This window comes from Halorientalis sp. LT38, from assembly GCF_037031225.1.
Lineage (GTDB): Archaea > Halobacteriota > Halobacteria > Halobacteriales > Haloarculaceae > Halorientalis > Halorientalis halophila.
Genome location: NZ_JAYEZN010000001.1, coordinates 3156717 through 3265850, shown reverse-complemented (window position 1 = coordinate 3265850; position 109134 = coordinate 3156717). Strand labels below are relative to the sequence as shown.

General features: G+C 68.0%; 116 protein-coding genes and 2 tRNA genes (2 of these 118 running past the window's edge). 45 read left to right on the top strand and 73 right to left on the bottom strand.

What is annotated here, in order from left to right; translation table 11 throughout:
* A protein-coding gene (locus U5918_RS16920; RefSeq protein WP_336002927.1) for a hypothetical protein crosses the window boundary here: on the top strand, positions 1–318 show its 3' portion. It extends 630 nt beyond the left edge of the window; only the last 318 of its 948 coding nucleotides appear in the window; the start codon falls outside the window, past its left edge; its stop codon occupies positions 316–318.
* A gap of 9 nt (positions 319–327) precedes the next feature.
* Here the strand turns inward: U5918_RS16920 and U5918_RS16915 are convergent, their stop codons facing one another.
* Genes U5918_RS16915 through U5918_RS16905 form a run of 3 tightly spaced genes read right to left on the bottom strand, consistent with a single transcriptional unit; the run spans position 328 to position 1703 of the window.
* On the bottom strand, positions 328–1053 hold the full coding sequence (locus U5918_RS16915; protein WP_336002925.1) for an RNase P subunit p30 family protein: 726 nt from the start codon (positions 1051–1053) through the stop codon (positions 328–330).
* Between the two features lies 1 nt (position 1054).
* Positions 1055–1492 (bottom strand): RNA-binding protein, encoded by a 438-nt coding sequence (locus U5918_RS16910; RefSeq protein ID WP_336002923.1) that lies wholly within the window; start codon positions 1490–1492, stop codon positions 1055–1057.
* A 7-nt stretch (positions 1493–1499) separates the two neighbouring features.
* Positions 1500–1703, bottom strand: a complete 204-nt coding sequence (locus U5918_RS16905) for a DUF1918 domain-containing protein (RefSeq protein WP_336002921.1) — start codon at positions 1701–1703, stop codon at positions 1500–1502.
* 251 nt (positions 1704–1954) lie between these two features.
* Here U5918_RS16905 and U5918_RS16900 point away from each other — a divergent pair, with 251 nt between their 5' ends.
* Both U5918_RS16900 and U5918_RS16895 read left to right on the top strand, forming a co-directional pair.
* Positions 1955–2512 carry an NUDIX hydrolase gene (locus tag U5918_RS16900; protein ID WP_336002919.1) on the top strand — a complete coding sequence of 186 codons (558 nt, stop codon included), beginning with the start codon at positions 1955–1957 and terminating at the stop codon, positions 2510–2512.
* A 103-nt stretch (positions 2513–2615) separates the two neighbouring features.
* Positions 2616–3107 (top strand): hypothetical protein, encoded by a 492-nt coding sequence (locus U5918_RS16895; protein WP_336002917.1) that lies wholly within the window; start codon positions 2616–2618, stop codon positions 3105–3107.
* Here the strand turns inward: U5918_RS16895 and U5918_RS16890 are convergent.
* The 3 genes from U5918_RS16890 to pyrB form a co-directional block, all read right to left on the bottom strand.
* Positions 3104–3928, bottom strand: a complete 825-nt coding sequence (locus U5918_RS16890; RefSeq protein ID WP_336002915.1) for an alpha-amylase family protein — start codon at positions 3926–3928, stop codon at positions 3104–3106. The two genes, U5918_RS16895 and U5918_RS16890, sit on opposite strands and share 4 nt — an antisense overlap.
* Positions 3929–4177: 249 nt before the next feature.
* Positions 4178–4642, bottom strand: a complete 465-nt coding sequence (pyrI, locus tag U5918_RS16885; protein ID WP_336002913.1) for an aspartate carbamoyltransferase regulatory subunit — start codon at positions 4640–4642, stop codon at positions 4178–4180.
* Positions 4639–5553 (bottom strand): aspartate carbamoyltransferase, encoded by a 915-nt coding sequence (gene pyrB / locus U5918_RS16880; RefSeq protein ID WP_336002911.1) that lies wholly within the window; start codon positions 5551–5553, stop codon positions 4639–4641. The genes pyrI and pyrB overlap by 4 nt, the downstream gene beginning before the upstream one ends.
* A 100-nt stretch (positions 5554–5653) precedes the next feature.
* Here pyrB and U5918_RS16875 point away from each other — a divergent pair, with 100 nt between their 5' ends.
* A complete protein-coding gene (locus tag U5918_RS16875; RefSeq protein ID WP_336002910.1) occupies positions 5654–6307 on the top strand; it encodes a MinD/ParA family ATP-binding protein in 654 nt (217 codons plus the stop codon).
* A gap of 29 nt (positions 6308–6336) precedes the next feature.
* Positions 6337–6966, top strand: a complete 630-nt coding sequence (locus tag U5918_RS16870) for an RAD55 family ATPase (RefSeq protein WP_336002908.1) — start codon at positions 6337–6339, stop codon at positions 6964–6966.
* A gap of 17 nt (positions 6967–6983) precedes the next feature.
* Here U5918_RS16870 and U5918_RS16865 read toward each other — a convergent pair whose 3' ends face one another.
* Together U5918_RS16865 and U5918_RS16860 are read right to left on the bottom strand one after the other, a co-directional pair.
* Positions 6984–7826 carry a bacteriorhodopsin gene (locus U5918_RS16865; RefSeq protein WP_336002906.1) on the bottom strand — a complete coding sequence of 281 codons (843 nt, stop codon included), beginning with the start codon at positions 7824–7826 and terminating at the stop codon, positions 6984–6986.
* Between the two features lie 187 nt (positions 7827–8013).
* Positions 8014–9000 carry an FKBP-type peptidyl-prolyl cis-trans isomerase gene (locus U5918_RS16860; protein WP_336002904.1) on the bottom strand — a complete coding sequence of 329 codons (987 nt, stop codon included), beginning with the start codon at positions 8998–9000 and terminating at the stop codon, positions 8014–8016.
* A gap of 163 nt (positions 9001–9163) precedes the next feature.
* On the opposite strand from U5918_RS16860, the gene cyaB reads away from it, so the two are divergent.
* The 4 genes from cyaB (at position 9164) to U5918_RS16840 (ending at position 12536) form a co-directional block, all read left to right on the top strand.
* Complete coding sequence (cyaB, locus tag U5918_RS16855) at positions 9164–9721, top strand: class IV adenylate cyclase (RefSeq protein WP_336002903.1); 558 nt, start codon at positions 9164–9166, stop codon at positions 9719–9721.
* Positions 9722–9781: 60 nt separating this feature from the next.
* On the top strand, positions 9782–10984 hold the full coding sequence (locus tag U5918_RS16850) for a methionine adenosyltransferase (RefSeq protein WP_336002902.1): 1203 nt from the start codon (positions 9782–9784) through the stop codon (positions 10982–10984).
* A 34-nt stretch (positions 10985–11018) separates the two neighbouring features.
* The gene (locus U5918_RS16845) at positions 11019–11891 is read left to right on the top strand and encodes a phosphatase PAP2 family protein (RefSeq protein ID WP_336002901.1); all 873 of its coding nucleotides are present in this window, start codon (positions 11019–11021) and stop codon (positions 11889–11891) included.
* A 72-nt stretch (positions 11892–11963) separates the two neighbouring features.
* Positions 11964–12536 carry a DUF5804 family protein gene (locus U5918_RS16840; RefSeq protein ID WP_336002899.1) on the top strand — a complete coding sequence of 191 codons (573 nt, stop codon included), beginning with the start codon at positions 11964–11966 and terminating at the stop codon, positions 12534–12536.
* 20 nt (positions 12537–12556) lie between these two features.
* Here the strand turns inward: U5918_RS16840 and U5918_RS16835 are convergent, their stop codons facing one another.
* On the bottom strand, positions 12557–13558 hold the full coding sequence (locus tag U5918_RS16835; RefSeq protein WP_336002897.1) for a PLP-dependent cysteine synthase family protein: 1002 nt from the start codon (positions 13556–13558) through the stop codon (positions 12557–12559).
* A 109-nt stretch (positions 13559–13667) separates the two neighbouring features.
* On the opposite strand from U5918_RS16835, the gene U5918_RS16830 reads away from it, so the two are divergent.
* Both U5918_RS16830 and U5918_RS16825 read left to right on the top strand, forming a co-directional pair.
* Positions 13668–14123 carry a DUF488 domain-containing protein gene (locus U5918_RS16830; RefSeq protein ID WP_336002896.1) on the top strand — a complete coding sequence of 152 codons (456 nt, stop codon included), beginning with the start codon at positions 13668–13670 and terminating at the stop codon, positions 14121–14123.
* Positions 14124–14194: 71 nt separating this feature from the next.
* The gene (locus U5918_RS16825; RefSeq protein ID WP_336002894.1) at positions 14195–14605 is read left to right on the top strand and encodes a TlpA family protein disulfide reductase; all 411 of its coding nucleotides are present in this window, start codon (positions 14195–14197) and stop codon (positions 14603–14605) included.
* A 129-nt stretch (positions 14606–14734) separates the two neighbouring features.
* Here the strand turns inward: U5918_RS16825 and U5918_RS16820 are convergent, their stop codons facing one another.
* The gene (locus tag U5918_RS16820; protein WP_336002892.1) at positions 14735–16903 is read right to left on the bottom strand and encodes a thioredoxin domain-containing protein; all 2169 of its coding nucleotides are present in this window, start codon (positions 16901–16903) and stop codon (positions 14735–14737) included.
* Positions 16904–17007: 104 nt separating this feature from the next.
* Here U5918_RS16820 and purD point away from each other — a divergent pair, with 104 nt between their 5' ends.
* Positions 17008–18300, top strand: a complete 1293-nt coding sequence (gene purD / locus U5918_RS16815) for a phosphoribosylamine--glycine ligase (RefSeq protein ID WP_336002891.1) — start codon at positions 17008–17010, stop codon at positions 18298–18300.
* Here the strand turns inward: purD and U5918_RS16810 are convergent.
* Complete coding sequence (locus tag U5918_RS16810) at positions 18297–19412, bottom strand: GNAT family N-acetyltransferase (RefSeq protein WP_336002889.1); 1116 nt, start codon at positions 19410–19412, stop codon at positions 18297–18299. The two genes, purD and U5918_RS16810, sit on opposite strands and share 4 nt — an antisense overlap.
* Before the next feature lie 121 nt (positions 19413–19533).
* Here U5918_RS16810 and U5918_RS16805 point away from each other — a divergent pair, with 121 nt between their 5' ends.
* A complete protein-coding gene (locus U5918_RS16805; RefSeq protein WP_336002887.1) occupies positions 19534–20103 on the top strand; it encodes an acyltransferase in 570 nt (189 codons plus the stop codon).
* Between the two features lie 3 nt (positions 20104–20106).
* Here the strand turns inward: U5918_RS16805 and U5918_RS16800 are convergent, their stop codons facing one another.
* Together U5918_RS16800 and dacZ are read right to left on the bottom strand one after the other, a co-directional pair.
* A complete protein-coding gene (locus tag U5918_RS16800; RefSeq protein WP_336002885.1) occupies positions 20107–20886 on the bottom strand; it encodes a mechanosensitive ion channel domain-containing protein in 780 nt (259 codons plus the stop codon).
* Positions 20886–21698 carry a diadenylate cyclase DacZ gene (dacZ, locus tag U5918_RS16795; RefSeq protein WP_336002883.1) on the bottom strand — a complete coding sequence of 271 codons (813 nt, stop codon included), beginning with the start codon at positions 21696–21698 and terminating at the stop codon, positions 20886–20888. Before dacZ ends, U5918_RS16800 begins: the two co-directional genes overlap by 1 nt.
* Positions 21699–21862: 164 nt before the next feature.
* Here dacZ and U5918_RS16790 point away from each other — a divergent pair, with 164 nt between their 5' ends.
* Entirely contained in the window at positions 21863–22687 is an 825-nt protein-coding gene (locus U5918_RS16790) for an alpha/beta fold hydrolase (protein WP_336002881.1), read from the top strand.
* A gap of 18 nt (positions 22688–22705) precedes the next feature.
* Here U5918_RS16790 and U5918_RS16785 read toward each other — a convergent pair whose 3' ends face one another.
* The 3 genes from U5918_RS16785 to U5918_RS16775 form a co-directional block, all read right to left on the bottom strand.
* Positions 22706–23506, bottom strand: a complete 801-nt coding sequence (locus tag U5918_RS16785) for an SDR family NAD(P)-dependent oxidoreductase (RefSeq protein ID WP_336002880.1) — start codon at positions 23504–23506, stop codon at positions 22706–22708.
* 82 nt (positions 23507–23588) lie between these two features.
* The gene (locus U5918_RS16780) at positions 23589–24911 is read right to left on the bottom strand and encodes a cobyrinic acid a,c-diamide synthase (protein ID WP_336002877.1); all 1323 of its coding nucleotides are present in this window, start codon (positions 24909–24911) and stop codon (positions 23589–23591) included.
* Positions 24908–25912, bottom strand: a complete 1005-nt coding sequence (locus tag U5918_RS16775; RefSeq protein ID WP_336002875.1) for a nicotinate-nucleotide--dimethylbenzimidazole phosphoribosyltransferase — start codon at positions 25910–25912, stop codon at positions 24908–24910. Before U5918_RS16775 ends, U5918_RS16780 begins: the two co-directional genes overlap by 4 nt.
* 139 nt (positions 25913–26051) lie before the next feature.
* Here U5918_RS16775 and U5918_RS16770 point away from each other — a divergent pair, with 139 nt between their 5' ends.
* Positions 26052–26279: a DUF7385 family protein gene (locus U5918_RS16770; protein ID WP_336002874.1), complete on the top strand. Its 228-nt coding sequence runs from the start codon at positions 26052–26054 to the stop codon at positions 26277–26279.
* A 30-nt stretch (positions 26280–26309) separates the two neighbouring features.
* Here U5918_RS16770 and rqcH read toward each other — a convergent pair whose 3' ends face one another.
* From rqcH to U5918_RS16720, 10 genes are all read right to left on the bottom strand, one after another.
* Positions 26310–28499 (bottom strand): ribosome rescue protein RqcH, encoded by a 2190-nt coding sequence (gene rqcH, locus U5918_RS16765; RefSeq protein WP_336002872.1) that lies wholly within the window; start codon positions 28497–28499, stop codon positions 26310–26312.
* 55 nt (positions 28500–28554) lie between these two features.
* Positions 28555–29571, bottom strand: coding sequence for a DUF7972 family membrane protein (locus U5918_RS16760; protein ID WP_336002869.1), 1017 nt, complete (start codon positions 29569–29571; stop codon positions 28555–28557).
* Positions 29568–29771, bottom strand: coding sequence for a DUF4177 domain-containing protein (locus tag U5918_RS16755; protein ID WP_336002867.1), 204 nt, complete (start codon positions 29769–29771; stop codon positions 29568–29570). The genes U5918_RS16760 and U5918_RS16755 overlap by 4 nt, the downstream gene beginning before the upstream one ends.
* An 88-nt stretch (positions 29772–29859) precedes the next feature.
* Positions 29860–30039 carry a hypothetical protein gene (locus U5918_RS16750; protein ID WP_336002865.1) on the bottom strand — a complete coding sequence of 60 codons (180 nt, stop codon included), beginning with the start codon at positions 30037–30039 and terminating at the stop codon, positions 29860–29862.
* The gene (locus U5918_RS16745) at positions 30039–30392 is read right to left on the bottom strand and encodes a HalOD1 output domain-containing protein (protein WP_336002863.1); all 354 of its coding nucleotides are present in this window, start codon (positions 30390–30392) and stop codon (positions 30039–30041) included. Before U5918_RS16745 ends, U5918_RS16750 begins: the two co-directional genes overlap by 1 nt.
* 74 nt (positions 30393–30466) lie before the next feature.
* On the bottom strand, positions 30467–31117 hold the full coding sequence (locus U5918_RS16740; protein ID WP_336002861.1) for a helix-turn-helix domain-containing protein: 651 nt from the start codon (positions 31115–31117) through the stop codon (positions 30467–30469).
* A gap of 85 nt (positions 31118–31202) precedes the next feature.
* Positions 31203–32657, bottom strand: a complete 1455-nt coding sequence (locus U5918_RS16735) for an NAD(P)(+) transhydrogenase (Re/Si-specific) subunit beta (RefSeq protein ID WP_336002859.1) — start codon at positions 32655–32657, stop codon at positions 31203–31205.
* Position 32658: 1 nt separating this feature from the next.
* Entirely contained in the window at positions 32659–32940 is a 282-nt protein-coding gene (locus U5918_RS16730) for an NAD(P) transhydrogenase subunit alpha part 2 (RefSeq protein WP_336002858.1), read from the bottom strand.
* Between the two features lie 48 nt (positions 32941–32988).
* On the bottom strand, positions 32989–34281 hold the full coding sequence (locus U5918_RS16725; protein WP_336002857.1) for a Re/Si-specific NAD(P)(+) transhydrogenase subunit alpha: 1293 nt from the start codon (positions 34279–34281) through the stop codon (positions 32989–32991).
* 129 nt (positions 34282–34410) lie between these two features.
* A complete protein-coding gene (locus tag U5918_RS16720) occupies positions 34411–35451 on the bottom strand; it encodes an NAD(P)/FAD-dependent oxidoreductase (RefSeq protein ID WP_336002855.1) in 1041 nt (346 codons plus the stop codon).
* 128 nt (positions 35452–35579) lie between these two features.
* On the opposite strand from U5918_RS16720, the gene U5918_RS16715 reads away from it, so the two are divergent.
* The gene (locus tag U5918_RS16715; RefSeq protein WP_336002853.1) at positions 35580–35981 is read left to right on the top strand and encodes a DUF7994 family protein; all 402 of its coding nucleotides are present in this window, start codon (positions 35580–35582) and stop codon (positions 35979–35981) included.
* A 20-nt stretch (positions 35982–36001) separates the two neighbouring features.
* On the opposite strand, the gene U5918_RS16710 is transcribed toward U5918_RS16715, so the two are convergent.
* From U5918_RS16710 to U5918_RS16685, 6 genes are all read right to left on the bottom strand, one after another.
* On the bottom strand, positions 36002–37708 hold the full coding sequence (locus tag U5918_RS16710; RefSeq protein WP_336002851.1) for a tRNA uridine(34) 5-carboxymethylaminomethyl modification radical SAM/GNAT enzyme Elp3: 1707 nt from the start codon (positions 37706–37708) through the stop codon (positions 36002–36004).
* Positions 37709–37771: 63 nt separating this feature from the next.
* Positions 37772–38302, bottom strand: a complete 531-nt coding sequence (locus U5918_RS16705; protein ID WP_336002849.1) for a hypothetical protein — start codon at positions 38300–38302, stop codon at positions 37772–37774.
* Between the two features lie 57 nt (positions 38303–38359).
* Positions 38360–40528, bottom strand: a complete 2169-nt coding sequence (locus tag U5918_RS16700; protein WP_336002847.1) for a DHH family phosphoesterase — start codon at positions 40526–40528, stop codon at positions 38360–38362.
* 129 nt (positions 40529–40657) lie between these two features.
* Positions 40658–40921, bottom strand: coding sequence for a hypothetical protein (locus tag U5918_RS16695; protein ID WP_336002845.1), 264 nt, complete (start codon positions 40919–40921; stop codon positions 40658–40660).
* A gap of 23 nt (positions 40922–40944) precedes the next feature.
* Complete coding sequence (locus U5918_RS16690; RefSeq protein ID WP_336002843.1) at positions 40945–41556, bottom strand: YIP1 family protein; 612 nt, start codon at positions 41554–41556, stop codon at positions 40945–40947.
* A gap of 45 nt (positions 41557–41601) precedes the next feature.
* On the bottom strand, positions 41602–42192 hold the full coding sequence (locus tag U5918_RS16685; protein WP_336002841.1) for an NADPH-dependent FMN reductase: 591 nt from the start codon (positions 42190–42192) through the stop codon (positions 41602–41604).
* A gap of 117 nt (positions 42193–42309) precedes the next feature.
* On the opposite strand from U5918_RS16685, the gene U5918_RS16680 reads away from it, so the two are divergent.
* From U5918_RS16680 to U5918_RS16670, 3 genes are all read left to right on the top strand, one after another.
* Positions 42310–42633 carry a hypothetical protein gene (locus U5918_RS16680; RefSeq protein ID WP_336002839.1) on the top strand — a complete coding sequence of 108 codons (324 nt, stop codon included), beginning with the start codon at positions 42310–42312 and terminating at the stop codon, positions 42631–42633.
* A gap of 124 nt (positions 42634–42757) precedes the next feature.
* A complete protein-coding gene (locus U5918_RS16675) occupies positions 42758–43216 on the top strand; it encodes a DUF2267 domain-containing protein (protein ID WP_336002837.1) in 459 nt (152 codons plus the stop codon).
* Between the two features lie 37 nt (positions 43217–43253).
* Positions 43254–43973, top strand: a complete 720-nt coding sequence (locus tag U5918_RS16670) for a class I SAM-dependent methyltransferase (protein ID WP_336002835.1) — start codon at positions 43254–43256, stop codon at positions 43971–43973.
* Positions 43974–43983: 10 nt separating this feature from the next.
* Here the strand turns inward: U5918_RS16670 and U5918_RS16665 are convergent, their stop codons facing one another.
* The 3 genes from U5918_RS16665 to U5918_RS16655 form a co-directional block, all read right to left on the bottom strand.
* Positions 43984–44907, bottom strand: a complete 924-nt coding sequence (locus U5918_RS16665; protein WP_336002833.1) for an HhH-GPD family protein — start codon at positions 44905–44907, stop codon at positions 43984–43986.
* 98 nt (positions 44908–45005) lie between these two features.
* Positions 45006–45257: a hypothetical protein gene (locus U5918_RS16660; RefSeq protein ID WP_336002831.1), complete on the bottom strand. Its 252-nt coding sequence runs from the start codon at positions 45255–45257 to the stop codon at positions 45006–45008.
* A gap of 41 nt (positions 45258–45298) precedes the next feature.
* On the bottom strand, positions 45299–46039 hold the full coding sequence (locus tag U5918_RS16655; RefSeq protein WP_336002829.1) for a GNAT family N-acetyltransferase: 741 nt from the start codon (positions 46037–46039) through the stop codon (positions 45299–45301).
* Positions 46040–46194: 155 nt separating this feature from the next.
* Between U5918_RS16655 and tenA the strand changes: the two genes are divergently transcribed.
* The 3 genes from tenA to U5918_RS16640 all read left to right on the top strand — a co-directional run bounded on the left by tenA (position 46195) and on the right by U5918_RS16640 (position 47938).
* Positions 46195–46860 (top strand): thiaminase II, encoded by a 666-nt coding sequence (tenA, locus tag U5918_RS16650; RefSeq protein ID WP_336002827.1) that lies wholly within the window; start codon positions 46195–46197, stop codon positions 46858–46860.
* Entirely contained in the window at positions 46857–47531 is a 675-nt protein-coding gene (locus U5918_RS16645; protein WP_336002826.1) for a TenA family protein, read from the top strand. Before tenA ends, U5918_RS16645 begins: the two co-directional genes overlap by 4 nt.
* A gap of 80 nt (positions 47532–47611) precedes the next feature.
* On the top strand, positions 47612–47938 hold the full coding sequence (locus U5918_RS16640; RefSeq protein WP_336002824.1) for a ribbon-helix-helix protein: 327 nt from the start codon (positions 47612–47614) through the stop codon (positions 47936–47938).
* 40 nt (positions 47939–47978) lie between these two features.
* Here the strand turns inward: U5918_RS16640 and U5918_RS16635 are convergent, their stop codons facing one another.
* The 9 genes from U5918_RS16635 to U5918_RS16595 form a co-directional block, all read right to left on the bottom strand.
* Positions 47979–48392 (bottom strand): DUF7475 family protein, encoded by a 414-nt coding sequence (locus U5918_RS16635; RefSeq protein WP_336002822.1) that lies wholly within the window; start codon positions 48390–48392, stop codon positions 47979–47981.
* A 92-nt stretch (positions 48393–48484) separates the two neighbouring features.
* The gene (locus U5918_RS16630) at positions 48485–49198 is read right to left on the bottom strand and encodes a hypothetical protein (RefSeq protein ID WP_336002820.1); all 714 of its coding nucleotides are present in this window, start codon (positions 49196–49198) and stop codon (positions 48485–48487) included.
* Between the two features lie 81 nt (positions 49199–49279).
* Positions 49280–50290, bottom strand: a complete 1011-nt coding sequence (gene cyoE, locus U5918_RS16625) for a heme o synthase (protein ID WP_336002819.1) — start codon at positions 50288–50290, stop codon at positions 49280–49282.
* 7 nt (positions 50291–50297) lie between these two features.
* Positions 50298–52013, bottom strand: a complete 1716-nt coding sequence (locus U5918_RS16620) for a cytochrome c oxidase subunit I (RefSeq protein WP_336002817.1) — start codon at positions 52011–52013, stop codon at positions 50298–50300.
* The gene (locus U5918_RS16615; protein WP_336002816.1) at positions 52014–52955 is read right to left on the bottom strand and encodes a plastocyanin/azurin family copper-binding protein; all 942 of its coding nucleotides are present in this window, start codon (positions 52953–52955) and stop codon (positions 52014–52016) included. It lies immediately after the preceding gene.
* A 2-nt stretch (positions 52956–52957) separates the two neighbouring features.
* A complete protein-coding gene (locus U5918_RS16610) occupies positions 52958–53119 on the bottom strand; it encodes a hypothetical protein (RefSeq protein ID WP_336002814.1) in 162 nt (53 codons plus the stop codon).
* An 82-nt stretch (positions 53120–53201) separates the two neighbouring features.
* Positions 53202–53453 (bottom strand): hypothetical protein, encoded by a 252-nt coding sequence (locus U5918_RS16605; RefSeq protein WP_336002812.1) that lies wholly within the window; start codon positions 53451–53453, stop codon positions 53202–53204.
* Positions 53454–53527: 74 nt separating this feature from the next.
* Positions 53528–54859 (bottom strand): aminotransferase class III-fold pyridoxal phosphate-dependent enzyme, encoded by a 1332-nt coding sequence (locus U5918_RS16600; protein ID WP_336002810.1) that lies wholly within the window; start codon positions 54857–54859, stop codon positions 53528–53530.
* A 66-nt stretch (positions 54860–54925) separates the two neighbouring features.
* Entirely contained in the window at positions 54926–56194 is a 1269-nt protein-coding gene (locus U5918_RS16595; protein WP_336002808.1) for an MgtC/SapB family protein, read from the bottom strand.
* 115 nt (positions 56195–56309) lie between these two features.
* Between U5918_RS16595 and U5918_RS16590 the strand changes: the two genes are divergently transcribed.
* Positions 56310–57509, top strand: coding sequence for an AI-2E family transporter (locus tag U5918_RS16590; protein WP_336002807.1), 1200 nt, complete (start codon positions 56310–56312; stop codon positions 57507–57509).
* A gap of 72 nt (positions 57510–57581) precedes the next feature.
* Here the strand turns inward: U5918_RS16590 and U5918_RS16585 are convergent, their stop codons facing one another.
* Both U5918_RS16585 and U5918_RS16580 read right to left on the bottom strand, forming a co-directional pair.
* Positions 57582–57857 (bottom strand): PadR family transcriptional regulator, encoded by a 276-nt coding sequence (locus U5918_RS16585; protein ID WP_077207569.1) that lies wholly within the window; start codon positions 57855–57857, stop codon positions 57582–57584.
* A 577-nt stretch (positions 57858–58434) separates the two neighbouring features.
* Positions 58435–58581, bottom strand: coding sequence for a hypothetical protein (locus U5918_RS16580; RefSeq protein ID WP_169302358.1), 147 nt, complete (start codon positions 58579–58581; stop codon positions 58435–58437).
* Between the two features lie 110 nt (positions 58582–58691).
* Here U5918_RS16580 and U5918_RS16575 point away from each other — a divergent pair, with 110 nt between their 5' ends.
* Together U5918_RS16575 and U5918_RS16570 are read left to right on the top strand one after the other, a co-directional pair.
* Positions 58692–59411, top strand: a complete 720-nt coding sequence (locus tag U5918_RS16575; RefSeq protein WP_336002803.1) for a DUF7117 family protein — start codon at positions 58692–58694, stop codon at positions 59409–59411.
* A gap of 248 nt (positions 59412–59659) precedes the next feature.
* Positions 59660–59860, top strand: coding sequence for a dodecin (locus U5918_RS16570; protein ID WP_336002801.1), 201 nt, complete (start codon positions 59660–59662; stop codon positions 59858–59860).
* Here the strand turns inward: U5918_RS16570 and U5918_RS16565 are convergent.
* Positions 59857–60216 carry a HesB/IscA family protein gene (locus U5918_RS16565; protein WP_336002800.1) on the bottom strand — a complete coding sequence of 120 codons (360 nt, stop codon included), beginning with the start codon at positions 60214–60216 and terminating at the stop codon, positions 59857–59859. The genes U5918_RS16570 and U5918_RS16565 overlap by 4 nt on opposite strands.
* 234 nt (positions 60217–60450) lie before the next feature.
* Here U5918_RS16565 and U5918_RS16560 point away from each other — a divergent pair, with 234 nt between their 5' ends.
* A complete protein-coding gene (locus U5918_RS16560) occupies positions 60451–61143 on the top strand; it encodes a DUF7344 domain-containing protein (protein WP_336002798.1) in 693 nt (230 codons plus the stop codon).
* An 18-nt stretch (positions 61144–61161) separates the two neighbouring features.
* Here U5918_RS16560 and hisD read toward each other — a convergent pair whose 3' ends face one another.
* The 3 genes from hisD to U5918_RS16545 all read right to left on the bottom strand — a co-directional run bounded on the left by hisD (position 61162) and on the right by U5918_RS16545 (position 64685).
* Positions 61162–62442, bottom strand: a complete 1281-nt coding sequence (gene hisD, locus U5918_RS16555; RefSeq protein ID WP_336002796.1) for a histidinol dehydrogenase — start codon at positions 62440–62442, stop codon at positions 61162–61164.
* Positions 62443–62591: 149 nt separating this feature from the next.
* Positions 62592–62819 (bottom strand): hypothetical protein, encoded by a 228-nt coding sequence (locus U5918_RS16550; RefSeq protein WP_336002794.1) that lies wholly within the window; start codon positions 62817–62819, stop codon positions 62592–62594.
* A gap of 984 nt (positions 62820–63803) precedes the next feature.
* A complete protein-coding gene (locus U5918_RS16545; RefSeq protein WP_336002792.1) occupies positions 63804–64685 on the bottom strand; it encodes an alpha/beta hydrolase family protein in 882 nt (293 codons plus the stop codon).
* Between the two features lie 128 nt (positions 64686–64813).
* Here U5918_RS16545 and U5918_RS16540 point away from each other — a divergent pair, with 128 nt between their 5' ends.
* Complete coding sequence (locus U5918_RS16540; RefSeq protein WP_336002790.1) at positions 64814–65014, top strand: hypothetical protein; 201 nt, start codon at positions 64814–64816, stop codon at positions 65012–65014.
* Position 65015: 1 nt separating this feature from the next.
* Here the strand turns inward: U5918_RS16540 and U5918_RS16535 are convergent, their stop codons facing one another.
* Positions 65016–65996 carry a J domain-containing protein gene (locus U5918_RS16535; protein ID WP_336002787.1) on the bottom strand — a complete coding sequence of 327 codons (981 nt, stop codon included), beginning with the start codon at positions 65994–65996 and terminating at the stop codon, positions 65016–65018.
* A 115-nt stretch (positions 65997–66111) separates the two neighbouring features.
* On the opposite strand from U5918_RS16535, the gene U5918_RS16530 reads away from it, so the two are divergent.
* Positions 66112–66543, top strand: coding sequence for a universal stress protein (locus tag U5918_RS16530; protein ID WP_336002785.1), 432 nt, complete (start codon positions 66112–66114; stop codon positions 66541–66543).
* 1 nt (position 66544) lies between these two features.
* Here the strand turns inward: U5918_RS16530 and U5918_RS16525 are convergent, their stop codons facing one another.
* From U5918_RS16525 to glyA, 5 genes are all read right to left on the bottom strand, one after another.
* Positions 66545–67750 carry an inorganic phosphate transporter gene (locus U5918_RS16525; RefSeq protein ID WP_336002783.1) on the bottom strand — a complete coding sequence of 402 codons (1206 nt, stop codon included), beginning with the start codon at positions 67748–67750 and terminating at the stop codon, positions 66545–66547.
* A gap of 111 nt (positions 67751–67861) precedes the next feature.
* Complete coding sequence (locus U5918_RS16520; protein WP_336002781.1) at positions 67862–68131, bottom strand: DUF7322 domain-containing protein; 270 nt, start codon at positions 68129–68131, stop codon at positions 67862–67864.
* A gap of 94 nt (positions 68132–68225) precedes the next feature.
* Entirely contained in the window at positions 68226–68732 is a 507-nt protein-coding gene (locus U5918_RS16515; RefSeq protein ID WP_336002780.1) for an NUDIX hydrolase, read from the bottom strand.
* 7 nt (positions 68733–68739) lie between these two features.
* Positions 68740–69633 (bottom strand): bifunctional methylenetetrahydrofolate dehydrogenase/methenyltetrahydrofolate cyclohydrolase, encoded by an 894-nt coding sequence (locus U5918_RS16510; protein WP_336002779.1) that lies wholly within the window; start codon positions 69631–69633, stop codon positions 68740–68742.
* A 112-nt stretch (positions 69634–69745) separates the two neighbouring features.
* A complete protein-coding gene (gene glyA, locus U5918_RS16505; protein ID WP_336002777.1) occupies positions 69746–70993 on the bottom strand; it encodes a serine hydroxymethyltransferase in 1248 nt (415 codons plus the stop codon).
* A gap of 169 nt (positions 70994–71162) precedes the next feature.
* Here glyA and U5918_RS16500 point away from each other — a divergent pair, with 169 nt between their 5' ends.
* The 4 genes from U5918_RS16500 (at position 71163) to U5918_RS16485 (ending at position 76300) form a co-directional block, all read left to right on the top strand.
* A complete protein-coding gene (locus U5918_RS16500; protein WP_336002775.1) occupies positions 71163–73241 on the top strand; it encodes a hypothetical protein in 2079 nt (692 codons plus the stop codon).
* A 235-nt stretch (positions 73242–73476) separates the two neighbouring features.
* The gene (gene tbsP / locus U5918_RS16495) at positions 73477–74295 is read left to right on the top strand and encodes a transcriptional regulator TbsP (RefSeq protein WP_336002773.1); all 819 of its coding nucleotides are present in this window, start codon (positions 73477–73479) and stop codon (positions 74293–74295) included.
* 40 nt (positions 74296–74335) lie between these two features.
* The gene (locus U5918_RS16490) at positions 74336–76054 is read left to right on the top strand and encodes a YcaO-like family protein (protein ID WP_336002771.1); all 1719 of its coding nucleotides are present in this window, start codon (positions 74336–74338) and stop codon (positions 76052–76054) included.
* Between the two features lie 45 nt (positions 76055–76099).
* The gene (locus U5918_RS16485) at positions 76100–76300 is read left to right on the top strand and encodes a hypothetical protein (RefSeq protein ID WP_336002769.1); all 201 of its coding nucleotides are present in this window, start codon (positions 76100–76102) and stop codon (positions 76298–76300) included.
* Here U5918_RS16485 and U5918_RS16480 read toward each other — a convergent pair.
* The 5 genes from U5918_RS16480 to U5918_RS16460 all read right to left on the bottom strand — a co-directional run bounded on the left by U5918_RS16480 (position 76297) and on the right by U5918_RS16460 (position 80786).
* Complete coding sequence (locus U5918_RS16480) at positions 76297–77436, bottom strand: DUF63 family protein (RefSeq protein WP_336002767.1); 1140 nt, start codon at positions 77434–77436, stop codon at positions 76297–76299. The genes U5918_RS16485 and U5918_RS16480 overlap by 4 nt on opposite strands.
* Positions 77437–77480: 44 nt before the next feature.
* The gene (locus U5918_RS16475) at positions 77481–78281 is read right to left on the bottom strand and encodes an inositol monophosphatase family protein (RefSeq protein ID WP_336002765.1); all 801 of its coding nucleotides are present in this window, start codon (positions 78279–78281) and stop codon (positions 77481–77483) included.
* A 36-nt stretch (positions 78282–78317) separates the two neighbouring features.
* Positions 78318–79487 carry a hypothetical protein gene (locus tag U5918_RS16470; protein ID WP_336002763.1) on the bottom strand — a complete coding sequence of 390 codons (1170 nt, stop codon included), beginning with the start codon at positions 79485–79487 and terminating at the stop codon, positions 78318–78320.
* 235 nt (positions 79488–79722) lie between these two features.
* Positions 79723–79806: transfer RNA gene (locus U5918_RS16465), tRNA-Leu, on the bottom strand.
* 80 nt (positions 79807–79886) lie between these two features.
* A complete protein-coding gene (locus U5918_RS16460) occupies positions 79887–80786 on the bottom strand; it encodes a sensor histidine kinase (RefSeq protein WP_336002761.1) in 900 nt (299 codons plus the stop codon).
* 118 nt (positions 80787–80904) lie between these two features.
* On the opposite strand from U5918_RS16460, the gene U5918_RS16455 reads away from it, so the two are divergent.
* Positions 80905–81393, top strand: a complete 489-nt coding sequence (locus U5918_RS16455) for a DUF309 domain-containing protein (protein WP_336002759.1) — start codon at positions 80905–80907, stop codon at positions 81391–81393.
* Positions 81394–81504: 111 nt separating this feature from the next.
* Positions 81505–82296 (top strand): M14 family metallopeptidase, encoded by a 792-nt coding sequence (locus U5918_RS16450; RefSeq protein WP_336002757.1) that lies wholly within the window; start codon positions 81505–81507, stop codon positions 82294–82296.
* A 4-nt stretch (positions 82297–82300) separates the two neighbouring features.
* On the opposite strand, the gene U5918_RS16445 is transcribed toward U5918_RS16450, so the two are convergent.
* The 7 genes from U5918_RS16445 to U5918_RS16415 all read right to left on the bottom strand — a co-directional run bounded on the left by U5918_RS16445 (position 82301) and on the right by U5918_RS16415 (position 89539).
* Positions 82301–82756, bottom strand: coding sequence for a UPF0179 family protein (locus U5918_RS16445; RefSeq protein WP_336002756.1), 456 nt, complete (start codon positions 82754–82756; stop codon positions 82301–82303).
* A gap of 117 nt (positions 82757–82873) precedes the next feature.
* Entirely contained in the window at positions 82874–84127 is a 1254-nt protein-coding gene (locus tag U5918_RS16440) for a Glu/Leu/Phe/Val family dehydrogenase (RefSeq protein WP_336002754.1), read from the bottom strand.
* Positions 84128–84240: 113 nt separating this feature from the next.
* Complete coding sequence (locus tag U5918_RS16435; RefSeq protein ID WP_336002753.1) at positions 84241–84558, bottom strand: hypothetical protein; 318 nt, start codon at positions 84556–84558, stop codon at positions 84241–84243.
* The gene (gene gdhB / locus U5918_RS16430; protein ID WP_336002751.1) at positions 84555–85844 is read right to left on the bottom strand and encodes a glutamate dehydrogenase GdhB; all 1290 of its coding nucleotides are present in this window, start codon (positions 85842–85844) and stop codon (positions 84555–84557) included. Before gdhB ends, U5918_RS16435 begins: the two co-directional genes overlap by 4 nt.
* A 2-nt stretch (positions 85845–85846) precedes the next feature.
* Positions 85847–85990: a rubrerythrin-like domain-containing protein gene (locus tag U5918_RS16425; protein ID WP_336002749.1), complete on the bottom strand. Its 144-nt coding sequence runs from the start codon at positions 85988–85990 to the stop codon at positions 85847–85849.
* A gap of 112 nt (positions 85991–86102) precedes the next feature.
* On the bottom strand, positions 86103–88979 hold the full coding sequence (locus U5918_RS16420) for a bacterio-opsin activator domain-containing protein (RefSeq protein WP_336002747.1): 2877 nt from the start codon (positions 88977–88979) through the stop codon (positions 86103–86105).
* Positions 88980–89152: 173 nt separating this feature from the next.
* Entirely contained in the window at positions 89153–89539 is a 387-nt protein-coding gene (locus U5918_RS16415; protein ID WP_336002746.1) for a DUF5820 family protein, read from the bottom strand.
* A gap of 578 nt (positions 89540–90117) precedes the next feature.
* Between U5918_RS16415 and U5918_RS16410 the strand changes: the two genes are divergently transcribed.
* From U5918_RS16410 to U5918_RS16380, 7 genes are all read left to right on the top strand, one after another.
* Positions 90118–92190 carry a PrkA family serine protein kinase gene (locus tag U5918_RS16410; RefSeq protein ID WP_336002745.1) on the top strand — a complete coding sequence of 691 codons (2073 nt, stop codon included), beginning with the start codon at positions 90118–90120 and terminating at the stop codon, positions 92188–92190.
* Positions 92190–94472 carry a PrkA family serine protein kinase gene (locus U5918_RS16405; protein WP_336002744.1) on the top strand — a complete coding sequence of 761 codons (2283 nt, stop codon included), beginning with the start codon at positions 92190–92192 and terminating at the stop codon, positions 94470–94472. The genes U5918_RS16410 and U5918_RS16405 overlap by 1 nt, the downstream gene beginning before the upstream one ends.
* Complete coding sequence (locus U5918_RS16400; RefSeq protein ID WP_336002741.1) at positions 94463–95779, top strand: YeaH/YhbH family protein; 1317 nt, start codon at positions 94463–94465, stop codon at positions 95777–95779. The genes U5918_RS16405 and U5918_RS16400 overlap by 10 nt, the downstream gene beginning before the upstream one ends.
* Positions 95776–97776, top strand: a complete 2001-nt coding sequence (locus U5918_RS16395; RefSeq protein WP_336002739.1) for a SpoVR family protein — start codon at positions 95776–95778, stop codon at positions 97774–97776. The genes U5918_RS16400 and U5918_RS16395 overlap by 4 nt, the downstream gene beginning before the upstream one ends.
* Before the next feature lie 159 nt (positions 97777–97935).
* Positions 97936–98475, top strand: a complete 540-nt coding sequence (locus tag U5918_RS16390; protein ID WP_336002738.1) for a DUF7344 domain-containing protein — start codon at positions 97936–97938, stop codon at positions 98473–98475.
* Between the two features lie 39 nt (positions 98476–98514).
* Complete coding sequence (locus tag U5918_RS16385; protein WP_336002737.1) at positions 98515–98973, top strand: YjbQ family protein; 459 nt, start codon at positions 98515–98517, stop codon at positions 98971–98973.
* A 115-nt stretch (positions 98974–99088) separates the two neighbouring features.
* Positions 99089–99742 carry a helix-turn-helix domain-containing protein gene (locus tag U5918_RS16380; protein WP_336002735.1) on the top strand — a complete coding sequence of 218 codons (654 nt, stop codon included), beginning with the start codon at positions 99089–99091 and terminating at the stop codon, positions 99740–99742.
* Between the two features lie 168 nt (positions 99743–99910).
* On the opposite strand, the gene U5918_RS16375 is transcribed toward U5918_RS16380, so the two are convergent.
* The 3 genes from U5918_RS16375 to U5918_RS16365 all read right to left on the bottom strand — a co-directional run bounded on the left by U5918_RS16375 (position 99911) and on the right by U5918_RS16365 (position 104413).
* Positions 99911–101896 (bottom strand): AMP-dependent synthetase/ligase, encoded by a 1986-nt coding sequence (locus U5918_RS16375; protein ID WP_336002733.1) that lies wholly within the window; start codon positions 101894–101896, stop codon positions 99911–99913.
* Positions 101897–102044: 148 nt separating this feature from the next.
* Positions 102045–102156 (bottom strand) — tRNA-Glu (locus U5918_RS16370).
* A 253-nt stretch (positions 102157–102409) separates the two neighbouring features.
* Positions 102410–104413, bottom strand: a complete 2004-nt coding sequence (locus U5918_RS16365; protein ID WP_336002731.1) for a 3-hydroxyacyl-CoA dehydrogenase/enoyl-CoA hydratase family protein — start codon at positions 104411–104413, stop codon at positions 102410–102412.
* 189 nt (positions 104414–104602) lie between these two features.
* Between U5918_RS16365 and U5918_RS16360 the strand changes: the two genes are divergently transcribed.
* The 4 genes from U5918_RS16360 (at position 104603) to U5918_RS16345 (ending at position 108496) form a co-directional block, all read left to right on the top strand.
* The gene (locus tag U5918_RS16360; protein WP_336002729.1) at positions 104603–105757 is read left to right on the top strand and encodes an acyl-CoA dehydrogenase family protein; all 1155 of its coding nucleotides are present in this window, start codon (positions 104603–104605) and stop codon (positions 105755–105757) included.
* 92 nt (positions 105758–105849) lie between these two features.
* Positions 105850–107004 (top strand): acyl-CoA dehydrogenase family protein, encoded by a 1155-nt coding sequence (locus U5918_RS16355; protein WP_336002728.1) that lies wholly within the window; start codon positions 105850–105852, stop codon positions 107002–107004.
* 240 nt (positions 107005–107244) lie between these two features.
* Complete coding sequence (gene cysE, locus U5918_RS16350) at positions 107245–107847, top strand: serine O-acetyltransferase (RefSeq protein ID WP_336002727.1); 603 nt, start codon at positions 107245–107247, stop codon at positions 107845–107847.
* A gap of 37 nt (positions 107848–107884) precedes the next feature.
* The gene (locus U5918_RS16345; protein ID WP_336002725.1) at positions 107885–108496 is read left to right on the top strand and encodes a DNA-3-methyladenine glycosylase family protein; all 612 of its coding nucleotides are present in this window, start codon (positions 107885–107887) and stop codon (positions 108494–108496) included.
* Here U5918_RS16345 and U5918_RS16340 read toward each other — a convergent pair.
* A complete protein-coding gene (locus U5918_RS16340) occupies positions 108493–108912 on the bottom strand; it encodes a universal stress protein (RefSeq protein WP_336002723.1) in 420 nt (139 codons plus the stop codon). The genes U5918_RS16345 and U5918_RS16340 overlap by 4 nt on opposite strands.
* 129 nt (positions 108913–109041) lie before the next feature.
* Positions 109042–109134, bottom strand: the final stretch of a protein-coding gene (locus U5918_RS16335) for a RimK family alpha-L-glutamate ligase (RefSeq protein ID WP_336002721.1). It continues 1272 nt past the right edge of the window; the window shows 93 of its 1365 coding nt (coding positions 1273–1365); its start codon lies beyond the right edge, outside the window; its stop codon occupies positions 109042–109044.

Here is a 109134-nt window from a genome sequence, read left to right as displayed (position 1 = left end):
GTCGCCGCGCTGGCCGGCCTCGCAGAGGGGACAGAGCGCGCCGCCGTCGTCACGCACACGAAGGGGCTGCCCCCGGGCCTCCCCGGTGACGTGAAACGCGTCCTGACCGTGCTGGTCAGCGAGACGGACACCACCACGACGGCCATCGTCGCCCTCGACCGCGGGGACGACGGCCTCAGCGAGGAGACGAGGTCGCTGCTGGAGATGCTCGTCTCCCACGCGGGCACGGCCCTCGAGAACGTCGCCGACACCAGCGTGCCCACCCGCGACGACGACGGGACGGTCACCATCGACATCGAGTCCCTCGACGGGGAGTGAGCGGCGAACTCACTCGGTTTCGTCGCGGTCTCGTCCGTCACTCGCGTCGTACTCCCCGAGCCGAACCCCCGGCTCCACGAACTCGTCGGACTGCAGTTCCCGGTTGCGCTCGGCCAGCCGACCCCACTCTGCGAGGCCCTGCTCGATCTGTTCGCCCGTGAAGCCGATCACTTCCCCCACGGCGCGGAGGTCCCGCGGGGCGCGCAGGTGGAGGTGGCTGGTCGGATCGGCGCTCACGACGTAGGGCACGTCGTAGGTCTCGACCATCTCGCGGAGTTTCCGGAGGTCCTGAATCGCACGGACCCGCGTCCCGCCCTCCTCGCGGAGGACGCGGGCGAGCGAGAACTCGACGCGGACGCCGTTTCGCGCGGCCTCCCTGGCCAGGACGTGGTTGAAGTCGCCGCCGTCCATCGGGTGGGCGAGCACGTCGACCGCCGGCTGTTCGACGGCGAACCGGTTCATGGCGTCGTCGCCGCCGTGGACGCAGACGACGGTCTTCTCCTCGCGGTAGTTGCCGACGTAGCCGCTGGCGCGGGAGGGCTCGTCGGCCCGGACTTCGACGCCGTCGACGACGTCGATGCCGTAGGTCTCGGCGATGTCCTCGAGGTCGTCCTCGCACGGTCGGTCGCCGTGGTTGCGGACGACGACGCCGTCGAAGCCGTACTCGGCGGCGGTCAGCGCCTGGCGCGCGAGCGTGCTCGTCCCGTCCGGTCGCGCGTGGACGCCCTCGTACATCTCAGTCCTCGGCGATGAACGTCTCCAGGGCCTCCCGGGCGTTCGCGACCGCCTTCTCCTTGGTGGCCGGGTAGGCCTCGACCTTCGCCCGGACGGTCAGCCCCTCGCCCAGGGCCACGTCGCCGCCGAAGGCGGCCTGCTTGTCCAGTCGCAGGAACAGCGAGCAGTTCTCGTCGACCCGGTCCGCGAGTTCGTCGGCCAGTCGCTGGGCGTCCGGCAAATCGCTCAACCGATCGAGGACGTGTCGCATCTCGTCGGCCCGTTCGACCCGGGCCGAGAGGACGACGATGCGGTCGCCGTGGTGCCCCTCCGAGGTGGCGCGTTCGATCTCGACCTCCTCGGGCAACAGGGTCCGGAGCGCCTGCTCGACCCGTTTGTCGTCCTCGGTGGCGTAGCAGAAGGCGCGGAGGTCGACGTAGTGGAAGGGGACCGACGGCACGGCTGCGTTACTCCTCGTCCTCGTCCTCGTCGTCCTCGACGAGTTCGAGCTGGTCCTCGGAGAGGCCGGGCTCTTGCCCGTCCTCGAAGCTGACGGTGTAGTTCGCGTCGCCGAACATCGTCTCCATGACCTGCGTGATGGTCCCCTCCTCGCCGTCGTGTTCGCTGTGCTCGTCGTGCAGGATGACCGTGTCGTCTTCCTCGAAACTCATATCCCGACTCTACTCGCGCCGGCCTAAAAAGGGACTGATTCGCGCCCCCGGTCGACCTCCCGTGGTCGAGTGCGGGGGAGAGTCAGAGAAGACTGGGGGCCGGGCGGGGGAACCCGATTCGCGGCAGCGTCGTACGGTGTCGAAGACTTATTGCGGGTTCCCGTGGAAGGGCCAGCCATGGTCGACCGCTCGCTCTCCCCCGTCACCCCTCCGGATCGCGTACAACCGCCGGCCCACACCGACTCGCCACGATGACGGCCGTCGACAACCTCTGGTACCTCGCCGACGAGGCCGAGCAGCGCGCCGAGCAGGCCTACCACCGACTCGCCCAGGACCACGACGACTACGTCGAGTACGAGCGCACCCGTACCGTCTCACGGTCGCGGTTCCGGACCGTCGCCGATCGCATCCGAAAGAACGGCCTCCCCTTCGGGGCACACACCCTCGTATACAGGGAGTCCGGGGAACTCCTGCTGGTCCGTCACGAGGGCGTCGACATGTGGGTCGTCCCGGGCGGCGAAGTACAGGGAGACGAGTCCCTGCGCGAGGGCGCCCGGCGCGAGCTCCGAGAGGAGGCCGGCGTCGAGGCCGCCTACGAGGGGCTGGGCATCCTCGCTCGCGTCAACTTCCGGAGCGACGGCCACGACGCCTGGGGCGTCCTCCCCGTGTTCGCCGCCCGGGCCGAGACCACAGAACTGGAAGTGTCGGACCCGGACGACGAGATCTCAGACGCCCGCTGGTTCGCGGACCTCCCCGAAGACACGCGCGACAGAGCCGAGTTGCTCACCTGGCGCGACCGGGCGCTGTGACCGGCGGCTGGATCCGATCGCGGGTCGACCGTCGCCGCCCCGCCTTCGTTCGACGAAACATCGAGCAATTTTAACACGTTTCGGCAGCGACCGGGAGGTACAGATGGAGCGATCGAACCTGGCGCTGCTCGTCGGCGTGGTCGTGGTCGTGGCCGCGGCCGGCGTCGGCGCGGCGTTCGTCTTCGGGGTCGTCCCCGGGGACGACGGGGGCACCGACGCCGCCCCGCCGACGAACGACGAGTCGAACGAGAGCGGTCCCTCGCTGACGTTCGCGATCGAGGGCCGCAGCGAGTGCGGGCTGACCTGCCGGCGCGTGAACTCGACGATCACCAATACGGGGAACGCGTCGCTGAACGTGTCCGTGGCGCACGCGCTGTTCACCAGACACGAGAACGGGACCGCAGACGAGCAGGTGTGGACCGGCCAGGCCGAACCGGGATCGATCCCGTCCGAAAGTGCCGTCTCGAGCCAGTTCGAGATCGAGGTCAGCCTCGGTGCCGGGCAGCGACTGCAGGAGAACGGCGGCATCCTCTACTCGACGATGGTTACCGCCGAGGGCAACGAGACGGTCGAGAACGTCGTCCTCGACGACTAGACGCCGAACTCCTCGCCGTCTCGGCGATCCGCGTTCAGTCGCCTGAGCGTCGCGCGGGCGTTGCTGGCGTCGTAGCCGAACAGGACGCTCTCGCCGTACTCGGCGGCGACCTCCGCGGCGTCGATGAGGTTGTCGATCTCGACGTCGACGGCGTACAGTTCGACGCTGAAGGGCCTGGCCAGTTCGTCGGCGAAACCGGAGGCGATGATCTCCAGCCAGTAGGTCGTCGAGTAGGCCATGTCGTAGATGGGGACGACGAACTCGTCGACGTACTCGGCCAGCGCGTCGACGTCCAGCCCGGCGCGCTCGTAGATGTGGCCGGGGTAGGGGTCGGGATACAGCGTCAGGTAGAGGTCGCCCGGGACGCGCTCGCGGGCCTCGCGGACGAACTCGGTGATGACGTCGGCCCGCCAGGCGAACCAGTCGTCGAAGTCGCTCTCGGCGAAGCGGCGTTCACAGCGGTCGCAGTGGCAGTACTCCTGGCGGGGAAAGCCCACGTCGTCGAGGCGGACGTCGGGGGTGACGGCCGCGGCGTCGTCGACGATCTCGAGCAGGCCCTCGCGGTAGTCCTCGCGGGTCGGGCAGACGTACGCCCAGTCGAAGTAGCGCCGCTCGCGCGTGGCGGGCTCACCGTCTTCGGAGACCGGGACGAGGTCGGGGTTGGCGTCCGCGGCCGCGTTGTCGCCGAAACAGGAGACCATACTGATCCCCTCCGGCACCGGTTCGGCCGCGCGACCGGTGACGTCCTTGACCTCGTAGAACGCCCGGTCGAACTCCGACCAGGAGAGCTCTTCCTCGTTGCGGGTGACGACGCCGTACATACCCGTCGGTACGCGTGACTCGGGAAAAGCCCGTCGGGGACAGGGCGGTTCGCGCGCGATACGTCAGCTACAACCCACCCTCACTCGCTGATCGCGAGGCGGTAGACGAGGACGATGGCGACCAGGGCGGCCACCAGCTTGACCTTCGTTGACATTGCGTGACAAGCGACGACGTGTCGGGCTATAATCTTTCCGGGGAACGGACGTGTCCAGACGGGCCTGGACCGCTCCGGAGCGGGTGCGGGCCGGTCAGTCGACGTGGATGTGCTCGGCGATGGACTCTCGGATGATCGTGTCGCAGTAGGCACAGCGCACGCCCTCTTCGAGGACGGCGAAGCGCGAGTCGACCGGTTCGTCCTTCGTCGTGATGCAGTTGCGGTTTGGACAGCGGAGGACGCCGACGACCTCACCCGGGCGCTCGACGCGGTGTTTCTCGACCACGTCGTAGTCCCGGACGATGTTGATGGTCGCCGCGGGCGCGATCAGCGACAGGACGTCGACCTCGTCCTGGCTCAACTCGCGGCCCTCGACCTTCACGACGTCCTTGCGACCCAGTCGGTCCGAGGGGACGTTCATCCCGATGGAGACCTCTTCGCCGCCGGAGCCGTCGATCCCCAGGATCGCCAGGACGTTCAGGGCCTGGCCGCCCGTGACGTGGTCGATGACGGTGCCCTCGGTGATCTTGCTGACGCGGAGTTGCTGGTCGTCCGTCATTGCGATCCCTCCAGAATCTGGTCGAGCAGCGCCATCCGAACCGGGACGCCGTTGTGGGCCTGCTGGAAGTAGCGGGCGTGGTCGGTCTCGTCGACGTCGGCCGCGATCTCGTCGACTCGCGGCAGCGGATGCATCACGACCAGGTCGTCCTTCGCGTCCGCGAGCGTCTCGGCGTCGATCTGGTACTCGCCGGCGACCTTGCGGTACTCGTCCTCGTCGGGGAACCGCTCGGCCTGGATCCGGGTGACGTAGAGCACGTCGAGCGTCTCCAGGACCTCCTCCAGGTCCGTGTGTTCCCGCATCGACGCGCCGGCCTCGTGGAGGTCGTATCTGACCCCCCGGGGGAGTTTCAGGCTCTCGGGGCTGACGAAGTGCTGCTGGGCGTCGAAGTTCGTCAGCGCGTGAGCCAGCGAGTGGACCGTCCGACCGTACTTCAGGTCGCCCATGATCCCGACCGTCAGGTCGTCGAACCCGGCCGACTCGCGGATGGTGTAGAGGTCGAGCAGGGTCTGTGTCGGGTGCTGGCCGGCCCCGTCGCCGGCGTTGATCAGCGGTACGTCGACGAACTCGCTGGCCATCTTCGCCGACCCTTCGAGCGGGTGGCGCATGACGAGCGCGTCGGCGTACCCTTCGACGACGCGGACGGTATCGGCGAGGCTCTCGCCTTTCTTGACGCTCGACTGGTCGACCGGCCCCATGTCGACGATGTCCCCGCCCAGCCGTCGCATCGCCGTGACGAAGCTCATCTTCGTGCGCGTGCTCGGCTCGAAGAAGAGCATCCCCAGCAGCTTCCCGTCGTGGCGGTCGGCCAGCGCGCCCGGGTCCGCGGCGATCTCCGCCGCGCGGTCCAGCACCGACTCGATGTCGGCCCGCGAGAGGTGTTTCGCGCTGATGATGTGATCGTCCCGCATCGAGAGAACCCGCGACCCGCGTCCCCTTGAATCCCTCGTTAGCCCGACCGGTCCGACCCGTCCCGAAGGTTCAAGACCGAGTGCGCGACCAGGGTCGGCCATGCTCGCGATCGCCGGCGGAAAGGGCGGCTGCGGGAAGACGACCACGACCCACCGGCTCGGCCGCGCGCTCGCCGAACTCGGGGCGAGCCCCCTCCTGGTCGACGCCGACGTCGAGATGCCCGACCTCCACAGCCACGCCAGCGTCCCGCCCGATCCCGGCCTCCCCGCCGTGGCCCAGGGAGATCGGCCCCGGAGCGTCGCGCACACCCCCGAAACCCGCCCGAACCTGGCCGTCCTCCCGAGCGCGGGGGCGGACCCCGACGACCTCACGGCGGCCGCGTCCCGGCTACGCGAGTGGCCCGGTCCCGTCCTGCTCGACTGTCCGGCCGGCGCGCTCCGGGACGCCGCGCGACCCCTGCGCGTGGCCGATCGGACGCTGCTCGTCACGACGCCCAGGCCCGCTGCGCTGGGCGATGCGATCAAGACGGCCGCGATGGCCGCCGAACTCGACGCGCCGGCCGAGGGTGCCGTGATCGTCGAGACGACCCCGGCCGACGACGCCGACAGGGTACCGACGGCCGCCGCGCGCGAGGCCCTCACCTGCCCCGTTTCGGCCCGGATTTCCTACACCGGTGAGGGAGGTCACCCGCCCGAAGCAGTTCGTTCGGCCTACAGGTCGCTCGCAAGAAAGGTTCGGCAACGGAATATTTAATCTGCTGGATACGCTTGGCTGTTTATACTATGGAGAATCGGCTCCGGACCGGGATCGACGTCCTCGACCGGAAGCTCAACGGGGGGATCCCGGCCGGGAGCATCGTCGCGCTCTGTGCGGACCCGGCGAGCCAGGCCGAACTCTTCCTCTACGAACTCACCGCGACGCGCGGCACGCTCTATCTCTCTCTCGATCGCTCCGAGGAGGCCGTCACCGACAGTATCCGCAACTCGCCCACCGAGACGGGCGACCCCACCGTCCGGCACATCCCGGGGGAAGCGCCGCTCGACAACGCCGGCAAACTCGTCTCCGCGCTGCCCGAGACCTCGAACCTCATCATCGACCCGGTGAACGTTCTCGAGACCCAGGAACCCCCGTCGCGGTTCCGGAACTTCATGAACGACCTCCAGAACCACATCTTCAACACCGGCTCGCTGGCGGTCCTGCACTGCCTGACGGGCCACCAGATCCCGCGACTCCGTGACTCGACGGAGCACTTCGCGGACGTGGTCTTCCAGCTCGAGACCGGGACGAACGGCGACGACGTCGAGAACCGGCTCGCGATCCCCAAGTTCCGCGGCGGCCGCGCGCCCTCCGACGTCATCAAACTCGATCTGGTGGAGGAGGTCTCCATCGACACCTCCCGGGACATCGCCTGACGGGTCGGGCGGTCCTCTCAGTCGTCGATCGCTGCAGTTCCCACCGCGTCGGCCTGGGCGGCCGCGACCGTGTCCTCGTTGGCAGCCACCCAGCGCAAGAGCAGGAACGCGAACACGTACTTCGCCACCACGTCCAGCAGGGAGTACCCCCACGACGTGACCGTCGCGTCGAGGAGAGCGAACCCCTCCGCGCCGAGCGCCCAGAGGATCGGGTAGCCGAGCCAGAGAACCACCGTCAGCAACTGGAGCGTCCGGAAGATCTCCGCGGTGCCAGCCCGGCGGGCGTCGGCCGGCCACTCGACCAGGAGCACGTAGAGGACGACGAGGAAGAAGGCACAGCCGATGGCGAAAAACGCCCAGCGAAAGAGGAGGGACGAGGTCACCAGCGCGGCCATGAGCCCGGTGACACACATGCCGACGTCGGTGGTGATCACCGTGAACAGTTTCGTCGCGTTCGTGCCCGCGAGCAGGCCGAGCGCCAGCAGGATCATCGGCGTCGAGAACGTCCAGGTGAGGTAGCGGCCCCACGGCGAGAAGACCTGCTCACCGGCCAGCGGGTGGCCCGCCGGCATCTCGAGCAGGGAGACCGTGAGCCCCGACAGGAGCCCGAGGTAGCTCACGAGCGAGACGAGCGGGACGAGTAACGTCGCCACCCAGATCAGTCGCGCGCGGGCCGTCGAGACGGTCCGTCCCATGGAGACGAACAGGAGAATCGAGAGCCCCGCGAGGGCGACGTTCACCCAGAGCGAAGCGCTCAGGAGGGCGTTCTCGCGGATCACTTCGGACGCGTCCGCCTGCGCCTGGAGGGGGACGCCGAACTGTACGAGCGTCGAGCCGTCGGTGACGACCGGTTCGAGCATGCTTGTGGAACCTCGGTAGCACTCGGTGCGTGTGATACGGCCGCCCCCAGCACAGGTACCTCGCGGACGGTGAAAAAACGCGCCCCGGAATACTCACGTCTGGTGGAAGGTCGCCGGCGCCCCCAACAGGGGCCGAGACGCCGGGTCGCGTCGCTCCAGGAGTTGCGAACGGAAACCGACCGGGGGGTTACTCGTTTGCTTCCTCGGCCGCGCCTTCGATCTCTTCCATGATCTCGTCGGCGTCGACGTCGGCGTCCTCGAGGGCCTCCTCGATGTCCTCGCCGCCGGGGCCGCCGCCCATGCCGCCCATCATGCCGCCCATGCCCATCCCCATGCCGGAGCCGTCGATGATCTCCTGGATGATCACGCGATCCAGGCCCAGGAGGTCGGTGACCTGCTGGCAGATCTGCTGTTTCTGCATCATCCACTGCTGGTTCATGCTCAGCTGCGGGGTCGCCTCGATGTAGAGAGTCTCCTTCTCGACCTCGACGACCTCCGTCTCGGGTTCGGGCGCTTCCTCCTCATCGTCCTCGTCGGACTGGACGAGCTGTTCCTCCTCGACCTCGTCGGTCTGGAGCCACATCTCCAGCTCCATGCCGAGGTACATGTCGATCAGGCTGCGGGCCTGTTCGAGCTGGTCCTCGACGACGCCGACGACCTCGTAGTCGTACTCGATGGCCTCGCCGGCCAGCGGGTGGTTGAAGTCAACGCGGGCGCGGCCGCCGACGAGGGTCTCGACGCGGCCCTGCTGACCGTCGATCTGGACCTGCGCGCCGGGGTACTGGTCGTCCTCGGGGATCTTGTTGACGCTCACGGTGCGGACGTCGTCCTCGTCGAACTCGCCGAAGGCTTCCTCGGCGGGGATCTCGACGCTGCCCGATTTGCCGACCTCGCCGCCGATGATGTCGTCCTCGACGGCCTCGAAGATGAAGCCCTCGCCGAGCACCAGGGTACGGGGCTCGAACTCGCGGTCTTCCTCGTCCAGACCCTCTTCCTCGGCGACCTCGGGGTCGGTCGTGTCGACGATCATGCCCTCTTCGACGGTGCGGGCGGTGTAGTCCAGTTCGATGAAGTCGCCCGGCTGGAATCCCGTCTGTTCGGACTCGTCGGTCTCCTCGCTCTCCGCGACGTCATCGGCCTGTTCGGCCTCGTCGGCCTCGGCTTCGTCACTCATACCGTGAAGGTCAGGGGTTACGCCTATAAGCACAACGTTTCGACCCGACTTCCAGACACCTCGCGAGACCTGCACGAACGCACGGCTCCGGGTCCGCGCTCGCCCGATGCGGGGTGCGGGCGGAATCCCGTCGCTTTAGTCCCGCCCCGCGAATCGACTGGGTATGTACGAGGTCGAGGTCAAGGTCCGGGCCGACCACGCGGCCGTCTGCGAGCGACTGGACGCCCTTTCCGCCGACCCGCTGGGGACCGTGACACAGGTCGACACCTACTTCGACGCGCCCCACCGGGACTTCGCCGAGACGGACGAGGCGCTGCGCCTCCGCGAGGAACGCAGCGAGGGCGGGTCCGTGACGGAACTGACCTACAAGGGGCCGCTCGTCGAGGCCGCGTCCAAGACCCGCGAGGAGATCGAGTCCGCCGTCGCCGACGGCGAGAACGTCCGGGCGATCTTCGCGGCGCTGGGGTTCGAACCGGCCGCCACCGTCGAAAAGGTGCGCGAGCGCTTCGCCGTCGGGGATTTCACCGTCACGCTCGACGCCGTCGACGGGGTCGGCGAGTTCGTCGAGGTCGAGACCGAGTGCGAGCGCGAGGCCGACGTCGAACGCGAACGCGAAGCGGCCGAGGACCTGCTGCGCGACCTCGACCTCGACCCCGACGACGGCATCCTGACCTCATACCTCGGGATGGTGCTCGCCGCCGACGATGATGTTTCTGAGTAATTCTGTCACTGGCGAAATTTCCGGAAGTTATAGAATCCCCACCTGCCAACGACACAGGTAATGACCGACAGGAACATCCGCGTCGAGCCGACCAATCGGCTCGCGGTAGAGGATCAGGAGGTCGAGATCGTCGAGCGCAAGGGGATCGGCCACCCGGACTCCATCTGCGACGGCGTTGCCGAGCGCGTCTCGCAGGCGCTCGCACAGGCCTACATCGAGCGGGTGGGGAAGCCGCTTCACTACAACACCGACGAGACGCAACTGGTCGCCGGCAGCGCCGCGCCGGCGTTCGGCGGCGGCGAGATCCAGGAACCGATCTACCTGCTGATCGTCGGCCGCGCCACCAAGGAGTACGAGGGTACGAAGATACCGGCCGAGACCATCGCGCTGGAGGCAGCCCGCGAGTACCTCAACGAGGAGATCCCACAGCTGGACGTGGGTCGCGACGTGATCGTCGACGTGAAACTCGGCGAGGGCAGCGGCGACCTCAGGGACGTCTTCGGCGAGGACGGCGCGGTTCCGATGGCCAACGACACGAGTTTCGGCGTCGGCCACGCGCCCCTCACCGAGACCGAGCGGATCGTCTACGAGACCGAGCACCGTCTCAACGGGGAGTACGCCGACGAGAACCCCGAGGTCGGCCCGGACGTGAAGGTGATGGGCAAACGCGAGGGCGACCACGTCGACGTGACCGTCGCCGTCGCGATGATCGACCAGCACGTCCCGGACATGGACGCCTACAAAGAGGCCGTCGAGGGGGTCCGCGAGTACGTCGGCGACCTGGCGCGCTCGATCACGGACCGCTCGGTCACCGTCCACGTCAACACCGCCGACGACTACGAGGACGGGGCGATCTACCTGACCTGCACCGGGACCTCCGCGGAGATGGGGGACGACGGCTCCGTCGGGCGAGGGAACCGCGCGAACGGCCTCATCACGCCCAACCGGCCGATGAGCATGGAGGCCACCAGCGGGAAGAACGCCGTCAACCACATCGGCAAGATCTACAACCTCCTCTCGACGGACGTCGCCGAAGCCGTCGTCGACGAGGTCGACGGGATCCGCGAACTCCAGATCCGCCTGCTCAGCCAGATCGGGCGCCCGATCGACCAGCCACACGTCGCCGACGCCCACGTCGTCACGGAGGACGGCGTCTCCGTGGCCGACATCGAGGACGAGGTGACCGCAATCGTCGACGAGCGTCTGGCCGACGTGACCTCGATCACCCAGCGCGCGATCGACGGCGACCTCTCGACCTTCTGAGTCGCCCGTGCTCGGACCCGGGCGTTCCGTCGGCGTGGCTGACTGGCTCCACGGGTACGCGGAGGGGCCGATCCTCGTCGCGGTCGCCCTGCTCACGCAACTGGGAGACGTCTGGTTGCTCTTCCTGTTGGGCGGCGTCGCGTACGTCGCGGCCGACGAAGTCCCGCGGCTGGGGCTCGACCGGCGACGTGGCCTCTTCCTGTTCGCAATCGTGCTGACCTACGTCGCGCTGATCGGCGTCCTCAAGGGTCTCTTCGACCTCCCTCGACCGCCCGGCGCCGGCGAGGCGCCCGCGTTCTCGTGGCTCCCACCACTGCTCGAGGGGGCTCTCGCGGGCGCTGCGACGGCCGACGGACACGGCTTTCCGAGCGGCCACGCGCTCGGGACGACGATGGGCTGGGGCGGGCTGGCGCTCCTGCTCGACGACGAGTCCGTCCGGACGCGGGTCGGCCTCGCGGCCGGCGTGATCGCGCTCGTTTCCCTCTCCCGGCTCGCCCTCGGCGTCCACTACCTCGTGGACGTCGTGGCAGGCGCCGCCGTCGGACTCGTTGTCCTGACCGGTCTCTACCTCCTCGCGGACCGGGGAACGGCCCCCGCCCGGGTCCTCGCCGTCGCCGTCGCGGTCGGGGTGCTGGGCCTCCTCGTCGGCGTCACGTTCGACAGCGTGGCCGCGCTGGGCACCGCCGTCGGCGCGTGGCTCGCGTGGCGCGGCGTGGCCGCGAGGACGCCCGCACAGCCGACAGGTCGTCGCGAGGTCGTCGCCGGCCTCGCCGTGCTCGCACTCGCCGGCGGGCTCTTCGGCGCCGTCTACGCGCTCGAACCGGCGCATCCCGTCACCTTCCTCGGGGCCGGGCTGACGGGGGCCGGGGTGGTCGGCGCGCCGCTGGTCGGGAGTCGGCTCGCCTGACAGGCTCCGGGCGGGGCCGCTCGCCCGCAGAGAGCCGAAACCGCTTTGCGTCGGGGCTCTGTGTGCTCAGCCATGACCCAGGTCTGTCTCGTCGGCAACCGGGAGGTGAACCTCCGGTACGAGTTGCTGTCACGCGAGACGGCCCGCGACGCGCTGGCGACCTACGACCTGCGCGAGCCCTTCGAGAACACCGTGGTCGTCGAGACGGTGAGCCTCGGCGCCGCGGTCGCGCTGCTCAACGACCTGAACTGGTATCTCGTCCGGTTCACCCGCGACACGTTCGTCCGCGAGGCGAGCGTCAGCGAAGAGGAGTGGCTCTCCCGAAAGCTGGCCGCGGCCGTCCGCGACGACGAACTGACCCCCGAGGAGACAGAGCGCTTCCTGAAGATCTACGGGGTCGCGACGGACGAGGGCTCCGAGAACGACTTCGAGAGCGACGACGAGGCCGCCGGCCCCGAGAACGATGAGGGGGCGGAAGACGACGCGCCCCCCGAACCCGCCACGGAGTCGCCCCCGGAGCTCGTCGAACCGATGTACGTCACCCGGACGGGCCCGGAACTGCCCGAGTACGACCTCCGGGACGTGGACGAGACGCTCGTCGTCAGGGTGACCGAGGACGAGTTCGGCGGCGAGAAACAGCGGTAGGGTGGTCGCGCGGCTCCCCCTCAGCCGTCGAACATCCCGGTGGACATGTACCGCTCCCCCGAGTCCCAGAAGACGGTGAGGACGAGCGGGCAGTCGGCGAACGCCGCGTCGCCGGGATCGGTCGGGCCGTCGCCGTCCATCACGATACCCGCACCTGGGCCGCCCTCGTCGGGGGAGGGCGGGCAGGTCGCGTCGGGATCGGCCAGGCGCTCGGCGACGCGGTGGGCGACGACGTTGGTCCCGCCCGAGGACTGCCCGACGAGGATCCCCTCCTCGCGGGCGAGGCGGCGACACTCCGCTTCAGCCGCCTCGATGCCGACGGTCTCGACCGAGTCGATGAGGTCGGTGTCGAGGTTGTCGCTGACGAAGCCCGGGCCCATCCCTTGGAAGTCGTCGGCGCCTGACTCGCCGGTCGAGAGCACGGCGTTGGTGTCCGGCTCGACGGCGACGACCTCCATCTCGGGGTACGCCTCTTTCAGTCGGCGTGCCGTCCCCGAGAGGGTGCCACCGGTCCCGACGCCGGCGACGAAGGCGTCGGGGGTACGGCTGCCGAGCTGGTCGATGATCTCCGGGCCCGTCGAGCGGTAGTGGGCCTCCGGGTTGTTCGGGTTCTCGAACTGACGGAGCTGAACCATCCCCGCCTCGGCTTCGAGGCGGTCGGCGACCTCGCGGGCGTCTTCCATCTCGCCCTCGACCAGTTCCAGGTCGGCACCGTAGGCCTTCATGAGATTGCGTCGCTCCTCGGACTTCGAGGCGGGCATGACGATGGTGACGTCGTACCCTTTCGCGGCGGCGACGAGCCCGATGCCGATGCCGGTGTTCCCCGACGTCGGCTCGACGAGGTGGTCGCCGGGTTCGATCTCGCCGGCGGCCTCGGCGGCCTCGACCATCGCGAGGGCTGGCCGATCCTTGGCGGAACCGCCCGGGTTCTTCGACTCGACCTTCGCGGCGACGGTCGCCCCGGGCGGCGACCGCACCTGTACCAGCGGCGACCCGACCGTCTCGAGGATCGACGAATGCATTTGTTCCCGGTAGGCCACCCCGGCATAAGTGCCCACGGTCGCCGGCAGTGCTGGCCTCGGTCGCCGACGGCCGCCGGGGTTTTTGGTCGCGCCGGCCCTCCCCTCCGCCATGACACGTACCTCGAACGACGCCGGTGCGGTCGAGGAGACGTACGTCGCCGCCCTCCAGCACGACCTCGTGGCGTTCGACGACGCCGCCCTCGTCGGCGTCGTCCGCCAGCCCACGGGCTGGTTCCACGGCGCCGTCGACGAGAACCGCCCGGAACTCGGCCCACCCGAGGACCTCCTCGAGGAGACCAAGCAGCGCCAGGAAGACCTCAAACTCCAGGGGATGTGCGACGAGGGAGCCCACAACGCCGCCTGGGAGGAGGTCGACTTCGAGGCTCGCTACCGCGAGCACGTCGAGTCCTCGGACGCCGCCCAGGAGACGCTCGACGACCTGGCCGACCGGGTTCGATCCGGTGAGACGGTCGTCCTCGTCTGCTTCGAGGCCGAGAAGAAGCAATGTCACCGACACGCGCTGGTCGACCTGCTGGAGCGACGGGTGGCCGATGGGTCGGTCTGAACCGCTCGACTCGCGACGTCGGGCCTCTCTCGAACGCACCGGTTAAGGCCGCCGACTGTGTTGGGAGAGACATGAGCGAACGCGGTCGACTCACGACGATGGAACCGGACCCGGTCTGGGACGAGGATTCCTACGGGGAAACCGTGGAGACGCTCTCGAACCTGGACGACGACGTGGTGTTCCGGGTCTGGGGCGGCGACTGGTGCAAGGACTGTCGGGCACAGTTGCCGTCCTTCGGCGCGGCCCTGGTGGCCGCGGGCGTGTCCGAGGACCGGATCGAGCATTACCCGACGGAGAAGGAAGACGACGGCTCGAAGACCGGGCCGAGCGTCGAGGAGTACGGCATCGAGTACATCCCGACTGTCGTGGTCGAGGACGGGGAAACGGGTGAGGAACTCGCCCGCTTCGTCGAGGAGGCGGAGGTTCCCATCGCCGTCTACCTGGCGAACGAACTCGAAGACCAAGCGTCGGTGGCGAACTGACACCAACGACTCGGTAGCGGTCAGGGGAAGTTCTGGAGCCAGTTGCCAGCTACGCCTTCGGACGGCGTAGCAGGCCCTCACTCCGATTCCGGTGACAATGACGACGACTGGTGGGACTGAGCAGAGCGTTCAGTCAGCCGTGGTCGACCCGGACTCGGCGAACCAGTCGAGCGCCTCGTGAACGTCGTGCGTGGGCGGCGAGCAGGTGAAGGACCGGCAGGCGTAGACCGTCGGTTCGTCGTCTCGCGCCGCCCGATCGGCCCAGATGGGCGGCGCCTCGTCGAGTTCGAGCGCGTCGAGCCACGAGTCCAGGCCGTCGGCCGTCGGCGGCCGGTGTGCGAGTACCCGTCCGGGCAGGTACGCCGCGCCGATGACCGCTCGCCAGTCGTCGGGCAGCGAGTCGGCGGCGACGGTCAGTTCAGAGTGCCCGTTCTCGTAGGCGTCGGCGGCCAGCACGAGCGAGGTGTGCCTGAGCGGCCCGGACTCGATCTCGCTCGCGTGGGTCGCGAGCGCGCGCTCGGCGATCTCTGCGAACCCCTCGCGAGGCACGAAGTGATCGAGCGCGAGGAGGAGTTCGGCGGCCACGCCCGCGCTGGAGGGCGTCGACTGGTCGGTGAGTTCCTGCGGCCGGGCGACCAGTGACTCGCCGTCGGCGGGCGTGAAGTAGAGCGTCCCCTCGTCGGCGTCCCAGAAGTTCTCCTCGATGGCCCGGGCGAGGTCGAGCGCGAACGCGAGGTGGTCGACGTCGCCGGTCACCTGGAACAGGTCGAACGCGCCCCGGGCGAGGAAGGCGTAGTCCTCGAGGTAGCCGTCGACGCTGACGTCGCCGTCCTTGTACCGCCGGGAGAGGCGCCGTTCCTCGGCGTCCCAGAGGTGCTCGCGGCAGAAGTCCAGGGCCTCGACCGCCGGCTCGGCGGCCTGGGGGCCCGCCACGAGGCCCGCTTCGGCGTACGCCGAGAGCGTCAGGCCGTTCCAGCCGGCCAGGACCTTCTCGTCGCGACGGGGGCGTGGGCGCTCGGCGCGAGCGTCGAAGACCGCCTCGGTCGCGCGGTCGAGGACCGACTCGACGGCGTCGGCGTCGAGGTCGTAGGCGTCGGCGAGGTCGGCGACTGACGCGACGATCGTCAGAACGGTCCGGCCCTCGAAGTTGCCGGGTTGGGTGACGCCGTAACGGTCGCAGAACAGGTCGGCGGCGGTCTCGGCGTCGACGGCCGCGTCGAGGGAGGCGAACTCCAGACCGTCGACGGCCTCGCGGACCTCGTCAGGGGTCCAGACGTAGAAGGCGCCTTCCTCCTGATCGCCCGACTCGCCCTCGCTCTGGGCGTCGAGCGTGCTGAAAAAGCCCCCGTCGTCGTGCTGGAGTTCGCGGGAGACGAACTCGAGCGCGTCGAGCGCCCGCTCGCGGTAGCGGTCGTCGCCGGTGACCTGATAGCCGGCCAGCAGCGCGCGGGGAATCTCGGCGTTGTCGTACAGCATCTTCTCGAAGTGCGGGACGGTCCAGTCCCTGTCGGTGCAGTAGCGGTGGAACCCACCGCCGACGTGGTCGTAGAGCCCGCCCCCGATCATTGCGTCGAGGGCCTCGGTCGCGACCTCGCGGAAGGGGTCGCGGCCGGTCCGATCGTGGGCCCGGAGGAGGACGTGGACCCGGCCGGCCTGGGGGAACTTTTGGCCGCGACCCCAGCCGCCGTGCTCGCGGTCGGCACCACGGACGGCCGCCTGCGCGGCGGGTTCGAGGGTGCCCGCGGGGGCGTCGTCGGCCGGTTCCGGCGTCTCCTCGAGTTCGCCGCGGATCGCGTTCGCCCACTTCTCGGCGCGCTCGGCGATCCCCTCGCGGTCGGTCTCCCAGCTCTCCCGGATATCGGAGAGCAGGTCGCCGAAGCCGGGCATCCCCCGCTTCGGTTCCGGCGGGAAGTAGGTTCCCACGAAGAAGGGGTCGCCCTCGGGCGTCAGGAAGACCGAGAGAGGCCAGCCGCCGGTCCCCTGCGTCATCTGGCAGATGCTCTGGTAGATCGAGTCCAGGTCGGGGCGCTCCTCGCGGTCGACCTTGATCGGGACGAAGTCGTCGTTGAGACGGCGGGCGATCTCGGGGTCCTCGAAGCTCTCCTCCTCCATGACGTGACACCAGTGGCAGGCGGAGTAGCCGATGGAGAGGAAGATGGGATCGTCCCGTTCCCGGGCGGCGTCGAGGGCGGCCTCGTCCCAGGGCTGCCAGTTGACGGGGTTGTCGGCGTGCTGCCGGAGGTAGGGGCTCTCCTCCGCGTCGAGGCGGTTGCGGTCGGTGGGGGCAGCGTCGCTCATAGATTCGGCTACGCCCCGGGGCTACTTGAGGGCCGGGACCCGCCGCTCGGGGCTCGTAGCGGGCTATGGCAACGCTTACGTGACCGTGGGTTGCGATTTCGCGTATGACAGAGACAGTGCTGCTGGTGGGTGGCGGTGGCCGCGAGCACGCCATCGCCCGCGCGCTGGCGGACTCGGACGCGGACCTGTACGCCTGCGCCGGCAACCGCAATCCCGGAATCGCCGAGATTGCCGTCGAGTTCGAGACCCTCGATACGACGACGCCGCCGGCCGTCCGCTCCTTCGCCGAGGAGGTCGACGCCACGCTGGCCGTCATCGGTCCCGAGGCCGCCCTCGAGGCCGGCGTCGCCGACGCCCTCGACGACGCGGGCATCTACACGTTCGGTCCACAGGAGGAAGAGGCCCGCATCGAGACGGACAAGGGGTTCCAGCGCCGGTTCATGGAGAAACACGACGTCCCCGGCTGTCCGGACTTCGCGGAGTTCCGGGACGCCGAGGCCGCCTGCGAGTACGTCGACGAGTACGACGGCGACCTCGCAGTGAAGCCCGCCGGCCTCACCGGCGGCAAGGGCGTCCGGGTCATCGGCGATCAGGTCGACGCCGAGGAGGCCAAAGAGTACATCCGCGAGTCCGAGTACGACCGGATCGTCCTCGAGGAGCGCCTGATCGGCGAGGAGTTCACGATCCAGGCCTTCGTCGCCAACGGCGAGTTGCGCGTCACCCCCGCCGTGCAGGACCACAAGCGCGCCTACGAGGGCGACGAGGGGCCCAACACGGGCGGGATGGGCAGTTACAGCGACGGCTCGCTCGAACTCCCCTTCATGAGCGAGGACGAGTACCGCGACGCCGTCGACGTGCTCCGCGCGGTCGTGGACGCCCTCGACGGGTACAAGGGCGTCCTCTACGGGCAGTTCATGCTCACCGCCGACGGCATCAAGGTGGTCGAGTTCAACGCCCGCTTCGGCGACCCCGAGGCGATGAACACGCTGCCCGTGCTGAACACGGACTTCCTCGACGTGCTCACGGCCGCCCGTGACGACGAGAAACTCCCGAAGCTCCAGTTCCAGCGCCAGGCCACCGTCTGCAAGTACGCCGTCCCGGACGGCTACCCGACCGACCCCGAGAGCGGGGCGAAGGTCACCATCGACGACGAGTCCGCGGGCGAGGCCATCCTCTTCTACGCCTCCGTCGACGAGCGCGAGGACGGGATCTACACCACCACCTCCCGCTCGTTCGCGGTCGTCGGCGTCGCCGACTCGATCACCGAGGCCGAGGAGATCGCCGAGGACGCCCTCGAACGGGCCGGGACCGACGGTCTCCGGGTTCGCCACGACATCGGCAAGTCCGACCTCGTCCAGCGCCGTATCGACCACATGGCCGAGTTGCGAAGCGACTAGGCGACGTCCTGGTCCGACAGCGAGAGCTGCCAGTTCTCCGCCGCGTCCAGTTCCACACCACCGAGCTGCCAGTTCCCGTCCGGTTCAGGGAGCGGCCGCGCGACGTGGGTCGTGTCCGTCCCGAACCGTGAGAGCGGGAACCGATCGTCGGCGACGAACCCGTGGTGGGCGAGCACGGCGGGCGGGATGGGATTCGCCGTCGCCGTCAGGACGGCCGCCCGCGGGGCGTCGGCCACCGCGGCACCGACGAGCGCGGCGAAGGCGGCTCGGCTCCCGCCAGCCAGCGGCAGGGCGTCGGCGAGCAGCGTGGTTCGCGCCCCCGAACCGCTTTCAGTACAGGTGACGAGGCTGCCCACGAGTCGTCCGTCCCGGCGGGCCAGATACGTCCGGACCGTCCAGTCGGGGTTGGCGAACCGCCAGTCGAGAAAGGATTCGTCCCGGACGACGTGGATCCGGTCCGGCACGGACCGGCGGTAGAGGTCCGCGAGCGTCACCGTCGGAACGCCGTCGATGCGTTCGACCGCCACGTCCGTCGGCGCGTCCGCCAGCCAGTCGCGGGTCCCGAGATATCCGCGTGCGAGCGGCGTCGCGAGCGTCGCTGCGATGCGAGCCCGGCGACCGCCACCCCGTCGCCGGGCGACCGCCGGCGGATCCTGCACCCGGTAGTAGGTCGTCGTCCGGCCGACGGTCCGCCAGCCGAGTTTCGTCAGAAGCGGCCGCAGTGGCGGCGACGGGAAGTTGAAGTACAGCGCGGCGTCGCCGTCGCGATCGATCCGCGCCTCGGTCATCCGCGTCGCCAGCCCCTCGCCCCGGTGGTCGGGATGGACGATCCAGTCGACCGGCTGGAGAGCCGTCACCGTCTCGCCGCCGATCGAGAGCCGGTAGGGGAGGACGGGTTCGGCGCCGACGAGCTCGCCGTCGCGCTCCGCGAAGACGATGCGGACGCCGTCTGCCGCTGGATTGTCGCGGAACCGCCAGTCGAACCAGTCGGCGTGGCGCCGTCGCCCCCAGACCGTCCCGTGGAGGTCGAGGAACCGTTCGTCGTCCCCCGCCTGGAAGCCCCGAATCTCGTAGCTCGGTTCGCGCTGCGTGGCGGGCGTGGTCGACTTCATGTGTTTTCCGGATTCGACGCCGTCCTCACAGGTTACTATGCAGTATATACCCCGGGTAGGGACCGACTACGAGTGCGTCGATGGGTACCTTTGATATCCGTCGCCGTCGAACCGCTCTGTCGTGACCGACGAATCAGATCCCGGTTCGGCCGGCGCGGGGGCGGCCGATGGGGACGTCACCGGCGGCGCCGAGGGAGACACCGGCCGGCCCGGGCGCCACGAGGCCACGACCGTCCACGCGACCGGCGGACCGAAGAACTCCCTCCAGCACTGGCTCGAGGCGCGCAACCCGCTCGTGGTCTGTCTCAACTACGCGGTGATCGTCCTCGCCCGTATCGCGCCCAGTCTCCGGCTGAAGAGCTGGCTGCTGCGCCGGATCGGCGTCACCGTCGGCGAGGGGGTCTCCTGGGGACTCGAATCGACGCCCGACGTGTTCTGGCCCGAACTGATAACGGTCGAGGATCACGCCATCGTCGGCTACGACGCGACGCTGCTCTGTCACGAGTTCCTGCAGGACGAGTACCGGACCGGGGAGATCGTCGTCCGCGAGCGGGCGATGATCGGGGCGGGCGCCATCGTGCTCCCGGGCGTCGAGATCGGCGCGGGCGCACAGGTGGCTGCGAACTCACTGGTCACCGAGGACGTGCCGCCGGAGACGACCGTTGCCGGCGTGCCGGCCGAGGAAGTCTAACACTTAGTCGCGGATCCGGACGATCCCGTCGCGGAGGATCTGCTGGTTCGGGATGATGTACTCGGTGCCGTCGTTCTCCACGTGGGTGACGAACAGGTCGACCTCCTGGACGATCCCCGTCCGTTCACCGACGCGGATCTCGTCGCCGATGCTGTAGGGTTCGTTCAGGAGGAGGTAGACGCCGGCCGCGCCGGCAGAGAGCAGGTCGCGGAAGGCCATCCCACCGAGGAAGATGATGCCGAAGACGTACGCCGCGAGCAGGATGAGCAGTGCACGGGTCGCGACGCCGAGCTGGTTCAGCGCGATCAGGCCGGCGATGTAGAAGATGCTGTACTTCACGAGCGTCGGGATGACGCCGACCTCGGGGAGTTTGACGCCCCGGAGGTACTCGCTGACCAGCAGGGCCGCCTTGTCGCCGACGACGAGGCCGGCGATGACCGCCAGCACGGCGATGAACACCTGCGGGAGCAGGGCGGCGAAGAAGGGGAGGACGGCGACCATCTGGAGCAACCCCGCGACGTCGAGCGCGGCGATGGTGGTGCCGATGTAGACCGAGAACGCGACCAGTTGCGAGAGCAGGCCGACCGTCGAGGTGCCCAGTCCGCGAGCGGAGCGCTCGAAGGCCGTCCCCTCGACGACCTCCGGGAGACCGATGGCCCGGAGGAGGCGGCGAATCAACAGGCCCAGCAGGTAGCCGGCGACGAGCCCGAAGACGAAGATGGCGCTCGCGACGAGGAAGGGCGAACTCGTCAGGTACCGCAGAGCGGCCTCCAGCGTTACCATCAGTACTCCTCCGGGTCCAGTTCGAGGATCAGCTCACCGCCCTTGAACGCACGCACCAGCCCGTCGCTCTCGCTGAGCACGATCGCGACGGCGTTCGTGTCCCGGGTAATCGCTCCCGCCGCCATGTGTCGCGCGCCGAGGCCTTTCGGGATGTCGACGCCCTCCGCGGAGGGTTCGAGGTAGCGATAGGCCGAGACGATCTTCCCCGAATCGGAGATGACGAAGGCGCCGTCCAGCCGGGAGAACTCCTTGAGCATCACGTTCACGATCGGGTCACCGACGTGGACGTGGGACTTCTCGAAGGGGTTGTACGAGAGCGGGCGGGACTTGTTCATCACCTTCCCGGCGTCGCCGACGACGAACAGCGCGCCGACGGGTTTGCCCTTCTGGCCTTTCTTCCCGAGTTCGACGGCCACTTCCAGGACGTCACGGATGACCGCCGGATCGGCCCGGGAGTTCGTGAACAGGCCGTAGACGCCCGAGGGCGAGAAGTCGCTGGCCCGGACGCGCATCACCGTGTCGATGTCGTCGTCGAAGGTCTTGACGGCGCAGGCGATCTCGTCGCCGTCCTCGACGAGTTCCTGGCCGAGCGCCCCTTCGACGCCGAAGCGGACGCGGCTGGCCACGTCGTTGAACTCGAGCGGGAGTTCGACGTACTCGTCGGCCCCGACCGAGTCGTCCGGGGCGACGACCACGACCGGCGTGTCCTCGACGTCCTCGAAGTCCTCGTAGAAGGAAGAACTCGGGGAAAACAGGAAGACGGCGTCCACGTCGGAGACCAGTTCCCCGAGCAGGTCGCGCAAATCGCTCATTGCCGTACAGACTTGGCAGATGCGATTAAGTTTTGCGGCCCGTCCGTCGCGCGTCCGTCGTCCGTCAGACCCGCCAGAATCCGCGTCGCGCCGGATTGGCCGCGCCGCTGGACCCCCACGACTGGGGGCCAGTCCTTTTACGGCCGCCCGCCGTGGTCCGGGTCATGTCAGACCTCCCGGACGATCCCGACCCGGCGACGCGACTGTACCGACACCGTACGGAGACCGTCTCAGAAGAGCGTGGCACCGGCCCGGCGGTCGTGTTCGCCCACGGCACCCTGATGGACTGGACGATGTTCGAACCGCAACTCGAGGCGCTCTCGGACGAGTACCGCACCATCGCCTACAACCTCCGGGCCCGCACCGACCGCTTCGGGGGCCCGTACGACCTCGACGACCTGGCCGACGACTGTCGCGCCCTCATGGACGCGAAGAACGTCGACTCCTGCGTCCTCGTCGGCATGTCGATGGGCGGGTTCATGGCGCTGCGCTTCGCGCTCCGGTACCCGGACCTGCTCGACGGCATCGTCCTGATCGACAGCATGGCGACGCCCCACGACGAGGCCGAACAGCAACAGTACGGCGACATGGTCGACGAGGCGAAAGCCCAGGGCGACGTCCCCGACCCGATGGCCGAAGCCGTCTCGCACATGCTGTTCGGACAGACCTCGATCGAGGAGCGGTCCGACCTCGTCGAGCACTGGAAAGACCGATGGCTGACCTACCCCGGCGAAGCGGTCCACGACGAGGTCAAGTCCTGGCTCCACCGGCCGGGCGTCGAGGACCGACTGGACGAGATCGAGGTGCCGGTCCTGATCACCCACGGCGAAGAGGACGTCTCGATCGAACCCGAGCGCGCCGAACCGATGGTCGAGCAGTTGCCCGACGCCCGGATGGAACGGATCCCCGAGGCCGGCCACTCCTCGAACACCGAGAACCCCGAAGCCGCGAACGCTGCGATCCGTGAGTTCCTCGACGAGGTGTACTGACCGGCGGTCCTCGCCGGCTCAGATCGCGGTCCAGCCGCCGTCGACGACGAAGGTCGATCCGGTACAGTACGACGAGGCCTCCGAGGCGAGATAGAGCGCGATCCCCTTGAGTTCGGCCGGTTGGGCGAATCGACCGAGCGGCGTCCGGTCCTCGATTTGGTCGTGAAGGTCTTCGACGGCCGGGGATTCGGCGGCCGTCTCGCTCAACAGCCCGTGACCGATACTGGTTCGGACGTAGCCCGGACAGACGGCGTTGACCCGCACCGCGGGGGCGAGTTCGGCGGCCAGCTGTTTCGTGAGTTGCTTGGCCCCGCCCTTCGAGGCCACGTAGGGCCCGATGCCGATCGCGGGTTCGGCGACGAAGCTGAGCATCGACGCGGTGACGACCAGTCGGCCGTGCCCTTGCTCCTCCATGACTGTACCCGCCGCTTTGGTCGTCAGGAACACGCCGTCGAGGTTCACGCCGTTGATCTCCCGCCAGTCTTCGAGCGAGACGTTCGTGAGTTTGTTGCCCAGCCCCGAGATGCCGGCGTTCGCGAAACAGGCGTCGAGGCCGCCGAGTTCGTCGACGGTCCGCTCGACCATTCGTTCACAGTCGGCCTCTTCCGTCACGTCGGCCTCGATCGGCAGGACCGTCGCGTCCGTCGCGGCCCGGAGGTCCGCGGCGGTGTCTGCGAGCCCGGATTCGTCTATGTCCGCGAGGGCGACGTCGGCACCGGCTTCGGCCATCGCCTCGGCGTAGGCCGCCCCGATCCCGCTCGCGGCCCCCGTGACGAGTGCGACGTCGCCGTCGACGCGGAACTGATCGAGAACCGTCACCGGTGCCCCCCTCGCGACCGTCCGTTGCGTATTCGAGTGCGCACACGGTGGCACGGGAGCGGATGTCGGTTAAATGGTCGGTTCAGACAGAGGACCGCTCCCGCAGCCGGTCCACGAACCGATCGAACGCGCCGCTCTCGGCGTGGACGTGCGCGTAGGTGCCAAGCGTATTGTACTCCGTCAGCCCGTCCCGTTCCCCGTCGATGCCGTCGCCCCGTTCCACCTCGAAGGCGAATCGGGCGTCCCGACCGACCGTGGCTTGGCTGTAGTGGAACTCGTGCCCTCGAAGGCATTCGCCTACGTCGGCCGTGAGCGTCCCGTCGGTCGCGCGCAACGCCACGTGATCGAGCGCCTGGTACCGGTCGCGCATCTCGACTTCCGCCGGGAGGACGCCCGCCATCTCTCCCGTCTCGCCATCGGCCGTCGTCAGCGACTCGGCCAGCGCCATCAGGCCGCCGCACTCCCCGAGGACTGGGAGTCCCTCGCTCGCTAGCTCCCCGATCGTATCCAGGGCCGGACCGTCGGCCAGCGCCTCGACGTGGAGTTCGGGGTAGCCACCGGGGAGGTAGACGCCGTCGCAGTCGGGCAGGTCGTCGCCCGCCGTCGGCGCGAACGTCACCACCTCGGCGCGGGCCCGGAGTCGTTCGATCGTCGCGGGATAGCGAAAGCAGAAGGCCGCGTCGTCGGCGACCGCCACCCGAGCCGCCGTGGGGGAACGGTCGTCTGCCCGGCGGTCGGCGGCTTCCGGCGGCTCCCGCGCGGCGTCCAGCAGCGCCTCGACCCGGAGGTGCTCGGCGGCGGCCGCGAGCGTCTCGTCGTCGACGGGCGACTCCGCGCCCATCTCCAGGCCGAGGTGACGGTCGGGGATCTCCAGATCGGGAGTGGGCGGAATTCGCCCGAAGTAGGTCAGTTCGTCGGGGAGCGCCTCGCGGATCCCCTCGGCGTGCCGACCGCCGTGGGCGCGCTGGGCGATCACGCCGGCCACATCGATCTCCCGACCGATCCGGTCGGCGTACTGCCTGAAGCCGAGCGCCGTGGCGGCGACGCTCTCCATCCCCGCCTTCGCGTCGACGACGAGGACGACCGGCAGGTCGAGGGCTTCGGCGACCATCGCGGTGCTGGAGCCGTCGCCGTCGTACAGGCCCATGACGCCCTCGACGACGCACACGTCGCCCTCGCCGCGGTGATAGTTGCGCCGGAGGCCGTCCTCGCCCTGCATCCAGGCGTCCAGCGTCCGGGAGGGGCGGTCCGCGACCACGGCGTGGTGGCTCGGGTCGATGAAGTCCGGCCCGGCCTTCGCCGGTTGAACCGAGTGGCCGGCGTCAGCGAAGGCCCGGAGCAGGGCGAGCGTCGCCACGGTCTTGCCGACGCCGGAACTGGTCCCGCCGAGGACGAGCCCTCTCACGGCTGGGCACCCTCCGGTTCGGCGTCGTCGAGCAGTCGGTCGTAGACGGTCGCGATCCGGTCGCGCACGTCGGCCATCGGGACGCCGGCGGCGTCTGCCAGCGCGAGCGCGCCGCCCATCCCGACGCCCTCCTTTGCCTCGCCGGCGACGTAGGCGTCCATCGCCGGGTGGTCGCGGGCCTCGAAGCCGGGGTCGGTGACGGTCAGGTCGACGTCGAGTTCCCGGGCCGCCGCGCGGAGGTCGACGCCCTCGTCCTCGGCGACGAACGAGGTGGTGGCGAGCGACAGCGGCGTCTCAACGCCGGCGTGGCGGGCCAGCGCCGCGGCGGTCAGAAGCTGAGTCCCACCGGCGAGCGTCACTGCGGTGTCTCCCTCTACCAGTCCGAGGAGCAGGCCGGTGATCGTCGCCAGCACTGGGTCGCCCATGCGCCGGACGGCGACGGCCGGTTCCCCGGCGGCGTCGCCCGGTTCCAGCGAACTGGCGTCCAGCCCCTCCGCGACGACGTCGCGTTTCAACGCGAGGGGGTTCTCCGGCAGGGACGACGACACCGTGGCCTCCTCACCGAGGGCGCGGAGGACGCCGAGCGCCGTGGTCGTCCCACCGGGAATCGTCTCGGCCAGGTACACCTCGTCGTCCGGGATCGCTCGTCCGAACTCCCGGGCCGCCGCGAGCGCGCCCGGCGCCGTCGACACCGGATCCTGCTCGCGTATATCCTCGCCCGGTCGCGCGCCCACGGTGACCGTCGGCGCGCCGGTCGGCTGGGCGAGTCCCCCGTCGACCGTCGTCACGTCCAGGTTCAGCAGTTCCGTCACGGCGCGAGTCATCACGGCCGGCGTCGGACAGCCGCTCGGGCTCACCGGCACGACCGGCGCCCTGACGGGTTCGCCGTAGGCCACGATCTCGGCGTCCGCGCTCGGCGTGTGGACCAGCAGATCGGGATCTGCACCCGCGGCGCTGATCCCCTCGATCTCCGCGGTCCGGGTCGTTCCCGCGACGAGCATCAGGCGCACGGGTGGCTCACCCGCCGTCCTCGTTCCATGGCGCTTTCGTTAGTCCAAGTGCGATTTAACACGTTCGCTCGCGCGGGCCGGCGGGGGCCGGCGGCGTGTGATTTATACCCGCAGGGTCACCTGCTCCTGTATGGACGGTTACGACGAACTCATCTCGTCGCTGACGCCCCGCACGGAGAGCGACTCGGTCAACATCTACCAGAACACGGTGGGCCTGGCCTGTCCGGCCTGCGAGGAGCCCTTCGACAACCTGATCGTCTGCAAGGAGGATTTCAACTCGCTCGAGCTCGACTTCGCGATGGACCTCTGTACCGGTACCCACGACGGCAATCCGCTGCTGTTCACGCACAAGCACTGAGTAGCCGGAGACGAAGGCGGTCGTCGCGAGTCACTCCTCGACGATCCGGGATCCGCCGGGCGGCAGGAACTCCTGGATCAGGTCCGCGCTGGCGACCTTTCGCACGAAGGAATCGTCGGCGAAGCGCTCCTTGAACTTCCGGTAGCACATCTTGGCCGCGTCGTTCTGGGCGTACCGGCCGGGTTCGAGTTCGATGCTGGTCGCGACGCGCGGTTCGATCGCCGACGGCGGCCCGCCGATCACCCGGGTGTCGGGTTCGCACTTGATCCCGACCGCCACGCTCGCCGCCACGTCCTCGAAGTACGTGCGGTCCCCCCGGACCGCGAACCCGCCCTTCTCCAGGTACTCGCCGCTCTCGGGCGTCTTCGACACCTGGTCGGGGTCGACCATGTAGACGTCGTCGGCGTATTTGCCCTCCTTCCAGACCGAGGAGTACGAGAGCGCGAACTGTGCGGCCTCCTGCAGCGTCGAGTCGGGGAAGTCGACGTCCCTGGCCGATTCGCTCGGTCCCGTCGCCTTGAGGATCGTCACCGGACCGCCGTGGGCCTGGGCGTGGAAGAACTTGTCTCCCCCGTCCATGTACTTCTTGACCAGTTCCTCGTTCTGGTCGGCGTTGCGCCCGCCGATGACGAGGAAGTCGTCGCTCGTGTGGAACCAGCGGTACTCCTCGTACCACTGCTCGGAGGAGCGGATCGGGATCGACGACCGGGCGAGCCAGTCGACCGTCTCCGCTTCCTCGTCGGCGTCGCCGTCGGCGTCGGACGCGCCGCCGCTCCCCTCGGCCTCGTCTTCGGCGTCCCACCGATCTCGGCGCTCTTTGACTGCCTCGAGTTCCTCGCGGGTGTTCTCGATGGCCGCCTGGGCGCCCTCCTTTTTCTCCTCGATTCGCTTGGCCTCGGTGTAGCGGTGGTCGGCGTTCTTCTCGACGCCCATGCTCGCGTCCACGTCGATCCGGTGGTCGCCGAGTTCGATCGTGACCGTGCCCTCGCTGCCGTCGACGCCCCGAACCGCTTCGGCGGCCTCGATCCCGCGATCGGCGCCCTCCTCGAACTTCGCCTCGATGGCGTCCCAGGAGACGTCGTCCTCGCGGGCCGCCCGCACCGTCGAGAGGATCTCGTCGACCAGATCGTACTCGGCGTACAGCAGTTCGGCCTTCTCGCGTTCGGCTTCGGCCTCGGCTTCGAAATCCTCGATGGCCCCCTGCTGTTGCTCGATGATCCGTTTCTGCTTCTCGATCTCGCTCTCGAAGTCCGGGCGATCGCGCCCCCCGCCGTCCTCGGGCCCGACATCCGGTTCGGCCTCCCAGTGGGTGAAGTAGTCGTCCAGCGCCTCGGTGAACGTCTCGAAGGCGTCGCTCGGGCGGTCCTCGTACTCGGCCATCGGCATCGGCGTCGCGTCGACGCGGAGGCCGCGGTCCGCGTCGCTCTCCTCGTTCTCGTCCTCACCATCATCTGCCTCGCCGTCCTCGCTCCCCTCGTAGTAGACCTGTGGGTCGAGGTCGGCCGCCGCCAGCCGCTCGCGGAGGTCCTCGATCACCGCGAAGAGGGCCTCGAACTCCTCGTCGCCGGCCTCGGCGATGTCCATGGTCTTCTCGACGCCGGCGCGGGTGCAGAGTTCCTCGCCCCAGAAACCGCCGAAGTCCAGTTGCGTCGCCAGCGTCCGCACGACGTCCGTATCGGAGTCGGCCATCTGCTCGGCGAAGGCCTCGTACTCGGCCTCGAGGGGATTGAATCGCGAGGAGGGGAACTCGTAGGGCGATCCCGGGGCGACGGTGCGGGACTTGAGCCGGACTGTGTCCAGACAGTCCACGACCTTGCCCGTCTCGTCCAGGACGGCGATGTTCCCGTCCCCGAAGAGTTCCGCGACGACGGTCGTGTCCTCGTCGCCGCGCTCGAACTCCAGGGTGACGATGCGGTCGAATCCGTACTGCTCGACCCCGACGAGGTCGGCCCCAGAGAGTCGGTTGCGCAGCATCATCGCGAAGTTGGGCGGTCGCCCCGGCGCGTCGGGGACGTTCTCGGCGTCGGCGACGCGGAGGTGTTTGGTCTCCCCGATGTCGACGAGCAACTCGACCCGGCCCCGGTCGAAGTCGCGCATCCGGAACCGGACCAGCCCGTCGTCGTAGAGGTAGACCTTGTCGACCTTCGCGCCCTCGTAGGCCCCCAGTTCGCCACAGAGCGCCGCGAGGTCGACGCTCGTCAGCTCCCGCTTGCGGTCCATGATCACCGGTCCGCCGGGCGTGCAAAGAGGGTGTCGTTCGGACCACGTCACTGGCCTACCGTTGGGATTCTCGTAGGATCAGCGGCTCGATGGCCAGCGTCCGTTTGGCGACGGTCAGGATCCGGAGCACGTACGAGACGAACAGCATGAAGGGCAGCAGCGTCACCGCGAAGGCGCCCCCGACCACCAAGGTGATGTCGTCGACGCCGAGCGTGCGCCCCGGGAACGTCGCCACGTCGACCACGCCGACCATTATCCCCGAGATGATCAGCGCCGGGACCGCGGCGTACAGGATCATCTGCGAGAGGTTGATCAGCGCCCACTGGAAGTACAGCGTCTTGATGTGTTCCCGGGCCGGGGCGAACATCGATAGCGCCGTCTTCAACTCGGCCAGGATCTCGTGTTCCCGCTCGCCGAGTTGCTCGGCGTGGTCGTTCGCGATGCGCTCGACCTGGAAGATCTTCCAGCCGTAGTTGAAGTTCAGCGCGGCGAACACCACGTCGAACGAGCCGAACTGGGCGCCCTCGAGCTGGTCGCGGACGGTCTCCGCGTTCCCCACGACGCTGTTCGCGAAGGTCGTCACCTCCTCCCGGATCTCCTCGTCTGCGGTCCCCTCGACGGCGTCCCGCAGGGACCGAGCCTCCTTGGCGGCGACGCCGATGAGCTGGCTCAGGAACGCCGCCGGGTCGGTGGGGCTTGGCGACCCGATCAGCTCTTCCGTGAAATCACGGGCGTCCATCGAGCCGCTCATGCGCTGGCGCTGATCGCCGAGCGGCCCCTCCTCCTGCGAGATAACCAGCTGGCCGATGGTGACCACCAGCGTCGTGCCGGTCACGATCACGGTGATCATCGTCGAGAACAGCGTGTCGATCATGTCGCCCGCGGCCACCTGTGCGGCGAAGGACGGTGGGAGGACGGTGACGGCGACCACGAAGCAGACGAAGACGACGGCCGTCAGGACGCCGGCGACGACCAGCCTGTTGGCCCGGAGCAGGAGCCAGAGCTTCAGGTGGCTCTCGCCGGCGCGCTCGCGCATCGTGTCGGCCGTGCCGATATCCGTGTCGTCGCTCACGGCTCGCTCCCCTCGGCCGGGCGTTTGAAGACCAGGTACTTCGTGCCGCCGCCCTCGTAGTCGACGGTCTCAGCGAGCTCCCAGCCCTTGGCCCCGAGGTCGTTCAACTCCGTGGACGGATCCTCGGCCTCCTTCCGGTTCTCGTCGCGCGGCGGGCGGAGCACCTCGTACTCCCAGCGAGTCGGTTCGGCGTCGGACATCACCGTCACGTTCGCACTACAGCTCCCTATACGTCAGGCATACTCGGACCGTGACAGGAGCCCGTCCGGCCACCCCAACCGTTGCCGATCAGTCCTCGTCGGACCGCTGCACTTCGGTGACGATCACGTCCCAGTGCGGGTCCTCGGAGCCGTTCGAACACTCCCACCCGCCCAGCACGTCGACGCCCTCCTCGTGGGCCCGCCTGAAGAGATCGGTCAGTTCGGCCTGCAGTTCCGCCTCGGAATCGAGCGTCGGATCGTCCCCCATCACGACACGTCGACGCCCGTCCCCGTCCGGGCTGCTTCGATGCGGCCGTCGCTGTACACGCGCACGTCGAAGCCCGCGTACTGGAAGGAGACGTCCCCGATACGGGATCGGCCGTCGGGTGCCGTGGCGAACAGTTCCTCCAGTGCCGTCGTATCGATCACGGACCCGAGCGGCGGCATGTCGACGGGGTCGTTCCCCTGCGCCGTCGCTACGATCGACACCACTGCGAGGCTGGTCGAGTCCCGACTCGCGCGGTAGGACGCAGTGAAGCAGTTCTTCTCGGCGTCGTATTCGACGGGCCCCATCGAATCGATCAGGTCGACTTTCGGACCGGGAGCACAGGATGATGACATAGCAGATCAGACGGCATCTGCGGGGGAGAAGGTGACTTTTGCACCCGCAACTCCTTTTTAAGTGGTTCCGGGAGTCAGGCGGTATCGGTGATCAGCGTGCTGGCGACCAGCCGGCGCATCCCGCGCTGTAACCGCGAGGAGACGGCCTGCCGCGTGATTCCCATCTCGTCGGCGAGGTCGTCCTGGGTCGCGTCCCGCGGCGAGTCGAAGTAGCCCCGGGCGTACGCCAGTTCCAGCGCCTGGCGTTGCCCGTCGGTCAGGTCGTACTCCCGGTCGGACTTGATCGACGACAGCGCGTGCAACTGCCTGAGTTCGATCGGGATGTCCCGCTCCCGGCAGTAGGTCTGGAACGCCGACAGTTCCTCCTGCTTCGCCACGCGGACCTCGAAGGTCCACTGCTCGTCGTTCCCGCGCCCGGAGAGCAGCGTGACGTCGGTGTCGACGATGGCGGTGAGGACGCTCTCGTAGTCCAGGTTCCAGTCGACGCGGACGAACATCTGCCCCTCGACGCTGTCGATGACCGTCACGCTCTCGACGCCGATGTCCTCGCTGAGGTCGGTCGTGAGCTTGTCCGTGTCGTCGGCGTAGATCCAGAAGTACGGGACGATCGACCTGGCCGTGGGCACCACGCGATCCAGTTCGATCGTGGCGTCGGCGAGTTGCTCGAAGATGACGCTCAGCGGGAAGTTTTCGGCATCGATCGTAAACGACGCTTCGATAGCCATGCCCGGAAGTAGGGGTCGGCCACTTGAATCGGTTGGCCCTGGTTACCCCGGCGGTCGCGTTACGAAGATGGGGTACCCGGGCCGGTCAGGACCGCGCTTCCTTGTACTTGTTGACCAGGTCCTGCATCGAGGCCTTGGCGTCGCCGTAGAGCATGCTCGTGTTGTCCCGGGCGAACAGCGGGTTCGGAATCCCGGAGAACCCGGGGCTCAGGCTCCGCTTGTTGACGATCACCTGGCCCGCTTCCTCGACGTTGAGCACGGGCATCCCCGAGATGGGGCTGCCGTCGTCCTCGTTGGCCTTCGGGTTCACGACGTCGTTCGCTCCGGTGACGATCACCACGTCGGTCTGGGAGAAGGTCGGGTTGACCTCTTCCAGTTCGCGCATCTTCTCGTAGGGCACGTCCGCCTCGGCCAGCAGCGCGTTCATGTGGCCGGGCATCCGGCCGGCGACCGGGTGGATGCCGAATTCCACGTCGACGCCGTCCTCGTCCAGGAGTTCGACGAGTTCCGCGACGGCGTGCTGGGCCTGGGCGACCGCCATCCCGTAGCCCGGGACGACCACGACGCGCCGGGCCGTCTCCAAGAGCATGACGACCTCGTCGCCCGAGGTCTCCTGGATCTGCCCCTCGTAGATCTCCTCCATGTCCTCGCTGTCACCGTCGTCGCTCCCCAGACCGCCGAAGAAGACGTTGGTGAGCGAGCGGTTCATCGACTCGCACATGATGACCGTCAGGATCATCCCCGAGGCGCCGACGAGCGTCCCGGCGATGATGAGGACGGTGTTGTTCAGCACGAACCCGGTCGTCGCGGCTGCGAGCCCCGAGTAGGAGTTCAACAGCGCGATGACCACGGGCATGTCTGCGCCCCCGATGGGGACGACGAGGAAGATCCCCAGCAACGAGGCGGCCACGACCAGCACCCAGTAGGACGGGATCCAGCCAGCGAGCGGGGCGGCCCCCAGCAGGTCGGGCTGGACGATCAGGAAGAGACCGGCCACGAGGGCGATCCCGAGAGACGACGCCTTGAGCGCGTGGCCCACGTTCGTACTGACCGGCGAGTCGCCGACGACGCCGTGCAGTTTCCCACCGGCGACGAGGCTCCCCCAGAACGTCACGGAGCCGATGATCCCGGCGATCGCCGCCGAGGCCGTCAGGCCGATCGGCAGCGCGCCGACGGCTAACCCGTTGAACTGGTCGATCAGTTCCGCGCCGGCGACCAGCGCCGAGGCGCCGCCACCGAACCCGTTGAACAGACCGACCAGCTGGGGCATCTCCGTCGTCTCGACGGTGACGGCCAGCCAGACGCCGACCGCCCCGCCGATGAGCAGGGCCGCGCCGACCAGTAACGGCGAGAGAATCTCGAACCACAGCGCCGTCACCAGCACGGCCAGGAACATCCCTGCCGCGGAGATCTGGTTCCCCCGCGTGGCGGTTCGTGGATGGGTCATGTCCCGGAGCCCCTGGATGAACAGGATCCCCGCGACGAGGTAGGCCAACTGGAGCGCGGCTTCGGGCAGGTACGACGAGATGATGCCGGCCATGCTAGTTCCTCCCTCCGCTGAACTGCTTCAACATAGAGTGACTCACCAGGTAGCCGCCGACGACGTTGATGGTCGCCATGACGACCGCGACGAAGCCCAGGCCCGTCGCGAGCCCCGTCGATCCGGACCCGGCGACGACGATCGACCCGAGCAGCGTGATGCCCGAAATCGCGTTGGCGCCGGACATCAGCGGCGTGTGCAGGTTCGTCGGAATCTTCGTGATGATCTCGTAGCCGACGAAGGCCGCGAGGACGAACAGCGTCAGGTTCTGGACGAACGTCATCGGCCCACCTCCCGCGCCGCACGCGGCGTCCGAGCCACGGTCTTCGGCTCACTCCGCATCGGCGTCACCTCCGTCACCGTCTGCGGCTGCCGCGTCGTCGCCGTCGGCGTCCTCGTCCGTCTCGTCCGGTTCGTCGTCGAGGTGTGGGTTGCGTACCGTGCCATCGTGTGTGAGCAGCGTCGAATCGACGATCTCGTCCTCGAAGTCGAAGTCGATCTCGCCGTCCTCGTCACTGAGGTTGTCGAGGAAGTTCTGCAGGTTGTTCGCGTACTGGCTGCTCGCGGTGTGAGCGACCCGCGAGGGGAGATCCGTCGGGCCGTGAACCGAGACGCCGTCGACCTCGACCGTCTCGCCGGCCTCCGTCGGTTCGCAGTTGCCGCCGGTCTCGGCGGCCAGGTCGACGACCACCGAGCCCGCGTCCATCTCCTCGATCATCTCGGTCGTGACGATCTCGGGCGCCGGCCGGCCGGGGATCGCGGCCGTCGTGATCAGGACGTCCGACTCCGGCACGACCCGCTCCATCTGTTTGCGCTGTTCGGCGTAGAACTCCTCGCCCATCTCGACGGCGTAGCCCTCCGCGTCGCCCGATTCCTCGGTTGGGAGTTCGAGTTCGACGAAGTCCGCGCCGAGGCTCTCGACCTCGCGTTTGACCTCGAGGCGAACGTCGTGGCCCTTGGTCGACGCGCCGAGGCGTTCGGCGGTCGCGATCGCCTTCAGCCCGGCGACGCCCGCGCCGATGACGAACACCTCTGCGGGCTTGATCGTGCCCGCGGCGGTCATCTCCATCGGGAACATCTTGGGCAAGGCCTCCGCTGCCAGGAGCGTCGCATGGTAGCCGCCCAGACTCGCCTGCGAGGACAGCGCGTCCATGCTCTGGGCGCGGCTGATCCGCGGCATCAGTTCGAGCGCGAAGGCGCTGACGTCCCGGTCTGCCAGATCCGCGAGCGTGTCGTCCTCGACGTCGTAGGGGCCGAGCAGGCCGACGACGATCTGCCCATCGGTGTAGGGGTCCGTCTCGGCGTCGTTCGCGCCGAGGCCGGTGACCTGGAAGAGCACGTCCGCTCGCTCGAAGACGGCCTCGCGGTCCTCGACGATCTCGCAGCCCTCCGCCTCGTACTGTTCGTCCGCGAAGGTCGCCCGCTCGCCGGCGCCGGCCGCGACGCAGACCTCGTGGCCCGCGTCGACCAGTTCGCCCGCCACCGACGGGACGAGCGCCACTCGGCGCTCGTCCGCGGCCGTCTCGGTCGGAACGCCGACGATCACGTCGAACGCCCCCGCGTCGTGTCGGTCGATCGAACACTGCCCATCGCGTTCACCTGTGCGACCCGGCGTGGGCGCCACCGAACGTCGTTTCGTATCTCCTCTCGCATTGACGTACACGGTTTTTTGGCATCTACTTAAAGACCTACCACAGGAATAAGATAGCTGCCATATTTCCGGAGATGTTCGCGTCCGGGTACGAAGAAAACCTCAGCCACCCGATCGGTCGGCGATCGAGTCGCCCGTCTCGAGGCCCTGGCGGAGGGCGGCGTGGACGCGCGCCTCGCCGGCGACCCAGTCGCCGGCGACGTAGAGCCCGTGGTCGGTCGCGCGCTCGACTGCCTCCGTGTCCACCCCGTCGTCGGGAAGCGCGTACCGCCAGCGCTGCAGATCCGTCCAGCCCGGATCGCCGAGTCGCTCGTCGTCGAGGAGGCTCGCGACGCGCTCGGCGGCGGCCGCGGTGAGCGCCGCGTCCTCGTCGTCGTAGTGTGCCACCGACCAGTCGGGGCTCATCTGGACGATCAGCAGGCACTCGCCGTCGGGAACGTGGCCGGCCTTGCACTCCTCGCGGGAGACCCAGCCGACGTCGTGGTCGTCGTCGGTGTTCACGAGGGCGTAGTAGGGCCGATCCAGCTCGAACTGGTAGTGCAGGACGGCCGAGACGATCGTCCGGTAGGGGACGACGGCGACCGCCTCGCGCAGTTCGCGACAGAGCTCGTGTTCCCAGTTCGCGTTCCCGAGCAGGTCCGCCGTCTGGGGCGCCGGCGGCGTCAGCACGACGGCGTCGAACCGCCCCAGATCTTCACCGTCGGCGCCGTAGAGTCGCCAACCGCCGCCCTCGCGGACGGGTTCGGTCACGCGAGTGCCGGTCTCGATCGTGGCGTCGGTGGCGTCGAAGACTCGCGTCCCCAGTTGCGAGATCCCCTCGGCGTAGGTCCACTTGTGGTCGTCGGCGTCGCGGCCCTCGGAGACCGACCCGTCGCCGTCGAACACCCAGACCGGGTCGGTGACGTCGACCAGTCCGTCCGCGTCGAGTTCCTCGGTCACCAGGTCGGCCACCCGGTCGTCGTCGGCCTTGACGTAGTTGGCCCCGTAGTCGTAGTGACACCCCTCGGCCCGTCGCGTGGCCGCCCGCCCGGAGACGCCTCCGCTCTTCTCGAAGACCGTCACAGAGGCGTCAGCGTCCCTGAGCGCGTACGCGACGCCCGCGCCCGCGGCGCCGGCGCCGACGATCGCGATGGCTTCGCCCATACGTCCCGGTCGGGCGCGAGCGGCAAAGTTCCCCCCGTCGAGACGACCGACCCCCTCGTCCCGGAGCGTCCAGCGCCGTTCCGCTCGGTGTCGGGAGCTTCTTTGCCCTGGGGTGGGGAGATGGCGCCATGCGTCGCAGAATCTACCTGTTCGCAGGCGTGGTCCTGCTCCTGACCACGCTCCCGTCGCTGCTCGTCGACACGACGTCGGGGCCGTACGACTCGGTCGGCACGACGTTGCTCGGGATCGGCGGCCTGCTGTTCATCGCCGCCGCCCGCCGCGACACGGTCGAGATCGGGGACTGGACGTTCTCGTGGCACCAGCTCGTCGGCGCGGCCGACATCGCACTCGGGATCGGCTTCCCGCTGACCCTGCTGAACCGCGTCCTCGGTCCCGCGGCGACGCCGACCGACTACACCATCTTCGCGGCCGGCATCGTCGGCGGCGTCGTCCTGACCTTCATCGGCGTGGACGTGATCCGCGGCAGCCGCTACGTCTCGCTCGGGCAGCCCGAGAATCCGGACGCGTAAGTTCCAGAACCGCTGTCGACCTACAGCCGCTTCGACACGTAGGGACCGTCCTGGTAGTAGTCCAGCTTCTCCCGGTAGTACTGCCGGACGCCGATCCCGGAGAGCACCGAGAGCTTCTCGAACCCGTTCTCGACCGCCAGTTCCTCGGCCCGCTCCAGCAGTCGCCGGCCGTAGCCGCGGTGCTGGTGCTGATCGCCGCCGCCCGCTCGCGGCTGCTCGCCGCTCGCGCTTTCCGAGCCGCTCCGCGGCTCGCTCCCCACTCCCACCTGACTCCCGTAGACGTGGAGTTCGCGCACGACGGCGGCGTCCTGCAACTCCCGCCGCACGGGGTCGTTCGGGAACCGGACCCGACAGAACCCGATCAGGAGGCCCTTGTCGGGGTCCTCGAAGGAGAGGAAGTGCTCGGTGCCGCCCCCGGCCTCGTATTCCATCTCCTGTAACTCGACGCGCTCGGGTTCCTCGTCGTTCATCCCCACCTCGCGACAGCGGATGCAGTCGCAGGTCCAGCCGTGCTCGTCCATCCGCTGGCGGGCCAGCTGGCGGAGGTTGGACTTCCAGACGCCGCCCTCGATGAAGTCCGCGGGGATGTCCCGCTGGACGCGCTGGAGGCGCGTGTACTCGGGGATCATCGACTTGATCTCGGCGACCAGTTCGGCCGCGTCCTCGTTGCCCAGCGGCTCGAACTCCCCGCGGTGGTACATGTCGTAGGTGGCCGTCCCCTCGACGATGAGGGTGGGGTAGATCTTGAGGAAGTCCGGCCGCCACTCGGCGTCCTCGAAGATGCGGCGGAAGTCCTCCAGACACATCTCCCTGGACATCCCGGGCTGGCCCGGCATCATGTGGAAGCCGACCTTGAACCCCGAGTCGCGAAGGCGGCGGTTGGCGTCGATGGCGTCCTGCACGCCGTGGCCGCGGTGCATCTCGCGGTTGATCCGCTCGAAGGTGGTCTGGACGCCCACCTCGACCTTCGTCCCGCCCAGGTCGAGCATCCGGTCGATCTGTTCGGGGTCACACCAGTCGGGCTTGGTCTCGAAGGTCGTCGCGATGTTGCGCACGTCGCCGGTCTCGTTCTCGGCGACGACGTCCTCGAGGTAGCTGAACTCGTACGCCTCGGGAGACTCGGCGAAGCTCTCGCCCTCGGCGGGTTCGGGCTGGGCGTCGGCGTCGTAGTCGTTCATCGCCTCCAGTGCGCGCTTGACGAACCACTCCTGGTAGTCGTGGCTCCGTGCGGTCATCGTCCCGCCCATGAGGATGAGTTCGACCTTGTCGACCGGGTGGCCGATCTCTCGCAACTGTTCGAGCCGGAGCGTGACCTGCCCGTAGGGATCGTAGTCGTTCTGCTTCCCGCGGGCGGCCGCCGGCTCGTGGCCCGTGTAGCTCTGGGCGCTGGAGAACTCCGAATCCGGCCCACCGGGGCAGTAGAGACACTTCCCGTGGGGACACCGCTCGGGCGAGGTCATGATCGCGACGGGGGAGACGCCCGAGGCGGTCCGGACTGGCTTGCGCCGGAGGACCTCCTCCAGTTCCTCCCGGCGTTCGAGGGGTGCGTAATCCAGCAGCTCGGAGTTCTTGGGGACCTTCGGCGCGGAGTACTCCGAACAGACCTCGAGCTTGGCCGACTCGACCTCGTCGCGTTCGAGTTCGCCCGCGAGGATGCGGCTCACCAGCTCCTCACAGACCTGCTCGAACGCCTCCGTGTCGGTCGGGTCGGACGTCTCCGTGCTCATACCGCTATCTGAAGGCTAGTCGTCGCGTGGCGAGAATAAGGGTGTCGTCTCCGGACCCGGAGCTCACGCCTCGGGGTCGCCCCGCACCGCGAGCGTGTGATACCGCACCGTCCCCGCGTCGTCGACCACCACGTCGGTCACGGACGCGTCGCGGTCGAACCACTCGGGCGCCACGGTGAACTCGGAGAGGAGGGCGCGATCCGTCCCCACCGCGACCGTGTACTCGTCGACCGGCGCCAGTTCCAGCCGGAGTGGCCTGTCCGGGTGCAGCGTCTCGTCGGTCGTCAGCAGGTGCCCCCGACCGGCCGACTCCACGCACACCGTCAGCTCGCGCTTCGGGCCCGCGTTCCAGACGGTGATGCCGTGCGAGCGGCCGCGGCGTTCACTCGCACCGGACTCGCCGACGGTGATCGTCTCGAAGGGCGGCAGCCGTCCCAGTTCCACGGGGACGTGGGCAGCCGTCGCCGACTTCCGCACCGGCGCCGGCTCGGACCCGTGCCCGACCGACGCGAGCAGTCGCGACACGCGCTCGGAGGAGCAGGGTAGCCGGGAGACCACCCAGGCGAGCGACCCCAGAGCCGACTCTCGGCGCATGACCATCGGCTAGGCGGGAACGGGCTTGGTTATGCACAGCCAAAAGACGGAACTGCCTCAGGCCGTGTCGGCGACCGCGTCGAGGACCGCGTCGAGGACCGCGTCGCGCTCGCCCGAGAGGAACTCGAGGCAGCCGTCGCGCGTACTCTTGGCGTGGAGCCCGGCGTTCGGCGCCGCCTCGGCGGCCGTCGCGGCGACGGCGCGCACGTCCAGGTGCCCCGAGTTGCGCAGGTAGAGTTCGTCCTTGGCCAGTCCGACGACGACGTCCACGTCGTCGCGGTGCCGGCGGAACAGTTCGTCGAGCAGCAGGTTCGTCGGCGGGAACTCGTAGCGGTGGGCGAATGCGTCCGTGTCGAGGACGAGCACGTCTTTGCCGTTGACCTCGCGGCGCTCGGTGTTGGCCTCGGCCGTCTCGACCTCCGCGTCGAGTTTCGTCCGGAACTGCTCGCTGACGTGGCCGGCCAGCCCGCGCTCCTCGTCGGTCTCGGGGAAGAGGAGGTCGGCGATCAGTTCGCGCTTGTCCTCGTAGGACTGGTAGTAGGCCTCCAGCGCGATGGCCTCGCGGATCTCGCGAGTGTCGTCCTCGTCGTAGCCCGTCTCGGCTGCCAGGTCGACGTAGGACGCGGGGGCGTCCTCCCAGAAGCTCACGGCGGGCAGGTGGCCGAGTTCCTCGCGCACGTCACCGTTGACGTGGGCGGCGATCGTCGCGGCGATGGCGCTCGCGGTGGTCGACCCGTCCGCGTCGGTGAGCGACGGGGAGACCAGCGTGTCGACGGCGTCGCCGACTTCCGGGTCCGCGTCGGCGGAGTCGACGACGACGCGCTCGGCGTCGTACACCGACAGCAGGTCGAAGCCGTCCAACGACTCGCGGGTGGCGCCGGCGGCGACGAAGACGAACAGCGGGAGTTTCTCGTCGTGGCGTTCGCGGTTGTCGAGCATCCCGGTCACGTCCTGGGTGGCGTCCTGCATGTCGTAGACGCCGTCCTCCACTGGGCGGCGGTCGAAGTAGTGGTACTCGGCGTCGGCCGCGCCGTGCTGCTCGGTGACCAGCGGGAGCGTCGCGCGCTCGATCGCGACGCCGCCGACGTAGCCGTCGACGGTCGCGTTGTGGCGCACGACGACCGGCCGGTCCTCGAGGACGGCGCGTCGGACGGCGGTGGCGGCTTCGCGGACGCCGTCGATCACGGCGTCGACTGCCGGGTCCTCGGCCAGCGGTTCGACGTCCTCCGGGCGGGCCTGCTCGGTCAGCGCGTCGGCCATCCGCGTCGAGACGGCCTCGCGCTCGTCGTCTTCGAGGACGATGAGGGCCTCGGTCTCGACCTGCAGTTCGCCGCGTCGCTTCCGGACCTCGCCGTCGAGTCGCACGAGGTCGCCCTCCTCGACGTCGGGGTAGGCGCGGACGCCGGCCTCCTCGAAGGCCGCGCAGTCGACGACGGCCGTCTCGTCGCGCAACTCGAAGACCGTCGGGCCGCTCGTCTGTCGGATGTCGACGATCTCGCCCTCGATGCGGACGTCGTCGCCGACGCGGTCCTCCAGGGTCTCGATGGCGACCTGCGTCAGTTCGACGGCGGCCTGCTCCTCGTTGGTCGTCTGCGGCTCGGTCTCGACGACCGCGCCGCCGCCCGAGCCCCCGGTCGAACCGCGGTCCGGGGTCGTGGACTCGGCGCTGGCGTCGGCTCCGGAATCGGCGTCGGAGTCCGTGTCTGCACCGGCGTCGCCCTCGTCGGTCTGCGAACCGGTCTGGCCGGCGTCCCGGCTGCGGCCACCGCTGTCGTCCGAGACGTCGCCGACGGTGTGGCGGACCGGTCCCTGGTCGTCGTCGTCATCGTCGCTCTCGACGTTCTCTTTGAGCAGGGCGAAGTCCTCGCTCGGGTCGTCGATCAGCGTCCCGCGGAACTCGCGTTCGGACTGGCGGATCGACCACCCGAGGTCGATGTTTCCGTTGTCGCGGACGTTCTTGACCTGGACGTAGACGGCGTCGCCCGGCTCCCACTCTAAGCTCTCGAGTCGCTGGTCGAGTTCGCTCCGGTGGAGGAGCCCGGTCACGCGGTCGGCGATGTCGACGAAGACGCCGAATTCGGCGTAGCCGTCGACCGTGCCTCGGTAGAACCGCCCCGGCGTCAGCTGGTCTGCGTTCGTACCGCGGAACTCGAAGACCACGTCCTGCTGGTGCGTCTCGCAGATGTGGCCCTCGACAGACGTCCCGCAAATGATACAGCTTCCCATTAGAGGAAGCAAATACACCCGGCCTAAAACTGTTGTCGAATCGCGGTCGACGGGAGGCGCCTATCGCGGCCCCCGAACCGCGATCCCGAATCGCCGGCGACCGACCTCCTGCGACCCGAAAGCCGGTCGTTACTCGAAGATGCCGCTCTCGTCTTCGAGCATCTCGATCCCGCGCGCGACTTCACGAGCGGCGTCGGGGAACAGCGCGACCTCGACCTCGTTTCCCTCGTCGTCGGCGAAGGCGAGTTTCACACGCTTGTCCCCGAACTCACGGACGTCGACGGCGTCGACGTCGTAGAGCTTCGCCGTGGCGTCCTTGTTCGCCGGCCCGACGTTCTTGATCGACCCCTCTTTGAGTTCGATCATGAACTCGTCGAGTTGCAAGCTGAGCATACCTGGGGTACGCCGCCGGCCGGCTAAAACCCGAGGGTGACGCCGGCCTCTGCCAGCAGGGCCCCCGCTGCGGCGAACCCCCGGAAGCCGTAGCCGAAGACGAGCGCCGCCGGCACCGCGACGACGGGGACCGCCTTCCAGATCGGGAGGTCGTGGACCTCGGCGGTGCCGACGACCAGCAGCCCGGCCCCGAACGCGGTGCAGGCCACCCTGAGTTCCGGAATCGCCGGGCCGGCGAAGACGCAGGGTGCCGTCGCGTACGCGAGCACCTGCACCGTCTCGCTGACGCCGCCGCGGTTCGGTGCGGTCGCCATCAGCAGGAGCGTTTGCAGCGCCGCCGTCAGGTGCAGGGCCGCCGGCATGACGAGCACGACCGCGAGCGCGAGGCCCAGCGCGCGCGAGGCCACCGGCTGGCCGGCGAGAACGGGATAGGCCCCCGGAACGAGGACGAGCCGCGTCGCCTCCTCGATCAGGACCACGACGGCGGCGAAGATCAGCCCCGGCGCCTGATCGCCGGGGGCGACGCCCGTCCGGAAGAACCGGCGGGGGCGGATCAGGACCTCCACCCACGCCCGCGCGAGCGCGACTGGGCCACGGTCCCGCCCGCCGGTCGGATTCTCGACCCACTGGGTCACGCCCCCGGCTTGGGCGCATCCGGGCTTGACGGTTGCGGGTTCGGCTCAGTCGTCCGCGCCGACGTTCTCGGCGGCTTCCAGACACGGCGGGTCCGGTTCGATGCGCGCGTACTCGACCGCGCGCTCGCCCAGCACGGCCACCCGCTGGGCCGCGCTCTCGTCGACGAACTCCCAGTCCTCTGCGTCGCCCTCGAAGGCGCTGCTCGCGCGCGGAATCGCCGCCTGATGCGGGACGACCCAGGCGTTCAGCGCCCGGCAGACCGAACGCAAGTGGTCGAGCGCTGTGATCGGGAAGGCCCCGCCGGCGACGGCCAGCAGCGCGACCGTCTTGTTCTCGAACTCGTCGAAGCCGCAGTAATCGAGCGCGTTCTTCAGCGGCGTGGCGTACGAGCCGTGGTACACCGGCGTCCCGAGGAGGATGGCGTCCGCCGCACGCACCCGCGCCGTGAACTCGGGGGCGTCGCCGGCCTCGCCCCGGTCGGCGTCGTAGACCGGCAGGTCCCACTCCCGGAGGTCGAGCAGTTCGGTCTCGCCCCCGGTCTCGGCGGCCGACTCCAGGGCGTGGACGAGCGCCTTGCGAGTGTGACTCTCCTCGCGGAGGCTGCCACAGATCGCAGCGACGTGTGGTCGCGACATGGGGAACCCGTCGAGCGGCGCGGCAATAAACGCAGCCCACGGATCCGGGCCGGTCCGGTACGTCCCGGTCGGTTCGAGATAGGTACGTTTTTATCGCTGTTCTGCGCCAGCCGTGGTATGGCTACCCGTGGCTCTCGGAACCAGGAGCCAGCGGCCGCCGAGTTACCGTCGGCGATCCCGTTCGACGTCCCGCGTCCGACTCGCCTGAGCTGGGCGCTCGGGTCGCGAACGGTGAGCGACGAGGCGGCCACGCTCGCGCACCGCTGGACGGACACCGCCGGCGGCTGGCGGCTCGCGGTCTTCGACGTAACCGACGAGACCGTCCTCCTCCGCGTCCGGACGCCGGTCGGTCGCGAACGGTTCTACGGCGCCGCCAAACTCGACCTCGACGGCGCCCGCGCGGCGCTCGACGCCGACGCGCGCTGGCGGCGAGTGGAGTAACCCCACCCTACCGGGGGCAACGCTGCGCGTCCACTTCGGCGCAATCCGCTCGTGATGGGCGCTCGCGCCGGTCCGGTGCGAACGACGACCGCGCTTTATTGCCGATGCGACCGTCCGGGAGTCCATGAACTTCGACGAGTTCACCGGCACCGTCCAGCACCGCCTCGAGTTCCCGGGCACCGGGCAGACCGTCCGCGCGATCCGGGCGACGCTGTCGACGCTGGGACGCCGCATCCCCGCCGACGCCGCCGAAGACCTCGCCGCGTCGCTCCCGATCGAGATCAAGTGGTATCCCACGGGTGCGGTCGACACCCACGGAGAGCGGTTCGACTGGTCCGAGTTCGTCGCCCGGGTCGCCGAGATCGAGGGGTGCGACCGGGCCGATGCGGCCTATCACGCCCGCGTCATCGTCGATTTCGTGCGCGAGCAGGTCCCCGAGTCGGACTTCCAGGAACTCCGCGACCAGTTGCCCGAGAGCCAGGAGACCGAACACTGGGGGAAGCTGTTCGAGGTCGTCGACGCCGGCGGCTGGAACGAATCCCAGGAAGCGGCGGTCAGCGGCGGACGGCAGGGAGAGGACTGACGCAACCACTATCTCGGCGCTGGCCCTGCGCAGGGGTATGAAGGAGGCCGTCCGCACGAACTTCGACGAGAGCGTCACCGCGTACGACGACTACGAGCGCCGGACCGGCCGGTTCACTGCCCTGGCTCGCCTGTTGCGAGCCGAGATGGCGCCGCGGACCGGCGACGTCGAGCGGATCCTCGACGCCGGCGCTGGCACTGGCGTCAGTACGCGCGTGTTCGGCGACTGGGGGCGGACGGTCGCGCTCGACCTCAGTCGCGAGATGCTCCGCGAGGTCTCGACCGGCGAGCGCGTCCAGGGCGACTTCGACCACCTCCCGTTCGCCGACGGGTCGTTCGACGCCGTGGCGTTCACCGCCTCGCTCTTTCTCACGCCCGACCCAGGAGCGGCGGCCAGCGAGGCCGCGCGCGTGCTCCGGCCGGGCGGCGTCGTCGGCGCGGTCGCACCGCTGGGCTGGGTGCGAGCGGACGGGAGCGACGTGTTCGACGAACTGGAGCGGGAGTCACGGTCCCCGACCGACGCGAACACGGTCGAGAGAGCGCTCGAGGACTCGTTCGCGGTCCAGACCGGGACGTGGCGGTTCGCGACGACCGCCGAGGACGTCCGACAGTTCCACGCCATCCCGGCGATGGCGGCCCGGCTCTATCCACGGTTGCCCCCCGAGGAGCGGGTGGCGACCGCCCGGGAGCTGCTGGCGGGCCTGGACGGGACCCTCGAACAGCGGTGGCGGTGGGTCGTCGGCGTCACCGAAACCTGACGAGAGGGGCCTACCTGCGGAGCCGCGCGACCGCGCCGTCCTCGCGGTCGACGATCTCGACGAGTCCGTCGTCGGCCAGATCCGCGAGCAGCCCGCGGAGCCACTCCCGCCCGAACTCGCCGTCGGGCACGTAGTCGACGCGAACCTTCGGTCCCAGGTCGTCCAGCGCGAGTTCGCGGTCGTCCCGCAGGGCGTTGACGACCCGACCGCGCATCTGCCGTCTGCTGCCCTCGAACTCGGGCTGGGTCGGCACGTCCGGCGCCGTGAAGTCCCCCGTCTCGTAGGCGTGACACCACCGTCGCCAGGGACAGCCCGCGGCGTCACAGGACGGCGTCTTCTCGCAGGCCACGCCACCCAGTTCCATGATCGCGTTGTTCCAGACTCGAGACTTTCCCTCGGGCAGCAGTTCCGCGGCCGCATGCTCGAACTCGGTGTCGTCGTCCGGCACGTCGAAGGCGCGGTAGAGCACGCGCTTGACGTTCGTGTCCACCACCGCGTCGCCGTTGTTGAACGCGAAGGAGGCCACCGCGTTGGCGGTGTAGGGACCGACGCCCATCAGTTCGGAGAGTTCGTCGGGGTCGCGCGGGAACTCGCCGTCGTACTCCCCGACCACCTGGTTCGCCGCTTCGTGGAGGTACTTCGCGCGGTTGTTGTACCCGAGGCTGTGGGAGGTCCAGAACCCGACCACGTCGGCGCGGTCGGCCGCCGCCAGGTCCGCCACTGTCGGCCACCGGTCGAGGAACGCTTCCCACGCCGCGACCACCCTGTCCAGCTGGGTCTGCTGGCTCATCACCTCCGAGACGAGTATCTCGTAGGGGTCCTCGGTCCGTCGCCAGGGGAACGACCGGTGGTCGTCCTCGTACCACTCGATCAGGGCCGACCTGACCGCCGGCACGTCGACCCCCGACAGCGCCGCCGTCGCGTCCTCGCTCATCGACGCCCGGTTGGGAGAGCCGCCGCTTACGCGTGGCGATTCCCCGTTGGCCCCTGCCGACGCTCGCACCTGCCGCCGTCACCGACACCCACGACCCATCAGAACGTATATCGGTAGTGGCACTTCGGACACCGCGCGACGTCGTTGCGGATCAGCAACAGGCTCTGATTGCATTCGGGACAGGCGCTGTCGACGCTGATACTGGACTCCCGGGCGACGCCCCGCAGGGCGTTTTCGAGCTGCACGAGGCGTTCCTCGAGCCGTTCCAGACGGGCCTGCGACTGTGGCTGTGCGCGTGGGGTCGAATCCTCGGCACCACCGGACCAGGGGAACTGCGGCTGTCGGGACATCGCTGTCAGTAGCAGACGGCGGAGGATAAACGCTGTTCCTGTCAGAAGTACGCGGCGTCCCACTGATCGGCGAGGTGCTTGTTCCCGCAATTCTGACACTCGAGGCGACCGAGGCTGTCCGATCCGACGCTCGTGCTCTCGCAGTTCGTGCAGAGGTACCCCCAGGCCTCCTCGTCCGACTCGTCCTCGAACAGTCGGACGAAGGGGCCGTCCGTGCCGGGGGTGGCCTCGTCGGTGTCGACGTCGAACTCCCGTCCGTCCTCGGAGACTGTCTCCGGGATCTCGTGGTCGGACGACCCGATGTCGCCGAGTCCCGGTTCGGCGTAGAGGTAGCCGTAGAGCGTCTCCGATTCGAAGTCCAGTTCCGTCTTCCCGGCGCGCTCGAAGCCGAACTGCTCGCAGAACGTCTCCCCCTCCTCGTCCTCCGCGAGGATCCGACCGACGAGCGGGAGGTCGCGATCCGCCGCCGCTTCGCACACCCGATCGAACAGCGCCGTGCCGGCGCCCGCTCCTCTGTGGCCGGGTTCGACGTGGAGCCAGCGCAGCAGCGCTCGGTCGCCGAAACCGACGTCGGCGAACCCGATCACGCCGTCCTCGTTCGCGGCGACGAACAGGTGGTCGTCGTCGGCGTCGAGCCGCGAACGCACCTCCTCGGGGTCGAACGCCGTCTCGACGAGCGTCTCGATCTGGAGGGGACTAAACGAGTACGAGGTCTGGAACGACTGCTCGGCGATCCGACCGACCCGGTCGACGTCGTCTCCCGTGGCCTCCCTGACGTCCATACGCGCCTTTCCGGACGACGGCGAATAGTTCCTCTTGCCGACCGTTCGTCGATTGGTCCAGCGGTCGACCCGACGCCGATGGGAAGGCGTGATCGCCTCGGCCATTAGTTCGTTGTACAACCACGTATTAGTCACTGCGATCCGTGGAGGGTACCATGACCTTCACGGCCGAGCTCCGCGAGGCAGTCGACCCCGTCTGGGGGGCCATCCACGACCACGAGATGGTCCGCCGGCTCGGGGACGGCACCCTCGACGAGGAACCGTTCCGCTACTGGGTGAAACAGGACTACGTCTACCTGATCGAGTACGGCCGGGTGTTCGCCCACGGCGCGGCGCGAGCCCCGTCGCTCGAGCGCCTGGGGACCTTCGCCGAGTTGCTCGACGAGACGATCAACACCGAGATGGACCTCCACCGCTCCTACGCCGCCGAGTTCGGCATCTCCGAGGCCGAACTGGAAGCGACCCAGCCCTCGCCCACCACTCGGGCGTACACCGACTTCCTCGTCCGGACGGCCGCGACCGGAACGTTCGGCGACCTCGTCGCCGCCCTCCTGCCCTGCATGTGGGGGTTCAACGAGACAGGCGAGCGACTGGCCGAGCGGGGGAAACCCGATCACGAACGGTACGCCGCCTGGATCGAGATGTATTCGAGCGACGAGTTCGCCGAACTGGCGTCCTGGTGTCGGGACCTGATGGACGAACTCGCCGCGGACGCGCCGGCCGACGTCCGGGACCGGTACCGCGACCTGTTCGTCACCTCCTCGCGCTACGAGTACATGTTCTGGGACGCCGCCTGGCGTCTGGAGGAGTGGCCGGTATGAGCGTCGAGGAGGGAGGCCCCGACCGCTACACGACCCGGCTCCGCGAGCGCACGGGTCCGGACTGGACCGCCGCCACCGAGCACCGGTTCACCGAGGAACTCGCGGCGGGCGAGATCGCCGACGACGCGATGGCCCGCTATCTCGTCCAGGACTTCCGGTTCGTGGAGACGCTCGCGAGCGTCGTCGGCTACGCCGCCGCGCAGGCCCACGACACGGCGGCGAAAGCCGAACTCGGCGAGTTCCTCACCGTCGTCGCGACCGACGAGACCGACTACTTCGAGCGCTCGTTCGACGCGCTCGACGTCCCGGCCAGAGAGCGCACCGACCCCGAGCCCTGGCCGGTGACGCAGGCCTTCGAGGACCTGCTGCTCTCGGCTGCCCGTGACGGCGGGTACGCCGAGACCCTCTCCGTGCTCGTCCCCGTCGAGTGGGTCTACCTGACCTGGGCCGACCGCGCCGCAGACGGCGAGCGGCCCGACCGGTTCTACCTCGACGAGTGGATCGAGATTCACGCGGTCGAGGCGTTCGCGGACTTCGTGGAGTGGCTGCGTGCGGAACTGGACCGCGTCGGTCCAGAACTCCCCGACCGACGTCAGCGACGGGTCGCACGGAACTTCGAGCGGGCCGTGGCCCTCGAAGTCGAGTTCTTCGACGCCGTGTACGAGGGCTGATCGGGGCCCCCGGTTCGCGGGCGCCGCTCGCGTCGTCGCCAGCCGTAAGCGGTTTCCTCCGGCGACGCCACGACTCGGCCATGAGCCTCGACGACCTCAAAGACGACGTGGAGGGGACCTACTCGGACCTCGGCGAGGAGTTGACGATCGACCTCGACCGGGAGACACGCAACGAACTCGCGATGCTGTCGGCCGCGCTGGAACCCGACGACGTGGGCGAGTTGCTCCGCCGGGCCGTCCACATGCAGTTCCAGACCGCCGTCGAAACCGGTAATCTGGACTTCCACCTCCGGAACGGCTACGACGTGACCTACGACGAGTACCTCTCCGGGATGACCTTCGAGGAGATGACCGGCGGGCAGTTCCCGCAGCAACAGCAGAAAGACGACCGGCGCTACCAGTTCTAGTCCCCGTGTTCGCGCTCGGCAGCCCTCGTTCGACCGACCGTCAGGGCGAGGTCTGCACGTAGAGCACGCCCGCACAGGTCGCCAGGACCGCCTCGGCGGCCTTCGAGAGGACGGCTATCGGATTGAGGCTCCCCTCCACGAAGAACGCCTCGACGCCGAACCCCTGGAAGACGAACAGGGCGAGGATGGTCACGAGCGCGTACAGCGCCGCGACGAGGTAGAGTTCGCGTCGCCAGTACCGGCTCACGTACAGCGCGGTCCCGGTCAGGAATCCGAGACCGTTCAGCGCGAACAGTGCCGCGAGCGTCGCGTCGAAGCCGGCGACTCGCGAGGCGAGCAGCAGGTGGATCACCCCCGTGACGACGGCCGCGAGCGCGGCCACGTACCCGAGCGGATGCGACGGCAGTTCGAGTAGCGATTCCTCCCGCCGAGTCGCGGTCGACTGAGCCGTCATACCACGGTTTTCGGCGAACGCGCCGATAAAAGTTGTTCGTCGCGATCCGTGAAATCAAGGCGACAGCTTCCGCCGCGGCCCGCGAGGGCCACTCACCCCTCGCGAATCATCGAGACCGTCCGGGTGTACCGGCGGATCGTGTCCCCGTTCTCGTCGCGCAGGACCACCTGGAACTGCTTCTCCCCGGTGACTTCCTGGAGCCGACTCTCCCGAACGTCGAAGTCGAACGGTGGGTCGTCGTCTACCGTCAGCTGGTCGCCGCCGGTCACGACGGCGACGCTGTCGATCCCGTCGGACTCGGTCAGGTGGCAGTGGATCGTGGTGTCGTCCCCGCTCGTGGATTTCGTACATTGCAGGTCGGGGTTCACGTCGGCGCCGGCGTCCTCGAGCGACGACTGGAAGTCGAACGTGACCGGGGCCGTCGGGAACGTGCCGAGCAGGACCACGGCGATCAGGAAGGCAACCAGCGCGGCGTTCGGCAGGCGCGTACCGACGGTCGTCCGTCGCCCGCCGGACCGTCGCAGCCGAAGCGCGAGGGGAATGACCACGAAGTGATGCACCGGCCCGTAGAGCAAGACGAGGAACCCGTAGGCCATCGGGTAGTGGAGCCAGTTCCAGGCCGGCTGATAGGAGAGCAGGAGGTTCGAGGCCGACCAGAGGAAAAAGCCCATGAACACGAGCGCGCCCGCCTTGAGAAAGCGCCAGCTGAGCGAGTTCGCGTAGTAGATCGTCTTCATCGTCCGCCACGCGTTCCGTACCAGCGATCCGACCATCGCGACCGGCGACTGGGCTGTGTCCTGTGTCATGTGTTCGAATGCTCCGTCGTCGCGGCTCGTCCGTCCGATACGCCCCGGATCGCCAGCCCGGTTGTCCCGAATCCGTTCGGATCAGAGGCCGCCGAGTTCCACCGTCAGCCGGTCGCGAGCCCGCGTCGCCAGCCCGGCCCAGTCCGGCCCGGGCGCGGCCCGGACGCCGTCGAGTGCCGGGCGACGCGACCAGATGCCGACGAACAGCCCGACCGTCCCGAGGGCGACTGCGACCGCGACGACCGGTGCGTCCGTGATCCCCGAGACGGCCCAGCCGAGGAACACGGCCGCGAGGAACACGTTCGACGAGAAGAAGGCCCGGACGGCCCGGGCGTCCCCGCCTCGCCGCGCGAAGGGCCGGTAGGCGAGTCCGAACAGCGCCGCCGCGGGGAGCACGGCCCCCGCGTAGACGGGGCCGGCGAACGGAACGAGCAGGCCGGCCGTCCCGACGGTCGCGAGCGCCGAGACCCACACACCGCGGCGAACCCGCGAGGGGGCGGCGACCACCGGGAGCGTCGGAATCTCGGCGGCGGCGAAGTCCTCGCGGTACACCACCGCGAGCGCCCACGCGTGGGCGGGGGTCCAGACGAACACCAGCGCCGCCATGACGACCGCCGGGAGCGCGAGCGGCCGCACGGCCGTCCACCCCGCGAGGACGGGGAAGGAACCGGCCGAGCCGCCGAGAACCACGCCGAGCCAGTGCCGGCGCTTCAGCAGGACCGTGTACAGCCCGACGTAGGAGAGGACGCCGAGCCACATGTAGGCGACAGCGACCGGCGGGAGCCGCCACAGCGCGAGCAGCGTCGCCCCGAGCAGCAGGGCGGCGGCGAACGACAGCGCGGCTCGCGGGGCGACCGCCCCCGTCGCGAGCGGTCGATCGGCCGTGCGGTCCATCTTCGGGTCGATGTCCCGGTCGTAGTAGCAGTTCAGCGCCGCGGCACCGCCGGCCATGCCGACCCCGGCGACGGCGAACGCGAGCAGGTCCAGAAGTGGCAGGCCGCCGGCCGCGACGCTCGCGGTCACGCCGGTCAGGCAGAGCAGGCCGGCGATCCGTGGCTTGATCAGCGACAGCAGCGCGGCAGGTGCGGTCACGGGGGAGTCACCCGACCTGCCAGAGCTGGCTCAGCAGGTACCAGTTGAGCGCCCAGAGCACCACGAACACCGCAAGGAAGAACAGGGTCATGACGAACGTGCCCCGCATGCTCAACAGGTGGTGTGCGGTGTCCTCGTGGTCTCCGCCGTCCGCGACGGCCGTCGGCGGTGCGACCGGGAGCGCCCCATCGTACTTCTCGCCGAACAGCAGGGAGCCGACGGCGATCAGGACGAACAGCGCCCCGCCGATGATGGCCAGGACCGCGAAGACGCCGAAGATGACGAACAGCGGCTTCGCGGCGGCGAAGCTGAAGTCGGTCCCCGGGATGTCCATCACCGAGGGGTGCCGGCGGGGGATACCGTAGAGGATCCCCAGGTACATCATGATCAACACCGTGATGCCCATCGTCCCGGCGTAGAAGTACGGCTGGATGATGGCCACGGGCCTCGCGATCCAGTCGCGGCCGAAGACCAGCCGCAGGACGTAGTAGCCAAGGCCCATGAACGCGAGCGTCGTCCCGACCGCGACGGTGCCGTGGAAGTGGCCGACCGTCGCGAGCGTGTTGTGCCAGGTCATGTTGAGCTGCATCTGGCCCATCAGGACGCCGGTGATGCCGCCGAGGAAGCCAAAGCAGATGATCGACAGCACGGTCGCGGAGAACCCGGGGTCCTTCCACGGCGCCGACCAGAGCCAGCCGAACGTGCCGCCGCCCTTCCCGCGCTTGCGGCGACCGATCTCCAGCCCGGCGGGGATGGCGAAGGCGTGGATCATGCTCGCCAGCACCGCCCCGTAGGCGGCGTAGGACGTGTTCCACATCCGCCACCCGGCGGAGACGCCGGGGTCGACCAGCAGGTGGTGGGCCGCGCCCATGTTGATGAAGAACAGGTAGAGCACGAAGGCCGACCGAGAGACCTTCTCGCTGGCGACTTCCGCGCCGGCCAGCACGTGGGTCAGGAAGTACCAGACCGTGATCATCGCCAGCAGGTTGATCTGCTGGGTCCCGTGCCCGACGATCCAGTACATCTGCCGGTACCAGGCGGCGTCGATGTGCGCGAGAAAGCCAGTCCGCCACAGAAGCGTCGGGACGTAGGTGATGAGGCCGCCGACGATCGCCTCGGCCGCGACGATCGCGGTGATGAACGCCCCGAAGGCGATCAGCGGGAGCGCGTCGTTGGGATTCTCGCGTTTCTCCCGCCAGATCGTCCCGAGGAACGGTAGCGCCGCGACCAGCGCCCCCAGCAGGAACACGACCACGCCGAGGTAGAACCACGGCGAGGACGGCAGGGGTGCGTAGGAGGTCAGCAGCGGCGCCTGGTTGGGCTGTTTGGTCAGCCAGATGGCGACGTTGATGACGATGGCGCCGCCGAGCATCAGGACGTATCCGGCCTTGGCGAGGAAAGTGAGCGCCAGTTTCCGGCCCAGGATGAAGGGGCCGCCGACGTAGAGGATGGCGATCTCCATGAACACCATCCAGAAGATCAGCAGGTTCCAGGCGTGGATGCTCAGGAAGCGGTAGAAGTCCTCCGCCCCGAGGAGGCCGATCACTTCCCAGCGCGTCAGCGCGACGAAGATGGCGAAGAGCCCGCCGATCAACAGCGCCACGATGGCGGTGAGCCCGAACAGCTTCACCATGTCCTCGGCCGACCGGTGGATCCGCAACCCGGTCACCGAACACGTCCTGAACCCGTCGTCGTCGTACTGGTAGGTGCCGAATCCGAACATTCAGACCACCTCCACGACGCCTTTCATCCCCGCGGGGAGGTGGGGATCACAGTAGTACGTGTACGTCCCGGTCGTCTCGAAGGTGTGCTCGAAGCTGAACCCGCTGTCCTCCAGGGATTCGTGGCCGCTCCACGAGGCCCCGTCCGGCTGGTCCTCGACCACCACGTTGTGGTTGCTCGATTCCCACTCGAACGTGACGGTGGTCCCGGGTGACACCTGCACTGCGGCGGGGTCGAACGTCAGGTTCCCGCCCGGACCGACCGTGACGGTGACCGAGTCCTGCCCGGTCGCGTCCGTCGGACCGCCGTAGTTGGGCGCCGGACCGCCCTGTGCGTCGCCGCTGAACCAGCCGTCGTAGTCCTCGGTGCGGCGCTGGTTCCCGCCGCCGCTGACGTCCGGGATCGACTCCCGGACCTCGAAGGAGCCGTGCATGGTCCGGTGGCCGGTGCCACAGAACTCGTTGCACACGACGTGGTAGGTGCCGGTCTCGTCGAACTGCATCGGCACCTTCCACTCGTAGCCGGGGAGCATCTGCAGCGAGAGCTGCTTGCTCAGCGTGTCCTCCTTCCTGACGGAGAACCCGTGCTGGACGTCGTAGGTCCCCAGGTGGAAGACGTACTCAGTACCCGCCTCCAGGACGACCGGGAGACCGTCGAATGCGTACCGGACCGCGCCGATGTACACGTGGTTCTCGGGCGGGACCAGGCCGGCCTCGACGCTCCCGGCGTTTGCCTTGTACTCAGTGACCTTGGACTGGAAGGCGTCGGTCGGGGTCCTGAGGGTCTCACCGACCTGGTTCTGGTCCCCGAACTGCATCCAGCCCGCCATCCAGCCGAAGAGCGTGACCGCCCACGCGCCGGACAGGCCGAGCCAGATCGTCTCTCGGCGGTTGATCTTCTCGTTCCACCAGTCGTCGTCGGGCGTGTCGAGTGGCGATTTCATGGTTATCCGGGCGGAATTGACAACAGGTCGACCAGTCCCCAGACGATGTACGAGAGCGTGAAGTACAGGAGCGCCGCTCCTGCCAGTAGCCACGGGCTCTCGAGCAACTGCTGGGGCCACGGCTTGTCGGCTTCGTCGTTCTGTCCGTCTTCCGATACGACCATGGAAGAATCTCCGCCCAGTGTTCAACTAAACCTACTCCCGAACATCTCCGGACCCGGCCCGGGTGCCGCGGTCCGGAGCGGACTACGGCGACCCGTCGGCCGGGCAGTCGTCAGACGGTCGCTCGACCGCGAGTTTCAGTTCCACGGCGGCGCCACAGCTGTTGCACTCACCCAACCGGATCACGTCCCGCAGGAGCATGTCCTTGAAACAGCAGGGACAGGTGATGCCGGTCAGCGGACCTGGCATGAACTCGAACGTGTTCTCCCCCGTCACGGTGAACTCGTCTACTGGCGCGTCGACCCCGTCGTCCGTTCCGGCCGGTTCCGAGGACATTGTGCGTGTTACCAATCAACAGTACGTAAATCTTCGTCAGACATCGAGGGGAACCGGCCGGCGTTGCCGGTTCGTCAGGCGCTGGCCTCGACGGCCGTTGCCAGCAGGTCGGCGCCAAGTTCAATTTCGCGTTCGGTCACGTCCATCGGCGGGAGGATTCGCAGGGTCTTCCGCCCACAGCCCAGCGTGAGCAGGCCCCGTTCGAAGGCGGCGTCCATGACGTCGTCGCGGCGATCCTTCGAGTCGAACTCGACGGCCAGCATCAGTCCGAGCCCCCGGACGTCGACCACGCCCGGCCCAGGGTCGAACGTCTCGCGGAACTGCCGGCCCCGCTCCGTCGCGTTTTCCATGAGCCCCTGTTCGCGGATCACGTCCATCGTGATCGCTCCCTGCGCGCAGGCCAGCAGGTCGCCCGCACCCCAGGTCGAGGACAGCCGACTCGACTCGTCGGGGAACACGTCCTCGCTGGCGATGGTCGCGCCGACACGGAGCCCCTTCGCGGCCGTGATCACGTCGGGGTCGAAGGCGTAGTGGTCCGACGCCCAGAACTCGCCCGTCCGGCCCATCCCGGACTGGATCTCGTCGGCCACGAGCAGCAGGTCGTGCTCGTCGACTATCGCCGCCAGCTCCGCGGCGAAGTCGTCGCTCGGGAACCGGTAGCCGCCTTCCCCCTGGACTGGTTCGACGATGACGTAGGCCACCTCGTTGGGATCGACGAACCCCCGGCCCGGTTCGAGCATCCGCCGGAGGACGGAGCCGTCCTCGACGAAGAAACCGCAGTCGCAGGTTTCGGGGTCGCACGTCCGGTCGGCACAGAACGGTACGTCGTGGACGGTCGCGATCTCGGGGAACCGCCGCCGGTAGATCCCCTTCGAGCGGTTGAGCGAGAGCGCGCCGAGCGTCCGGCCGTGGAACGCCCCTTCGAACGTGATCGCGTACTTGCCCGCGGTGTGGTCGTAGCTGATCTTGATCGCGTTCTCGACGGCTTCGGCGCCGCTGTTCGAGAGGAACACGGTGTCCATGCCGTAGTGGTCGGAGACCTCGACCAGCCGATCCATCAGGTCCGCCGGACCGGGGATCGACGTGTCACCCGGCGGGCCGCTGGCCGCGTAGAAGTCCTGGCCTGCGATCTTGGTGGGGTCGACCAGGTCGAACTCGTCGAGTCGCTCCACGAGCGTCGGGTTGTTGTATCCCAGCGGGGAGGCGCCGACGTGGGCCGTGAAGTCCAGGAGGACGTTGCCGTCGACGTCGGTGCAGAAGGGACCGGTCGCCGGCGCGGTGTGGTCCCAGACGAACTCGTAGACGTAGGTGCTCGGCGCGGCCGTCTCGTGGTGGTATTCGACCTGTTTCCGCGCCCGTTCGCCCGGTAGCTCGTCGACCTGCGGCACGACGCTGTCCCGATCCATGCAGGAACTTCGGTCGCCGATCCGATAATAGTTCGTCCGCCGACCGCGGGACGACGCCGTCCCGCCTCAGATCGTCACCAGGAAGGTGACGGCGGTCGCGCCGATCAGCAGCGCGAGACTCCACGCGGCGACGCGGTAGGCGAACCCGCGGTTGGGGCTGGCGAGGGTCAGACCGGCCTTGACGACGATGCTCGCCGCGGTCGCGAGCAGGATGGCGAGCACGGCCTCGGGCTCCGTGAGCGTCCCGCCCCTGTAGAGGACGACGGCCGAAGTCGTCGCGCCGGCACTGGAGACCAGCCCCGAGATGGCCGCGGTCGCGTAGAACCCCGCGGTGCCGAACAGCTGCTGGGCGACGCTCCCCGCGACGACGATCAGCAGGAAGATGAAGCCAAAGCCCAGCGCCTGGCGGAGCGAGAACGGGCTCTGCAGGTCGATCTCGACGGACTCGCGCCAGTCGGCCGCGTAGGCCGCGACACCGACGCTCCCGAGGACGACCGCTCCGAGCGGGACGATGGCTCCGAGCAGGATATCGGACTCGACGGTGAACACGAGCGCGATGACGAGGTTGCGCAGCGCCATCGCGGCGTCGGCGAGCAGGACCGCGGCGACGGCGTAAGAGGTCGCTCGATCGTGCTGGCGGACGTGGTCGAGCATCGTCCCCACGACGGCCGTCGAGGAGGCCAGCCCGCCGAAAAACCCCGTCACTGCGATGCCGCGACCGCCGTAGGTCTGGACGACCGCGTAGTTGACGATGCCGATGCCCGCGACGGTGACCACCATGAGCCAGACGACGCGGGGCTCGAGGGAGACGGTGAGCGAGGCGGCCTCGAAGCTCTGTGAGCCCGCCGGCAAGAGCGGATAGATCACGAACGCCAGGATGGCAAACTCCGTCGCCGACTGGAGTTCCTCGTGGGAGAGCCCCCAGGCGAAACTGTGGAGCTCCCGCTTGAGCACCAGCAGGAACGACGAGACGAAGGAGACCGTGACCCCCTCGAGGACGTACCCGCTGGCGACCAGCACCCCCACGCCGTAGGCGACGAGCATCGAGACCGACGTCGTCAGCGAGAGGCCATGGTCCTCCGAGAGCAACCCCTCGACCGCGAGCACCAGCCCCTGGACGACGACGAGCGCGGCGCCGGCGGCCAAGAGCGCCACCTCACCGACGACGGTAAAGACCGCGCCGAGCAGGCTGATGAACGCGAACGTCCTGATCCCCGCGGTCTTGTGCGACCACTCCCGTTCGAGGCCGAGAAACATCCCCAGCGCCGCCGCCAGCACGAGCTGGACCACCTCGGCGTCGAGCGGCGCCGGAATCGTCTGCAACACGGGATCCACCCGTCGGAGTACGGGCTTGATCCCGTTAAAGAATACGGCGCCAGGTCGCGGTCGATTCCCGCGAGTGGCGCCGCCTCGGCCCGGGATTCATGGTAGTGGGCGCGGAACAGACGGTATGGTCGGTCTGGACGTCAACCGGACGCGAGCGTTCTGGTGGGGTCTCGCGTTCGTGTTTACACTCGTCGTCGCCTACGTCGTACAGGCGTTTCTGGGCACGTTCGTGTTCGCCATCTTCATCTACTACGCCACGCGGCCGGCGTACGAACGGATTTACGAACGGGTCCGCAACCGGGGCGCCGCCGCGGCCCTCGCCCTGCTTACCTTCACGCTGCCGGCCATCGCCCTGCTGGCCTACACCATCGCCATCTCCGTCCAGGAGTTGACCAATCTCAACGGCCAGCAGCTGGGCCCCATCATGGCGATGATCGAACCGTACGTCCCCGTCTCGACCATCGCGGAGAACCCCGCGGAGCTGATCAGCCAGGGAAGCGTCGAGACCGTCCGTTCGACGCTCGACTCCGGGCTCCAGTACCTCGGAGTGGTCGGGACCGCGCTCCTCCACCTGTTCGTGATGTTCGCACTCGCGTACTACCTGCTCAAAGACGGCAGCCGCCTGTCGCGCTGGTTCGTCCAGTTCGGCGACGACCGCGGCATCTTCGAGACGTACGTCGCGGCCGTCGACCAGGACTTCGCGAGCATCTTCTTCGGCAACATCCTCAACGCCATCGTCACCGGCGGCATCGGTGCCATCGTGTTCAACCTCCTCAACTACGTCGGGCCCGACGCGCTCCAGATCCCCTACCCCGCCTTGCTCGGCATCCTGACCGGCGTCGCCAGCCTGATCCCCGTCGTCGGGATGAAGATCATCTACGTGCCGATGCTGGGGTATCTGGGGTATACGGCCTACGTCCAGGAGACCGGCTTCGGCTTCGTCCTGCTGGTGACTGCCGTGACGGTCGTGATCGTCGACCTGCTCCCCGACTTCATCCTCCGGCCGTACGTCTCCGGGCGGAACCTCCACATCGGACTCGTCATGTTCGCGTACGTCCTCGGCCCGCTCCTCTTTGGGTGGTACGGCATCTTCCTCGGCCCGATCATCCTGGTGCTGGTCTTTCACTTCGGCCGGATCGTCCTGCCGGAACTGCTGGCCGGCTCGAAGATTCGCCCGGTGGCCGTCGACCCGACGTACCTGACACCCACCGAGTCGACGCCGCCACCCGACGATCCGCAGAGCGAGGTCGCGGACGAGTCTGAGGATGACGACAGCGTTCCGGAAAACGGCTCGAAGCCGACCGACGTCCCTGACGATCAGTGACCGCGACTGTGAAAACCGACAGTCAACACGACAGTGTCCACTGACTCGTGACCCGCCACCACGCCATCTGATTCAGAGGTCGACGTACTGTTCTTCCCACTCCCGGCGTGCGTCGATCTCGCGACGCCCGCGCCGGGTCAGACTGTAGAAGTTCGTCCGCCTGTCGCGCTGGCCCTTCTCGACGAGGCCCTTGTCGACGAGCGTGTCGAGGTTCGGGTAGAGACGCCCGTGGTGGATCTCCTTCTCGTAGTACTCCTCGAGTTCCTCCTTGATCGCCAACCCGTGTGGCTCCTCCCGGCCGGCGATGACGTACAGCAGGTCACGCTGAAATCCTGTCAGGTCGTACATCGGTAATGTCCAACTGCAGGTTACTGTCGGAATATCATAAATATATCGACTTTCGATACGTCCGCGGGGGTAACGGGCGACTTATCGGGGGGTTTTGCTTGTATCATCTCTGGTGAACACTCGCCAAACCTATCGGCACAAAGTGCCACTGGATCGCGGGCCGAGTCGGTGCCTCCGGAGACGGACGGAACTGGACCGGGTCGAGTTCCGGGGCCGCACCGCGGACTGGCCGGATGCAGTGAGCGACGGACCGAAACTGGGCGGCGAAGATAGCCACGGCTCCGGCGCGTGGTCCGTATCGACCGACGGAGCAGTGGCTCCGTCGTAATTGGTCTCGAATGGAAAGCAAACCACGCGGAGGTGAAAATACCCCGCGTGGTTGCTTGCCGCCCTGAATTGGTCCCCGCTGACGCTTCGGCCCTCCAAGCGAAGCGTCACCTGAACGCAGAGGCCATAATTACTTAAATGTACCGACCTCGCCATTATCGCTGCCCGTCGGATCGAAGGACGCGCGTTCTTCAACTTCTGGTCGCCGATCGGCCTCACGCGTCCACTGTCTCGGGAGCGAGTTGCCGAATCAGATGTACTCCTCCTCGAGCACCCACCCGAGCGCCCGCTTGTAGTACGTGAACATCTGTCTGACTCCCTGATGGTTCATGTTCTCGTCGTCGAGCTGTTCTTTCAGGAACTCGTATTGCTCGCGGATCTCCTCTTCGTCGCGCATATCGGGACGTGGGGTCGGGAGAGGGAAGTATTTTCACACTCCACGGGCGGTGGAAGCAGTCCCCGGGCGCTGTCGCACGTGTTTTGAGGCTGGCACCGCAAGGTTCGGGCATGAAGATCCGCGGGGACCGGAAGTGCAAGGACTGCGAGACGCGCTGGTCGTACTACGACACCGCAAGCGTCGCCTGTCCCCAGTGCGGGAGCCTCCGGAGCGTCGGCGTGGACGAACGGAAGGAACACACCGCCAGCCCGGTCACGCTCGATCTGACCGAGGTGCGAACCCGCGTCGACGACGCGCCGCTCCGTGAACTGGCCGCCGACGCCGCCGAACGCTGTCGCGCCTTCACTCGCCAGTACGGCTTCATCGACGCCGGCGAGCTCCGGCCCCTCGACGACACCTACCTGGCGGCGGTCGAGCTGGCCCACGCCGCGAGCGAGTTGCGGCAGGCGATGCGGACCAGCGACGACGAGGAGTACTACCTGCTGACGCTGCTACGCGGCGCCGATCAGGGCGAACGACCCGGGCCGTCGGACGTCCCCGACTCCATGCGCTCGGCCCGCGGACTGGCGTACGCGAGCGCCGTCGAGGACTACCGGCGCGACCTGCGGACGTATCTCGACGACGACCCCGACGACCTGGCCGGCGACCTCCTGGGCCGGCTCTCGGAGCACCGCAAACGCGTCGCGGCGCTCGAGGGGGACGTCTCGCTCGCGGCGAGCGAATCGCTGATCGGGGCCGCACAGGCCGTCGGCCACTACCTCGCCGAGGGCGACGAGGGTGCGCTCGCACAGGCCCAGCATCAACTCGACAATCTGAACGCGGACCTGTGAGCGACAGCGGCGGGTGATGGCGAGCAGGCGATCCATGGGAGTCCCGACGCGGCGGACCGCGCTCCCGCCTCGACCGCGCCGGACGTCGATCAGTGCACGATCCGGTGTGGTCCCGTCTCGGTACGTAAACGTTCGGCCGGCGACGGTGAGACGGTGCACCGTCCGCCACAGTGACGGCGGTTCGACGCTTCGTGCTAACCTTTAACACGGGAAGCGTCGAATGGACCGTCGTCACGGGGAGACAACCCATGGTTTTCAAGAAGATCACACTGATCGGGACGAGTCCGGACAGCTTCGACAAGGCGGTCGACGACGCGGTCGACCGCGCGGAGAACACCCTCGACAACGTCTACTGGGTCGAAGTCGAGGAGATGGGCGTCGAGATCGCAGGGGTAGAGAACCGCGAGTACCAGGCGGAAGTGGAGGTGGCCTTCGAGCTGGCCGACTAGGTCCGGAAGCTCTCGCCACAGCCGCACTCGGAGACGACGTTGGGGTTCTCGACGTGGAACCCTTCGCCCTGGAGTCCATCCTCGAACTCCAGACGGCTGCCCTCGATGTAATTCATGCTCGCTTCGTCGACGAACACGCGCAGGCCGTGGTGTTCGAAGATCGTGTCTTCGTCTTCCGGTTCGTAGTCGAACCGCATCCCGTAGGAGAGGCCGGCGCAGCCGCCCTGCTGGACGAACAGCCGGAGGCCGGCCACGTCGGTGTCCATGTCCTCGCCCTCCAGCAGCCGGATGGCTTCCTCGGCGGCGGGTTCGGTGACCTCGATCTCCGCCTCGGCGGCCGCAGACGTTCCGCTCATGAACGACGATACCGGCCGAACGATGTTAACTGTGTTGCCACTCCCGACGAGGGACTGCGGACCCCGACGTCCCATCCGACAGACCGGTCGCACGGGGGACCGCTTCACCGACGATTACGGCCTCTAAGCCACCGTTACCACCGAATTCGGCGGTTGCGAGTCGCTTTCACCCGCGGGACTCCCTAATCGTTTTGGCAGCAGAGTCAACCCCGCTTCGGAGAAATGTGAGACTACATGTCCAGCAGAGCCACCCCCCAGGGACGTACCGGGTCGAGTGACGCCCGAACGCCGTCCCAGCTGTTCGCGGCGCTCGCCGACAGTCGACGGCGACGGATCGCCGCCTCCGTCCGAGGGCGGCCCGACGGCCTCACGGTGGACGAGCTGACCACGTTCGTCGCCAGCGCCGAAACGGGCGTCTCGCTGACCGACGTCACGGAGGCGCGCTACGAACGCGTGCTGGTCAGTCTCAGACACCACCACCTCCCGAAATTCGAGGAGATCGGACTGCTCTATCGACAGGACGCCCGGATCGTCCCGACGGACCCGGCCGTGTTCGAGGACGGGTTGATCGACGCCGTGCTGGGCGTCGAGGCGCCGCCGGCGGAGCTCGACGCCGCACTGGAGCTGTTGGCCTCCGAGCGCCGGCGGATCCTGATCGACCGGCTTCGGGCCGAGGGCACCGCGAGCGTCGAGGAGCTGGCGGCGGCGGTGGCGGAGGCTCGCGGCGAGGACAGCCGTAACGTCCACGTCTCGCTCGTCCACACCCACCTCCCGAGGCTCGACGACGAGGGCGTCATCTCCGAAGTCACCGAGGAAGCGCCGTCCGGCGAACGGCGTGTGCGCTTCGAGGGGCTCCCGGCCGGCGGCGAACTGTTCGCCCGCCTCGCCCGACTCGAGGACGACCTGCTCCCGCACGTCTCGACGTGAGCGACGGTCCGCCCGCGCTCAGTCCTCGTCGTCTTCCAGGCGCTTCCTGACGCTTTCTGCGTGTGCCGTCAGTCCCTCGGCCTCGGCCAGCGTCGTGATCGTCTCCGAGAGGCCAGCGAGCGCGTCGCGGTCCAGTCGCTGGACGGTGGTCGAGCGCAGGAACGTGTCGACCGACAGGCCCCCATAGCGACGCGCGCCGCCGCCCGTCGGGAGCACGTGGTTCGGTCCGCTGGCGTAGTCGCCCGCCGCGACAGGTGAGTACGGCCCGAGGAAGACGCTCCCCGCGCTGTCGACGCGGTCGAGCAGCGACTCGTCGTCGTCGGCGACGATCGAGAGGTGCTCTGCCGCGTACTCCTCGACGAAGAGGACGGCCTCGCTCATCGACCGCGCGAGGAAGACGCCGCTCGCGTCGCTCTCCAGCGCGCCGCGGATCGTCTCCTCCCGCTCTTTGCCAGTCGCCTGCGCCTCGACCTCGGCCGCGACCTCGGCGGCCAGTTCCTCGTCGACCGTGACAGCGACGACCGACGCGCGTGTGTCGTGTTCCGCCTGCGCGACCAGATCGGCGGCGACCAGTTCGGGATCGGCCGTCTCGTCGGCGAGCACCGCGATCTCGCTCGGTCCCGCGAGGAAGTCGATCTCCACCTCTCCCCGCACCTCGGCCTTGGCCGCCGTGACCCACCGGTTGCCGGGGCCGACGATCGTCTGGACGCGGTCGACCGTCTCCGTCCCGTAGGACAGCGCGGCGATGCCCTGTGCGCCCCCGACCTGGTAGACCGCGTCGGCGCCCGCGATCTCGATGGCCGCGAGCGTCACGGGGTTCAGTTCCTCCGCGGGCGGCGTCGCGACCGCGACGTGCTCGACGCCCGCGACTTTGGCGGGGATGATGCCCATCAGCGCGCTGGATGGGTAGGCGGCGGTCCCGCCGGGAACGTAGACCCCGGCGCGCTCGACGGGGGCGTACCGACGACCGAGTTCCCGGCCGTCGAAATCCTCGCGCCAGTCATCGGGAACCTGGCGTTCGTGGAACGCCCGGACGTTCGCGGCCGCGGTCTCGACGGCCTCGCGGACCTCGTCGTCGATCTCCTCGGCGGCGCGGGCCGCCGCGTCGGTCACGTCGAGGTTGCCGACCGACACGTCGTCGAACTCCTCGCTGAACTCCCGTATCGCCACGTCGCCCTCCTCGCGGACGCGATCGACGATCCCGCGGACGTCGTCGCGGATCTCGTCGATCCCGGCGTCCCGCTCGAACAGCGCGGCCCGCTCGTCGGGCCGCAACTCCGAAATCTCCCGGACGTTCATACCTGAACTTTGCGGGCCAGGGAAAAACGGTTGTCGAAGTGTCGGCGACCCGTCTCGCGAGGTCCCAACCTGTCGATTCCCCACCCACGGCGAAGAAAAGCGGTTCTCGCTGAGACGGCCGCTCGCCGAACAGGGCAGACCGGCGCGGATCAGCTGTCGCTCGTGAACTGGCCCTGCTCGTTGCGCTCTTGCTTCCGGCTCGAGTGCTCAGCGGCGGGCGACCGCGTCTGCTGTTTCAGGCCGCCCTGTGACTGCTGCCCGCCGCCCTGCTGGCCGCCCTGTTTGGGCTGCTGTTCCTGCTGCCCTTGCTGGCCTGCCTGTTGCTGCTGGCCCTGTTCGTGGGGCGGCTGGGGCTGGGCGGCTTGCCGACCGCCCATCTGGCGACCCGGCTGACCGCCCTGCTGGGGCTGTTGTGCCTGCTGGCGCTGCTGCCCACCCTGCTGGAAAGCCTGCTTTCCGCCCTGCTGGAAGCCCTGCTGCCCGCCGGGCTGACCGCCTTGTTGCCCTCGCTGCTGGCCACCCTGCTGCCCGTACTGCTGAGCGCGCTGCTGACTGCCTCGCTGGCCCTGCTGGCCCTGCTGGCCACCAAACTGGCCTTGCTGGCCGCCCTGCTGGGGCTGGGCGGCCTGCCGACCGCCCATCTGTCCACCCTGTTGCTGACCGCTCTGCTGACCGTGCTGCCCCTGTTGCTCGAATCCCTGCTGGCCGCCCCCGATCTGCTGTCGCTGCTGGCGCCCCCCATGCTGTCCCCCTTGGCCCTGCTGCCCAGGCTGGGGCTGCTGTCCATGCTGGGGTTGCTGTCCCTGCTGGGGCTGCTGTCCCTGCTGGGGCTGTGGTCCACGCTGGGGCTGCTGTCCCTGCTGGGGCTGGCCGCCCTGTTGCTGTCGGCCGCCCTGCTGGGCCTGTGGTCCACGCTGGCCCTGCTGGAAGCCCTGCCCACCTTGCTGGCCCTGGCGGCCTCCCTGCTGCTGGCCGCCGCCGATCTGCTGTCGCTGCTGAGGGCCGCCCTGCTGTTGCTCACCCTGCTGACCCTGCCGGTATCCCTGCTGTCCCTGTTGGCGCTGCTGTTGCTCGCCAATCTGTTGCTCTCCGCCCTGTTGCGGACTGCCTCGCCGTCCCTGCTGGCCTGTTCGTCGTTCGTGCTGGTCACCGCTGCCCTGGTGTGGCTTGTCTCGTGGACTCATAGAATATCTCCGCTGGGGTCCACCACGAGGGTGCGAATAAACCGGGCCAATCGTTCAGTGGCGAAGCAGTCGCTTATCCGGCCGGCGATTCGCCGCGAACCACCGCGAACGCCACACGGTGCGGGTAACACCTGCTTACCCGAGGGCAGCCACCGAAAGCTCGCGTTACCGCAACCGTCAGTCCCAGTTGTCCACGACCGTCGGCACGCAGCCGGCGTCGGGCAGCGGGAAGCTATCGTGGTCGCTCACCTGCTCGGTGACGTCGTACTCCTCGTAGTTGTCGGGGGTCTCCCCCTCCGCGCCGGTGTCACCGACGGCCCTGTCCCACTCCTTGAACGCGTACGTCCAGCCGAGGTAGTCGTCGTCGGTCTTGTAGTAGTTCCGGCAGGTCTCGCAGTGGTCGGCGATGGCCTGGCCGTACTGGCCGTCGCGGGCGACCGAGTCGTTGTCGATCGCACCGCCCAGGAAGTCGACCGAGGTCACCGACGTGTCGTAGCCCCGATCCATGAAGAACTCCAGGCACTCCGCGACCGTCTTGGCCCCGCCGCCGTGGGCGACGAGTCGCACGTCGGTGTCCGGACTGGCGTCCGCGTAGTCCCGCACGAACGTGCCGAGTTTGTCCGCGTTCCGGTCGGCGATTTCGACGCGCTGGCTCCAGCGGCCCTCGTTTCCGTCCCAGTCGTAGCCGACCAGCGCCTCGTCGTACTCGGCCGCCCGGAGCGCGTCGTTGAACCCACGCAGCGAGTCCAGCGCCCCCTGCAGGTCCTTCTCGTATCGGTGGACGAAGACCACCAGTTCGTCGGGCGCGTCGCCTCCCGTGAGTCCGGGGATGGTCCCGTCGGTCCGGTAGTTCGTCCGGGTGTTCCGCGGGGTGAGGTCCACCCCCAGAAACAACTGCGCGATGAAGTGTCCGCGGGTGATCACCCGGCCCGCGTACGAGCCCTCGAACCCGGCCGCGCTGCCCGTCGTCGCCAGGCCGGCGATCCCAGCCGTTCCGCCCGCGACGGTACTCAGAAACGTGCGTCTCGTCGATCGTCCCGAATCGTCCCCCAGTGCCATTGTCCCAGTGTGGCGACGTGTGCCACACCGTAAATAAATTTCGCAGCCACTGTCCGTTGCTTTAATTGTTCGATCGTCAGACGCTCGTCTGCCGGGGTGTTTTGCCCGTCGACGGTGATACGGTTGGTATGAGTTCGGAGTTCGTCTGGGGGGCGACGAAAGTCTGGCACTGTCAGATCTGTGAGAGCCGCAACGTGACGACCGAGACGGACGTCTTCAGCGACCAGTGTCGGAACTGCACGGTGTACAACGAACTCGACTGGACCGAGGACGGCGAGGTGAGCGTCGTCGAGGCGCGGGCCGCCGTCGAACGGATGGAAGCCGAGTGAGTTACGAGTACACCTGCGAGACCAGGTGGAGGATCGAGAAAAACACCGTTCCGCCGAGCAACAGCAGGGAGAGAAATAGCGTCGGCACCGAAGGCACCCACGTCATCAGCAGCCAGACGGTGACGAACGCGCTGATCAGGAACACGAAGTGAAACGCCAGCCACGGGCCGATCGCCCGGAGCGCGTCGCGCTGGGCAGCGGCGGCCGCCTCGTCCGACTCCGCGGTCGGCTCGAACCCGGACGGAGTGTACGCGTTCTTGGCCGCGTGCGCTGCCTCCCAGTTCTCCCGCCGGGCGCGCTGGCGCGGGTCCGCCTCGTGGCCACCGGTCGCAGTCGACGCTGTCCGGCCACCCGAGAACGCCCAGTTCCGGCTGGAGTCGGTCGACCAGGTGCCGTGATCGCCGGTCGCGTTCCGCCCGGTCCGTCCCGACCCAGTTCGGTTCGTCTCGCCGTGGTCCGACCGATAGCGTCGGTAGTTCTCGGCCGTCGACCCGCCCCGCGTCCCCCGGCGGTTCGCCGACCCGGGTCCGGCGCGCGAGGACGACCCGCTCGACCCAGAATCGCCGGGAGTCGACCGAGCGCCGCTCGTTCCGTCGCTGTCACCGCTGCTGGTATCCCCGGCGCTCGAATCGCTCGCCTCGTCCGCGTCGGTCGTGCCCGTCGTCGTTCCGCCGGCGGACTGGCCGGCCTCCGTGCGTGAGTCGGTGCCGACGTCCGACGCGTCGGCGTCGGCGGACCAGGCGGGGCTGTCGAGGTGGCGCCGGACGTACGTCGCGTGCCCGACGCGGTCGTACCGCCGTCGGCTGGTCTCGTCGACGAGGACGTCGCGGGCGGCCGTGAGCCGCTTGAACGTCGAGGCCGCGTCGTCGTCGTCGCTCACGTCCGGGTGGGTCTCCTTGACCTTGGCCCGGAACGCGTCGCGTATCGCCTCGGCGTCGGCGTCGGTTTCGACGCCGAGAACGCTGTAGAACGTCTCTGCCATGCGGGGTGTGCGGTTGCATCACGTTCGACCTCCTACAGGTTAAAACCCACCCGGATTCCGACCGCGGAGCTACACCACCGCCGGGGTACTTGTGTCCGGCGCAGTAACTCCCGCCATGGCCCCGACGCAGGTTCTGGTCCCGCTCGACGGATCGCCGCTCGCCAAGGAGGCGCTCGGCCACGCACTCGAGACGTTCGACTGTCCGGTCACGGTCCTGAACGTCGTGACGCCGCTGGACGAGTCGATGAGCGAAGGCGGGATGCTGGAAACAGACGAGGACCGGCGCGAAGGCGCCCGCGAGCGCGCGTCCAGACTCGTCGAGGGAGCGAGAGACCGGGCCGGAGACGGCGACCGGGACGTCGAGATCGTCGTCGAGACCGGCGATCCGGCCGAGACCATCCTCGAAACGGCCGAGAGCCGCGACGCGGATCACGTCGTGATGGGGGGCCACGGCGGGTCCCAGTCCGGCATCGCGAGCCGATTGCTGGGGACGGTCGCGACGACCGTCGTCGGTGAGGCACCCGTGACGGTGACCGTCGTCCGGTAACTCAGGCGAGCACCACCGCCAGGGCGCGGTAGAGCCCGAACCCGATGGCGATGGAGCTAAAGAGCGTGAGCAGCCAGAAGACGAGGGTCACGCCGATCTTCCGCCGGGAGACGCCCGCGGAGCCGCCGGCGAGGCCACCGCCGATCACCCCGGAGATGATGATGTTGTTGAACGAGATGGGGATCCCGAGCGCGATGGCCAGCTGGGCGATGACGAACCCCGGAACCAGCGCGGCGATGGACCGTCGGACCCCCAGTTGCGCGTACTCCCGGGAAGTGGCCTGCAGCAGCCGCGGCGCACCCATCCACGCGCCGCCGAGGATGCCCGTCGCGCCGACGGCGAGGAGGACGAACCCCGGCAGCCCGAGTTCGGCCCGGTAGAGGTTCTCGAGGGGGCCGGTGGCCAGACCGACCTGGCTCCCCCCGCTGGAGAAGGCCACGAGCGAGCCCAGGAGGACGAGGAACACTTTCACTCCGCGGTCCACCGAGACGAGGGTCCGCCGCCGGATGAACAGAAAGCTCGCGGCCGAGACGACGAGGGTCGCCGCCCCCATTGCAGCCAGTTCGACGCCGGGGACGCCGGCCCGGGCCGCGACACCGGCAGCGTAGGCGGCGATCGAGCCCTGTTCCGCGCCGGTCGGCGAGGGGATGATGCTCAGGCGGACGTTGGCGACGATGGCCCCGACCACCGCCGCAAGCAGCGGGACGCCGACGGTCTCCGGGATGTCGTCGCGTCGCAAGATCGTGGCAGTGAGGTACGCCAGTCCGCCCGAGACCGGCGGGACGAGCGCCCAGAACGTCACGATTCGGCGGTACGTGTCGAAGGCCGGGGCGCCGCCCAGCGAGAGCCCGACGCCGACCATCGCGCCCGTGGTCGCGAATGCGGCCGGCACCGGATAGCCCGAGTAGATACCGAAGGCCATGAAGCCGGTCGCGGTGAGCAGGCCCGCGGTGGCGGCCAGCGACGTGATCGCGACGCCGTCGATCAGCCCCGCGCCGACCGTCTCGGAGATGGCCCCGCCCTGGGTCAGGGCGCCGAGGGCGGCGAGGATGCCGATCAGGAAGGCCGCTCGCATCGTCGAGATGGCGTTGGCGCCGATAGCGGGCGCGAAGGGCGGGGAATTGCTGTTGGCGCCGAGCGTCCAGGCCGTCACCAGGCCCGTGACGGTCGCGAGGGCGACGAGGCCCCAGAAGACGAGTCCGGCCACTGCGTCATCGACCCCCGTGACGGGACCGAACTATCGAGTCGGGCCGCCGAGCCTCGAGTTCACGCATCGTGGACGGGTTGGGTCGGCGGGACCAAAACTGTCGTGGGGACGTCATCGCCGCCCGTGCCACACGACGATGGCGACGGTGAGCCCGAGTGCGACCAGCCCACCGGCGACGAGCGGGACGCCGATCCCCCACTCGCCGCGGAACCCGCCGAACATGAGGCCGAGGCTGAGCGCGAACAGGCCGGCCTGGGCGAGGAGCGCGGCCACGAGGAACCCCCAGAACGTCGCCGCGTCGGCCCGCTCCATCGACACCTGCACGTCCTCGGGGTCGAAGTCGTCGTCCTCCCGCATGACGGAGAACGGGTCGATAAGCATCGGGTATCCAGAGGTGCCGGACGCGCATCAAACGTTCGCCGCTCGGACGGCGCCCGACGGATCGACGACCGCCTCTCGCGGGCGGACCGATCCGTCAGGAGCGTCGGTCGCTGAACTCGCGGACCACGTCCCGATCGACGGTGTTCTCGGGGATCGTTTCGGCCCACTCGACGGCCTCGATGCCCTCGCCGTCGAGGCCGGGGTCTGACGCGAGTGTGGTCGTCTCCGGCGTCGCAGCGTAGTGCGCGAAGGAGAAAGCGAGCCGGCGGTCGCCGTGTTCGAAGGCGACCTCGGTGACTGCGACGAGGTCCCCGACCGTCACCGTGACGCCGGTCTCCTCGCGGACCTCGCGGACCAGCGCTTCCTCGTGCGTCTCACCCGCCTCGACCTCGCCGCCGGGCGCGAGCCACTCGCCGTTTTCGCGGACGAGTAGGACGCGGCCCGCGTCGTCGGTGACGACGGCACCCACGGCCCAGGTCATCGGGTCGACCTTCGGTTCCAGTTCGGCGAACCGCTCGGCGTCGACCGACTCGACTTTGCGGCGCTCGCGGACGCCGTCCCGGGCGGCCATGTCTCCGAACGCCGGGTCGGTGGGCGCCATCGCGACCTCAGGGCAGCGACACGTCGGTCTCGGTCTGGAGCCCGGCGGCCTTGACCGTGTTCCAGAGCAACATCGCACGGGTCATCGGCCCCACCCCGCCGGGGACGGGCGTGATGGCGCCGGCCTTCTCCTTCGCGCTCTCGTACTCCACGTCGCCGACGAGTTCGTAGCCTTTCTCGGTGTCCGCGTCCACGCGGTTGATCCCCACGTCGATCACCGTCGCGCCCGCGCCGAGCATCTCGCCGTCGATCATCTCCGGGACGCCCGCGGCCGCGATCACGATGTCGGCCGCGCGAGTGCGCGCCGCGAGGTCCTCGGTCCGGGAGTGACACACCGTGACTGTAGCGTTCCCGCCCTCGGCTTTCTGGAGCAGGAGGTTGGCCATCGGCTTGCCGACGATGTCCGAGCGGCCGACGACGACGGCGTCGGCCCCCTCGGTCTCGACGTTTGCGTCGGCCAGCAGCTTCTGGATACCGTGTGGCGTGCAGGGCTTGTACCGTGCGTTCCCGGCGACCAGGCGGCCGACGTTTTCGGGGTGGAAGCCGTCCACGTCTTTCAGCGGGTCGATCCGCCGGAGCACCTCGCGGTCGTCGACGTGGTCCGGCACGGGCATCTGGACGAGGATGCCGTTGACCTCGGGGTCGGCGTTCAGGTCGTCGATGGTGTCGAACAGTTCTTCGGCGGGTGCGTCGGGGTCGATCTCGACGTCCCGGGCCTCGATGCCGACCTCCTCGCAGTCGTCCTGTTTCATCGAGACGTAGGTCTGGCTGGCCGGGTCGTCGCTCATCAGTACCGTGGCGAGCGTCGGCGTCGTGCCGGCGTCGGCGAGCGCGTCGATGGCGTCGCCCAGTCCGTCGCGGACCTCCTGGGCCACGGCGTTCCCGTCGATGATCTCGGTCATACCCGAACTGGCGGCGGGACGCTCCTTGAACGTCTCGGAACGGGCGTGGCGTCGTCAGGTGACCGCGACGACGGCGAACCATCAAAAGTGCGGAGATCTCCGCCTCGGTCGACTACTCGTACAGGGGATGCGCGTCGGTCAGTTCGTCGACGCGCTCGGCGGCGTCTGCCTTGACGCTCTCGTTCTCGTAGTCGTCGACCACGTCGACGATGATGTCGGCGACCTCCCGGCAGTCGGCCTCGTCGAAGCCGCGAGTGGTCAGGCCGGGCGTGCCCGCGCGGATGCCCGAGGGGTTGAACGGCGAGCGCGTCTCGCCGGGGACGGTGTTCGCGTTGAGGACCACGCCCACGTCTTCGAGGGCTTCCTCGGCGTCCTTCCCGGTGGTCTCGGGGTGGGAGTCACGCAGGTCGACGAGGACGAGGTGGTTGTCGGTGCCGCCGGAGACCAGCGAGAGGCCGCGTTCCTGGAGCTGGTCGCCCAGCGCCTTCGCGTTGGCAACGGTCTGTTCGGCGTACTCCTCGAAGGCTGGCTGGAGTGCCTCCTCGAAGCCGACGGCCTTGCCGGCGACGTTGTGCATCAGCGGGCCGCCCTGGCCGCCGGGGAAGACGGCGGGGTCGATGTCGTCGGCGTACTCCTCGTCGCACATGATGATCCCACCGCGACCGGCGCGGATGGTCTTGTGCGTCGACCCGGTGACGAAGTCCGCGACGCCGACGGGCGACTCGTGGACGCCCGCGGCGACCAGGCCCGTAATGTGGGCGATGTCGGCGAGGTGGTAGGCGGAAACGGCGTCCGCGGCCGCCTGGATGGCCTCGAAGTCGACCTCGCGCGGGTACGCGGAGTACCCCGAGACGATGATGTCCGGGTCGAAGGACTCGGCGTGGTCGCGCAGGTCGTCGTAGTCGATGTAGCCGGTGTCGGCGTCGACCTCGTACTGCTCGACCTCGTAGAGCTGGCCGGTGAAGTTCGCCGGGTGGCCGTGCGAGAGGTGGCCGCCGTGGTTGAGGTCCAGCGAGAGGATCCTGTCGCCGGGTTCGAGCATCGCGAAGTAGACGCCCTGGTTGGCCTGGGTCCCGGAATGGGGCTGGACGTTTGCGTGTTCGGCCCCCCAGAGTTCCTTCGCGCGGTCGATGGCGAGCTGTTCGACCTCGTCGGCGTACTCACAGCCCGCGTAGTAGCGCTCGCCCGGGTAGCCCTCGGCGTACTTGTTGGTCAGGGCGCTGCCCTGGGCTTCCAGGACGGCCTCGCTGACGTGGTTCTCGCTCGCGATCATCGCCAGCGTGTCGTTCTGGCGCCGTACCTCGCCCTCGAGGGCGTCCGCGACCGCCGGGTCCGTCTCCCGGACGTGCTCGTAGTTCATGGTCGTGGGTCGGACCCGGCCCGTCAATAATCTACCTTTCCCGAGCCGGCAGTATTCCTCGCAGCCGAAGCCACTGTAAAAAAGGGCCGGCAATCGCGGGCCATTTAAAAGCCCGGACATAGCCCGTCCGAAAAATAATGATGGTGCAGAACGTGCGTGTGAGCGTAGCATGATGGCCTGGGTGGCGGCCAGTGGGGGGATTAGAGCCATCGGGGGGGCCGGAGAAGCGGAGGTTCGGACCGTCGGCTGGACTGACGGTGGGTCCGGGCCGGATCTCCTGCGACCGGTCGAGGAGCGGGTGACCGGGAGCCTCTCGGAGCTTCGCGTCCCGGTCGAGACGGTCTCGGTCAGGGACGCCTCCGGCGGGATGCGATACGATCTGTCAAATCCCGTCGCGCTCGACGAGGGCGCGTACGTGCTGGACTGTCGGCTCGCAGTTGCGGGACCGACGACGCAGGAGTGTAAGGTGAGCACCGAGTCCGGGATCGAACTGTACTGCCGGTTCGACGGCCCGGCCTTCGTCCGCCAGACCGACGGCGAGGTCGCCGTCAGCCTCGGCGAGACGCGCCCCGTGACGCTCGGATTCAGGGAACAGTGCGAGGAACCACCGACGATCACCGTGCCGTCGACGCCCGAGGGGGTCGCGGACGCGATCACACACCTCTCGGCGGCGCTCCGGACGACCGGGCCGGCGCGGTCACACCCGTCGATGCGGGAACACCCGCCGATCGTCGAGGTCGGGGACGAACGGGCGATTCCCGAGGCCGTCTCCGCGGCGACGCCGGATACGGGGATCGAACTGCAGGTCCCACCTCGGCTCGACTACCTGTTCGTCGGCGCGCCGCTCGCGTACTACCTGGGCGCGGACGTGACCGTCTCCGAGGGTGCGACGCCGCGCCTCGCCGCGCCCGAGGCGGACGTGAACTGCCGGTTCCGTGAGCTGCCGACGTTCCAGCACGGCGTGGCGCGACTGTTGCGGCAGGTGTTTTTCTTCGACACGCTGGTCCGGGACCTGGAGGGCGAGTCGCCGGCCTGCCGCGAGCGGCTGCTGGACCGCTTCGACTTCGACCCGGCCGCGATGCGCCGACGGTCACCGGCCGAGCGGCTGGCGCGGTACTTCTGCGTCCGGGAGCCCGACTTCGACGAGTTGCTGCCGGAGTGGCACTTCTCGACGTACGCGGCCCCGGAACTCGACAACGCCCGCTCGCTGCCGTACCTGCTCGACGCCCTGAGCCTGATCTACCTGCCCGAGGCCTCGGAGCTGCACGGCACGGAACTGCTCGAACGGACGCTCGACGACTTCTACCGGGCGAGCAGCGGCCGGGAGCGCTCGGTGGCGTCGGTCGACCGGGTGAGTCCGGAACTCCGGGCCGGGCGGGTCCACGCCTGGCTGGCCGGCGGCGCGCCCATCGACGCGTTCAAGACGTCCCCGCAGGCCTACGAGAACCGGCGGCGCTACCGCGATCGGCGGGACGAACCCCTGTCGGTGACCGTCGTGTTGAACGACGAGGAGATGTACGACGAGCACACCGCGGTGGCGGACATCTACGAGGAGCGGTCGGCGGACCTGCCGCTTTCGGTCGACGTGGCGGAACACCTCACCCGGCGCGAACTCGCCGACGTGTTCGCCGCGGAGAACGACTTCGTCCACTACATCGGCCACTGCGACGCCGACGGGCTGGAGTGTGCCGACGGCTCCTTTTCCGCGTCGTCGCTCGAGACGTGTCGGACCCAGACCTTCTTCCTCAACGCCTGTGGCTCCTACCACGAGGGGCTGGAACTGGTCGAACGCGGCAGCGTCGCCGGTGCGGTGACGCTGACGAAGGTGCTCGACCGGCAGGCCGCGAAGGTTGGCACCGCGTTCGCGCGCCTGCTCGTGCACGGCTTCGGCCTCGAACCCGCGATGCAACTGTCGCGACGCCGGATCATGATGGGCAAGGACTACGCGGTCGTCGGCGACGGGACCTACACCCTCGCGCCGACGCCGGACAGCCCAGTCGTCGGCTGGCTGGAGCGAGAGAACGGCCGGTTCCGGCTGTCCTGCGAGGCCCTGACGGCCCGCCGGATCGGGGACTGCTATCAGCCGCCCTTCGGCGAGCAGGCGTCCTACCACGGCACCGCGACCGAGAGCGTCCTGGACCGGGCCGAACTGGTCGAGGTGCTCCGGGAGACGCCGCTGCCGATCATCTACGACAACGAGTTCCACTGGTCAGACGACCTCGCCGCGAAACTGGGCGCCGACCGCTGACCGCCTCAGGGTCGCCCCGTTTTCGATGCACCTGGCTCCGACCAGCGGCGGGTCCACCTTCGACTGCCCCGAGTTGGTTACCAGTTACGTACCTGGTATTCAGGTTTGATACTCGGACCAAAGGCATATAATTAGCCACTCCTAAGCTCGGGTGTATAAACGTTGACAGCGTGAATCAACTCGTTATCAACGATAAAATTAAATAGCGTAATACAATATATACAGATATAGGACGATGAGCCAAAACATGCTTGCGGACGGGACGGCGGAGCTCCTGAGGGCCCAGCTGTCGGCTGCGCCGGCCGAATCGTACCTGGTGACCCACTCCAGGGAGACGATCGAAGAACTGGTAACGGTGATGAGCGACATGGAGTCGCCCCCGAGCGTCAGGTTGCTCGTCGCCGAGCGACCACTCAAGGACGTGATGGACGACTTCATCGTCGCCAGTCGGGCGGCGAACCTGCTTGCCGACGGCACGCTCGCCGTGCGAACCATCGCCGAACCCCCCGAGAACGCGCTCTTCCTGACGGACGAGGCGGTCGTCGCCATCGTCACCGCCGGCGACACGGTCGCCGGGCTGACGACCGACGACCAGTCGTTCGTCGAGAGCGCGCGGGAGCGCTACGGCGCGATGTGGGACGACGCGTCGGAGTTCCCGCTCCGGACCCCACCGCTGACGGAGGTCCAGCAGACGCTCTCCGCGGACATCAGCGAGGCGACCGCCACCGACTTCGACGAGGTGCTCGCCTCTCTTCAGACCGCGCGCGGCGACGGGGACGGGCTCGACGAAGTGACCATCAGCCTTCTCGTCGCCGCGAAAAACGGCGAGTTGCTCTACGACATCAGCAAGTGGGGCGAGGACATCGGCCTCGCCTCGAAGGCGACGTTCTCGCGGACGAAGACCAAGCTCGAGGACATGGGCCTGATCGACACCGAGAAGGTCCCCATCGACGTCGGTCGGCCGCGGCTCCGCCTGATGCTGGGCGACGAACGGCTCGAGGACGCGGAGGCGGACCAGCTGGCCAGCGTGGCCCAGAGTCTGCTGTCGAGTTGAGGCCTGCGCTTTTTTCACCCCCGGTCGCGTTCGGCCACCAATGACAGTCGCACTCGTCGGGTCGGGACCGGCGCGCGAGGCGGTCGCCGCCGCGCTCGACGACGTGGACGCGCAGGTGACGGACCTCGACCCGGCGGTCGTCGGCGGCGCCGACCTCGCCGTCGTCGTCGGCCAGGCCGGCGACGTGGTGTTCGAGACGGTCGACGAACGCGCCCGGGACGCGGGGCTGCCCTGGCTCGCCGTCGAGATCGGCGGCGTCGGTGGCTACCCCGTCGTCGAGGCCGCCGTCGCGGGCTTCGGCCCCGGGACGGCCTGCTACCGCTGCCTGCAGTCACGGGTCCGATCCAACGCCGACCCCGACCAGGAACCACAGGCCGCGCCCGACCCCGAAACCGCCCGCTTCGCCGGCGCCGTCGCCGGCCGCGAGGCCGCGAAACTCGCCGCCGGCAAGCGGTCCTCGATCGTCGGCGGCCTGATCGAGATCCCCCACGCCGAGCGCCAGTTCCTGCCCGTTCCGGGCTGTGTCTGCGCCGGCGAGCGCGACCGCCGCCTCGGCGAGGACCACGTCGACCGCGACCTCGACGAGTCGTTGACCCGCGCCGAGCAGGGCCTCGACGAGCGGGTCGGGATCGTGAGCGAGGTGGGCGAAGCCGAATCGTTCCCGGCGCCGTACTACCTCGCCTCCGTCACCGACACGAGCGAGTTCAGCGACGCGACGGCCCCGCGGCAGGCCGCGGGCGTCGACGCCGACTGGAACGCCGCGTTCATGAAGGCCCTCGGTGAGGGCTTCGAGCGCTACAGCGGCGGCGTCTACCGAACAGCGACCTTCGAGACCGGCACGGCCACCGAGTTACACGACGCCGTCCCGCCCTCGGCCTTCGTCTGCGCCGAGGGGGAGAACTGGGAAACGGCCGACGAACACACCGAGATCGAGTGGGTCCCCGGCCGCAACCTCGCGACCGACGGCGACGTCTGGCTCCCCGCCGAGTTCGTCCACTTTCCCCCGCCGACCGAGCGATTCCGTCCGGCCGTGACGACCGGCCTCGGCCTCGGGAACAGCACTGTCGAGGCGCTCCTGTCCGGCCTCTACGAGATCGTCGAGCGCGACGCGGCCATGCTGGCCTGGTACTCGACGTTCGACCCCCTCGGCCTCTCCGTCGACGACGAGGGCTTCGCGACGCTGCGTCGCCGCGCGAAATCCGAGGGGTTAGACGTGGTCCCCCTCCTGGTGACCCAGGACGTCGACGTGCCCGTCGTCGCCGCTGCCGTCCACCGCGAGGAGTGGCCCCGCTTCGCCGTCGGCCTCTCGGCACACCTCGATCCCGCGCGGGCCGCCCGCGCGGCGCTGGCCGAGGCGCTCCAGAACTGGCTCGAACTCCGCGGAATGGGGCCCGAGGACGCCGCCGGCGAGAGCGGCGCGATCGGCCCGTTCGCCGACTTCCCCGGGGAGGCACAGACGTTCCTCGCCGGTGGCAGCAGCGTCCCCGCCGAACAGGTCGGCCCGGCCGAGATCCCGAGCGGCGAGGCCCACCTGGAGACCGTCGTCGACCGCCTGCGCGACGCCGACCTCGACGTCTACGGCGCGCGAGTCACGCCGCGGGACGTCGAGGCGCTCGGGTTCGAGGCCGTCCGCGCGGTCGTCCCGAGCGCCCAGCCGCTCTTCTTCGACGACCCCTACTTCGGCGAGCGCGCCGAGTCCATCCCCGAGAGCATGGGGTACGAGGCCCGCCTCGATCGGGACCACCACCCCTACCCCTAGCATCAGGTCGGCGAAGTTTTAATACGGACCTTGGGAAACGTACACATGGGGTTGCTCGCGGACTCGACGGTGTCGTCCGATAGCGGCCCGAACAGCATGACGACGGAGTTCGATCTCCCGTGTGCAGACTGTGGTCAGGAACTCGTCCGGCGACAGATCGACCGCGCGGGGACGACGGTGACCGTGGCAGTGTGTCAGAACTGCGGCGGTCGGTACTACCCGGAATCCGCCCTGGAGAACAGCTAGATGCCGAACGTCGCGCGGATCACGTCGCGGGTTCCGGGACCCAACCCGACCGCGACGATGGCGGTCAGTAGTAACAGGGCGTAGCGCGGACTCTCCTCGAAGATCGCCTCGTCGAAGATCCAGACCACGGCCAGCGCGACCAGCAGTTTCACCACCAGGAAGGGCCAGGACGACCCGAAGGCCGTGACGAGTCCCGAGGGCAGTATCGCGCTCGCCGTGTTGATGATGAACTCGTTGGCCGGGTGTTTCGGCGTGTAGTTCAGGTCGACGCCCAGCGCCCCCAGCCAGTCGGCGGCGACGACGTTCGCGACGCCGTCGATCGCGTGCCCCCAGAGGACGACCAGCCCGATGAGTCCAGTTCCGGCGTTGATTCCGGGCCGGTACTTCTCGACGGCCGCGTAGACGGCCACCGAGAGGGCGGTGGCGATCACCACCACCGACAGGAGCACCTGCGGGTGGAAATCGACGTAGTCGGCCGTGAAACTGAGTGCGACGAGATAGCCGAAGGTCAGGAGGAAGGCGGCGCTCCCGGCGGCCATCATGGGCCTGGCGTACGAGTCGACGCGACCGCGGCGGCGGAGCCAGACCGTCACCAGCAGCGAGCCCAGCGTCACCAGGAAGACGGTGACGTAGATGATCGGGCTGATGAGCAGCGTGTTCCACGGGTAGGCGATGGCCTGGCTGACCCCCTCGGGGACCGCGTCGTTAGCGTCCTCGACGACCCGGAGCGCGCCGCCGAAGAGCATGAACGGGACCAGCGCGAAGAAGAGGTTCCGGTCCGTCCCGACGCCGAGCCGGCGGATCAGCTGGAGGACGCCGATCAGCCCGAACAGCAGCACGATCATGTAGCCGACCTCCGAGACGAGGGTGTAGCCGGGTTCGGCGACGACCGCACCCCCGGAGACCGCCTGCTGGCACGCGACGTTGCTGTACAGCAACTCCGTGGTGCCCCCGCGGTGGGCGGCACACACGGCGTTGTGGGCGTCGGCGTACACCGGCCCCCAGAAGTACTGCCAGACGAAGCCGCGGTAGACCGCGTCGGAGAGCACCAACGAGCCGAGAACCAGTGCCGCGACGCCGGCCAGGGCGGTCGCCGCCCAGGCGCGGCCGACGTCCAATCGCTCGGTCACTTCCATGCTCGACAGGGCGCAACCCGACCGTTTCAGGGTTCCGATCCGGTTCAGTCCTCCGCCGCCGCGGCCACTCGCCGGGCGATCTCGACCAGCCGATCGTGGGCCGCCCCGTTCGAGGCGACGAGGCCCTGACTGTCCGGCCGCCAGCGCTCGCCCGCGAGATCCGTGACGGTGCCGCCGGCTTCGCGAATCAGGTGGACTCCCGCAACCGAGTCCCACGGGTTGGGCCGCCGAGTCGTGATCGCCGCGTCCAGCCCGCCGCTCGCGACGAAGGCCAGCGCCGACTGCATACTGCCGAAGCGGCGCATGTCCCCACAGTCCCGGACGACCGCCTCCGACAGCGTGGCGTAGGCGTCCCGTTCGCCCTGTGGCCCCCAGCCCAGCACCGCGACCGCGAAGGTCTCCACGTCGTCCCGGTCGCTGACCGTCACCCGTTCCCCGTTCAGCCGCGTCCCGTCGGCGCCGGCGAGGTACTCGTCATCCATCGCCGGCATGACCGTCGCCGCCGCGACCGGCCGGCCGTCGTCGACGGCGGCGACGCTGGTCGTCCAGACCCGCAGCCCCCGGAGGTAGTTCGCCGTCCCGTCGATCGGATCGACGACCCAGGCCGGCCCGGACGCCGGGAGCGTCGACGGCGTCTCGTCTTCTTCGCCGACGACCGGTGCGTCGCTCTCGCCCGACAGGATCGCGACGACCCGATCCTGGGCGGCGGCGTCGGCGGCGCTCACCAGGTCGTTCTTGTGCGCTTTCGTCTCGACGCGGAGATCCGTCCGGAACCGCTCGCCCGCGACGGCGCCGCCGGCCCTGGCCGCGCGAGTCGCGAGCGAAGTCCTTCGCTCTCTGTCCATACCGAGGGCAGACCGGCCCCCTCAAAAGATCCGTCGTTAGGTGATGATCCGGTTAGCGGTCCGCATCTCCGAGACGATCTCGTCCCCGTTGACGGCCCGTTCGGCGGCGCGCTGGGCCTCGAAGAACTTTCGCTGCGGATCGTCCTCGACTTTCGCCGACGCGCTCCGGCCCAGCGCGTCGGCCGTCGTCTCGAGCGTGCCTGCGACGCGAGCGATCTCGCCCGTCAGGTCGGTCATCCCGCTCTCCTGGTCGATGCGCTCGAAGTCGGAACGCGCGTAGCTGAACCCGAACGCCGCCGTATCCAGCCTGTTCACTGCCCGTTCGTAATCCCTGTCGAGGTAGGCCTCGACGGCGCCCGGCCACTTCTCCAGCGCCTTGGCCATCTCCATGACCCCTTCGGCCCCCCATCGAAGCCCGTCCAGTTCCGCCTCGATCTGGTCGATCTTGTCGTCGTAGACGCTTCCGACCGGCGTGAACACGGCCATGGCCCCCTCGTCGATCTCCCGCTTGAGTGGGCGGAACATCTGCTTCGCGCTCTTCCGGTACTCCCGGATGGAGCTGACCGTGTACCGCGCCCGGGTCGTACTCTCGGCGTACAGCCGCTCGACGGCGTAGACGAAATCGTCGTACGCGTCGATGAGCGCTCTGCGGACCCGCGCCAGATCCTCGAGGAAGATGGTCACCTGGACCAGCGCCAGGACGACCTGTTTCTGGCCCTCGGGAGCGTACTCGGTCGCCTCTTCGAGCGGCGTCCGGGCCTCCTTGGCCAGTCGCCGGACCCGTAGCGCGTTGAACGAATCGAGCGTAATCCCCACGTCCATCAACGTCGCGTCGCTCCCCGCCTGGGACACGTACGCCTCGTATGCCTTCTGGATGCCAGTCATGGCCTCCTGCATCAGTTCGGTGGCCCTGGGATCCGTCTCCATCGGCGTCCCCGACTCCTCCCTCGCCCCGCCGGCCTTCGATTCGAAGTCGGCCGCGAACTTGCTCTCGTTGAACTCGAACTCCACGTCGTTGACGTCCCCCATCGAGAAGTTCCGGTCCTCGATGGCGTCCGAGAAGTCGAACTCGGACTCGTTCGTGTTGTTGATCAGGCCGTCGACGTGTGCCCCGCGGCCGCCCGACCCTCGGCTCCCGCTCTGGAGGCCCCCACACCCCGCTGTGAGCAACGTGCCAGCCGTCGCAAGTAATGTGCGACGTCTCATGAACTATGCTGCAGTAATCCGCCTCAACCTATTTAGAAATGCCCCGGCTAGAACCGGCTCTTTTTACCACCTCTCGCAACGGCGTCGCTATCGAACGTTTCGAGAGTTAGGTTGCGAGGGAAGATCGCTCCACTCGCGGGACGCATACCGCGCGTCCCGCTCGCAACGAGGTCTCCCGTCCGGTCGACCTCGCGGATCTTCCCGCACTGTTTGCGAGGGCCGCAGTGGCCAACAGTGCGAGGGATGCGATTTGAACGCATGGACCCCTACGGGAGCGGATCTTGAGTCCGCCGCCGTTTCCAGGCTTGGCTACCCTCGCACGCGTCCAGAAGTGGGGGAGCGGCGGTATATAGGTGCCACGGAAACGCACAGTCCCACAGGCGGCCGTCGAATGGTCGGTCACCCGGCCGCGTCACCGGCGGGAAGTCGCAGTCGCACGATCGTCCCGCGGGGTTCGTTGTCCACGACGTCGACGGTCCCGCCCGACTGCTGGACGAACACGCGGACGATCCACAGGCCGAGACCCTGGGAGTGGTACAGCGGCTCTTCCGTCCCGTCTTCGAGGACGCCCCGCTCCATCTCCGGGATCCCGGGGCCGTCGTCGGCAACGTCCAGTCGGATTTCACCGCCGGGGTCGGTCGCGATGGTGATCGAAACCGTCGGCGCCGTCGCGTCGTGGTGAGCGATGGCGTTGCGAACGAGTTCCGCGAGGACGACGTCGAACCGATCCGCGACGTCGGCCGGCGCCGCGTCGGGCAGGTCCGTCTCGAAGGTGACCTCGGGGTAGGCCGCCTCGTAGTCGGCGACGAGGTCGCGGACGTCCGCCGCCAGATCGACCGTTCGCGGCTCGTCGTCGGTCTCGAGCATCGCCTTCAATTGCCGGGACTTCTCGCTCAGGGCGACGAGGTCGTCGGTCGTCCGCTCGATCCGTGCGAGGACCTCGTCGTCGACCGCCTCCCCCTCGAGCAGGTCTGTCGAGGACCGGACGACGGTACAGTGGTTGCGGAGGTTGTGGCGCAGCACGCGGTGGAGGATCGACAGCTGCGTCCGGGAGCGCTCGAGTTGCGTCCGCGCCCCGCGAACCTCGCGCTCGCGGTAGGAGAGCATCGCGTACAGCAGGACCCCCGAAAAGGCGACGAACAGCCACCCTTTCGCCGTCATCACGGCGTCGAACACCGGCCCCGGCGACAGGAAGGTGACCAGGAGCCGGTCCGAGATCGCGATCCACGCGCCCCCGACCGCCACGTACACCAGCGTGATCGACAGCGGCGTGAGACTCGCGAACCGTGAGCGGTTCATCGTCGTTCCATTCACCTTGCCGACACGAAGGCATAAACCCAGTGGGCTCGGGCCCCAGGGCCGTTCGTTTCGGGGCCGGGTCGGTGGATTGAGGGATGCTCGCGCCCAAGGCATGGTGATGACCGAACACACGCGCGACGACTCCGTCGGGCCGCCGGCGCAGGGGACCCCCACCGGCTGGCTCCCCGGGGCGGCCCGATGGGAGCACGGGACGCTCCGTCGCGCGACGGTCCACGGCGTCGCACTCTACAACGCCGGCGCGTACCACGAGGCCCACGACTGCTTCGAAGACGAGTGGTACAACTACGGCAGCGGCTCGACGGAGAGCAAATTCTGCCACGGGATGGTCCAGGTCGCCGCGGGTGCGTACAAGCACGTGGATTTCGAGGACGACGACGGTATGCGGTCGCTGTTCCGGACGGCCCTGCAGTACCTCCGGGACGTCCCCCGGGACTACTACGGCGTCGATCTGCTCGACGTGCGCACCGTCCTGACCAACGCCCTGTCCGACCCCGACGCACTCGACGGCTGGCAGATCCGACTCGACGATCGGCTGCCCGACGCGACCGCCGTGGACTTCGCCTACGCCGAGTCGCTCGAACACTGATCCGATTTTGGCCCAGTTTCCCCGCCGACCGAGCGCCCCGGAAACCTGTCGTCGGCCGAACCCATCACCGTTCCGTGAGTACTAAGACGCGCCACCGGTTGCTGTTTACCGATGCGAGTCGAGACCGTCGGCGAGGGGACCCCCCAGATCGCGGTCGTCGGGGGGATCCACGGCGACGAACCCTGTGGCGTGCACGCCGTCGAGACCCTGCTAGCAGCGGATCTCGACTACCAGCGCCCCGTCAAGTTCGTGATCGCGAACGAGGCGGCCCAGGAGCAGGGAGTCCGATACCTGGAGGAAGACCTCAACCGCGCGTTCCCCGGCGATCCCGACGGCGAGACCCACGAGAGCCGCCTGGCCCACGAGCTGGCGATGGAGGTCGCGGACTGTCAGATCCTCGCGCTGCACTCCACGCAGTCCTACGACGGCCTCTTTGCACTCGTCGACCGGGTCCGCGAGTACGAACGCCGGATCTGCCCCCGGCTGACCGTCGACGCCGTCGTCGAGACCTGCGACTTCAAGGAGGGCCGGCTGTTCGAGGTGACCCGCCGGCTGATCGAAGTCGAGTGCGGCTTCCAGGGCTCCGAGACGGCCGCGGAGAACGCCGTGCAGGTGACCCGCGAGTTCCTGGCCGCGGCGGGCGCACTCCCCGACGAGGGCGCGCCCCATCGCGACGAACTCCCGGTCTACCGGCTCACCGCGTCCGTCCCCAAGGATCACGCGGAGGCCTACGACGTCTACGCGACGAACTTCCGGCAGGTGCGAACGGGCCAGCCATACGCTTCTGCCGACGGTCGCGAGTACGTCGCCGAGGAGGACTTCTACCCCGTGCTGATGTCGGCATACGGCTACGAGAACGTGTTCGGCTACGCCGCCGACCGCGTCGGCACGCTCGAATCCTGATCGCTCACTCTTCCTCGCCAGGCGGTGCGAACTCCACCAGCGTCAGGTCCCGATCGAGCATGCAGTAGTCGTGCGGTGGTTCCCCGACCACCTCGGCGATCTGATACTCCGTCTCGAACTCCGCGCCGGCGGGTTCGCAGTACTCGTGAGAGGGACAGCCGGTGTGGGGACACGGCCCTTCGAGGGCGGACTTGCTCCCCGCGTAGGCCCCCTTCGCGTCGACGTTCGCGAGGACCGGTGCCTGTTCGACTTCGACGGCCGTCACCCCCGAATCGTGGACGGCGCAGTCGAGCGTCGAGGCGTTCTCGCGGACCGCGGTCACGCGGTACTTCTGGCCGCGCGCGAGGTTGAGACACTGATCCCGGTAGGGACAGCCCTCGCAGGCGTCGGCCTCTCCGTGGTAGACGAACTCGGTCCCGACCTCCGCCAGTCGGGTCCCGACGAGCGTGACCGTCGTCATAGACGACACTACTCCCGGCCCGCGGTTAAGTCTCCCGCCGTCCCGTCGAGGCGGGATACCGTCGGCGGCGAGTCTCGCTGCCAAATCAACGGTCCGGACCGAGAGCGAGGGCAGGAGTCAGGGCCACGTGCCCCGCTGTTCCCCGGCGTCGATGACGCGCTCGAGCGCGACGACGTAGGCGGCGGTCCGGAGCGACGGGAGATCGCGGTCCTCGTAGGCCTCGACGAGGTTCCAGAACTGGTCGACGATCTTCCCGTCGAGTTCCTCGTTGACGCGGTCTCGGGTCCAGTAGAACCGCTGGCGGTTCTGCACCCACTCGAAGTAGGACACGACGACGCCGCCCGCGTTCGCCAGAATGTCCGGGATGACGAGCGTGTCGGTCTCCCGGAGGACGTCGTCGGCGGCCGGCGTGATCGGGCCGTTCGCGGCCTCGGAGACGACGTCGGCCTCGATGTCGTGCGCGAGTGACTCGTCGATGGCGTTCTCGAGCGCGGCCGGAATCAGGAGGTCCACGTCGAGCGTCAGCAGTTCGTCGTTGGTCAGTTCCCGGTCCGCGTCGGGGTATCCGGTGACACTACCCGTTTCACGCTTGTACTCCTTGACGTCGACCGGGTCGAGCGTGTCCTCGCCGTAGATGGCGCCGCTGGAGTCAGAGACGGCGACGACGTTCGCGCCCATCTCGTAGACGAGTTTCGCCGCGATCCAGCCGGCGTTACCGTACCCCTGGACCGCGACCCTCGCGTGTTCCACGTCCTTGTCCAGGTAGTCGAAGGCTTCCCGGGCCGCGACGACCGTCGAGCGGCCCGTCGCCTCGACGCGTCCCTCGCTCCCGCCGCTTGAGAGGTCCTTGCCGGTGATGACCCCCGGCTCCGTCGTGTTCTCGATGGTCTCGTAGGTGTCTTTGATCCAGTTCATCTCCCGCTGACCGGTGTTCACGTCCGGGGCGGGCACGTCGCGGTCCGCACCGATCAGCGGGGTCAACTCCGCCGCGAAGGCCCGCGTGATCCGTTCGAGTTCGGATTCGGAGTACTCGCTCGGGTCGATGACGATCCCGCCTTTCCCGCCCCCGAGCGGGACGGCACTCGTCGCCGTCTTGTAGACCATCCACCCCGACAGCGCCTTGACCTCGTCGCGGGTCACCGCCGGGTGATACCGGATACCGCCCTTGTACGGACCCCGATCCCCGTTGAACTGCGACCGGTACCCCCGGAACACCTCGATCGATCCGTCGTCCATCTCGACGGAGAGATTCGCTTCCAGTACCCGCTCGGGCGATTTCAGTCGCTCGAGTTCGCCGTCGGCCACGTCCAGGTACTGTGCTGCCTCGTCGATCTGCGTCCGGAGACTCTCGAAGGGATTTACGTCCGACATATCACAGCGAGGGCAGCGGAACCACCAAAAATTACCCATTCTATCCGCCGACTCACAGAAAATTTGATTTCAGTAGTGACTAATAGACCCCCTCAAACCCCCATTATCGACCGTTACCGTTCTCCGATCACGACATTCGTATCAAATTCTATTACCTTTCGCTCGTCGTCGTCGATCACGCGGATCGTGGCGTCAGTATCGATCACCACGGCCCCGGCGATTCGTCGAGTTTCGCTCGCCGGAACCGCCACGCGGTCGACGTCCGGAAGCAGACAGTCGCGTCGGCCGGTCCGACTGAGGAACGCGTCGCCGCTCGGAAAGTGCCAGATCCGGGTGACCGACCGGAAACACGGTGCAGCGGTCGGATCGTGGACGTATCTGACTGGGCGCGTCGCCTCGAAGAAGCGCTGAATGGCGGTCGTGGTACTCACGGCCAGAGCCCTCGCGCTTCGTGCGCCTCGGCGACCCGCGAGAGCGCGACGATGTACGCCGCGTCCCGCCACGTGACGTCGCGGGCCTCGTAGGCTTCACACACGTCCCGCCAGGCCGCCAGCATCTCGGTCTCGAGCTCGTCGTGGACGCGCTCGAGCGACCAGGCGCGACGGTTGATGTCCTGCAACCACTCGAAGTAGGAGACGGTGACACCGCCAGCGTTGGCGAGGATGTCCGGGATCACGGGGATCCCGCGTTCGGCGAAGATTTCGTCGGCGGCAGTCGTGACCGGCCCGTTGGCCCCTTCGACGATGACGTCGGCGGCGACGGCGTGCGCGTTCGCTCCCGTGAGCACGTTGCCGATCGCGGCCGGGACGAGCACGTCGACGTCGAGTTCGAGGAGTTCGTCGTTGGTGAGCGTCTCGGGGACGTCCTGACGGCCGACGGCGCCGGGTTCCTCGTCGTGTGAGGGGATCGAGTTCGGATCGAGTCCGTCGGGGTCGTAGATCGCGCCGGTGACGTCGCTGACCGAGACGACGGTCGCGCCCCAGTCGTGGAGCAACCGGGCCGCGTTCGCACCGACGCTGCCGTACCCCTGGACGGCGACCGTCACGTCCGCGAGCTCCCGGTCGTAGTAGTCGACGGCCTCGCGAGTGACGATCGCCACGCTCCGGCCGGGCGCCGCCTCCCGCCCTTCGCTCCCCCCGACGACCGGTGGCTTCCCCGTGACGACGCCGGGGACGGTCTCACCCTCCTGCATCGAGTACGCGTCCATCAGCCACGCCATCGTCTGTGGGTCGGTCCCCATGTCGGGTGCCGGAATGTCTCTGGTCGGGCCGATGACGTGCCGGATCTCCTCGGCGAACCGCCGCGTGAGTCGTTCGCGCTCGGACTCGCTGAGGGCTTTCGGGTCGACGGCGATGCCGCCTTTCGCGCCGCCGAAGGGGAGGTCCATGACGGCGCACTTCCAGGTCATCCACATCGCGAGCCCGACACACTCGTCGCGGGTGACCTCTGGCTGGTATCGGAGTCCGCCCTTGTAGGGCCCGCGGACGCTGTCGTGCTGGGCGCGATAGCCGGTGAACACCTCGACGGTCCCGTCGTCGCGTTCGATGGGGACCGTCACCTCCTGCACCCTCTTGGGATGCATGAGCCGTTCGACCACGTTGGGATCGATGTCCAGGTGGCCAGCGGCACGTCGCAACTGTCGGCGAGCGGTCTCGACCGCCGATTCCGGACCGGCCGCCGACTGGTCGTCGTCGGCGCTCGTCGAATCCGAGGACATCGTCACTCCAGTGGCGTCTGGCGGTTTCGCATCTCGCTCCCGCACTCCGGACAGGGGCTGGGGTCGTCCTCGGCGACGATGACGGCACCACACTCGAAGCACTCGTACGGCGTTTCCTCGTCGGGGGTTTGCGTGACATCTCTCATGGGTGGCTCACGAGTGCCTGCCGACGACCGCGGCACTCGATTTGCAATAATAAGTGTATAAGGGAATACCCCCCCGTTGACTACCAAAGTACTCGCGACAATAGGGGGTTTACTATTGAACCCCAGTCGACGACGCCGCGACGGAGGGGTTTCGGTCCTCGAACAGCGCCGTGAACAGTTTCCGCTGGACGGCCCGGATGTGCTGGTAGAACGCTGGTGGGGAGATGCCGAGCGTCGCCGCGACGTCTTCGCCGGTGCTCTCCCGCGGTGACTCGAAGAACCCGCTGTAGTAGGCCGTCTGGACGACTTCGAGCTGGCGGTCGGTGAGGTCGGCGATGAACGCGGCGTAGACGTCGTGTTCGCCGGCCTGGTCGAGCGTCCGTTTGCGCCGGAGTTCGACGTCCTCGAACGTGTCGGCGACCAGTTGCGTGATGGTCCGCACGTCGATGCTCGTCGGAATGTCGACGGTGAGGTCCGTCGTCGTCGGGTCGGCGGTCGCGGCCCGGAAGACGGCGCCGTGATCGGCCAGGTCTAGCGCGAGGAACGGCTGTGCGAGCCCCAGTCGCAGGACGCCGCTGTCGCCGTCGGCGCTAATCTGCTGAACCTCGTCGATACCGACCAGGTCCGCCGCGGCGTCGTTGACCGGTCCGACGGCGCCGTCTTCGACGGTGACGAACACGTAACTTCCGTCCGTCGTCTGCTGGACGCCGCCCTGATAGGAGAGCGTACAGTCGGCCGCTCGTGCGAGCCGCGAGAGGACGAACGTCGGATCGTCCACCTCGAACTCCACGCGCGTTATCGAGGTCGTCAGCAGTGCGTTCTTGCGCTCGATGGCGCTGAGCGCCGCCGCGATGGTCTCACCGAGTTCCGCGAGCACGGCCCTCGCCGTCTCGTCGAACGCGTCGCGGGTGTCCGCGTAGACCGTCAGGACGCCGTGCGTGAGATCGCTGTACTCGAGCGGGATGCTCAACACCGACATGAAATCCCGGGTGAGCGCGGCCGTCCGCCACGAGTCCTCCCGGAGGTCCGCCGCGACGTTCGACACCATCGTCAGTTCGCCCGTCGCCGCCGTCTCGCCGGCCGGCTCGGTCCCCGACGGACCGATCGCGAAGGACTGGCTGTCGAGATACCCCTGTTCGTCGCCGACCCACTCGCGCGCAGTGAGGGTCTCGGTCGCCGTGTCGACGTCCCCGATCCAGGCGAAGCTGAACCGGTCGTCGCTCGTCAGCAGTTCACAGACGGAGCGGTCGATCTCCTCGCGCGTTTCGGCCTGCACGACGGCCTGGTCGATGGCCCGGATCGTCTCGTTGATCCGGTTGAGGGCGCTGAGCTGTTCGTTCTGCTCCTGGAGCGTTCGCTCCTGGGTGCGGAGCCGCGACTCCCGGGAGACGCGGTCGAGCGCCGCTTCCGCAGTCGCGGCGAGCAGGTCGGCCAGTTCGCGTGTCACGTCGTCGAACGCGCCGACGGCGTCCGAGCCGACGACGAAGACGCCGTGATCACCGAGCGGAATGTATCCGGCGGTCCTGAGGTCGGTCGCGCGGTTGTCGAGACGGTCCGCCCGGTGGACGTCGTCGAAGAACTGCGCCGTCCCCGAGATGAAGGCGTGGCCCGGGAGCGTCTCGGCGTCGGCGTGGACGCGAGGCAGCGGTCCGTGGTGGTCACGCATCGCCCGCGAGTGAGCGGCCGGCCGGAGCTCGTTCGAGTCGGCGTCGAACAGGTAGACGGCGCTGGCGTCCAGATCGAGCACCGTCGCCGCGTCGTCGACGATGTGCTGGGCGATCTCGTCGTGCGTGCCGGCGTAGAGGAACGATCGCGCGAGTTCCTGCAGCGTCGCCAGCGCCTCCTCGCGCTGTTTGCGTTTCGTGATGTCCCGACAGCTATACAGGAGCGTTCCCCCCTGAATGTCGACCTCGCGAACGTTGACCAGCAGCGTGTGTTCGCGGCCGGCCTTGTCGGTGGCCGTACACTCGATGTTCTTGAGGATGCCGTTCGCGGCGAGTTCCTCGCGGTCGAAGCGGTCCGCCCCGAGCAGTTCCTCGATGGTCCCCTGTGCGCGGATCTCCTCGGCGGTGTAGCCGAAGATGAAGTGGACGTTCGGACAGACGTACGTGTACTCGCCGTCCTCGTCCGTGATGAGGACGGTGTCGGTCATGTTGTTGAGGGTGACCCGGTGGAGGCGTTCGGACCGGCGGAGGTCGCGTTCAAGCCCGACCCGGTCCGTGATCTCGACGCCCTCGATCACGATCGAGATCACCTCGCCGCGTTCGTTCTCGACCGGGCGAACGGAGAGATCGATCACCTGTCCCGGTTCCCCGTCGAGCGGATCGTAGACGGTCGCGGCACCGAACCGGCCGTCGATCGCTCCTTCGACGAGCTGGCGGACGTCGGTCCTGATCGCCGGCGTCTGGGACCACCAGGGCAGGTCCCAGAACGGTTCGCCGACGCGGGAGGTCTCGTCGATCAGTTCTCGCGCTGCGCGGTTGGCGCGTTCGAGTCGACCCGCGGCGTCGAGGACCCACGTCGCCGTCTGTGCGTCGTGAAACACGGCGTCGAACTGCCGTGCGCGTTCACGGCGGACGCTGTCCTGCCGCGCGACGTCGAGTGCGTCCGCGATCCGGGCCCGGATCGTTTCGACCGGCGGGTCGGCCGGAACCGCGACCGGGACGTAGCCGGTGGCGCCGGCCGCGATGGCCTCGCCGGCGACGGTCTCGTCACCGTCCGGGGTCGCGACGACGACGGGCAGCGTCGCCGACGCCGCCCTGATCCGCTCCGAGAGCTCGACACCGGTGGTCTCCGGGAGCCGATAGTCGGTGACGACACAGTCGACCGAGCCCGTTCGGATCGCGTCCAGCCCCGCAGCCGCCGTCTCGACCCGCCGGACGAGCGGGCCGGTGTCCGTCTCGAGCCCGCTCGCGAGTTCGTCGAGCCAGTCGCCCGGCCCGATGACGAGGACCTGTGTGCCGTCGAGCGAGGGTTCCTCGCCCGTCATCGGTCGATCCCGCCCTGCCACAGGGGCAGCGACGACTCGCCGTTAGGGCGACGGGACCGCCCGCGCCGACCCCGTCGCACGGAGGGACTCGAGTACATGAATGGTTCACAGTATAACACCTCGATCAGTAAAGCCGTTCGATAGTGAACCATCTCGACGCGACGGCAGGACGGCTACGCCGTCTCGCCGACCAATCGCTCCAGTTCGTCGAGGTACTCCTCGCGGGGCACCTGATAGACGTCCCGGAGGTCGAACTCGCCGGCGGCGAACTCGGCGGCGAGGTCGCGAGCGCCGGCGACGGCGGCGGACTCGTCGTCGAAGCGTCGACTCGCGACCTCGATCTCGGGTTCGAGGAAGAGCGTCACGTGCCAGGGGTCCCCGGGTGAGGGCTGGTGGCGACCCGGGCGGCGGTCGCGCTGCCCCTTCGTGAGGTAGATCGTCGGCAGACAGGCCGCGGGAAAGTCGCTGCTGTCGAAGACGTCGGGGCGGAAGGCGAGGACCGAGCGCGTCTCGCTCTCCGACCACACCTCCCATCCGGGCGCGAGGTCCGCGAAGTCCATACCCTGGGTTTCGCCCGACAACCCATCAGTGGCGCGGTCTCCGGCGGTCGGTCCGCCGGCCCCGCTCTCGCCCCGTATATAAAGGGCCACGAAACCACGCGGAAGGCAGGGCAAGCGGGGCGTTCTCCGTGGGCGAGTTTCGGCCGCTCGGCGCACCGGAACAAACGGCCGGAAAAACCCCCTCGGAGCAATTCTTATGTACCTGGGCAACTCATTAAATAAATAGTATCGGTGGTAAGCCCACCCATACACGACCCCCACCACCGCCCCCCGCTCGCAGCCCGAACGTCACGGTATTTCTTCGCGCCCCACCGCCGCCGGGCGTCTCGGGCTGCCGGAGTGGTATGATTACTCATGGCACGGAACACGAACGAGTCCCTCGCGGGACGGGCGCGCGGTTGCTCGCGTCGCGCGAGCGCGCGCTGTGGTTCCGGGCGGCCGGGACCGACGAGCCGGCGACCGGCGGAGTGTGGGCTGTTGCAGTGGGCGCCACCGAGACCGACGGGATCGCACCCGTCACAGCGGGGCGGACCGCGGCCAGCGTCGCGGTGCCCCTCGTACAACCTGTCCGTGATAGCATGACCGACACAAAGGAGACCCTCGCAGAGCTGAGTCGTGAGTACCAGGATTCCATCCCGGCGGACCTCAGGGAGACCCGAAGCTTCGACTGGTACCTCGACCAGCTGTACGACGACCCGCGGATCGCCCGCAACGCACACCAGCGCGTTGCCGACATGTTCGACTACTACGGCACCGAGTACGACGAAGACGCCGGCGTCGTCGAGTACGCGCTGGCCGCCGAAGACCCGCTGAACGACGGGGAGAACACCTTCTACGGCCGCGTCATCCACGAGGCCATCCACGAGTTCGTCAACAAGGTCAAGTCCGGCGCCCGCGGGCTCGGCCCCGAGAAGCGCATCAAACTGCTCCTCGGCCCGGTCGGCTCCGGGAAGTCCGACTTCGACCGCCAGGTCCGGCGGTACTACGAGCACTACACCCGCACCGACGAAGGCCGGATGTACACCTTCCGGTGGACGAACCTCTGTGACATCATCCAGGACCAGGACCCCGCCGACGACACCGTCCGGTCCCCGATGAACCAGGACCCGCTCGTCCTGCTACCCCAGGAACAGCGCGATCGGGTCATCGAAGACCTCAACGAGGCACTCGAGGCGCCCTACACGATCCGCAACGAGCAGGCGCTCGATCCGGCCAGCGAGTTCTACATGGATCGGCTGCTGGCCTACTACGACGACGATCTGGAGTCGGTTCTCGAGAACCACGTCGAGATCGTCCGGATCGTCGCCGACGAGAACCAGCGCCGCGCCATCGAGACCTTCGAGCCCAAGGACAAGAAAAACCAGGACGAGACCGAGTTGACCGGCGACGTCAACTACTCGAAGATCGCCATCTACGGGGAGAGTGATCCCAGGGCCTTCGACTACTCCGGGGCGTTCTGTAACGCCAACCGCGGCATATTCTCCGGCGAGGAGCTACTGAAACTCCAGCGGGAGTTCCTCTACGACTTCCTGCACGCGACGCAGGAGCAGACGATCAAGCCCAAGAACAACCCCCGGATCGACATCGACCAGGTGATCGTCGGGCGGACGAACATGCCCGAGTACAAGGACAAGAAGGGCGACGAGAAGATGGAGGCGTTCAACGACCGGACCAAGCGGATCGACTTCCCGTACGTCCTCCAGTACGAGGAGGAGTCGCGCATCTACGAGAAGATGCTGCGCAACGCCGACCTCCCGGACATCCAGGTCGAACCGCACACCCTGGAGATGGCCGGCCTCTTCGGCGTGCTCACCCGGATCGAGGAACCCGACTCGGGGACCGTGGACATCGTCCAGAAGGCAAAGGCCTACAACGGCGAGGTCGACGAGGCCGAGGACGTCGACGTGAAGAAGTTGCAGGACGAGGCCGCCGAGATGGCCGAGATCGGCGAGGGCATGGAGGGCGTCTCGCCCCGGTTCATCGGCGACGAGATCGCCGAGGCCATCATGGACTCGATGCACCGGAGCCGGCAGTTCCTCTCCCCGCTGACGACCTTCAACCACTTCGAGGAGAACCTCGAGAACCACGGGTCGATCCCCGAAGACCGGTTCGAGACCTACTACCGTTACCTCGAACTCGTCCGCGAGGAGTACAAGGACCGGGCCATCGAGGACGTGCGCCACGCGCTGGCCTACGACGTCGACGAGATCCAGCGCCAGGGCGAGAAGTACATGGATCACGTCATGGCCTACATCGACGACGACACCGTCGAGGACGAGATCACGGGTCGCGAGCAGGAACCCGACGAGACGTTCCTCAGGTCCGTCGAGGAGAAACTCAACGTCCCGGAGGACCGCAAGGACGACTTCCGCCAGGAAGTGTCGAACTGGGTCTCTCGCAGGGCGCGCGAGGGTGACACCTTCAACCCGCAGGACAACGACCGCCTGCGCCGGGCCCTGGAGCGAAAACTCTGGGAGGACAAGAAGCACAACATCAACTTCTCGGCGCTGGTCTCCAGCAACGAGATGGACGACGACGAGCGCAACGCCTGGGTCGAGGCGCTCGTCGAGCAGGGCTACACCCGTGAAGGGGCCAAGGAGGTGCTGGAGTTCGCCGGCGCCGAGGTCGCCAAAGCAGAGATGGAAGAGTAATGGCCGGACGCGACTACATCGACGCCGCCGACGTCGCCCTCGAGGAGACCTACCAGGAGCCGATGAGCCTCGGCGAGTACGTCGACCTCGTGCTGGAGAAGCCCCACCTGGCCTCTCACGCCTCGAAGTACCTGCTCTCGGCCATCGAGGCCGCCGGCACGCGGACGGTGATCGAGGAGGGCGAGCAGAAGGAGCGCTACCGCTTCTTCGACGACCCACACAACGACGGCGAGCACGCCATCCTCGGCAACACGGACACGCTCAACCAGTTCGTCGACGACCTCCGGTCGATCGCGGCCGCCCGGGGCAAAGACGAGAAGATCATCTGGCTCGACGGGCCCACCGCGACGGGCAAATCCGAGCTGAAGCGTTGTCTCATCAACGGGCTCCGGGAGTACTCGAAGACCGAGGAAGGACGGCGCTACACCGTCGAGTGGAACGTCGCCGGAGCCGGCGCGGGTTCCTCGGGGATGACCTACGGCGATTCGCCGGTCAGCGACGAGGACGACTGGTACGAGAGTCCGGTCCAGTCCCACCCGCTGACGGTGTTCCCCGAGGAAGTGCGGTCGGACCTGATCGCCGAGATCAACGACCGACTCGACGACCACGTCGCGATCCGGATCGACGGCGACCTGGACCCGTTCTGCCGGGAGGCCTACGACTTCCTCGAGGAGCAGTACCGCCGCGAGGAGGTCGAGGACCTCTTCTCGGCGGTCACCGACCCGCGCCACCTCCGGATCAAGAACTTCGTCGTCGACGTGGGTCGGGGAATCGGCGTCCTCCACAGCGAGGACGACGGCAGCCCCAAGGAGCGCCTCGTGGGCTCGTGGATGGCCGGCATGCTCCGGGAACTCGACTCCCGCGGCCGGAAGAACCCGCAGGCCTTCTCCTACGACGGCGTGCTCTCGCAGGGCAACGGCCTCCTCACCGTCGTCGAGGACGCCGCCCAGCACGCCGACCTGCTCCAGAAGCTGCTGAACGTCCCCGACGAGGGCAAGGTGAAACTGGACAAGGGCATCGGGATGGACATCGACACCCAGATGATCATCATCTCGAACCCCGACCTCGAAGCCAGGCTCAACCAGCACGCCGACCGCGAGGGCCAGGACCCGCTGAAGGCGCTCAAGCGCCGGCTCGACAAACACGAGTTCACCTACCTCACGAACCTCTCGCTGGAGGCCCAGCTGTTGCGCCGGGAACTCACCAACGAGACGCAGGTCTGGACCGCCCAGTCCTGGGACGAACTCGAAGCGTGGATCCGGGAACCGTTGCACATCTACGTCCGCGACAGCGAGACGGTCGTCAACGAGAAGGAACTGGCCCCCCACGCCATCGAGGCCGCGGCGCTGTACGCCGTCGTCACGCGGCTCGACGACGCGGACGTGCCGAGCGGCCTCGACCTCGTCGACAAGGCCATGCTGTTCGACCGGGGCTACCTGCAGGAGGGCGACGAGCGCATCGACATGGACGACTTCGAGTGGGACGACGACGCCGCGGACGGCGACGGGGGCATCCCGGTCACCTACACCCGGGACGTCCTCGCGGACCTGCTCCACGAGGAACAGGAGCGGTATCACGCCGACCTGCCCGTCGAGCACGTCGTCATGCCCCGTGACGTGCTCAACGCGATGGCCGAGCGGCTGGTCGACGCCCCGGTGTTCTCCGGCAGCGAGCGCGTCGAGTTCGAGAACCAGGTGGTCGCGGTGAAAAACCACGTGTTCGGCCAGCAGGAAGACGACGTGCTCCGGGCGATCATGCGCGACAAGCGGGTCGACGAGGAGACCGTCGAGGAGTACATCGAGCACGTCTACGCCTGGGAGGCCGACGAAGGTGTCGAGAACGACCGCGGCGAACTCGAGGAGCCGGACCCGCTGAAGATGAAGGTGTTCGAGATCGAGCACCTCGGCCGGTTCACCGAGGACAACTACCAGGGCAACGAGCCCGGCGAGGTCGTCGAGCAGTTCCGGACGAGCAAGATCATCACGGCGCTGAACCGCCACGCCTGGCACAACCGCGACGACGAGTTCCAGATCTCCGACGTGAACCCGAAGGAGATCCCCGTCATCGAGTCCGTGCTGGGCTCACACGACTGGGAGGACGTCCGGCGCACCTACGAGGACTTCGACCCCCGCCAGTGGGACAACCCGCCGGGCGGGACGGAGACGGCGGCGGTCAAGGAGGAGACGGTCCAGAATATGATCGAGATGTTCGACTACACGGCGGCGTCGGCCGAGCTGACGAGCCGACACGTCATGAGCCAGGTGAGTTACAAGTGGGACTGAAAGACGACTTAGAGCGCTACCGGGAGGTCGGCGAGGAGCGCCGGCAGGACCTCGCCGAGTTCATCCAGTACGGCGACATGGGCCAGTCCCACCCCGACGAGGTGAAGATCCCCATCAAGATCGTCGACCTCCCCGCCTTCGAGTACGACCAGCGCGACATGGGCGGGGTCGGACAGGGCGAGGACGCAGAAGAGGGCCAGCCGGTCGGCCAGCCACAACCACAGCCGGGCGACGGCGACGAGGACGGCGAACCTGGCGAGGAGGGGGCCGACCACGAGTACTACGAGATGGACCCCGAGGAGTTCGCCCAGGAACTCGACGAGGAACTGGGGCTGGATCTCGAACCCAAGGGCAAGCAGGTGATCGAGGAGAAAGAGGGCGACTTCACGGACATCACCCGGACCGGTCCCACCTCGACGCTGGACTTCGAGACGCTGTTCAAGAAAGGGCTCAAGCGCAAGCTGGCGATGGACTTCGACCGGGACTTCGTCCGGGAGGCCCTCAAGGTCGAGGGCATGGGCCCCGCCGCCGTCTTCGAGTGGGCCCGCGGCGAGAACGTCCCCGTCTCGAAGGCCTGGCTCCAGGACGAATACGACGACCTCACGAACGACGAGAAGACGACGTGGGCCTCCATGGCGAAGATGGAGGAAAATGTCGAGCGTTCCTCGACCGCAGAGCGGATCCGCCGTGAGGGCGTCGACCAGATCCCCTTCCGCCGGGAGGACGAGCGCTACCGCTACCCCGAGATCGTCGAGGAGAAAGAGAAGAACGTCGTGGTCGTCAACATCCGCGACGTGTCGGGGTCGATGCGCGAGAAGAAGCGCGAACTGGTCGAGCGGACGTTCACCCCGCTGGACTGGTACCTGACGGGCAAGTACGACAACGCCGAGTTCGTCTACATCGCCCACGACGCCGAGGCCTGGGAAGTCGACCGCGACGAGTTCTTCGGCATCCGGAGTGGCGGCGGCACCCGCATCTCCAGCGCCTACGAACTGGCCGCCGCGGTCCTCGAAGAGCAGTATCCGTGGCACGAGTGGAACCGCTACGTGTTCGCGGCCGGCGACTCCGAGAACTCGAGCAACGACACCGAAGAGCGCGTGATCCCGCTGATGGAGGAGATCCCGGCGAACCTCCACGCCTACGTGGAGACCCAGCCCAGCGGCAACGCGATCAACGCGACCCACGCCGAGGAGGTCGAGCGCCACTTCGAGGGCAGCGACGACGTCGCCGTCGCCTACGTCTCCAGCCCGGAGGACGTGGTCGACGCCATCTACGAGATACTGAGCACGGAGGAGGCCGAGACATGAACCCAGATCGCTACGAAGCCAAGCGCATCGCCGAGGACCTCGAAGAACCGGTCGACGAGGCCTCGAACCTGGCTGCGAAACTGGGACTCGATCCCTACGCGGTCAACTACTGGATCGTCGACTACGACGAGATGAACGAGTTGATCGCCTACGGCGGCTTCCAGCAGCGCTACCCGCACTGGCGCTGGGGGATGCAGTACGACCAGCAGCGCAAACAGAGCCAGTTCCTCGGCGGGAAGGCCTTCGAGATCGTCAACAACGACGACCCCAGCCACGCCTTCCTGCAGGAGTCGAACTCGATGGCCGACCAGAAGGCCGTCATCACCCACGTCGAGGCCCACGCCGACTTCTTCGCCAACAACGAGTGGTTCGGGATGTTCAGCGACGATCCCGACGCTGCCGCGATGTTGGCCCGCCACTCCGAGACCATCGAGGAGTACATGCAGGACCCGGATATCGACCGCGCGGAGGTCGAGAAGTGGATCGACCACGTGCTCTGCCTCGAGGACAACATCGACCAGCACCGGCCGTTTTCGCCCGTCGAGACCGACGGCCGCGAGGAAGTGCTGGACCGGGAGGAAGACGTCGAGAACCTCGAGGAGAAACTCGAGGAACTCGACCTCTCCGAGGAGGTCGTCGGCCAGGTGTTCGACCGGGACTGGCTGGAGGCCCAGCGCGACGACGACGGTGACGTGACGTTCCCGGCCGAACCCGAGAAAGACGTCGTCGGCTTCCTGCGCCAGCACGGGATGGCCTACGACCGCGACGCCGAGAAGGCCGTCGCGATGACCGACTGGCAAAAGGAGATCCTCGAGATCCTCCGGCGGGAGGCCTACTACTTCGCGCCCCAGAAGATGACGAAGGTGATGAACGAGGGGTGGGCCTCTTACTGGGAGTCGGCGATGATGTCAAAGGAGGCCTTCGCCGGCAGCGACGAGTTCGTCAAGTACGCAGACCACATGGCGCAGGTCCTCGGGTCGCCCGGCTTCAACCCCTACAAACTCGGACTCGAACTCTGGCAGTACGTCGAGAACACCGAGAATCGCCGGGAAGTGATCGAGCGCCTGCTCCGCGTCGAGGGGATCACCTGGCGGAACCTCCACGACCGCGTCGACTTCGGGGACGTGCAGGACCTGCTCGCACCGGACCCGGAACTGGTCGACGTGCCGGCGTCGCTCGACGCCCTCGATCCGGACGATCCCCGGGTCGACGCCGCGGCCCTCGAACGGGCACGTGACGGGGAGATCGACGTCGAGACGTACCCCTGGAAGGTGCTGACCTACGAGGGCCTGGCCGAACGCCACTACTCGCTGGTCGAGCCCCGGAACCGCGGGTTCGTCGGCCGGGTCGGCCAGGAGGAACTCGAGCGCGTCTCGCGGTACATGTTCGACGACTCCCGCTACGGGAGCGTCGAGGAGGCGCTGACCGACGTCGACTACACCCGCGGCTGGGACCGGATGTTCGAGATACGGGAGAGCCACAACGACGTCACCTTCCTCGACGAGTTCCTCACCCAGGAGTTCGTCGACGAGAACGACTACTTCACCTACGAGTACACCCAGTCGACGGGCGATTACCGCGTCACCTCGACGGACTACCAGGACGTCAAGAAGAAGCTGATGCTGCGGTTCACCAACTTCGGGAAGCCGACCGTCGTCGTCGAGGACGGCAACTACAACAACCGCAACGAACTCCTGCTGGCCCACAGGTACAACGGGGTCATGCTCGACGTCGAGCAGGCGACGGACACCCTCGAACGCGTCTTCGAGCTGTGGGGCCGCCCGGTCAACCTCAAGACGATCGTGAAGGAACTCGACGAGCACGACATCGAGGTCGCGAAACGGCGCGACCGCGAGCCCGAACCGGAAGAGCAGGGGAAGCTGATCCGCTACGACGGCGAGGAGGTCACGACTCGCGACCTCGACTGGGACCAGGTCGAGCACCTCGCGGCCACCGACGTCGACTACGACACCAAACCCGACGAGTGGCTCGCCTGACCCGTCGGTTCCCCCATATTAATCTGTCCGTCGTGTAGCGGAATGAGTCGTTAGGAGCCATTAACAGCGACGCGACCGCCTATCGAATCGAGCATTCATGCAGGAGCCGACGGACCGAGAGCACGCGACCGCGGCGAGCCCGGACGGGAACGGGGGGTGATGATGGGGGCACAGACGACGCGACGGCCGGACCTCGACGCCGGCGAGATCCACGACATCCTCCGCAACGACCGCCGCCGGCTGGCGATCAAGAGCCTCCGCGAGATGGAGGCCGCGATGAGCGTCCGCGACCTCTCCGAGGAAGTCGCGACCCGGGAGACCGGTGAAGAGCCCGCGCCGCGGGACAAGCGCCGGAGCGTGTACGTCTCGCTCCACCAGACGCACCTCCCGAAACTCGACGAACTGGGCATCGTCGACTACGATACGGACTCGAAGGAGGTGCGCCTGCGCGACGGCGCCGCGGAGATCACGACCTACATGGAGGTCGTCCCCCGCTACGGGATCACCTGGGCGGAGTACTACCTCGTGCTCGGCGTCCTCGGGTTCGGGACCGTGCTGGCGGCCAGCATCGGGACCCCGCTGCTGGGGACGATCGGCGTCCCCGTCGTCGCCGCGGCGTACCTGCTCGTCCTGACCGGCTCGGCGGCCTATCACGTCAGGTCCCAGGACCGCGACCTCTTCGAGGGCCTCCGGTCCTGACCGCCGGGATTCAAGCGCTCGTCGGCCCAGTTTACAGACATGGGAACGTACGCCGAGTTCGAGGTCCAGACCGACCAGCGAGTGACGACCGTCGACGTGACCGACCGGGTCGCGGCCCAGCTGTCGGCCGACGAGCGCGGCACCTGCACCGTCTTCGTCCGACACACGACGGCCGGGATGAGCGTCAACGAGGCCGAACCCCGGCTGCTGGGAGATATCGAGCACGCACTGGAATCGATCGTGCCGGCGACCGGGTGGGACCACGACGAACTCGACGGGAGTCCCGCGAGCGAAGCGAGTGGGACGTCGGCGGAGGAGCGACCGGCAGGGAGCGAATCCGCCGGAAACGCGGACGCCCACCTCCGGTCGATGTTGCTCGGTCGTGACGTGACGGTGCCGGTCGCGGACGGGCGACCAGACCTCGGGACCTGGCAGTCGATCCTGCTCGTTGAGTGTGACGGGCCGCGAACGCGGACCGTGACCGTCGTCTCGGAGTGAGGATCGCCGGCCGACGGCGGTGGGACCCCCGGTCATCGGCATGGTGTGTGCCGAAACACATAATGTGCCGGGTACGAAAGGGACGATGACATTCGTTCGCTCACGGAACTTTGACATGAGGTATTTCGACTTCACCATTTCACCGGAAGACGGGGCGATCCATCCCGCGGACAAGGTGATCGCCGACGAGCCGAGTGTGACGCGGGACGCGCTGATGCACGTCAACGCGCTGGGGGACGGGACCGGGGTGCTGCTCTACCGGATCTACGGCGAGCCCGAACCGTTGACCGACGCCATCGACGAGAGCACCGCCGTCCTCGCGTGGGACGTCCTCGACGTGCAGGACGACGTCTTCCACCTCTACCTCCACGTCCCGCCGGGCCAGCCCGCCGGTGGCCTGATGGCCCTGGCCCAGAAGTACGCCCTCATCATCGACACCCCGCTGAAGTACACCGACCAGGGCGGCCTCCGGACCACCATCGTCGGTACCCACGAGATGCTCCGGAAGGCCCTGGCGGAGACCCCCGACGGCGTCCGCTTCGCCGTCGAGCAGGCCGGCCAGTACTCGCCCGACCGCGAGGACATCCTGTCCATCCTCACCGACCGCCAGCACGAGGTGTTCGAGACCGCCGTCCGCGAGGGGTATTACGAGATCCCGCGGGAGGCGACCCACGAGGACATCGCCGACGCGCTCGGCTGTGCGCCGTCGACGGTCGACGAGCACCTGCGGAAAGCGGAGTCGCGGGTTCTGTCTGCGTTGATGAGGTAGGCGAGACTCGACCAGAGAGGGATCGGAGATCCCTCAGGCAGCCGGCGCGAAGCGCCGGCGACGAAGGGAGAGTCTCGTTATAGCGAGCGGGGAGTGCGAGGGTGAGCGAAGCGAATCCTCGACAAGCGAGCCGCGAGTTGCGAGGTCAAAAGCAGGGAGAGTCTCGCTTCAGTCGTCAGCCGGTGCCGGCTCGCCTTCGTAGATCTTCGTCACCTTGTCTTCGAATTCGGCTTTGATGTTCCGGCGTTTCTTCTTCAGCGACGGGGTCAGCATGTCGTTCTCCGGGGTCCACTCGAGGTGTGCCAGCTCGAACTGCTTGATGGTCTCGTGTTTCTCGAGGTTCCGGTTGACGAGCTGGACGTCCTCGTTGATCCACTCGCGGACGCGTTCGTCCTCGCAGATCTCCTCCTTGGAGGCGGGCAGGTCGATGTTTCGGTTCTTCGCCCACCGCTGGATGGCGCTGAAGTTCGGTACGATCAGCGCGCTGATGAACTTCTCGTCGTCGCCCATGATCATGATCTGCTCGATCCGCGAGGAGGTCGAGAACTCGTCCTCGATCGGTTCGGGCGCGACGTTCTTCCCGGTGTCGAGCACGATCAGGTTCTTCAGCCGGTCGTGGTAGGTGAGGTAGTCGTTGTCGCGGCGCTCGACGATGTCTCCGGTCTTGAACCAGCCGTCGGCGGTGAAGGCGTCCTCGGTCTTCTCGGGCATCTCCCAGTAGCCCTCGGTGACGTTCGGGCCCTTGATCAGGAGTTCGCCGACCTCGCCGTCGAGGTCCTCGAACTGATCGTCCGAGACCTGGGACTCGTCGATCCGGATCTCGATGTCCGGGAGGGGCGGGCCGAGGGTCCCCGTCCGCAGGTTCTCCGGGAGGTTCACGGTCACGACGGGGGCCGCCTCCGTGAGGCCATATCCCTCGAAGATGGGGATGCCCATGCCCTTGAACAGGTCAGCGAGGTCCTTGCTGAGGCTGCCGCCGCCGCTGACCATCAGGTCGATGTTCCCGCCGAGTTGTTCCTTGACCTGCTTGTACACGAGCTGGTTGGCGATCGAGCGCTTGACCTTCAGGCCCAGTCCCGGGCTTTCCGCACGGCCGTAGGTCCGGGCGACGTCGACGGCCCACTCGAAGATGCGCTCTTTGGTGTCCGAGCCGCTGGCCTGCTCGCGCATCTCGTCGAAGATGCGCTCGTAGACCCGGGGGACGCTCGACCCGCCGTCGGGCTTGATCTTCTGGATGTCTTCGCTGACGGTGTCCGTGCTCTCGGCGTACCCGACCGTGACGCCGGAGGAGAACATCAGGAAGTGCCCGGTCGTCCGCTCGAAGACGTGCGCCAGCGGCAGGAAGGAGATGGTCGTCCGGTCCGGGTGGAGCATCGGCACGTCGTCGGCCTTGTCCGGCCGCGGGCCGACGCGTTTGCGAAGCTGGTTGATGTTCGACCGGAAGTTGTGATGTGTCAGCTTGACCCCTTTCGGTTTCCCGGTGGTCCCCGAGGTGTAGATGAGACTCGCCAGATCGTGGACGTCCTGGGCGTCGATCCACGAGCGGTACTCGGCCTCGTCGAAGCGCTGCTCGCCCAGGTCGTAGACGTCCGCCAGCGTGTGGATCTGATCGACCTCCTCGTACTTCGTCAGTTCGTCCAGCACGACCACGAACTCCAGACTGAGTTCGTCCTGGACCTTCACGATGCGGTCGAGCAGGTACTCGTTCTCGACCACCACGCCCGTCGCCCCGGGGTTGTTGAGCAGGTACTTGATCTGTTTCGGGGAGGACTCGGTGTAGACCGTCGTGACCGTCCCGCCGGCGGCGAGCAGGGCGAAGTCAGACAGCGCCCACTCCATCCGGGGGTTCGACATGATCCCCACCCGATCGTCCTTCTCGACGCCGAGTTCCCGGAAGCCCGCGGCCAGTCGACGGACGATGTCGCGCATCTCCCCGTACGTGATCGACGTGTACTCGCCCGCGTCCGGTTCCGGGACGATGTCGGGCGTCAGCGACCGGGAGTAGATCCCGCCCTTGTACATCTGGGCCTCGTTGTCCGGGTACCGCTCGGTCGCCTCCTCGAACATCTCCGGGATGGTGTTGTCCCCGATCACCTCGTCCGTGTACTCCCGCTCTCGCTGTCGAATCTCTTCGATCGTGTCAGGTGGGGCCATGCAATTGGCTATCGCGTCAGCCGTTAAATATGCCCGGGTCGTTCACAGGTCCCGAAAGCGACAGTACGGTGCTTCCGCGCCCAATTCCGGTGGAAAAATCCCCCGGCACACGCGGTCGCTTCGCTCGGCGTCGGTGGCCGCCTGAAAATGCACCGTCAGGGATTTGAACCCTGGTCCTCGGCTGTCTTCTGCCGTAGCCTTCGTGTCAGACTTTCGACACCGAAAGGCCAAGATGATTGGCCGGACTACACCAACGGTGCGCATTACCAAGTCCGGGGGGTTCGGTAATAAACCCTGCTTTTCGGAGGCGTAGTGGGGATCACTCACAGTGCCGTCACTGGGTCCAGACGACGCAGGGCGCAAGCCAGATCGGCGACGGTGATGGCACCTGCAGACGGGACGAACGGCGAAAAAGGTCGGTGGGTATGGACAGCGAGCTGCGCTTACTGCCCTTCGAAGTCGGGCTCAGTTCCGGTAGACCTGCGGTCTATCGACCTTCACCCGATTTTTCGATCACTGACCCTCAAAATCGGGCTCAGAGTCGCCCATGAAGGAGGTCATGCCCTCCATGACGTCGTCCGTGCCGATGAGGTGGCCGAAGGCCTGGGACTCGACTTCGAGGCCGGCGTCGGTGTCGTCGCGGCCCTTCAGCATGGCGCGCTTGGTCATCTTCTGGGCGACCGGCGGGCCCTGCGCGAGCTGTTCGGCGAGTTCGAGCGCCTCGTCGAACAGGTCGTCCTTCGAGACCACGTCGCGGAGGAAGCCGAAGTCTTCCATCTCCGCGGCCTCGTAGCGCTCGGCGGTCATGATGATCTCCTTGGCGGGACCCTCGCCGATGACGTGCTTGAGCCGCTGGGTGCCGCCCCAGCCGGGCAGCAGGCCGAGGTCGAGTTCGGGCTGGCCGAACTCGGAGCGCTCGGAGGCGATCCGGATGTCGGTACACATCGAGAGCTCCATCCCGCCGCCGAGACAGAAGCCGTCGATACCGGCGACGACCGGCAGCGGACTCTCCTCGAGGCGGCCGAAGGTGGACTGGCCCTTCGCGGAGAGCTCCTGCGCGGAGAGCGGGTCGGCGCTGGTGGCCATCGACTGGACGTCGGCGCCGGCGGAGAAGGCCTTCTCGCCCTCGCCCGTGACGAGGATGGCGCGGACCTGCTCGTCGTCCTCGAGGATGTCGAGGGCCTGCTCGAGTTCGTCGAGCACGTCGAGGCTGATCGTGTTCATCCGGTGGGGCCGGTCGATCTTGACGTGGCCGACCTGCTTCTCGGCGTGGCCCTCCGGGACGTCGACGTCGATGCGCTCGACGGCGATGACCTCGAAGTCGGGACCGGCGTCCTCGTCCTCACCTGCCCCCTCGTTGAAGCCGCCCTGTTCGGCGGCCTCCGAGAGGTACTCCGGCGGCTCGTAGCGGGCCGCGCCGGTCTCCTCGTAGAGCGTCTCGAGCTTCTCGAGACACTTGCCGACGCCGTACTCGTCGATGGTCTTGGTCGGGCCTTCGGGGAAGCCGGCGCCCATCATGACGGCCTCGTCGATGGCCTCGGGCGGGGCGACGTCGCCGCCGACGAGGTTGGCGATCTCCTTGGCGAGGGCGGCGTTCAGCCGTTCCTCGACCTCTTCGCTGTACTCGTCGGTCGGGACGTCGGCGCCGTCGCCGTCCTCGTAGTCGTAGAAGCCCTTGCCGGTCTTCTGGCCGAGCTCCTCGTTCTCGACCTTCTCGACCATGATCGGGGCGGGCTCGTACTCGTCACCGAGCACGTCGTGCATGTAGTCGAGGACGTGGTAGGAGATGTCGATACCGGTCATGTCGGCCAGCTCGAAGGAGCCCATCGGGAGGCCCATGTGGTACTTCGTCGTGGAGTCGATCTCCTCGACGGTGGCCACGTCCTCGCTGAGCATCCAGCAGGCCTCGTTCATCAGGGGCACGAGGATGCGGTTGACGATGAAGCCCGGCGAGTCCTTCCGGACGCGGACGGGGGTCTTGCCGAAGTCTTCGGCCAGATCCACGATGGCGTCGACGGTCTCGTCGGCGGTGTGGGCGCCGTTGATGACCTCGACGAGGTCCATCCGGATCGGCGGGTTGAAGAAGTGCATCCCGCAGAACTGCTCTTTCCGGTCGGTGACCTCCGAGAGGTCGGTAATCGAGAGCGAGGAGGTGTTGGTCGCGAAGAGCGTGCGGTCGGGGGCGTACTCCTCGACCTCGGCGTAGACGTCCTCCTTGATCTCCATCTGCTCGGGGACGGCCTCGATGATGACGTCCGCGTTGCCGACGGCCTCCTCCATGTCGACCAGCGGCGTCACGTTCGCGAGGGCCTCCTCGGCCTCCTCGTCGGTGAGCGTGTCCTTCTCGGCCAGCTTCTTTAGGCTCCACTCGATGTCCTCGTAGCCGCTCTGGACGAACTCCTCTTTGATGTCGCGCAGTCGCACGTCGTACCCTGCGATGGCGGCGACCTCGGCGATGCCGTGGCCCATATTGCCGGCACCGAGCACCGCGATTGTCTCTATGTCTTCGAGTTGCATGAGTCGTTCAGAGTCTCTCCGCCCGCCCCTTTCAACGTTTTTCTTTGCCCGCGAAAACGTATTACAGTCCGTGTCGCGTTTATTCTCGTTCGTAACATCGTAACCTGCTGGCGCCGCTCAGCTTACAACGACTGGGGAGTTGTAGACTGATCACAAACCATTATGTACGACAAACCCTCACGATGGCGTATGGATTTTGAACAGCCAGAGGGCATCGACCAACTTCGCAAGGAAATCCGCCGGTTCGGCGAGAACGAGATCGTCCCGGTCGCCAACGAGTACGATCGTGAGGAGAAATATCCCCACGAGATCATGGACAAGGCCAACGAGATGGGCCTGCTCGGGGCCTCGATCCCGATCGAGTACGGCGGTGCCGGGTACTCGATCCTCGAGAACATGATCATCGTCGAGGAGCTGTTCGCCATCGACCCCGGGATCGGGTTCTGTATCGTCGCGTCCTCGTTCGGGACGGAGGCGATCCAGGAGTTCGGGACCGAAGAGCAGAAAGAGCAGTTCCTCGAGCCTGTCGCCAAAGGGGAGAAGGTCTCCGGCGCCGCCATCTCGGAGCCCCACGCCGGGTCCGACGTCTCCTCCATCTCGACGCGCGCCGAGAAGGACGGCGACGAGTTCGTCATCAACGGCAACAAGATGTGGATCTCGAACGGGACGGTCGGCGACTTCTTCGTCGTCCTCTGTCAGACCGACCCCGACGCCGACGGCCGGTACAACGGTTTCTCCCAGATCATCGTCGAGTCCGACCGCGACGGCTTCCAGGCCGACAAGATCAAGGGCAAGCTCGGCATCCGCGCCTCCGACACCGCCGAACTCATCTTCGACGACGTTCGCGTGCCCGAGGAGAACCTCGTCGGCACCGAAGGCATGGGCTTCCTCCAGCAGATGCAGTTCTTCGACGCCACCCGCCTCGGCGTCGCCGCCCAGGGTGTCGGTGTCGCCAAGGGTGCGGCCGACGCCGCCCTCGAGTACGCCCAGGAGCGCGAACAGTTCGGCCAGCCCATCTCCGAGTTCCAGGCCATCCAGCACAAGCTCGCCGAGGCCTACACGGACATCGAGGCCGCGCGGAACCTGACCTACAAGGGCGCCTGGTCGGTCGACGAGGGCGAGCAGATCACGAAGCTCGCCTCCATGGCCAAGGAGTACGCCTCCCGCATCGCCGTCGACGTCGCCAACGAGGCCGTCCAGATCCACGGCGGCGCCGGCTACGTCGACGACTTCCCGGTCGAGCGCTTCTACCGTGACGCCAAGATCCTCCAGATCTACGAGGGCACCACGGAGATCCAGAAGAACATCATCGCTCGCGAGCTGCTCGGCAAGGGCCTCTCGTAAACCGGCGGTCAGTCAATCGCCTTTTTCGTTAACACTGTTAGACGGTGCTAGTTTTTATTGTCCAGTGGTAACTACAGAGCGGAGAGAGCCACATGGATTTCGAACTATCGGACGAACTGCGGCAGATCCGCGAGGAAGTGCGTCGGTTCGGCGAGAACGAGATGGCGCCGGTCGCCAACGAGTACGACGAGAAGGAGAAATTCCCCCACGAGGTCGTCGAGAAGGGGGCTGAGATGGGGCTGACGGGAACGTCGATCCCCGTCGAGTACGGCGGTGCCGGCTACTCGACGCTGGAATCCATCGTCATCGCCGAGGAGCTGTACGCGATCGATCCCGGGATCGCCGGGGCGGTGCTGGGAACGTCGTTCGGCTGCGAGGCCATCATGGAGTTCGGGACCGAGGAACAGAAAGAGCGGTTCCTCCCCGACGTGGCCGCCGGCGACAAGATCTCCGGCGCGGCCATCTCGGAGCCCGACACCGGGTCGGACGTGTCCTCGGTGAGCACCCGCGCCGAGAAGGACGGGGACGAGTGGGTCGTTAACGGCAACAAGATGTGGATCACCAACGGCTCGGTCGGTGACTTCTTCGTCGTCCTCTGCCGGACCGACCCCGACGCCGACGGCCGCTACAACGGCTTCTCCCAGATCGTCGTCGAAGCGGATCGGGACGGCTTCGAGGCCGACAAGATCACCGGCAAACTCGGGATTCGGGCCAGCGACACCGCCGAGTTGCTCTTCGACGACGTCAGAGTACCAGCAGAGAACCTCGTGGGGACCGAGGGCATGGGCTTCCTCCAGCAGATGCAGTTCTTCGACGCGACGCGAACGGGCGTCGCCGCACAGGGCGTGGGCATCGCCAAGGGGGCGGCCGAGGGCGCGCTGGAGTACGCCCAGGAGCGCGAACAGTTCGGCCAGCCCATCTCCGAGTTCCAGGCCATCCAGCACAAACTCGCCGAGATGTTCACCGACATCGAGGCCGCGCGGAACCTGGTGTACAAATCGGCCTGGTCGGTCGACAACAAGGAGGAACAGCTGACGACGCTGGCGTCGATGGCCAAGGAGTACGCCTCCCGCGTGGCGGTGGACGTGGCCAACGAGGCCGTCCAGATCCACGGCGGCGCCGGCTACGTCGACGACTTCCAGGCCGAGCGGTTCTACCGGGACGCCAAGATCACCCAGATCTACGAGGGCACCACGGAGATCCAGAAGAACGTCATCGCCCGCGAACTCCTGGGCAAGGGGATCTAAACCGGGCGGGCGGTCCGGCGGCGGCCACCCGGGACCGTCCCGGCCCTCGTCGTCCCCGTTCCGGACAGCATTTATATTCGGACGGTGACTACCCAGTACCCATGCGCGTCCAGCGTTCGCACGCGACTCGCTCGCAGTCGACCAGCCCCGCCAGTATCGCTGGCTGTCGCCGCTGTTGACTCCCTTCTCGACCCGCTGGACGCATCGACCGGCCGACCGCGCGACTCAGGATCACTCACAATGTTCGAACGACTCGACGACCTCAGGAAACACCTCACCGAAGACGTCCGCACCGCGCTGGCGAAGGACCCGGCGGCCAAGAGCGCGCTGGAGGTCGCCTTGCTGTACCCGGGCCTCCACGCCGTCTGGCTCTATCGCATCGCACATCGCCTCTGGACCGGCGACCACCGACTGGCGGCCCGGGCGCTCTCTGAGTTCGCCCGCTTTCTTACCGGCGTGGAGATCCACCCGGCGGCGACGATCGGTCGCCGGCTGTTCGTCGACCACGGCCAGGGCGTCGTGATCGGCGAGACGGCGGAGATCGGCGACGACGTACTCATGTACCACGGCGTGACCCTCGGCGGGGCCTCGATGCGCCGGGAGAAGCGACACCCGACGGTTCGGGACTGCGTGACCCTCGGGGCGAACGCGACGCTGCTCGGCGACATCACCGTGGGCCGCGGCGCGACCGTCGGAGCCGGATCGGTCGTCACCGACGACGTTCCGGCCGGCGCGACGGCCACGGGCGTCCCCGCCGAGATCACCGAGCACGCGGGGGACGAGCCCCCCGAAACCGGGCCGGCGGCCGAGACCGAAGCGCCCCACTGGCTGACCGACTGCTGACGGAACGCCTTTCTTCGGCCGGTGCCTGGGAGGCGACGTGAACGCGGCATACGACCACCTGGAGACCGACCCGCACCTCGGGCCGCTGATCGAGGTCCACGGTCGCCTGTCGATCGAACCCGCCGAGGACTTCTTCGAGCGCTTCGTCGTCTCGATCCTCCGCCAGCAGGTGTCTATGGCGTCGGCGGCCGCGACCCGCGAACGGCTGTTCGACGCCGTCGAGGTGACGCCCGCACGCATTCTCGCGGCCGACGACCAGCTACTGCAGGACGCCGGGCTCTCCGAGGCGAAGACCCGCTACGTGAACAACGTCGCCGCGGCGTTCGAAGAGCGGGGCTGGAGCCAGGACCTCTTCGCCGGGATGGACGACGACGCGGTCCGGTCCGAACTGACCGACGTGGCAGGTGTCGGGCCGTGGACGGCGAACATGCAACTGTTGTTCTCACTGGGGCGCCAGGACGTGTTCCCGGTCGGCGACCTTGGCGTCAGGAAGGGGATGGAGACCGTCTTCGACGAGGAACTCACGCGGTCGGCGATGATCGACCGGGCCGAGCGCTGGCGACCGTACCGGAGTTACGCGACGCTGTATCTCTGGCGCGTCGAGGAGGACATCGCCGAGAGCGTGGCGGAAGTGGTCGGCGAGGACTAGACGGCGAAGACCGGGCGGGTCGCGTCCTGGAGGACGCGATCGACCACGCTCCCGATCTGGCCGCGGCCCTCGTGGGTCTGTCCCTGGTACCCCATGACGATGGCGTCGGCGTCGACCTCGTCGGCGTACGTGACGATCTCCTCCTGTGGCACCCCGTGGCAACTGCGGGTTTCGATCTCGATACCGTGGTTGTCCGCCCGCTCGGCGAAGTCGGTGAGGTAGCCGTGGCCGGTGTCTTCGATCTCGTCGATCACCAGTTCCGTGCTGCTCAACCCGGGCTCGCCGTACAGCCGGGTGTCGACGACGAAGATGGCGTACAGCGCGGCGTCGAAGCGCTCGGCGAGTTCGAGCCCGTGTTCGATGGCCCGGTTCGCCCCGTCGCTCCCGTCGATCGGAACCAGAATCGTATCGTACATACCCCACCTGGGGCCGCGAGCGCCGTAGTTAGAGACCGGTTTCGTGACCGCGAGGCATCGGCTGGCCGTCGCCGCATCGTCTGGCCGTCGCCGCGTCGACGCGAGCGCACTCGTCGCGGAAGGGCGTCCTTACTCCTCGGTAACGTCCGCTTCTTCCTCTTCCGCGTCGACCTCGGACGCCGGGTGGTCCGCCCGCCTGGTCACGTCGACGTGGTAGTGTTC

Excerpts from the sequence above, each read along its gene's own strand:
- U5918_RS16915 (WP_336002925.1), bottom strand. The coding sequence starts at position 1,053 with ATGTACGAGGGCGTCCACGCGCGACCGGACGGGACGAGCACGCTCGCG.
- U5918_RS16905 (WP_336002921.1), bottom strand. The coding sequence starts at position 1,703 with ATGAGTTTCGAGGAAGACGACACGGTCATCCTGCACGACGAGCACAGC.
- U5918_RS16900 (WP_336002919.1), top strand. The coding sequence starts at position 1,955 with ATGACGGCCGTCGACAACCTCTGGTACCTCGCCGACGAGGCCGAGCAG.
- U5918_RS16895 (WP_336002917.1), top strand. The coding sequence starts at position 2,616 with ATGGAGCGATCGAACCTGGCGCTGCTCGTCGGCGTGGTCGTGGTCGTG.
- U5918_RS16890 (WP_336002915.1), bottom strand. The coding sequence starts at position 3,928 with ATGTACGGCGTCGTCACCCGCAACGAGGAAGAGCTCTCCTGGTCGGAG.
- pyrI (WP_336002913.1), bottom strand. The coding sequence starts at position 4,642 with ATGACGGACGACCAGCAACTCCGCGTCAGCAAGATCACCGAGGGCACC.
- pyrB (WP_336002911.1), bottom strand. The coding sequence starts at position 5,553 with ATGCGGGACGATCACATCATCAGCGCGAAACACCTCTCGCGGGCCGAC.
- U5918_RS16875 (WP_336002910.1), top strand. The coding sequence starts at position 5,654 with ATGCTCGCGATCGCCGGCGGAAAGGGCGGCTGCGGGAAGACGACCACG.
- U5918_RS16870 (WP_336002908.1), top strand. The coding sequence starts at position 6,337 with ATGGAGAATCGGCTCCGGACCGGGATCGACGTCCTCGACCGGAAGCTC.
- U5918_RS16865 (WP_336002906.1), bottom strand. The coding sequence starts at position 7,826 with ATGCTCGAACCGGTCGTCACCGACGGCTCGACGCTCGTACAGTTCGGC.
- U5918_RS16860 (WP_336002904.1), bottom strand. The coding sequence starts at position 9,000 with ATGAGTGACGAAGCCGAGGCCGACGAGGCCGAACAGGCCGATGACGTC.
- cyaB (WP_336002903.1), top strand. The coding sequence starts at position 9,164 with ATGTACGAGGTCGAGGTCAAGGTCCGGGCCGACCACGCGGCCGTCTGC.
- U5918_RS16850 (WP_336002902.1), top strand. The coding sequence starts at position 9,782 with ATGACCGACAGGAACATCCGCGTCGAGCCGACCAATCGGCTCGCGGTA.
- U5918_RS16840 (WP_336002899.1), top strand. The coding sequence starts at position 11,964 with ATGACCCAGGTCTGTCTCGTCGGCAACCGGGAGGTGAACCTCCGGTAC.
- U5918_RS16835 (WP_336002897.1), bottom strand. The coding sequence starts at position 13,558 with ATGCATTCGTCGATCCTCGAGACGGTCGGGTCGCCGCTGGTACAGGTG.
- U5918_RS16830 (WP_336002896.1), top strand. The coding sequence starts at position 13,668 with ATGACACGTACCTCGAACGACGCCGGTGCGGTCGAGGAGACGTACGTC.
- U5918_RS16825 (WP_336002894.1), top strand. The coding sequence starts at position 14,195 with ATGAGCGAACGCGGTCGACTCACGACGATGGAACCGGACCCGGTCTGG.
- U5918_RS16820 (WP_336002892.1), bottom strand. The coding sequence starts at position 16,903 with ATGAGCGACGCTGCCCCCACCGACCGCAACCGCCTCGACGCGGAGGAG.
- purD (WP_336002891.1), top strand. The coding sequence starts at position 17,008 with ATGACAGAGACAGTGCTGCTGGTGGGTGGCGGTGGCCGCGAGCACGCC.
- U5918_RS16810 (WP_336002889.1), bottom strand. The coding sequence starts at position 19,412 with ATGAAGTCGACCACGCCCGCCACGCAGCGCGAACCGAGCTACGAGATT.
- U5918_RS16800 (WP_336002885.1), bottom strand. The coding sequence starts at position 20,886 with ATGGTAACGCTGGAGGCCGCTCTGCGGTACCTGACGAGTTCGCCCTTC.
- dacZ (WP_336002883.1), bottom strand. The coding sequence starts at position 21,698 with ATGAGCGATTTGCGCGACCTGCTCGGGGAACTGGTCTCCGACGTGGAC.
- U5918_RS16790 (WP_336002881.1), top strand. The coding sequence starts at position 21,863 with ATGTCAGACCTCCCGGACGATCCCGACCCGGCGACGCGACTGTACCGA.
- U5918_RS16775 (WP_336002875.1), bottom strand. The coding sequence starts at position 25,912 with ATGCTCGTCGCGGGAACGACCCGGACCGCGGAGATCGAGGGGATCAGC.
- U5918_RS16770 (WP_336002874.1), top strand. The coding sequence starts at position 26,052 with ATGGACGGTTACGACGAACTCATCTCGTCGCTGACGCCCCGCACGGAG.
- rqcH (WP_336002872.1), bottom strand. The coding sequence starts at position 28,499 with ATGGACCGCAAGCGGGAGCTGACGAGCGTCGACCTCGCGGCGCTCTGT.
- U5918_RS16755 (WP_336002867.1), bottom strand. The coding sequence starts at position 29,771 with ATGTCCGACGCCGAACCGACTCGCTGGGAGTACGAGGTGCTCCGCCCG.
- U5918_RS16750 (WP_336002865.1), bottom strand. The coding sequence starts at position 30,039 with ATGGGGGACGATCCGACGCTCGATTCCGAGGCGGAACTGCAGGCCGAA.
- U5918_RS16745 (WP_336002863.1), bottom strand. The coding sequence starts at position 30,392 with ATGTCATCATCCTGTGCTCCCGGTCCGAAAGTCGACCTGATCGATTCG.
- U5918_RS16740 (WP_336002861.1), bottom strand. The coding sequence starts at position 31,117 with ATGGCTATCGAAGCGTCGTTTACGATCGATGCCGAAAACTTCCCGCTG.
- U5918_RS16735 (WP_336002859.1), bottom strand. The coding sequence starts at position 32,657 with ATGGCCGGCATCATCTCGTCGTACCTGCCCGAAGCCGCGCTCCAGTTG.
- U5918_RS16730 (WP_336002858.1), bottom strand. The coding sequence starts at position 32,940 with ATGACGTTCGTCCAGAACCTGACGCTGTTCGTCCTCGCGGCCTTCGTC.
- U5918_RS16720 (WP_336002855.1), bottom strand. The coding sequence starts at position 35,451 with ATGGGCGAAGCCATCGCGATCGTCGGCGCCGGCGCCGCGGGCGCGGGC.
- U5918_RS16715 (WP_336002853.1), top strand. The coding sequence starts at position 35,580 with ATGCGTCGCAGAATCTACCTGTTCGCAGGCGTGGTCCTGCTCCTGACC.
- U5918_RS16710 (WP_336002851.1), bottom strand. The coding sequence starts at position 37,708 with ATGAGCACGGAGACGTCCGACCCGACCGACACGGAGGCGTTCGAGCAG.
- U5918_RS16705 (WP_336002849.1), bottom strand. The coding sequence starts at position 38,302 with ATGCGCCGAGAGTCGGCTCTGGGGTCGCTCGCCTGGGTGGTCTCCCGG.
- U5918_RS16700 (WP_336002847.1), bottom strand. The coding sequence starts at position 40,528 with ATGGGAAGCTGTATCATTTGCGGGACGTCTGTCGAGGGCCACATCTGC.
- U5918_RS16695 (WP_336002845.1), bottom strand. The coding sequence starts at position 40,921 with ATGCTCAGCTTGCAACTCGACGAGTTCATGATCGAACTCAAAGAGGGG.
- U5918_RS16685 (WP_336002841.1), bottom strand. The coding sequence starts at position 42,192 with ATGTCGCGACCACACGTCGCTGCGATCTGTGGCAGCCTCCGCGAGGAG.
- U5918_RS16680 (WP_336002839.1), top strand. The coding sequence starts at position 42,310 with ATGGCTACCCGTGGCTCTCGGAACCAGGAGCCAGCGGCCGCCGAGTTA.
- U5918_RS16675 (WP_336002837.1), top strand. The coding sequence starts at position 42,758 with ATGAACTTCGACGAGTTCACCGGCACCGTCCAGCACCGCCTCGAGTTC.
- U5918_RS16670 (WP_336002835.1), top strand. The coding sequence starts at position 43,254 with ATGAAGGAGGCCGTCCGCACGAACTTCGACGAGAGCGTCACCGCGTAC.
- U5918_RS16665 (WP_336002833.1), bottom strand. The coding sequence starts at position 44,907 with ATGAGCGAGGACGCGACGGCGGCGCTGTCGGGGGTCGACGTGCCGGCG.
- U5918_RS16660 (WP_336002831.1), bottom strand. The coding sequence starts at position 45,257 with ATGTCCCGACAGCCGCAGTTCCCCTGGTCCGGTGGTGCCGAGGATTCG.
- U5918_RS16655 (WP_336002829.1), bottom strand. The coding sequence starts at position 46,039 with ATGGACGTCAGGGAGGCCACGGGAGACGACGTCGACCGGGTCGGTCGG.
- tenA (WP_336002827.1), top strand. The coding sequence starts at position 46,195 with ATGACCTTCACGGCCGAGCTCCGCGAGGCAGTCGACCCCGTCTGGGGG.
- U5918_RS16645 (WP_336002826.1), top strand. The coding sequence starts at position 46,857 with ATGAGCGTCGAGGAGGGAGGCCCCGACCGCTACACGACCCGGCTCCGC.
- U5918_RS16640 (WP_336002824.1), top strand. The coding sequence starts at position 47,612 with ATGAGCCTCGACGACCTCAAAGACGACGTGGAGGGGACCTACTCGGAC.
- U5918_RS16635 (WP_336002822.1), bottom strand. The coding sequence starts at position 48,392 with ATGACGGCTCAGTCGACCGCGACTCGGCGGGAGGAATCGCTACTCGAA.
- U5918_RS16630 (WP_336002820.1), bottom strand. The coding sequence starts at position 49,198 with ATGACACAGGACACAGCCCAGTCGCCGGTCGCGATGGTCGGATCGCTG.
- U5918_RS16620 (WP_336002817.1), bottom strand. The coding sequence starts at position 52,013 with ATGTTCGGATTCGGCACCTACCAGTACGACGACGACGGGTTCAGGACG.
- U5918_RS16615 (WP_336002816.1), bottom strand. The coding sequence starts at position 52,955 with ATGAAATCGCCACTCGACACGCCCGACGACGACTGGTGGAACGAGAAG.
- U5918_RS16610 (WP_336002814.1), bottom strand. The coding sequence starts at position 53,119 with ATGGTCGTATCGGAAGACGGACAGAACGACGAAGCCGACAAGCCGTGG.
- U5918_RS16605 (WP_336002812.1), bottom strand. The coding sequence starts at position 53,453 with ATGTCCTCGGAACCGGCCGGAACGGACGACGGGGTCGACGCGCCAGTA.
- U5918_RS16600 (WP_336002810.1), bottom strand. The coding sequence starts at position 54,859 with ATGGATCGGGACAGCGTCGTGCCGCAGGTCGACGAGCTACCGGGCGAA.
- U5918_RS16590 (WP_336002807.1), top strand. The coding sequence starts at position 56,310 with ATGGTCGGTCTGGACGTCAACCGGACGCGAGCGTTCTGGTGGGGTCTC.
- U5918_RS16585 (WP_077207569.1), bottom strand. The coding sequence starts at position 57,857 with ATGTACGACCTGACAGGATTTCAGCGTGACCTGCTGTACGTCATCGCC.
- U5918_RS16580 (WP_169302358.1), bottom strand. The coding sequence starts at position 58,581 with ATGCGCGACGAAGAGGAGATCCGCGAGCAATACGAGTTCCTGAAAGAA.
- U5918_RS16575 (WP_336002803.1), top strand. The coding sequence starts at position 58,692 with ATGAAGATCCGCGGGGACCGGAAGTGCAAGGACTGCGAGACGCGCTGG.
- U5918_RS16570 (WP_336002801.1), top strand. The coding sequence starts at position 59,660 with ATGGTTTTCAAGAAGATCACACTGATCGGGACGAGTCCGGACAGCTTC.
- U5918_RS16565 (WP_336002800.1), bottom strand. The coding sequence starts at position 60,216 with ATGAGCGGAACGTCTGCGGCCGCCGAGGCGGAGATCGAGGTCACCGAA.
- U5918_RS16560 (WP_336002798.1), top strand. The coding sequence starts at position 60,451 with ATGTCCAGCAGAGCCACCCCCCAGGGACGTACCGGGTCGAGTGACGCC.
- hisD (WP_336002796.1), bottom strand. The coding sequence starts at position 62,442 with ATGAACGTCCGGGAGATTTCGGAGTTGCGGCCCGACGAGCGGGCCGCG.
- U5918_RS16550 (WP_336002794.1), bottom strand. The coding sequence starts at position 62,819 with ATGGGCGGTCGGCAAGCCGCCCAGCCCCAGCCGCCCCACGAACAGGGC.
- U5918_RS16545 (WP_336002792.1), bottom strand. The coding sequence starts at position 64,685 with ATGGCACTGGGGGACGATTCGGGACGATCGACGAGACGCACGTTTCTG.
- U5918_RS16540 (WP_336002790.1), top strand. The coding sequence starts at position 64,814 with ATGAGTTCGGAGTTCGTCTGGGGGGCGACGAAAGTCTGGCACTGTCAG.
- U5918_RS16535 (WP_336002787.1), bottom strand. The coding sequence starts at position 65,996 with ATGGCAGAGACGTTCTACAGCGTTCTCGGCGTCGAAACCGACGCCGAC.
- U5918_RS16530 (WP_336002785.1), top strand. The coding sequence starts at position 66,112 with ATGGCCCCGACGCAGGTTCTGGTCCCGCTCGACGGATCGCCGCTCGCC.
- U5918_RS16520 (WP_336002781.1), bottom strand. The coding sequence starts at position 68,131 with ATGCTTATCGACCCGTTCTCCGTCATGCGGGAGGACGACGACTTCGAC.
- U5918_RS16515 (WP_336002780.1), bottom strand. The coding sequence starts at position 68,732 with ATGGCGCCCACCGACCCGGCGTTCGGAGACATGGCCGCCCGGGACGGC.
- U5918_RS16510 (WP_336002779.1), bottom strand. The coding sequence starts at position 69,633 with ATGACCGAGATCATCGACGGGAACGCCGTGGCCCAGGAGGTCCGCGAC.
- glyA (WP_336002777.1), bottom strand. The coding sequence starts at position 70,993 with ATGAACTACGAGCACGTCCGGGAGACGGACCCGGCGGTCGCGGACGCC.
- U5918_RS16500 (WP_336002775.1), top strand. The coding sequence starts at position 71,163 with ATGATGGCCTGGGTGGCGGCCAGTGGGGGGATTAGAGCCATCGGGGGG.
- tbsP (WP_336002773.1), top strand. The coding sequence starts at position 73,477 with ATGAGCCAAAACATGCTTGCGGACGGGACGGCGGAGCTCCTGAGGGCC.
- U5918_RS16490 (WP_336002771.1), top strand. The coding sequence starts at position 74,336 with ATGACAGTCGCACTCGTCGGGTCGGGACCGGCGCGCGAGGCGGTCGCC.
- U5918_RS16485 (WP_336002769.1), top strand. The coding sequence starts at position 76,100 with ATGGGGTTGCTCGCGGACTCGACGGTGTCGTCCGATAGCGGCCCGAAC.
- U5918_RS16480 (WP_336002767.1), bottom strand. The coding sequence starts at position 77,436 with ATGGAAGTGACCGAGCGATTGGACGTCGGCCGCGCCTGGGCGGCGACC.
- U5918_RS16475 (WP_336002765.1), bottom strand. The coding sequence starts at position 78,281 with ATGGACAGAGAGCGAAGGACTTCGCTCGCGACTCGCGCGGCCAGGGCC.
- U5918_RS16470 (WP_336002763.1), bottom strand. The coding sequence starts at position 79,487 with ATGAGACGTCGCACATTACTTGCGACGGCTGGCACGTTGCTCACAGCG.
- U5918_RS16460 (WP_336002761.1), bottom strand. The coding sequence starts at position 80,786 with ATGAACCGCTCACGGTTCGCGAGTCTCACGCCGCTGTCGATCACGCTG.
- U5918_RS16455 (WP_336002759.1), top strand. The coding sequence starts at position 80,905 with ATGACCGAACACACGCGCGACGACTCCGTCGGGCCGCCGGCGCAGGGG.
- U5918_RS16450 (WP_336002757.1), top strand. The coding sequence starts at position 81,505 with ATGCGAGTCGAGACCGTCGGCGAGGGGACCCCCCAGATCGCGGTCGTC.
- U5918_RS16445 (WP_336002756.1), bottom strand. The coding sequence starts at position 82,756 with ATGACGACGGTCACGCTCGTCGGGACCCGACTGGCGGAGGTCGGGACC.
- U5918_RS16440 (WP_336002754.1), bottom strand. The coding sequence starts at position 84,127 with ATGTCGGACGTAAATCCCTTCGAGAGTCTCCGGACGCAGATCGACGAG.
- gdhB (WP_336002751.1), bottom strand. The coding sequence starts at position 85,844 with ATGTCCTCGGATTCGACGAGCGCCGACGACGACCAGTCGGCGGCCGGT.
- U5918_RS16425 (WP_336002749.1), bottom strand. The coding sequence starts at position 85,990 with ATGAGAGATGTCACGCAAACCCCCGACGAGGAAACGCCGTACGAGTGC.
- U5918_RS16420 (WP_336002747.1), bottom strand. The coding sequence starts at position 88,979 with ATGACGGGCGAGGAACCCTCGCTCGACGGCACACAGGTCCTCGTCATC.
- U5918_RS16415 (WP_336002746.1), bottom strand. The coding sequence starts at position 89,539 with ATGGACTTCGCGGACCTCGCGCCCGGATGGGAGGTGTGGTCGGAGAGC.
- U5918_RS16410 (WP_336002745.1), top strand. The coding sequence starts at position 90,118 with ATGACCGACACAAAGGAGACCCTCGCAGAGCTGAGTCGTGAGTACCAG.
- U5918_RS16405 (WP_336002744.1), top strand. The coding sequence starts at position 92,190 with ATGGCCGGACGCGACTACATCGACGCCGCCGACGTCGCCCTCGAGGAG.
- U5918_RS16395 (WP_336002739.1), top strand. The coding sequence starts at position 95,776 with ATGAACCCAGATCGCTACGAAGCCAAGCGCATCGCCGAGGACCTCGAA.
- U5918_RS16390 (WP_336002738.1), top strand. The coding sequence starts at position 97,936 with ATGATGGGGGCACAGACGACGCGACGGCCGGACCTCGACGCCGGCGAG.
- U5918_RS16385 (WP_336002737.1), top strand. The coding sequence starts at position 98,515 with ATGGGAACGTACGCCGAGTTCGAGGTCCAGACCGACCAGCGAGTGACG.
- U5918_RS16380 (WP_336002735.1), top strand. The coding sequence starts at position 99,089 with ATGAGGTATTTCGACTTCACCATTTCACCGGAAGACGGGGCGATCCAT.
- U5918_RS16375 (WP_336002733.1), bottom strand. The coding sequence starts at position 101,896 with ATGGCCCCACCTGACACGATCGAAGAGATTCGACAGCGAGAGCGGGAG.
- U5918_RS16365 (WP_336002731.1), bottom strand. The coding sequence starts at position 104,413 with ATGCAACTCGAAGACATAGAGACAATCGCGGTGCTCGGTGCCGGCAAT.
- U5918_RS16360 (WP_336002729.1), top strand. The coding sequence starts at position 104,603 with ATGGATTTTGAACAGCCAGAGGGCATCGACCAACTTCGCAAGGAAATC.
- U5918_RS16355 (WP_336002728.1), top strand. The coding sequence starts at position 105,850 with ATGGATTTCGAACTATCGGACGAACTGCGGCAGATCCGCGAGGAAGTG.
- cysE (WP_336002727.1), top strand. The coding sequence starts at position 107,245 with ATGTTCGAACGACTCGACGACCTCAGGAAACACCTCACCGAAGACGTC.
- U5918_RS16340 (WP_336002723.1), bottom strand. The coding sequence starts at position 108,912 with ATGTACGATACGATTCTGGTTCCGATCGACGGGAGCGACGGGGCGAAC.